Source organism: Pseudomonas sp. fls2-241-TYG-175 (genome assembly GCF_030209155.1).
Classification (GTDB): domain Bacteria; phylum Pseudomonadota; class Gammaproteobacteria; order Pseudomonadales; family Pseudomonadaceae; genus Aquipseudomonas; species Aquipseudomonas viridiflava.
In genome coordinates, this window is the sequence record NZ_JARVSO010000020.1 from 2,501 (window position 1) to 117,843 (window position 115,343).

A 115,343-nucleotide genomic window follows, 5' to 3' on the forward strand; every position below is an offset into this window, starting at 1 on the left:
AGCTTCTGCAGCGGCGTCATGGCTAGGGTGATCAACAGCAGTATCAACGCCCCCAACCCGAAGTTCTCGACCAGCGCCTTGCCCGGATCAGGACCCAGCGCAAATATCCAGGCCTGATAAAGCCACAGGACGGGCGCAACACAGGCAGCAAGAAATACGCAAAGACGTAGCAACGGATAGCGCATCAATAGTCCTTCCGCAGATCCATGCCTGCATAGAGAGAAGCCACCTCCTCCTCATACCCGTTGAACATCTTTGTATCCATGACATTGGGACTGAACAGCCCGCTCGGCAAACGTCGTTCGCGGGCCTGGGTCCAGCGCGGGTGATCCACGGTCGGATTCACGTTGGCATAGAAGCCGTACTCATTGGCCGCGATGCTTTGCCAGGTCGTTTTGGGCTGCTCGCTTACCAGGCTTATGCGCACAATGGATTTCACGCTCTTGAAGCCATACTTCCATGGCACCACCAACCGAAGGGGCGCGCCGTTCTGATTGGGTAATTCGCGGCCATACATCCCTACCGCCAGAATCGCCAGTGGATTCATCGCCTCATCCAGACGCAGCCCTTCTACATAAGGCCAGTCAATCAGTGCGAAATCGGAGCGCTGTCCGGGCATCGACTTGGAATCTTCAAGCGTCTCGAAACGAATGTATTTGGCCTTGGACGTCGGCTCGACCTGCTTGAGCAATGCCGAGATGGGAAAACCAATCCACGGAATCACCATCGACCAGGCTTCCACGCAGCGCAGACGATAGATGCGCTCTTCCAGCTGATAAGGCTTCATGAAGTCTTCGAGTGCGTAGCGCCCCGGCTTACCCACTTCACCATCGATCACCACACTCCACGGCTCGGTTTTCAAGGAACCTGCGTTTTTCGCCGGATCGCCCTTGTCAGTCCCGAACTCATAAAAGTTGTTGTAGTGCGTCGCGTCCTTGAAAGGCGTGATTGCCTCCCCCTTGACGTCCACCGCCTGCCATTTGGTGTCGGGAAGTTTTTCAGCAAACCAGCCCGGCGCCTTGCCCGCCTCCACATCGGCGTAACGGGAAGGGTCTGCAGCACTGGCCCAGCGCGGCAAGGCGCTCACGGCCAATCCGGCCAGAGAACTGGCCATCAGCGTACGTCGGGAAAGGTAAATGGATTCAGGCGTAACGTCGGACTCTTTGGAGTCGGACGCAGAAGGAAGCTTTATTAGCATGATGACTCCGCAGCCTAGGGGAACTGATGCACCAATAGACTACGGAGTATGGGGGAAAATAGATCAGTTGGAGGATTTGTGGCGACGAAGACGCAACAAATACTGAGCTGGCCCCGATAGCGCGTAACCGAGGAAGATCAGCAGCAGAATACGCGGCGGATCACTGAACACCACAGCGAATACCAGAACCACTGCCAGAATCGCAACGAACGGTACGCGCCCTCTCAGATCCAGCTCCTTGAAGCTGTTGTACTTGATGTTGCTGACCATCAACATACCGGCACCGGCCACCAGCAGCGCGACCAGGAACGACAGCTTGGAACCCTGAATGCCGAAGTCGCTGAACGCCCAGACAGTACCTGCCACCACACCCGCAGCAGCCGGACTGGCCAGACCGATGAAGTAACGCTTGTCAGCCTTGCCCACCTGAGTGTTGAAGCGCGCCAGACGCAACGCCGCACCGGCGACATAGATGAAGGCAACCATCCAGCCAACCTTACCCATGTCACCCAGCGCCCAGCCAAATGCCAGCAAGGCAGGCGCCACACCAAAGGCAACCATGTCGGACAGCGAGTCGTACTCGGCGCCGAACGCACTTTGCGTGTTGGTCATGCGTGCCACACGGCCGTCGAGACCGTCCAGCACCATGGCCACGAAGATGGCGATGGCGGCAAAGGCGAAGTACTTGCTGGCACCTGCCGTATCACCTGCGCTCAAGGCACTCTGGGCGCTCATGGAACTGATGATGGAATAGAAGCCCGCAAACAGATTGGCGGTGGTGAACAGATTGGGCAGTAGATAGATGCCGCGGTGACGGACCTTGCGGCCTTCGTCATCGTGCCCTTCTTCAACGTGCTCATCGATTGGTAGCAGACTTTCAGCGTCGGAGGCCTTGATAGGCTCTTCAGGACGTTCGCTCATGGACATTACCTTGCAGCGGTTTGAAAAGGTTCGACAGATGTCTGCGACGAGGGTTCGTCGGCAAACGATGCAGCTTTATACCAGAGCCAGGCCCCATAACGAAAAAACGCGGCCTGTTGGCCGCGTTTTTTCATGAACTGAAAAAGATCAGTTCTTGTCCTTGTCGACGATTTTGTTCGCCGCGATCCAAGGCATCATCGAGCGCAGTTTCTCGCCGATGATTTCGATGCCGTGCGCAGCGTTGTTGCGACGCTTGGCGGTCATCGATGGGTAGCCGGTAGCACCTTCGCTGATGAACATCTTGGCGTATTCGCCGTCCTGGATGCGCTTCAGAGCGTTGCGCATGGCCTGACGGGATTCAGCGTTGATGACTTCAGGACCCGTCACGTACTCGCCGTATTCGGCGTTGTTGGAGATCGAGTAGTTCATGTTGGCGATACCGCCTTCGTACATGAGGTCAACGATCAGCTTCAGTTCGTGCAGGCACTCGAAGTAAGCCATTTCCGGCGCGTAACCGGCTTCAACCAGGGTTTCGAAGCCAGCCTTGACCAGCTCGACGGTACCGCCACACAGAACAGCCTGCTCGCCGAACAGGTCGGTTTCGGTTTCGTCCTTGAAGGTGGTTTCGATGATACCGGTACGGCCGCCGCCAACGCCCGAAGCGTAGGACAGCGCGACGTTCTTGGCGTTGCCCGAAGCGTCCTGGTAAACAGCGATCAAGTCAGGAATACCGCCGCCCTTGACGAACTCGGTACGCACGGTGTGGCCTGGAGCCTTCGGCGCGATCATGATCACGTCCAGGTCGGCGCGTGGCACGACCTGGTTGTAGTGAATGGCGAAACCGTGGGAGAAGGCCAGTGTTGCGCCTTTCTTCAGGTTCGGCTCGACTTCGTTCTTGTACAGCTGGGACTGGAACTCGTCCGGGGTCAGAATCATGACGAGGTCGGCAGCAGCAACGGCGGAAGCAACGTCAGTCACTTTCAGGCCATGAGCTTCAGCTTTGGCGACAGTGGCTGAACCCTTGCGCAGGCCAACGGTGACATCAACGCCGGAATCTTTCAGGTTGCACGCTTGAGCGTGACCCTGGGAACCGTAACCGATGATGGCAACTTTCTTGCCCTGGATGATCGAAAGGTCGCAGTCTTTGTCGTAAAAAACTTTCATGGAAATCCCCTGTTATCTTGGCCGTTCAGGCCATTTGCTTAATGAGTTAAACGCTCAGCACTTTGTCGCCACGGGCAATGCCCGTCACGCCACTGCGTACTGTTTCCAGGATGGCGGCAGTGCCGATGGCCTGAATGAAGCTGTCCAGTTTGTCACTCGTACCGCTCAACTGCACGGTATAGACGCTGGCGGTCACGTCGACGATCTGCCCGCGGAAGATGTCCGTGGTGCGCTTGATCTCGGCACGCTGTGCGCCGGTGGCCTTGACCTTGACCAGCATCAGCTCGCGCTCGATGTGCGCGCTTTCCGACAGATCGACGAGCTTGACCACTTCGACGAGCTTGTTGAGGTTCTTGGTGATCTGCTCGATCACTTCATCATGGCCCACGGTGGTCAGCGTCAGACGCGACAGGGTCGGGTCCTCGGTTGGCGCGACCGTCAGGCTTTCGATGTTGTAGTTACGCTGCGAGAACAGCCCGACGACACGAGACAACGCACCCGGTTCGTTTTCCAGCAGTAGGGAAATGATGTGCCGCATGATTATGTCCGCTCCGTCTTGCTCAACCACATATCGCGCATGGAGCCGTCCTTGATCTGCATCGGATAGACGTGCTCGGTGACATCAACCTGAATGTCGAGGAAGACCAGACGATCAGTCATGGCAAAGGCTTCTTCCATTTTCGGCTTCAAATCTTTCAGGTCAGTGATGCGCATGCCGACGTGGCCGTAAGCTTCGACCAGCTTGACGAAGTCGGGCAGCGATTCCATGTAGGAGTGGGAGTGACGAGCGCCGTAGCTCATGTCCTGCCACTGGCGAACCATGCCCAGTACGCCGTTGTTGAGCAGAATGATCTTCACCGGCAAACCGTACTGCAGGCAGGTAGACAGCTCCTGAATGTTCATCTGGATGCTGCCTTCACCGGTCACACACGCAACGTGCGCATCCGGGAAGTTCAGTTTGACGCCCATGGCTGCCGGGAAACCGAAGCCCATCGTGCCCAGGCCACCCGAGTTGATCCAGCGGTTCGGCTTGTTGAAGCGGTAGTACTGAGCCGCGAACATCTGGTGCTGACCCACGTCGGAGGTGACATAGGCATCACCCTTGGTGACTTCGCACAAAGTTTCGATCACGGTCTGCGGCTTGATGACCGAGCCATCGCCACGGTTGTAAGGGAACAGGTCGCCGCCTGCACGCCACTCGTCGATCTGCTTCCACCAGGCAGCAACGGATGCCTTGTCAGGTGTCTCGCCGATGTCTTTGAGGGTGGCGACCATTTCGGTCAGCACGCTTTCGACAGGTCCGACGATTGGCACGTCGGCCTTGATGGTCTTGGAGATCGAAGCCGGGTCGATGTCGATGTGGATGATCTTGGCGTTCGGGCAGAATTTGCTCGCGCCATTGATGACCCGGTCATCGAAACGCGCGCCGACTGCGAGGATCACATCAGTGTGGTGCATGGCCAGGTTGGCGGTGTAGCTGCCGTGCATCCCGAGCATGCCCACGAACTGACGATCCGTGCCCGGATAGCAACCCAGGCCCATCAACGTATTGGTGACCGGCGCGTTGAGCAGTTGAGCCAGCTCGGTCAATTGCGCCGAGGCATTGCCCATGATCACGCCGCCGCCCGCATAAATGATCGGACGCTTGGCCGCCAGCAGCATTTCGACGGCCTTGCGGATCTGACCGGAGTGGCCGCGAACCGCCGGGCTGTAGGAACGCAGCTTGGCTTTCTTTGGGAAGACGTATTCGAACTTCTCGGCCGGGTTGGTCATGTCCTTCGGAATGTCGACGACGACAGGACCAGGACGACCGGATTGCGCCAGATAGAATGCTTTTTTCAGGATTTCCGGGATTTCCGACGCATGCTTGATCATGAAGCTGTGCTTCACGATCGGACGGGAGATACCGATCATGTCGGTCTCCTGGAACGCATCGGTACCCACCAGCGTACTGGCGACCTGACCAGACAGAACCACCATTGGAATGGAGTCCATGTAAGCGGTCGCGATACCGGTGATTGCGTTGGTTGCACCCGGACCGGAAGTGACCAGTACCACACCCGCCTTGCCGGTCGCACGTGCATAGCCATCGGCCATGTGCGTAGCAGCCTGCTCGTGGCGAACGAGGATATGGCTCACAGCCGGTTCTTTGAACAGGGCATCGTAGACATGCAGGAGAGCACCACCCGGGTACCCATAGATGTGCTCAACGCCTTCGTCACGCAAAAAGCGGACGATCATTTCAGCGCCAGATAAAAGCTCCACGTTGTTCACCTCTAAAACGCCAGAATACCGCCCACTCCGGGACGGGTCTTAATAGGTTTACTGCCAAGCAGAGCATGAGCGACGGTGGTCGCCGACTACGTCAGCACTGACTGAGCAAGTATTGGGATGCCCCTGAGTGTTGCGGAACATTCCCACCCAGCGCGAGGTAACGCGTTGCGGGTGTTACAGGTCGGCGCGGGTGTGCGCCTCATGATCTACCGAGAGGGTCTGCTTCTGGCAGTCCTTCTACAGCGAACTTTGGATTGTTGTGATTCGCCCCCCTCAAGTCAAGTCATCGTTGAGCTTTCTTGTTACCAAGGCCCTGAAATTGCACTGTTTCAGACTGAAGCGCACCGTTATGGTAGCTTTCCTGTGGCATAGACATTTCAAGGAAACACCATGCAATGGATGATCTTCGCTGCCGCGCTGGCCATGGCAGCGAGCACGAGCAGTCAGGCGGCACCCATCTATAAATGGGTGGACGCCCAGGGTGTCACCCACTTCGACGCCCATCCGCCTGCGGACAAAGAGGCGCAGCAGATCAATGTGCAAACCCCACAGCCTTCGTCTACACCCTCGCCTTCTGCCACCTCACCATCGGATGACGCTCAGCAACGCGCCGTCGATGCAAAAGTGAAGGCTCAGGTAAAGGTGCAGGAGGCGAAGCGGGAGGAAAGCTGCGAGGGGCTGCGCAACAACCTTGCGCAGTTGCAGAACAATCCGCGGATTCGGGAGCAGGTCGGTGGAGAAATCAGGCGTCTCACGGAAGAAAACCGCAAGACGCGCATCGAAGAGACGGAGAAAGCCATCAGCGAGTACTGCCGCTAGGCAGCACCCGGTCAGCTGACGGCAGTGATCAATTGATCGAAACGGGCCAGACTTTGCTGCAACAGTCTGGTTTCGCCCAAGCGCCCGGAATAGACCATCTCAGCCATTTCCAGAATCCCGGACGCATTGGGCAGCGGCAGGTCGCGCTCGAGGATGATCTTCATCCGCGGCAGGAAAATCCACTGCAGCCACTGCGCAAATTCCAGCGTGTCCACACAGAAAGGCTCCTGACTGGACAACGCCTGCTCGCTGGGCGGTGTGGTTTCCCACCACCCCAGCACCCGAAGCTCCCGCTCGATCAACAGCAACTGTTCGGCAATCTCAGGAAAGCGCTCGTCCATCAGCGGGCCTTTTGACGCGCCAGTGCCGCACCGGCAGCGTCGCCCTGCTTCTCGCGGGATTGAGCGATCAGTTCCCACAGGCTCGCCTGAAGGCTGGCGCGACCATTGGCATACGTCAGACCACGACGCGCGAGCTGCTCGGCCTGGGCTGCATCGCCCTGGGCCAGGCGAACCTGCGCCAGACGGTAAAGCACTTGCGGTTCGCGAGGCGCGACACGCTGGGCACGTTCAAGACTGGACGATGCACCGTTCAGGTCACCCCCGCTCTGCTGTTGCTGGGCGGTGGTCAGCAAGGCCAGTACCGGACCATCCAACTGCTCGTCTTCGGAAAGACCTCCACCGCTGGACGGAATCCCGGTAGGTGCCGATGAAGGCGGCATGCTGTAACTGGTATTGCCGGAAGGCGCAGGGTTGACAGGAGCCTGGTTGACTGGCGAGGTGTCGATAGCGGGTGCGTCGACACTGAAAGGAGCCTGACTGGCCGGCGGCGAAAACGTCTGCCCCGGATTGCTGCCACCAGCGCCAGGGATCATCACCACGACACCTGAGTCCTGCGGCACTGCCTGTGGTTGAGCCTGAGCCGTGTTTGTCTGGTTCGCGCCATTACGCGACGCAGAGACACGTTCGCCGTTTGACACTTTCGAACTCGAATCCACAACCGGAATCGAGCCGCGCTCCACACTGGCGCAACCGTTGAGCAACGCCAGAGTCGTTAGAGCTGGAATCCACCATTTATTCACTTCAAACCCTCATTGCTTAGTTCAACCACCCCTTGACCCAGTCCATCACCTCAGTGGCAGGTGCCGGAGTGCCGCCGCATGTGGCGCCGGGCTGGGGTTCACTGCCGCGAATATACGGCATCTGTACGGCATTCGGGCAGCTGGCATCAGAACCCTGTCCGGTCTGGGCGTTGACCCAGGCCTGGACGACGTTATCCGGCATGGCCATGTCCAGTGGCAACGGATCGGCCTTGCGCATGAAACTGGTCCAGACCTGCAACGCACCCGTGGCACCGGTGAACGGCGTCTTGCCGTTATCGTCGCGGCCCATCCACACCACGGCCAGCAGGTCCTGACTGAAGCCGGCGAACCAGCTGTCACGCGAATCGTTACTGGTACCTGTCTTGCCCGCGAGGTTCAGCGAGGCGGGCAACACGTTATAGACCGACTTGCCCGTACCTTCACGCATGACGCGCTGCATCGCATTCTGCACCAGATAAATGGCGCCCGGATCGAAGCGCTGTTCGATCTGGAACGGATAGCGCTTGAGCGGCTCGCCTTCTGCGGTCAGCACACTGCGAATACCGCGCATCGGCGTGTTGAAACCACCGCTGGCAATGGTCTGGTACATGGTGGCGACTTCCATCGGCGTCAGCCCGCCAGCGCCCAGCAGCATGGACGGATAGGCAGGCCACTCCCGCGTCACACCCAGCTTCGCCAGCGTCTTGAAGACGGTAGGAACACCCAGTTCAAGGCCCAGCTTGGCGGTGGACAGGTTGTAGGAATGCGCCAGCCCCTGATACAGGAAGATATTGCCGTGTGACTTGTGATCGTAGTTCTGGGGTTTCCAGACCTGGCCATCAGCGCCCTTGACCTGAAACAGTTCATCGGCGATCCAGCTGGTCAGCGTGTACTGACTCGGACGCTCAAGCGCGGTGAGGTAGATGGCCGGCTTGACCAGCGAGCCGATAGGCCGCACGGCGTCGATGGCACGGTTGAAACCTGCAAACCCTGCCTGACGACTGCCCAACAGGGCCTGCACTTCACCGGTTTCCGGGTTGGTCACGACCATTGCCGATTCAACGTCGTCGGAACCCTTGCGCCCGGCCAGCCGCTTGAACGTATCGTCCATGGCCGCCTGGGACTTCATCTGCAGAATCGGGTCGAAGCTGGTGAAAATCCGCAGCCCCTCTTCGGTCAAGTCTTCGTCGCGGTAGTCTTCACGCAATTGACGCTTGACCAGATCCAGGAAGGCGGGGAACGAGCTGTCGGCCAGCGTACCGGTCTTGGTCACGCCCAACGGCATCTTCTTGGCTGCCGCCACGACTTCAGCGGTGGCAACGCCTTGCTGCTCGAACAGATCAAGCACCAGATTACGGCGCTCGAGCGCGCGCTCGGGATTACGACGCGGGTTATAGAAGGAGGGCCCCTTGACCAGCCCGACCAGCATCGCCACTTGATGGATTTTCAGCTCGGACAGAGGCTGACTGAAGAAGTACTGGCTGGCCAGACCGAAGCCATGCACTGCACGCTGACCATCCTGACCGACGAACACCTCATTGAGGTAGGCCTCGAGGATCTCCTGCTTGCTGTAATGGATCTCCAGCAGCACGGCCATCATGGCCTCGGTCAGTTTGCGCGAGAGACTGCGCTCGTTGGTCAGGTAGAAGTTCTTCACCAACTGCTGGGTCAGCGTACTGCCGCCCTGACGCATCTGCCCCTGAGACGTGTTGACCCAAATGGCGCGCGCGATGGATTTGGGCGACACACCGAAGTGGTGGTAGAAATCACGGTCTTCAACCGCTACCAGCCCGTCGAGCAGGTATGGCGGTGCCTGATCCAGCTTGATGAGGATCCGGTCTTCAAGATTCTTGGGGTACAGCCCGCCGATCAGCAGTGGCTCGAGACGGGCCACTGCCAGCTTGCCGCCGTTGCCGGACGACAGGTCGGCCACGTAATCACCGGAGAAGCGCACGCGCACCTGCTGGGCCGGGTCAGTGCCTTCGTAAAACTGGAAGCCACGGGTATTGAGGTCGACTGTGTTGCCGTTGACGGCGGCCGCGCCAGGACCGTTTGCCACGCTTTCGCGGCGGTAGCCCAGCGCATCGAGCTCGATGAGAAAGTCATCGCGACTGAGCTTCTGGCCAACGAACAGCTCCAGCGGACGCGCGTAGACCTTCGCAGGAATCGTCCAGCGCTTGCCGGAGAATTTTTCCTGGACGATCGCGTCAAGGTAGATGGCCAGTCCAGCCACCAAGACCAGACCGACAATGCTGAGCTTCAACGCCCAGCCCAGCCACTTGCGCAGGCTGCCGGAGGGTTGTTTTTTCGAGGGACGAGAGGTGCGGGATCGAGTCATGGGCGCGGATTATACGCACTTTGCATGGCTTCGACAGACGCCCGAGTCGGCGGTTTGCAGCGTCGCGCCAAGCGGCCATAATGGCCGCATCTAACAGTTACATTTTTTGAATCCATTCCTGAAGGATCGCCCGTGAGCCAGTCTTTGATCGCAGCCCTGCAAAATCCCGCTCTTTTCCCACATCCGGTAGAAGATTTTCAGGTTATCGAAACCCATATCTCATGGGTATTGCTCACCGGCCCCTACGCCTACAAGATCAAAAAGCCCGCGAACTTCGGCTTTCTCGACTTCACCACGCTGTCGTCGCGCGAGCATTTCTGCAACGAAGAACTGCGCCTGAACCAGCGCATGACCGACGATCTGTATCTCGAAGTGCTGCCGATTACTGGTTCTGTCGAAGCCCCGCAACTGGGCGGCAGCGGTGAAGTCATCGAGTACGCGCTCAAGATGCGTCAGTTCTCGCAAGCCAACCTGCTGAGCACCCTGCAGGCTAACGGCGAGCTGACCGCCGGGCATATCGACGAACTGGCGATCCAGATCGCCGGGGTTCATGAGCAGGCACCACGCGTCATGGCTGACACTGATCTCGGTTCGCCCGACAGCGTCATGGCGCCAGTGCTGCAGAACTTCGAGCAGATTCGCCCTCTCATCAGCGAAAAATCTGATCTGACTCAACTCGATGCCTTACAGGCATGGGCAGAATCGAGCTTCGAGCGCCTCAAGCCGTTGATGACTCAGCGCAAGGCAGAAGGCTTTATCCGCGAATGCCATGGCGACATCCATCTGGGCAACGCGACCGTGATCGACGGCAAGGTCGTTCTGTTCGACTGCATCGAGTTCAACGAGCCGTTCCGTAAGACTGATGTCTACGCCGACATCGGCTTTCTGGCCATGGACCTGGAAGACCGCGGCTTGAAATCGCTTTCTCGACGCCTGATCAGCCTGTATCTGGAAAAGACCGGCGACTATGACGGCCTTGAACTGCTCAACTTCTACAAGGCCTACCGTGCGATGGTGCGCGCCAAGGTTGCGCTGTTCAGCCAGCCCGCCGACGCCGACGGCGTTCAACGTGCTGCGACCCTTCGCCAGTACCGCAATTACGCGAACCTGGCCGAGAGCTACAGCGCCATTCCATCGTGCTTTATGGTGGTGACCCACGGGGTTTCTGCTGTCGGCAAAAGCCATGTCGCCATGCGTCTGGTCGAATCGCTGGGCGCGATCCGTCTGCGTTCGGACGTAGAGCGCAAGCGCATGTTCTCCGATGAAAGCACCGCGCTTTACGGAGATCAGGCCAGCAGCGCGACCTACAATCGTCTGCACGAGCTGGCGGGAAAAACATTGCGTGCAGGCTTTGCCGTCGTGATTGACGCCACCTATCTCAAGCACGAACAGCGCGTTGCAGCCGCCAAAGTGGCCGAAACCACTGGCGTACCGTTCCTGATTCTGGATTGCGAAGCGCCGGACGCCGTTATCGAAGGCTGGCTGGCACAGCGTCAGGCGCAGAACTCCGATCCTTCGGACGCGACCATGGACGTTATCAAGGCCCAGCAGGCCAGCCGCGAGCCACTGACCGAGGAAGAAATCGTCTACAGCAAGCATGTTGCGACCAACCAGAGCAGTGATCTGGACGGCCTGATCGACCAGTTGCGCCAGCGTCTGCCCGGCCTCTGAGATCAAGGCTCAGCCGTTGGGCAGGTAGTGCTTCACGGCTGAGCAATGGTGGCGATATACTGGCGCCATAATTCCAACGCAAACCACGAGGCCATCATGAGCCAGCCCAAACAGATCGACTCACCGCTTTACATCATGCTGCGTAGAGACGACGTCGAAGGCTTCAACCAGGAAAAGCCGAAGACCGGCACAATCGACATGGCCGGGGGCGATTTCCGGGGGCTGGATCTGCGTGAATTGGATACCACCGGTATCGACTTTACCGATGCCTACTTCCGCTCGGCAGATCTTCGCGGCCTGGATTTGCGCAACACGCCAATGGAAGGTGCGAGCATTGCGCATGCACAGATTTCGGGGGCTTATTTCCCGGCAGAGCTCACCGCAGACGAAATTCTGATGTCGGTGAATTTCGGTACCCGCCTGCGCTATCGCACTCACTGAGCATTGCTTTTCAGCTATTGCTCTTGAAACACCGTCTGAACCGGTATGCGCAACGCATGCCGGATGTGAGCGGTTTTTTGTTCGTTCATGCACGTCCTGCGACGCCCTCCCCCTTGCTGCCCAATGCTTTTTGGCATCGATTTCTAGCACCTGACATACGGGGAAAAGAACTGTTGACTTACAAATGAGAATAGTTATGATTATCACATCCGGTCGCGAGACTGGATGATAACTGAAAGACCTTGGTTCGGACTTTCAGATTATCTCCTCATCAGGCTAATCACGGTTTTTGACCCGGCTCTTTGCCGGGTCTTTTTTTTGCCTTCGAAAGATGCTTAGTGACCTGTCGATGCGTACAAGCCAAGCCTTCCCAGCAGGTCATCAAGCAGACTCGATCCGCCCAGCCGTACTCGCTCACTTACTATCCAGTGAGCTCCAAACCTGGCATGAGCCAACTGGATGAAAAGCCTGGCGTCTTCGAAGGTGCGAAGCCCGCCTGCGACCTTGAAGCCGACCTGCCCGCCCGTGTCGGCAATGGACTCCAGCATGATTCGCGCAGCCTGAGGCGTCGCGTGACGCGCGGACTTGCCGGTGCCGGTCTTGAGAAAGTCGGCACCCGCCTCTATGGCAGCGCGGCATGCCGTATGAATGACTTCCGAATCTCTCAATTCGCCAGTTTCGAGCGTTACCGTCAATTTGACCCGACCGTCGAGGCGGGCTCGGCAGGCCGAGAGCAAGTCCGCGCCTGTCTGCTGATCGCCGCCGAGCAATGCGCGAAAGGGATAAACCACATCGACCTCGTCGGCGCCCGCAAGTATGGCCGCACGCGTCTCGGAAGCCGCCGCCTCGAGATCCGTTCCCCCGTGGGGAAAGTTGACCACGGCCACAACCCGGACCTGATGCGCCCGAAGTCGATCCAGCGTCGTACGCGCCAGACAGACAAAACGCGGAGAAACACAGACTGCGGCTACAGGCCCCAGCGGCGTCAGTGCCCGCTGACAGACCCCGATGATGCGCTGTTCGGTGTCGTCGTGATTGAGGGCGAAGAGCTCCATCAAGGCTATGGCCTGGCGTGCCAGTTGCTCATCATCGGCAGTGATCGCTGTCATGGGTAGATCGCTCGCAAAAACGGGAGCGAGACGATATACGAGCCAGCGCTTCGGAAGGACGCGCCCTTGCAGCTCGGGACAAGTACCACGTCAAACAAGGAAAAATCCGATGCTACCGAATGCCTGGGTCCTGCCTGGGTCTGGCAACTGTGTACCAGACGTAGTCGGCACTTCCATCAGCAATCTCATCCCCTATCTGAGCCAGCAGTAGCACGAGTGGCGCGGCGCCCGTGTCAAGATCCGCCATGTGCAGGGGCGCGCCTGCATCCTTGCGTGCGTGCCAGAAACCTGCGATCAGAATCGCGGGAGTGGGTGCGTCGAGCAGGCTTCGGGCAAGACGTCGATCCCGCTGCTGCTGCACAGCCAGCGTCGCCGCCTCCTGACCTTCAGGCAGAAGGCCTTCATGCGAGGCACGCAGATGCCCCATCAACAGTATCTGCACTTCGGGAGCATTAGAGCGCGAACCCGGAAGTGCAGGAACGTGCTGATAAATCGACTTTACTTCGCCCAGATCGAGATTGGCTGACAGCAAGGGGTAAGGCTGAGCCAGCGCAAACCGCACGACCGGGCCATGCAGGGTCCAGTTCCAGCCTGATTGCCATTGCAAGGCTGCGGGCAGGTCCACAGGCCCATCTGACTGGGTAATCTGCTCTCGGACCGAGTCGACAGAGGCCTGCTGGTTCGGGCTCAGCGTTTCGAGCAGCACACTCCCTTGGGCTCGCTGGTCGGCCAGCACCTGCAAAAGCCATAATTGCACGGCATGGTGATCGGGGTTGTCGTGCTGTTGGCCCACCAGAACCCTGGGGGCGGCAGCGAGGCGCTCGGCAAGCTGCCTGCTTGTCAGCACCAGGCCACTCTGGGTGTCACGAATCATTCCTGAATCCAACTGCTCACGTGTGGCCCGAAAATCCAGGCATCAGGCAACATTACCTGATCACATTGGCGCGCTACCAGACTAACATCACACCCAATGACCCTGGCGGCAGACATTTCGACCAGGGCAACGTCAAAGACCATTCATGCTTCATGGGGTTTTCTTGAGATTTCTTTGCGCATCCAGCCACCTGCCGGAATCACAGAGCCGGGGGTTCGAGCTGGAAGACTACAAGCTTCTGGCGATACGCCGACAAGGCGAGGTTTTCATCTACAAAAACCGCTGCCCGCATCGCGGCATCCCTCTGGAAAGGCAGCCCGACCAGTTTTTGGACAGCAGCGCCAGCCTGATCCAGTGCGCCACCCACGGTGCACTGTTTCTGATCGAGAATGGCGAATGCGTGGCCGGCCCCTGCGAAGGTCAGTCACTGACCGGACTCGATTGCCATGAAGATGCGCAGGGCATCTGGGTAACGCTGCCCGAAGACGACCTGCGGGACTGAGCACCCGATCATCGCTGGCTTATTCCAGCCATTGCACCCGCAAGGGCCGGTCGATACGTACTTCCTGCGGATCCAGCTGCACGCCGTAGGCCAGAACCTCGACACCGGCATCCATCGCGTCCTTCAACGCCAGCGCATAAGCGGGATCAATCTCCTGCGCCGGTCGCACCGATTCGATCCCGGTGAGGTTGACGCAATACAGCAGGACCGACCGCACGCCATCGCGTGCCAAAGCCGCCAGTTCGCGCAGGTGACGCGCTCCACGTTGTGTCACGGCATCAGGAAACGCCGCGACAGCCGACCCGTCAAAGCCGAGGGTGACGCTTTTTACTTCCAGATACACAAAACCGTCGGGATACTCGAGACGGAAATCGACCCGGCTTTTTTCCTGCCCATACGCCACCTCGCGCTTGAGCGCAGTGAAACCGTCGAGCTCACTGATCACTCCAGCGCGCAAAGCTTCCTCCACCAGGGTGTTGGCGCGCCCGGTATTGATGCACGCGAAACGGCCCTGCGGCGTTTCACTGATTTCCCACGTTCCCGGCAATTTGCGCTTCGGATCATTGGAGCGACTGAACCAGACTCGCCCTCCCGGCATCATGCAATTGAGCATCGAGCCGGTGTTGGGGCAATGAATGGTCAACAGCTCGCCGCTTTCGGTCTCGATATCGGCCAGGAAACGTTTGTAGCGAACAATCAGGCGACCCTGCTCCAGCTCAGGCGAAAACCGCATCAGGCGCTCCAGCTGCGCAGGCCGCGGGCGATGCGCTCGACAGCCTCCTGCAATCTGGACAGGCTCTGGGTGTAGGCAAAGCGCACATGATGCCCGGCCAGATGACGACCAAAGTCCAGCCCGGGCGTGAACGCGACATGTTCGGTTTCAAGGAAGTGTCGACAGAAAGCAAAGGCATCACCACCGAAGGCGCTGATGTCGGCATACAGGTAAAACGCGCCCTCAGGCTCGACAGCAATACCAAAACCCAACTCCCGCAAGGCAGGCAGCAGGAAATCCCGACGGCGACCGAATTCTGCACGGCGCTGCTCGAGAATCTCCAGCGTCTGCGGTTCGAAGCAGGCGAGCGCCGCGTATTGCGCCATGCTGGGCGCACTGATGTAGAGGTTCTGAGCCAGCTTTTCCAGGTCGCCAACCGCGTCTGCCGGCGCGACAAGCCAACCCAGACGCCAGCCGGTCATGCCGAAGTACTTGGAAAAACTGTTGAGCACAAAGGCGTCATCATCGACTTCAAGCACGCTGCTGGCGTCCATGCCATAGGTTAGGCCGTGGTAAATCTCGTCAACCACCAGATGCCCGTTGCGCGCCTTCAGGGTCTGCGACAGAGCGGCCAGTTCATCGCGATGCAACAGGGTACCGGTGGGATTGGCGGGCGATGCCACCAACGCACCGACACTGTCGTCATTCCAGCATCGTTCGACCAGTTCGGGCGTCAGTTGATAGCGCTCCTGCGGGCCGACCGGCACCAGTTGGGCGCCACCTTCGACCAGACGCAGAAAATGCCGATTGCACGGATAACCCGGGTCGGCAAGGAGCCAGTGCTTGCCCGGATCCACCAGCAGACTGCTGGTCAGCAGCAGCGCACCCGAACCGCCCGGCGTGACCAGAATTCGCTCGGGATCGATTTCAACCTGATAACGCTGGGCATAGAAACCGGAAATCGCCTCACGCAACTGGGGCAGCCCACGGGCGGCGGTATAGCGTGTCTTGCCGTCTGCCAGGGCCGCTTGGCCGGCCGCAATAATGGGTGCGGCCGTAGTGAAATCCGGCTCGCCTATTTCCAGATGGATAACGTCGTGACCCGCCGCCTGCAGTTCATTGGCACGCGCCAGCAGCGCCATGACATGAAACGGTTCGATGGCGCGACTGCGCGCACTGTAAGGCTGGGCCATGGGTCTTCCTTTATGACGAAGGCTTCTGGAAATGTGATTGTCACGACAGAGGAGCACGATTCTACCCACCCTGCGCCAGCGGTACCCTAAATGATCTTGCAGGGCGTATCGATAAAGCCGGAAGAAAAGAAAGCTACGACGGCCGTCCAGAGCTAGAGTTCATTTAAGGTAAAGGCAGTTTCGTTCCGGTCGCCTCTGCAAGCAGACCGCTTCGTCATGCTCGACAACCGGGAGTAGCGCACTCCGATTTGATCTGGTAAGTTCGCCCGCTTGCAGCTGCAGGGCCGACGGGTGTCGGTGATGGAACAATCCTGCGCAATAGATTAGAAGAGTGAGAGGCGGTCCATACATGCCCACCCCAGAAAAGCAACAGAACCATCTAATCAGCGGCTTTTCACCCTACGTTCCGACGAAGGATGAAGAGTACATGAGCGAGCCTATGCGCGCGCACTTCACCAAGATCCTGAACAAGTGGAAACAGGACTTGATGCAAGAGGTCGACCGCACGGTGGACCACATGAAGGACGAAGCTGCCAATTTCCCTGACCCGGCGGACCGCGCCAGTCAGGAAGAAGAGTTCAGCCTTGAACTTCGCGCCCGTGATCGCGAACGCAAACTGATCAAGAAGATCGACAAAACGCTGCAACTGATCCTTGACGAAGAGTATGGCTGGTGCGAATCCTGCGGCGTCGAGATCGGCATCCGCCGCCTCGAAGCCCGCCCGACTGCGGATCTGTGCATCGACTGCAAGACGCTGGCGGAAATCAAGGAAAAACAGGTCGGTAAGTGACCTGCAGGACCTGCCTTGAATAAAAAAGACGCTTCGGCGTCTTTTTTTTGTTTTTACGGATCAGGAAGTCGCTTTTGATCGCGCACATCGCTCTACGTGGAGATGCAGCTCGCCTCACGCTTGCTCGCCAAAGCTGCGCACCAGTAACATCCGGCCCATGAAAAAATCTGCCTACATCGGGCGCTTTGCGCCTACGCCCAGTGGTTATCTGCATTTTGGTTCGCTGGTCGCAGCGCTTGCGTCCTATCTCGACGCGCGCGCAGCAGGCGGAAAGTGGCTGATGCGCATGGAAGATCTGGATCCGCCCCGTGAAGTGACCGGTGCGCAAGCCGCCATTCTCGAAACACTGGAACGTTACGGTTTCGAGTGGGACGGCGAGCTGGTCCGTCAGAGCGAGCGCCACGACGCCTACGCCGCCATTATCGATCGCTGGTTCAGCCATGGCCTGGCCTACGCCTGCACCTGCTCACGCAAACAACTCGAAGAATATAACGGCGTTTATCCCGGCCTGTGCCGCAACGCAGGGCATTCGCCCGACAATGCCGCCATCCGTATTCGTGTGCCTGAACTGGAATATCGCTTCGAAGACCGGGTGCAAGGCACGTTCCGCATGCACCTGGGCAATGAAAGCGGAGATTTCGTGATTCGCCGCCGGGATGGCCTGTACGCCTATCAACTGGCAGTCGTCATCGACGATGCCTGGCAAGGCGTGACGGATATCGTGCGCGGCGCGGACCTGCTGGACTCGACTCCCCGCCAGTTGTATCTGCAGGAGTTGCTGGGCATTCCTGAGCCGCGCTACCTGCACGTGCCGCTGATTACCCAACCGGACGGCCACAAGCTCGGAAAATCCTATCGCTCGCCGCCCTTGCCTGCCGATCAGGCCACGCCCCTGCTGCTGCGTGCCTTGCGTGCGCTGGGTCAGCCCACCGATTCGCAGTTGATGTACGCAACAGCGCACGAGGTGCTGGCCTGGGGCGTCGAGCACTGGAACCCGGACCTTATCCCCAGGCTGCACAACATTGAAGAAGCCCGGATAGACTGAGCCAGAGCGGTTGCTGAAAACTACTGCTTATGGCTACTTGCAGCTTGTCGCGCATCCGTTACCATGCCGCTCCTCATCTACCAGCGCAGGGAGACCAGATGTACATATACCGGTTGGTTTTGCTTCTGGTGGTAGGTATTTACCTTTTCTCCCCGGCCATCATGGACTGGTGGATCGACGCGACAGGTGCCTGGTACCGGCCTTATCTGCTTTGGCTGATCCTGATCGTGGTGACTTTCATTCTGCAGAGCCAGCGAGATGCCGATGAGCTTTAGCCTGACGCAGATGTTGCTGGTGAGCGCCGGCTATCTGCTGGTGCTGTTTGGTGTTGCCTGGGTCAGCGAGCGCGGCCTGATTCCGCGCGCAATCATTCGTCATCCACTGACCTACACCCTGTCGTTGGGCGTCTATGCCAGTGCCTGGGCGTTCTACGGCACGGTCGGGCTGGCCTATCAGTACGGCTATGGCTTTCTGTCCAGCTACCTCGGTGTGTCCGGTGCATTCCTGCTGGCACCGGTGCTGCTTTACCCGATTCTGAAGATCACCCGTACCTACCAGCTGTCATCACTGGCCGACCTGTTCGCGTTCCGCTTCCGCAGTACCTGGGCGGGCGCGCTGACCACGGTGTTCATGCTGATTGGTGTGCTGCCCTTGCTGGCGCTGCAGATTCAGGCGGTTGCCGACTCGATCAGCATCCTGACGCGCGAGCCGGTGCAGGACCGTGTGGCCGTGGCGTTTTGCGCGATCATCATGCTGTTCACGATCTTCTTCGGCTCACGGCACATCGCGACGCGTGAAAAACATGAGGGGTTGGTGTTCGCCATCGCCTTTGAATCGCTGGTCAAACTTATCGCTCTGGGCGGCGTTGGTCTGTATGCGCTGTACGGCGTGTTCGATGGCCCGCAGCAACTGGAACTCTGGCTGCTGCAGAATCAGACCGCCCTGGCTTCGCTGCACACACCGCTGCAGGAAGGTCCGTGGCGCACGTTGCTGCTGGTGTTCTTCGCCTCGGCGATCGTGATGCCGCACATGTACCACATGACCTTCACCGAAAACCTCAACCCGCGCTCGCTGGTCAGTGCAAGCTGGGGCCTGCCCTTGTTCCTGCTGCTGATCAGCCTCGCCGTCCCGCTGATTCTCTGGGCCGGACTCAAGCTCGGCGCGACGACCAGCCCCGAATACTTCACCCTCGGCATCGGCATGGCCGCCAACAAGCCGGCCCTCGCGCTGCTCGCCTACATTGGCGGTCTGTCAGCGGCCAGCGGACTGATCATCGTCACCACGCTCGCGCTGTCGGGCATGGCGCTCAACCATCTGGTGCTGCCGCTTTACCAGCCTCCGGCTGAAGGCAACATCTATCGCTGGCTGAAATGGACCCGACGCGGGCTTATCGTGGCGATCATCGCCGCAGGCTATGGCTTCTACCTGATGCTCGGCGCCCAGCAGGATCTGGCCAATCTGGGCATCGTGGCCTTCGTTGCGACGCTGCAGTTTCTGCCAGGCGTGCTGTCCGTCCTGTACTGGCCGACTGCGAACCGGCGCGGCTTTATTGCAGGGCTGCTGGCCGGGATCGCGGTCTGGGTGGTGAGCATGCTGTTGCCGCTGATCAGCAACCTGCAGGGCTTCTACATTCCGCTACTGAACATGATCTACGTGCTGGACGACACTAGTTGGCACATGGCGGCCATCGCGTCCCTGGCCGCCAACGTGCTGTTGTTCACCCTGGTGTCGCTGTTCACCAATGCCAGCGCCGAAGAAGTCAGCGCCGCCGAAGCCTGCGCAGTCGACAACGTGCGCAGGCCGCAACGCCGCGAACTGCACGCCGTATCGCCACAGGAGTTCGCCACGCAACTGGCCAAGCCGCTGGGCGCGAAGGCGGCGCAGAAAGAAGTCGAACAGGCCCTGCGCGATCTGTATCTGCCTTTCGATGAACGCAGGCCTTACGCCTTGCGGCGTCTGCGCGACCGGATCGAGGCTAATCTGTCCGGCCTGATGGGCCCCAGTGTCGCTCAGGACATGGTGGAGACGTTTCTGCCGTACAAATCGGGCAGCGAAAAATACGTCACCGAAGATATCCATTTCATCGAAAGCCGGCTTGAGGATTACCACTCGCGCCTGACCGGTCTCGCTGCCGAGCTCGATGCGCTGCGCCGCTACCATCGCCAGACCCTGCAGGAACTGCCGATGGGCGTGTGCTCGCTGGCCGAGGATCAGGAAATCCTGATGTGGAACCGGGCCATGGAAGAGTTGACCGGCATCGTCGCGCAGCGCGTCGTGGGTTCGCGCCTTGAAACCATTGCCGAGCCTTGGAAAGGCCTGCTGACCGGCTTCGTCAGCGTGCCTGACGAACACTTACACAAGCAGCGCCTTGGCCTGGACGGGCAGACCCGCTGGCTCAACCTGCACAAGGCGGCCATCAACGAGCCGCTCGCTCCGGGCAACAGCGGTCTGGTACTGCTGGTCGAAGACCTGACCGACACTCAGATGCTTGAAGACAAGCTGGTGCACTCGGAACGACTGGCGAGCATTGGCCGACTGGCGGCAGGTGTCGCCCACGAGATCGGCAATCCGATCACCGGTATTGCCTGTCTGGCGCAGAACCTTCGGGAAGAGCGTGAAGAAGACGACGAGCTGAAGGAAATCAGCAGCCAGATTCTCGAACAGACCAAACGCGTGTCGCGTATCGTGCAGTCGCTGATGAGCTTTGCCCACGCAGGCGCTCATCAGCACAGCGACGAAGCCGTCTGTCTGGCCGAAGTGGCTCAGGATGCCATCGGCCTACTGGCACTGAACAGACGCAATTTCGAAGTGCAGTTCTACAACCTGTGCAACCCCGAACACTGGGTCGATGGTGACCCGCAACGGCTTGCGCAGGTGCTGATCAACCTGCTGTCCAATGCGCGCGATGCTTCGCCTGCGGGCAGTGCGGTCAGGGTCAAGAGTGAAGCATCCGAACACACTGTGGATTTGATCGTCGAGGACGAAGGCAGTGGAATATCCAAGGCAATCATGGACCGATTGTTCGAGCCATTCTTCACCACCAAGGACCCCGGTGAAGGAACAGGACTGGGGCTTGCGCTGGTCTATTCCATCGTTGAAGAGCATTATGGACAAATCACCATCGACAGCCCGGCCGACCCCGAGCACCAGCGTGGTACCCGTATCCGGGTGACTCTGCCACGCCATGTCGACGCGACGTCCACCGCGAACTGAGACCGTCGAGAGAACTGAATCAATGCCGCATATTTTGATCGTCGAAGACGAAACGATTATCCGCTCAGCCCTGCGTCGCCTGCTTGAACGCAATCAGTATGAAGTCAGTGAAGCCGGTTCTGTTCAGGAGGCTCAGGAACGTTTCAGCATCCCGTCCTTTGACCTGATCGTCAGTGACCTGCGGCTGCCGGGCGCGCCCGGTACCGAGCTGATCAAGCTGGGCGAAGGCAAGCCGGTGCTGATCATGACCAGCTACGCCAGCCTGCGCTCGGCAGTCGACTCGATGAAAATGGGTGCGGTGGATTACATCGCCAAGCCCTTTGATCACGACGAAATGCTTCAGGCCGTGTCGCGCATCCTGCGCGACCGCCAGACGGTCAGCAGCCTGCAGGCCGAACGCAGCGCCATGGGTAAGGTGAGCAGTGCCGAAAAAGGTACGGCGCCGAACAACAATGGCGAGATCGGCATCATCGGCTCGTGTCCGCCGATGCTCGATCTTTACAGCAAGATTCGCAAAGTCGCGCCGACCGATTCCAACGTGCTGGTTCAAGGCGAGTCGGGCACGGGTAAAGAGCTGGTCGCCCGCGCCCTGCACAACCTGTCGCGCCGCGCCAAGGCTCCGATGATTTCCGTCAATTGTGCAGCCATTCCAGAGTCGCTCATCGAGTCCGAGCTGTTCGGCCACGAGAAAGGCGCGTTCACCGGTGCCAGCGCCGGGCGTGCCGGTCTGGTGGAAGCGGCGGATGGCGGCACACTGTTTCTCGACGAGATCGGCGAACTGCCGCTTGAAGCCCAGGCGCGCCTGTTGCGCGTCCTGCAGGAAGGCGAGATTCGTCGGGTTGGCTCAGTGCAGTCGCAAAAGGTCGATGTGCGACTGATTGCAGCCACTCACCGGGACCTCAAGACCCTGGCCAAGAACGGCGAATTCCGTGAAGACCTTTTTTATCGCCTGCACGTCATCGCCCTCAAGCTTCCGGCGTTGCGCGAGCGTGGCAGCGATGTGCTCGAAATCGCCCACGCCTTTCTGGCACGTCAGAGCGCCAAGGTCGGCCGTAACGACCTGAAGTTCGCACCTGATGCCGAGCAGGCGATTCGTCACTACAGCTGGCCGGGCAACGTCCGGGAACTGGAAAACGCAGTAGAGCGTTCGGTGATTCTCTGCGAGAACCCGGAGATCACCGCCGACCTGCTGGGTATCGACATCGAGCTGGACGGTCTGGGTGACGATGAGTACATGGGCCTTGCGCCGCTGCCCAGTGGTTCGACCTCCGGCAGCAGCGAGCCGACCGAGGACCTGTCACTCGAAGATTATTTCCAGCATTTCGTTCTGGAACATCAGGACCATATGACCGAAACCGAGCTGGCTCGCAAACTCGGGGTCAGCCGCAAGTGCCTGTGGGAACGTCGTCAGCGCCTGGGGATACCCCGTCGCAAGGGTGTAACCAGCGAAACCTGACACCTTGCGCGAGGCTCTGGCACGCGGTGCTCAGGGCTTTGCGCAAACTGTTACCCTCCTCGTCTCACGTAACAGAAGCCGGGTCTTACGGTAACGAAGTCCCGGCTTTTTTATGCCTGCCGTTCCCGACAAAAGCCAGCGAAGCCCCGGTTTACGGGGCTTTTCAAAAGTTGGCACAGGTCCTGCTATATCTCTTGTACAAGAAGAACAACAAGCAGCACGACACCCATAACAAGAACAATACGAATCGACTCACGCATAACAAGAACAACACGGCGGAGGCGCAGCTAACTGATTCTTTTGGAGAGGAGTTGTATTTGGGGCTTGCCCCGCAACCAGGCCGAGAACAACAAAAACTACCCTTAGGTAGAGCCTGAACTGGTTGGATCGAATGATCATTGCAACGCAGCGACCAAAGCAATCCGTTTGCTCTTGACTCCCGATTGGGAGGTTTCACAGACGAAAGTCTCGTGAATGGGCACTCAACAAAAACAAGAAGCCCTAACAGAAAATAATAATAAAGAGCACACACTTTGGGGGAGCTTCGGCTCCCCCAGTAGCTTCCAGAGTAAAACCCGGCCGCACTTTCCCCGCCTTCAGCGACAGCTTCCTACACCATCCCTCGACTAAATGCTAGAATCCCCGCCCATCATGCGGTCATTCCACGTTTTTGGCCGAATATTCCTTCAAACAGTGCATCCCATGCTGAAGAAGCTGTTCCAGTCATTTCGCTCTCCACTGCGCAAGCCGCAGCAACACACGCGCACCACGCCTGAAGTGCTCAATAGCGGCCAGCATTCGCTGCAGCGCGGTCAATTCAGTCGCTACGCCGTCAATATCGTCGAGCGCCTGCAGAACGCAGGCTACCAGGCCTATCTGGTCGGTGGCTGCGTCCGTGACATGATGCTCAATATCACGCCCAAGGATTTCGACGTCGCCACCAGCGCCACGCCGGAACAGGTGCGTGCTGAATTTCGCAACGCCCGCATCATTGGCCGCCGGTTCAAGCTGGTCCATATCCACTTCGGTCGAGAAATCATCGAAGTAGCAACGTTCCGCGCCAATCATCCACAGGATGACGAAGAGGAGGACAGCAATCAGTCCTCGCGCAACGAAAGCGGGCGCATCCTGCGCGACAACGTGTACGGCACCCTTGAAGAGGACGCCCAGCGTCGCGACTTCACGATCAATGCCCTGTATTACGACCCGGTTACCGAACGCGTGCTGGATTACGCCAACGGCGTACACGACATCCGCAATCGCCTGATCCGCCTGATTGGCGATCCCGAGCAGCGCTACAAGGAAGACCCGGTGCGCATGCTGCGCGCCGTGCGTTTCGCCGCCAAGCTGGATTTCGGCATTGAAAAGCACAGCGCCCTGCCGATTCGTCCTCTGGCCGCCATGCTGCGTGATATTCCGTCGGCGCGCCTGTTCGAAGAAGTGCTCAAGCTGTTTCTTTCCGGTCATGCCGCGTCGACGTTCGAGATGCTGGTGGATCTGGAGCTGTTCGAACCGCTGTTCCCGGCCAGCTCCAAGGCGCTGGAATACAACCCGACCTACACGCACACACTGATCAGCAACGCCTTGATCAACACTGATCTGCGCATCAAGCAGAACAAGCCGGTCACTCCGGCCTTCCTGTTTGCCGCCCTGCTCTGGCCCGCCTTGCCTGCCAAGGTGCTGCGCGCCCAGGAGCGCGGCATGCCGCCGATCGCCGCGATGCAGGAAGCGGCACACGAACTGATCATCGAGCAGTGCCAGCGCATCGCAATTCCGAAGCGCTTCACCCTGCCGATCCGCGAGATCTGGGACATGCAGGAGCGCCTGCCACGTCGCTCCGGCAAACGCGCCGACCTGCTGCTCGACAACTCACGCTTCCGCGCCGGTTACGACTTCCTGCTCCTGCGCGAATCAGCAGGCGAACAGACTGATGGTCTGGGCCAGTGGTGGACCGATTATCAGGAGTGCAATGAAAGCGAGCGCCGCGACATGATTCGCGACCTGAGTGGCAAGCCTGAAGCCGCCGGGGCCGCGCCGCGCAAACGTCGTCGCACCAGCGGCGCGAAGCGCAAGCGCAACGGTGCCGAGACATCCGGCGGTGAGTAACACGTTGTTCAAAACCGAACGCGTCTTTATCGGCCTGGGCAGCAACCTTGCAGACCCGGCCGAACAACTGCGCAGCGCCCTCAAGGCACTGGAGCAGTTGCCGGGCAGCCAACTGGCGGGCGTCTCATCGTTTTACGTCAGCGACTCGCTGCTCCCCGGCCAACCGCGCTTCACCAACGCGGTCGCCGCACTGGACACGTCCCTCGCCCCGCTGGTCTTGCTCGACGCGCTTCAGTCCATCGAGCTGGATCAGGGCCGTGAGCGCCACGAACGCTGGGGCCCGCGCACGCTGGACCTGGATATCCTGCTGTTCGGCAACCACCTGATCGACGAACCCCGTCTCAAGGTGCCGCATTACCACATGCAGGAAAGACCGTTCGTGCTGTACCCGCTGGCCGAACTGGCACCTGGGCTGATCCTCGCAGACGGTCGCGAACTGGGTCAGTTGCTGAATAATTGCCCGTTCGTTGGCCTGGAACGTTTGCCCGCTCAGGCGTAGTGTCCTCCTGCCACCCGTTACCCTTGCTGTAACCGCTCCGGCAAACGGTAACACCCGCAATTGACTTCACGCCCCCTCCTCACGAAGATAGGCCTCCCGCCGCCACCCCGGTGTCGAACGGGCGCGAAACAGGCCTTTGCAAAACACCGCGACACGACGGTGTGCCTGCTTTTCCAGGATGACTCTCACGCGCTGAGTGCCGCAGTTTTCAGCGCCTGATGGAGGACTTTACATGCCGAACATAACCGTTACGTCGCTGCTGGGTATGAAACAGAAAGGTGAAAAGATCACCATGCTGACCTGCTACGACGCGACCTTCGCCCACGCTGCCAGTCAGGCGGGCGTCGAAGTGCTGCTGATAGGTGACTCGCTGGGCATGGTCCTGCAGGGTCATGACAGCACGCTGCCTGTTACCACTGCGGAAATGGCTTACCACGTCGCCTGCGTCAAACGCGGCAACCAGGGTGCGCTGATCCTCGCTGACCTGCCGTTCATGGCCAACGCCACCCTCGACCAGACCTTTATCAACAGCACCACGCTGATGCAGGCCGGTGCGCACATGGTCAAGGTCGAAGGCGCTGCCTGGCTGGCCGAGTCGATCCGTTTGCTGGCAGAGCGCGGTATTCCGGTCTGCGCCCACATGGGCCTGACGCCACAGTCGGTGAATGTGCTGGGCGGTTACAAGGTGCAGGGTCGCCTGGAAACACAGGCACGCCAGATGCGTGCCGATGCCATTACGCTGGAACAGGCCGGTGCGGCGATGATTCTGCTCGAATGCGTGCCGAGCGAATTGGCAGAAGAAATTACCCACGCGGTGAAGATCCCGGTCATCGGTATAGGCGCAGGCAGCGCCACCGACGGTCAGGTGCTGGTGTTGCACGACATGCTCGGCCTGTCCATCACCGGACGAGTGCCCAAGTTCGTGAAGAACTTCATGGTCGGTCAGCCTGATATCCAGTCGGCCATCCAGGCGTACGTCAGCGCCGTCAAAGACGTCAGCTTTCCAGCTATCGAACACGGATTCTCGGCATGATCACAGTCTCAACCGTTTCGGAACTGCGCGCAGCGGTCGCCAATGCACGCCGTGAAGGCAAACGCATCGGCCTGACGCCGACCATGGGCAACCTGCACAGCGGCCATGCCGCACTGGTCACTCGAGCGACTCAGTGCGCAGACTTTGTGGTCGCGACCATCTTCGTCAATCCTTTGCAGTTCGGCGCCAACGAAGACCTGGCCACCTACCCGCGCACCCTGGCGGCAGATCAGGAACGCCTTCAGGAAGCAGGCTGTGACCTGCTGTTCACGCCCACCGTTGAAGAGATGTACCCCAACGGCATGGGCGGGCAGACGCTCGTCAGCGTGCCGCTTGTTTCCGAAGGCCTGTGTGGCGCAAGTCGCCCCGGCCATTTCGACGGCGTCGCAACCGTTGTCAGCAAGCTGTTCAACATGGTCCAGCCCGATGTTGCGGTGTTCGGCGAAAAGGACTTTCAGCAACTGGCCGTGATTCGCGCCATGGTCCGCGACCTGAACATGCCGATCCAGATCATCGGCGAGCCGACAGTACGTGCCGACGATGGTCTGGCGCTGTCCTCACGCAACGGCTACCTGAACGAAGAACAACGTGCCGCTGCGCCCGCGCTCTACCGCGTGCTTCGCCAGATTGGCGAGGCGATCACCGCTGGCGAACAGGATTTCGACGGCCTGCTGCAACGCAACAGGCAACAACTGGAAACCTCAGGCTTTCGCATCGACTATCTGGAAATACGCGAGGCCACCGGTCTGCGACCGGCCACAGTGCAGGATCGCGACCTGGTCGTCATAGCCGCCGCGTTCATGGGCAAGACCCGCCTGATCGACAATCTGCACCTGATCAAGGAATAACAACAAGATGCACACCGTGATGCTCAAAGCCAAACTGCACCGCGCCGAAGTCACCCATGCGGTGCTCGACTATGAAGGCTCATGCGCCATCGATGGCGAGTGGCTGGACCTGTCGGGGATTCGTGAGTACGAACAGATCCAGATCTACAACATCGACAATGGCGAACGCTTCACCACCTATGCCATTCGCGGTGAAGAAGGTTCGCGCATGATTTCGGTGAACGGCGCCGCAGCGCACAAGGCGAAAGTCGGCGACCGGGTGATCATTTGCGCCTACGCTCATTATTCGGAAGCAGAACTGGTCAATTTCAAGCCACGCATGCTGTACATGGCGCCGGGCAATGAACTAAGCCACACCAGTAATGCCATACCCGTACAGTTTGCGTAACCGATTGCCGACAGCATTCAACTGAAAAGCCCGCCCGTTGTGTGAGAAATAGTACCGGGCTTACGTACGGCAAAGCGCAGACAAACAGGTAGACGAGGGCGTAGTCTGCGTAATGTGGCCAATGGGTCAAATCGCAACCTCGCTCCATAAAGCCCCAGAAGATCCAGTTAAGGAAACCCGCAGCGATGGCGTACTACCGCACTCCTTCCGATGTGACCGCTCTGCCCGCCTGGCAGGCGTTGAGTGAACACCGCAAAGCCATGCAGGATTTCAGCATGCGCGAGGCGTTCAATGCAGATCCCCAGCGCTTCAGTGAATTCACCCTGAGCAGTGCTGGCCTGTTCCTCGACTACTCGAAAAACCTGATTACCACCGAAACGCGTGACCTGCTGGTAAGCCTGGCCAATGAAGTGGGCCTGAAAGACGCGATCAAGGCACAGTATGACGGCGAGCTGGTCAACTCCTCCGAAGGCCGCCCTGCCCTGCACACGGCACTGCGTCGTCCTGTCGGCGACAAGCTGAAGGTCAACGGGGTTGATGTCATCCCGGATGTACACCGCGTGCTCAACCAGATGACTGAACTGGTCGGCCGCATCCACGACGGTCTGTGGCGCGGCTACACCGAAAAGCCGATCACTGACGTGGTCAATATCGGCATCGGTGGCTCCTTCCTCGGCCCGGAGTTGGTCTCCGAAGCACTGGTTGCCTACGCCCACAAAGGCGTACGCTGCCATTACCTGGCGAACATCGACGGCAGTGAGTTCCACGAGCTGTCGATGAAGATTCGTGCAGAAACCACGCTGTTCATTGTTTCGTCGAAGTCGTTCAACACCCTCGAAACTTTGAAGAACGCTCAGGCTGCACGCGCCTGGTATCTGGCGCAGGGCGGCTCCGAAGCGGAACTGCATCGTCACTTTATCGCGGTCTCCAGCAACAACGCTGCCGCTGTGGCCTTCGGTATTCGTGAAGAAAACATTTTCCCCATGTGGGACTGGGTCGGCGGTCGCTACTCGCTGTGGTCGGCGATCGGTCTGCCGATTGCACTGGCAATCGGCATGTCCAACTTCAAGGAACTGCTGTCCGGTGCCTACACCATGGACCAGCATTTCCAGAGCGCGCCGTTCGAGAAGAACATGCCGGTGCTATTGGCCTTGCTGGGCGTCTGGTACGGCAATTTCTGGAATGCGCAGAGCCATGCGATCCTGCCGTATGACCACTACCTGCGTAACATCACCAAGCATTTGCAGCAGCTGGACATGGAATCCAACGGCAAGAGCGTGCGCCAGGATGGCACGCCAGTCTCTACCGACACCGGCCCGGTCATCTGGGGCGGCGTGGGCGCCAACGGTCAGCACGCGTATCACCAGCTGCTGCATCAAGGCACTCAGATGATCCCGGCCGACTTCATTGTGCCGATCGTCAGCTTCAACCCGGTTTCCGACCACCATCAGTGGCTGTACGCCAACTGCCTGTCGCAAAGCCAGGCCCTGATGATGGGCAAGACCAAGTCCGAGGCCGAAGCCGAACTGCGCGAAAAAGGCATGGCCGAAGACGAAGTGCAGAAGCTGGCACCGCACAAAGTCATCCCTGGCAACCGTCCGAGCAACACGCTGGTCGTCGAACGCATCAGCCCACGTCGTCTCGGCGCGCTGGTCGCGATGTATGAGCACAAGGTGTTCGTGCAAAGCGTGGTCTGGGGCACCAACGCCTTCGACCAGTGGGGCGTCGAGCTGGGCAAGGAAATGGGCAAGGCGGTCTACCATCGCTTGACCGGCGGCACCGAAGAGCCGGCTGATGATGCTTCGACCCAGGGCCTGATCAACTACTTCCGCGGTCGTCACCGCGGTTGATGCACCCTGTCTGATCCGATCGTGCTCATGCTCTGCGTGAGCACGATCAGCCTGCCATACCTCTCTACGCATTGAACCCCTCTCCCCACGCATGACTCCCATTTCTGTGGATCACAGAATAAGGAAGCCGTCATGTTCGATATCAGCGCTTTCCCCAAGGCCGACGCGGTGCGCAAAAATGCGCAGCTCAGCGAAGCCGACTATCAACGTCTCTATCGCCAATCGATCGATCATCCCGAAGAGTTCTGGGCCGAACAGGCCAACGCCTTTCTCGACTGGTCAGCCCCCTGGAGCCAGGTGCATCAGGCTGATCTCGCCACGGGGCACGCCACCTGGTTCAAGGACGGCAAGCTCAACGTCAGCCACAACAGCATCGACCGCCACTTGCCGGATCGAGCCGATCAGATCGCGATTATCTGGGAAGGCGACAACCCTTCCGAATCAGCCGAAATCACCTACAGCAAACTGCACCACCACGTTGCCCGGCTGGCGAACGTGCTGAAGATGCGCGGCGTGAAAAAAGGCGACCGTGTGTGCATCTACATGCCGATGATCCCCGAAGCCGCCTACGCCATGCTGGCCTGCGCGCGCATCGGCGCTGTGCATTCGGTCGTGTTTGGCGGCTTCTCGCCCGATGCGCTGCGTGACCGGATTCTCGACGCCGACTGCCGCACCGTGATTACCGCCGACGAAGGCATTCGTGGCGGCAAGTACATACCGCTCAAGGCCAATGTCGATCAAGCGCTGCAAAGTTGTCCCGATGTCAGCACGGTGCTGGTTGTCGAGCGCACCCAAGGCGAGATCGACTGGGTAAAAAACCGTGACATCTGGTATCACGAAGCGATTCACGGCGTTGGCCATGACTGCCCGCCGGAACAGATGGACGCTGAAGATCCACTGTTCATTCTGTATACCTCCGGCAGCACGGGCAAACCCAAGGGCGTGCTGCATACGACTGGCGGCTATCTGTTACAGGCAGCCATGACGCACAAGCACGTCTTCGATTACCGGGACGGCGAGGTGTTCTGGTGCACGGCGGATGTCGGCTGGGTCACTGGGCACAGTTACATCGTCTACGGGCCGCTGGCCAATGGCGCGACCACATTGATGTTCGAGGGCGTTCCCAACTATCCCGATGCATCGCGTTTCTGGCAGGTCATCGACAAGCATCACGTGAATATTTTCTACACGGCACCCACTGCCCTGCGAGCGCTGATGCGTGAGGGCACGGGACCGCTGCAAGGATCATCCCGCGAGAGCCTGCGATTGCTGGGCAGTGTCGGCGAGCCGATCAACCCGGAAGCCTGGGAATGGTATTTTCATCAGGTCGGCAAACAACGTTGCCCCATCGTCGATACCTGGTGGCAAACCGAAACCGGCGGCATCATGCTCACGCCTCTCCCCGGCTTCAGCCGGATCAAACCGGGCTGCGCCACCGCACCGCTGTTCGGGGTGCAGCCAGTGTTGCTCGACGAGCAAGGCAAGGAAATAGACGGACCCGGCAGCGGCCTGCTGGCAATCAAAGCGAGCTGGCCGGGGCAGATTCGCAGCGTGTACGGCGATCCGCAGCGCATGATCGATACCTATTTCAAACCCTTCCCCGGCTACTACTTCACCGGTGACGGCGCGCGACGTGACGCAGACGGCGATTACTGGATCACCGGCCGCGTGGACGACGTGATCAACGTCTCGGGGCATCGCATCGGCACGGCTGAAGTCGAAAGCGCGCTGGTCCTGCACGACAACATTGCCGAGGCTGCGGTCGTGGGTTATCCCCACGACGTAAAAGGCATGGGCATCTACGCCTTCGTCACGCCCATCAATGGGATCGACCCCAGTGATGATCTGAAAAAGGAATTGCTCGGTCATGTGAGCAAGGAGATCGGCAGTTTCGCCAAACCTGATCATGTGCAATGGGCATCAGCGCTGCCGAAAACCCGCTCGGGCAAGATCATGCGCCGCATTTTGCGCAAGATTGCCTGCAACGAACTCGACAGCCTTGGGGATACGTCTACCCTGGCAGATCCGGGCGTGGTTGAGGACCTGATCGACAAACGCTTGAATCGCTGACGCGCACAAGGCATGGTCAGCGCCGCGCATGCAGTATTAATCCTGAGGGAACATGGAATTCATTCGCAGTCGTATCGAAGCTCAGGTGATCAATCTGACCGGCCTGTCACTGGGCCAGCTGGACCTGGAAAACCCCAAGGGCGACCCAGGTCTGTTCGGCCCGCAGGCTGTCTGCTGGAAAGTGCACGGCGACTTCACCAGCATGCTGGTCGGCGGTATCAGCGCACTGATGCTGCAGGCGCTGCATCCACTGGCACTTGCCGGCATCTGGGACCACTCCAACTTTCGCGATGACATGCTCGGTCGTCTGCGACGCACCGGACAGTTTCTGTCGGGCACGACCTTTGGCTCGACTCAGGACGTCAACTGGCTGATAGAAAAAGTGCGCACCATCCATCTGCAAATCACTGGAACCGCCCCCGACGGCCGACCCTATGCAGCCAGCGATCCGGCTCTGCTGACCTGGGTGCACGTAGCCGAAGTCAGCAGTTTCATGGCGGCGCATCTGCGCTATGTCGACCCGCTGCTTTCAGTGGCCGATCAGGACACCTACTACGCCGAGACCGCTGTGGTTGCCGAGCGGCTTGGAGCACAGGACGTACCGCGCTCACACAACGCGATTACCGACTACCTTGTCAGGGTTCGCAAAGACCTTGTATGCGACGAGCGCAGCCGGGAAGTGCTGCGACTGCTGCTGGACGCGCCAGCGCCGAACTGGCTGGCCAAGCCTTTTGGCGTGCTGATGATGCAGGCTGGTATCGAGCTGCTGCCAATATGGGCCAGCGACATGCTGGATGTTCCTCAGGGACCGGTGAAACGAAAGATGATCCGTTCAGGGGTAAATACCTGCGCACCTGTTTTGCGCTGGGCAGTGCGCGATGGCTCCTCCCATAGAGCCAGGCGACGAATGGGGCTCTGATCGAGGCGAAAAAGTGACCGCCGAGTTCGCAGTTGGAAGGTTGATCCCCATCTGTGACACCATGAGCCACGTGATCACGGCAGCCCCAACCGATCGGCTCGCCATCCAAAAACAATGAGGATCCGCACCATGCAAGACGTCGTTATCGTTGCCGCCACCCGCACTGCCGTGGGCAGTTTTCAAGGCTCTCTGGCCACTGTCCCCGCTGTCGATCTGGGCGCTGCGGTCATTCGCCAGCTTCTGCAACAGACCGGCGTGGACGGTGCGCAGGTCGATGAGGTCATCATGGGCCAGGTGCTCACTGCCGGTGCCGGTCAGAACCCGGCGCGTCAGGCGGCTATCAAGGCCGGTCTGCCCTTCGCCGTACCGGCCATGACCCTGAACAAGGTCTGCGGCTCGGGTCTCAAGGCACTGCATCTGGCGACCCAGGCAATCCGCTGTGGCGACGCTGAAATCATCATTGCCGGCGGTCAGGAAAACATGAGCCTGGCCAACTACGTCCTGCCCGGTGTGCGCACCGGTCTGCGCATGGGCCACGCCACAATGATCGACACCATGATCAGCGATGGCCTCTGGGACGCCTTCAATGACTATCACATGGGCATCACTGCCGAAAATCTGGCTGAAAAGTACGAGATCAGCCGTGAGGCGCAGGATGCTTTCGCCGCGTCATCCCAGCAGAAAGCGATCGCTGCCATCGAAGGCGGACGCTTTGTCGATGAAATCACCCCGATCCTGATTCCGCAGCGCAAGGGCGATCCGCTGTCCTTCGCCACCGATGAACAACCACGCGCTGGCACCACCGCCGAAGCGCTGGCCAAGCTCAAGCCTGCGTTCAAGAAAGACGGGACGGTAACGGCCGGTAATGCGTCGTCGCTGAACGATGGCGCGGCGGCGGTCATGCTGATGAGCGCCGCAAAGGCTGAACAACTGGGCCTGCCTGTACTGGCGCGAATTGCAGGTTACGCCAACGCTGGCGTAGACCCGGCGATCATGGGCATCGGCCCGGTCAGCGCCACCCGCCGCTGCCTGGACAAGGCAGGCTGGACGCTGGAGCAACTGGACCTTATCGAAGCCAACGAAGCCTTCGCAGCGCAATCGCTGTCGGTCGGCAAGGAACTGGGCCTGGATCCCGCGAAGCTCAACGTCAACGGCGGCGCCATCGCCCTCGGCCATCCCATCGGCGCATCAGGCTGCCGCGTACTGGTCACCCTGTTGCACGAAATGATCAAACGCGACGCCAAAAAGGGTCTCGCGACTTTGTGCATTGGTGGCGGTCAGGGTGTGGCGCTGGCGTTATCGCGTTGAACGCAGCGAGGTAAAAGCAGCGCAAGCTTCGTGGTGATCACATTCAGAAAAACGTTGCTCTCGGGCTTTCGGAATCATGGGCTAGTGTTTAGCGCTTGACCCGTACCTGAGGGCAACGGAATGCCTGTTCGTGCTGAATCGCGACGCTTACGCAAGGGGCGGTACTCGGAAGCTGGCCAGATTTATCTAGTGACCTCGGTGGTCAGAAAGCGTGAACCCGTGTTCAAGGATTTTGGTATTGGCCGTCTGTTCGTACGTGAACTACGACGCTGCGAAGAACAGAAACTTGCAAAGACATTGGCCTGGGTTGTAATGCCTGATCACTTTCACTGGCTTTTTTGAGCTTCAAGACAGAAATCTGTCCCAAGTGGTGCAGCAATTAAAGGCGCGAAGTTCAATTGCAGTGGGGAAATCAAGGCTTAAGCAGACACCTTTATGGCAGCCTGGCTACCACGATAAAGCAATCCGCAAGGAGCAGGACGTCGTTGGAATTGCGCGTTACGTTGTGGCAAACCCATTGCGCGCTGGTCTGGTCACCAAGCCGGGCGATTATCCGTTGTGGGATGCAATCTGGATTTAAAGGAATTTAGTGCATTTCAACGTGGGATGCGGACTTGTCCGCGAAGGCGGTATTTCAAGCGATGCATCCTCGGCGTCTGCCCCGACGTCTTCGTGGACAAGTCCACTCCTACCTTTGGAATGCATTCTCAACGTGGGATGCGGACTTGTCCGCGAAGGCGGTATTTCAAGCGATGCATCCTCGGCGTCTGCCCCGACGTCTTTGTGGACAAGTCCACTCCTACCTTTGGAATGCATTTCAACGTGAGATGCGGACTTGTCCGCGAAGGCGTCGTTTGCAGCGATGCATCTCCAGACTGCCAGTAACTGGTAAACTCCCGCGCCTCATTCCATCCAGCCCGAGGCGCGTTGTATGTCTTCCTTGAATCAGGCGCTCAGCGTCGCCCTCGATAATCGTCAGCGCCTGCTGGGCGAGCTTCATGAGCAAGGGACCGATTGTTATCGTCTGTTCCATGGCAGCCAGGAGGGTGCGAGCGGCCTGACCATCGACCGTTATGGCCCGCAGCTGCTGGTGCAGAGCTTTCACACAGGGCTTGATCGCGAAGCGCTGCTTGAGCTGCATGCACAGGTCAACCGTCATCTGGGGCTGGAAACACTGCTGGTCTATAACGATCGTTCGCAGGGCAATTCGCGTATTGATCGTCAGGACGCCGTCTACAAGGCCGATGATGCCGCGCTTGAAGATCAGGTCGGTCACGAGTGGGGCTTGAATTATCGGGTCCGTGGTCGTCATGCCGGGCAGGATCCGCTGTTGTTTCTCGACCTGCGCAACACCCGCGGCTGGGTCAAAGCGCACAGCGCGGGCAAGAGCGTCCTGAACCTGTTCGCTTACACCTGCGGCGTCGGCCTGAGCGCCGCGGCCGGTGGTGCGAGCGAGGTGTGCAATCTGGATTTTGCCGAGGGCAATCTGGCCGTCGGCCGCGAGAATGGCGCGCTGAATCCGCAACTGCCGACCATGCAGTTCATCCAGTCAGATTACTTTCCGGCAATCCGCCAGCTGGCCGGTCTTCCGGTTTCGGCGCGACGCAGCCAGAAACTGCCTGAATACATCAAGCTGCAGCCGCGCCAGTACGATCTGGTGCTTCTGGATCCGCCTGCCTGGGCCAAGAGTGCATTCGGCACTGTCGACCTGCTGCGCGACTATCAGAGCCTGCTCAAGCCTGCGCTGTTGAGCACCGCAGATGACGGCGTGCTGATCTGCTGCAACAACCTGGCGAAGGTCAGCATGGAAGACTGGCGCGAACAGGTGCTGCGCTGTGCCACCAAGGCAGGTCGTCCGGTGCGCGAGTGGCAGGTGATGAAGCCTGCCGAGGATTTTCCGTCGATGGATAATCAGCCGCCCCTGAAAACCCTGATCCTCCAATTCTAGATCGCCGGAATACCAGAAACTTCCTACGAGCAAGGTCGGCAGTGGCTTGGGAACCGAACAGGCATGCCATACTCCAAGCACCTCCGAAACAGCGAGACGCCGTAGCCCATGTCCAGAGGATTGAAAATCACGTTTGGCTCCCTGCTGACCGTGATAGTGCTCTACAGCCTGTTGGGGTTTTTCATCCTTCCGGGGATCGCCTTGCGAGTCGCGAATCAGCAACTGGCGAACTATTCGACGGCGCCCGCAAAAATCGAGCGTCTGGAGTTCAACCCTTACACACTCGAGCTGACCCTGTGGGGCCTGAACATCGGCACGCCAGGCCAGGAGCAGATCGCCTTCGAGAAGCTTTACGCCAATCTCCAATTCGACAGTCTCTGGACCCGCGCCCTGCACCTGCAACGCGTTGAGCTGCTCCAACCCAAGACCGAATTGCTGTTCGACAAGCAAGGCAAGCTGAACCTGGCGCAACTGTTTACATTCCCGGCCAGTGAGCCCGTCAAGGACGAGCCACCGAGCAAGCCGTTTCCGCTGCGTATCGACGAAATAAAACTGGCTGACGGTTACCTGCATTTCCGCGACCTGCGCCCCAGCGAACCCATCGAGTTTCTTTACGACAAGCTGAACTTCGAGCTGAAGAACCTCAGCACGCTGCCCGAAGACAATGCCGACATGACGCTGGTCGCCGCAGGCCCTGATGGCGGGCAGATCGACTGGGTGGGACGCATCAGCATCGTGCCGATCACCTCTGAAGGCACCCTGAAAGTCACTGACGGCAAGATGAAACTCTGGTGGCCTTACGTCCGTGACGCCCTGCCTCTGGCGCTTCAGGACGGCGTGCTGAATTTCAGCACCGCTTACACACTTGATCTGTCCAAGGAAACCGAACTCAAGCTGACCAACCTTTCTGCCAGTGTCGCTCCATTCGGGCTCAATGCACCCGACGGCCGCCCACTGGTGCGTCTCAAGCGTCTGGATGTCAGCGAAACCACGGTTGATCTGGCGCGGCAACACGTCAATGTCGGCAAAATCCGCAGCCAGGGCCTTGAAACCTGGGCAGCCCGTGAGGCGGACGGTCAGTTGGACTGGCAGAAGCTGTTTGCCAGCAAGCCCGGTAAACCCGCTGCACCGCAGAAACCGCCGGTCGATGAGAAAGCTGCAGAGCCTGCACCGGTCACCGATGCCTCGGCCAAGGCGACAGCCAGCTCCGGCAAGCCCGCAAAACCGTGGCAGGTAGTGCTGCGCGATGTTCAGCTTCGCAATTATCAGGTCCATCTGGCAGACCGCGTGCCCACAGAGCCTGTACTTCTGGATGTAGGCCCGCTGAATCTGGATGTGCAGAACTTCGACAGCCTCAACACGTCGCCTTTCACCCTCAAGCTCGACACCGGCCTGGGCAAGCAAGGTAATCTGACGGCAGCTGGCGAGGTCAATCTCAACCCGGTCACGGCGCGGTTGAACGTCACTACCCGTGACATCGATCTACGACTGGCGCAGTCCTACATCAGCCCGTTCATCAAGCTTGAAATGCGCAGCGGCATGCTGGGCAGTGATCTCGCCGTCAACCTGAAAAGCACCGAACCGCTGGCGTTCAGCGTGACCGGCAAGGCACAAGTCAGTCAGCTCCATACGCTTGATACCCTCAAGCAGCGCGATTTTCTCAAATGGGAGAAGCTTGATCTGGAGGGCCTGGACTATCAGCATGGCACCAGCCTGTCGATTGCCAAGGTCAACATGCTGCAGCCTTACGCGCGCTTCATGATCAACGACGACCGCACCACCAACGTCGATGACCTGCTGATTCCACAGCCCGAAGATAAAAAACCGGCGACGACGTCGAAAACAACTGCCAAAAACACACCCAAAGCTCCCAAAGAGAATCCTCTTGGTATTTACGTGGGTGAAGTGAACATCAAGGACGGCTCGGCCAACTTTGCCGACCTGACGCTGACGCCCAACTTCTCCACGGCCGTGCAGCAGCTCAACGGACGCATTGGCACCATCGACAATCGCCAGTCAAAACCGGCTCCGGTGAATATCGAAGGCAAGGTCGATCGCTACGCGCCAGTCACGATCAAAGGCAGTCTCAATCCATTCGACCCAATGGCCAGTCTGGACATCGCGACCAGCTTCAAACGCGTCGAACTGACAACGCTGACGCCCTACTCGGGCAAGTTCGCCGGTTTCAGGATTCGTAAGGGTCGACTCAATCTTGACTTGCATTACCTGATCACCAATGGCCAGTTGAAGGCGCAGAACAAGGTGCTGGTGGAGCAACTGCAACTGGGCGAAAAAGTGGACAGCCCGGATGCGGTCGATCTGCCGATCCGTCTCGCGGTCGCGCTGCTCAAGGACACTCAGGGCCGCATCTCCATTGAACTGCCGATTGAGGGTGATCTGAACAACCCGCAATTCAGCGTGATGCCGATTGTCTGGCAAACCTTGCGCAACCTGGTGCTGCGCGCGGCTCAGGCGCCGTTCAAGATGCTGGGCGGCCTGGTCTCCGGTGGCAGCTCAGAGGACCTCGGTAACGTGAGTTTTGCGCCCGGCTCAAGTGACCTGAGCGCCGACACGCAAAAGGCCCTGGACAAGCTCTCCGCCGCCCTCAAGGAGCGTCCAACCCTGAAGCTTGAGATCGAAGGCACCAGCGCGGCCAGCAGCGACGGCCCGCTGATCGCTCGGCAGCGGCTGGAGCGTGAGTATCAGGCCACCTACTACAAGATCCTGCAGCGTCGCGGCGACAAGGTGCCTGCCCGGCCAGGCATGCTCCAAGTACCGGACGACGAGAAGGCACCCATGCTGGAAGGCATCTACCGGGCGCGCCTGAAACAGCAGCCACCGGCCGAGTGGGCAAATCTGGGCAAGGAAGAACGCACCAACCAGATGCGTGCCGCCATGCTCAAGTTCTGGAGCGGCAATGAAGTCCTGTTACGCGAGCTGGGACAGAACCGCGCCAGCAGCATCAAGGATTATCTGGTCGACAAAGGAAAGCTCGAGGATGAGCGCGTCTACTTCGTCGATGCCCGCCTGGGTCAGGCGCAGGCGGACGGCAGTGTCATCAGCCCGTTGCATCTGGATAGCGAGTGAATATTTTGCACAAGCCACTTCGATTCTCGCTGTACATGGCCCTTGTCGCGATGACCGGGGCGACCACGCTCGACGCTCACGCGGCTTCGACCTTGCGTTGCGGCAGCCAGTTGGTCAGTACAGGGGACAGAACCTTCGAGGTTCAGCAGAAATGCGGCGAGCCTGTCAGCCAGCAGATCGTGAGCAGCAAAGAGGTTGTGAACTACTATCGTCAAACCGAAGAAGTCATTGTTGAAGAATGGGTCTACGGCCCCAGCCATGGCATGTACCAGTACTTGCGTTTTGTGGGCGGCCGACTGACCGAAATCCAGAGCAAGCGCGGCAACTGATTCCTTCATTGCCTTTTCCTTTCCCACAATAGAACAGGCCCCGACTCAAGAGCCGGGGCCTGTAATGGCTACATCCTTGTAGCCTCGCATGAACTTTCCATCGGTCAGATGACTGGGATGCTCATGGGCAGAAGCTGATTACTCAGCTTTCAGGCCAGCGGCAGAAACGTCTTTCACGCCTTTGATTTTCTTGGTGATTTCAACAGCCATTTTCTTCTGGCTATCGGTCACAGCGACTGTCGAGGACAGGGAAACCACGCCTTTGTTGGTCTCAACCTTGATGTCCGAACCCGGGATGCCTTTTTCAGTCAGCAGGTCAGCTTTGACTTTGGTGGTGATCCAGGTGTCAGAGGTATCTTCTTTGACTTCTTGAGTGGTGGTGTTAGCTGCCAGAACCATTGGAGATTGAACAGCGGTCTGTGCGAAAGCAGCGCCAGCCATGGTCAGAGTCAGGGTAGTAGCGGTAGCAGCAGCGATAACGAACTTCTTCATACGATAACTCCTGTTTTTCTCAAAATCTGCGCCAGCATGTGGCGGCAGGGTTATCAGGTATATCGCAAGGGGTGTGCCAATCTCCGAAAGCTTGATAAATCCAATAAAATCAATGAGTTGAAAATTAAGCCATTTTACGAAATCGTGCAGATTGCCCGCTTCGTCTCGTTTACGCATGCAAGATGCATGTTTGAATCATGCTGCGTGGAGCATGGTCTTGTAAGCCTTTAATTGCGCTGATAAAAAAAGGACCCCGAAGGGTCCTTTTTCAATGCAGCCTGATCAATCAGACGCCGGATGCTTTCGCAGCGGCTACGTCCTTGATCGACAGTTTGATACGGCCGCGGTTGTCCACGTCCAGTACCAGTACTTCAACTTCCTGACCTTCTTTCAGAATGTCGGTCACTTTCTCGACGCGAGCATCGCTCAGCATGGAGATGTGAACCAGACCGTCCTTGCCAGGCAGGATGTTGACGAATGCGCCGAAATCGACGATGCGCTCAACCTTGCCGACATAGATCTTGCCGATTTCCGCTTCTGCAGTGATACCCAGAACGCGCTGACGAGCTGCCTCGGCCGCTTCCTTGGATTCACCGAAGATCTTGATCGAGCCGTCGTCTTCGATATCGATCGAAGCCTTGGTCTCTTCACAGATTGCACGGATGGTCGCGCCGCCTTTACCGATGACGTCACGGATCTTGTCGGTGTCGATCTTCATCGCGATCATGGTCGGAGCGTTGGCCGACAGTTCGGTACGCGACTGACCGATGATCTGGTTCATCTGACCGAGGATGTTCAGGCGAGCTTCCAGGGCCTGGCCCAGGGCGATCTCCATGATCTCTTCGGTGATGCCCTTGATCTTGATGTCCATCTGCAGCGCGGTGACACCTTTGGCGGTACCGGCTACCTTGAAGTCCATGTCGCCCAGGTGGTCTTCGTCACCCAGGATGTCGGTCAGAACAGCGAACTTCTCGCCTTCCTTGACCAGACCCATGGCGATACCAGCAACCGGCGCCTTCATAGGTACGCCGGCGTCCATCAGTGCCAGGGAAGCACCGCAGACCGAAGCCATGGAGCTGGAGCCGTTGGACTCGGTGATTTCCGATACAACACGGATGGTGTACGGGAACACATCAGCGCCCGGCAGCATGGCCTGTACGCTGCGGCGTGCCAGACGGCCGTGACCGATTTCGCGACGGCCTGCGCCACCCATGCGACCACACTCGCCCACCGAGAACGGAGGGAAGTTGTAGTGCAGCATGAAGGGGTCTTTCTTTTCGCCTTCAAGGGTGTCGAGCAGCTGTGCGTCACGCGCAGTACCCAGCGTGGCAACGACCAGTGCCTGGGTTTCGCCGCGGGTGAACAGTGCCGAACCGTGAGTCTTTGGCAGAACGCCGACTTCAATGTTCAGAGGACGAACGGTGCGGGTGTCACGACCATCGATACGCGGCTTGCCGTTGACGATGTTTTCGCGAACGGTACGGTATTCGATTTCACCGAAAGCGGCTTTGACTTCGCTGGCAGACGGGCTGCCTTCTTCGACAGCCAGCTTGGCAACGATCTGCTCACGCAGCTCGCCCAGACGCGCGTAACGGTCGGCCTTGATGGTGATGGTGTAAGCCTGGGAGATCGCTTCACCGAATTCGGCACGGATCGCGCCCAGCAGTGCGGTCGCTTCAGGCTTCGGCTGCCAGGTCCAGGTAGGCTTGGCGGCTTCGGCAGCCAGCTCCTTGACTGCATTGATCACAACCTGGAACTCGTCGTGTGCGAACAGCACAGCGCCCAGCATCTGGTCTTCGGTCAGTTCCTTGGCTTCCGATTCAACCATCAGAACGGCTTCGGAAGTACCGGCTACAACCATGTCCAGGCTCGACGCCTGAAGCTGCTCGTAAGTCGGGTTCAGCAGGTAGCCGGTGCTCTCGTGGAAAGCAACGCGCGCAGCGCCGACCGGGCCATCGAACGGAATGCCGGAGATCGCCAGGGCAGCCGAAGTACCGATCATCGCAGCGATGTCCGGATCGGTTTTCTTGCTGGTGGAAACGACGGTGCAGACAACCTGCACTTCGTTCATGAAGCCTTCAGGGAACAGTGGGCGGATCGGGCGATCGATCAGACGCGAGGTGAGGGTTTCTTTCTCGGAAGGACGGCCTTCACGCTTGAAGAAACCGCCAGGAATTTTGCCGGCAGCGTAGGTCTTTTCCTGATAGTGCACAGACAGGGGGAAGAAGCCTTTGCTGGCGTCGGCTTGCTTGGCGCCGACAACAGTCACCAATACGCTGACGTCGTCGTCAACGGTGACCAATACTGCGCCGGAGGCCTGACGGGCGATACGGCCTGTCTCGAGGGTTACGGTCGATTGACCGAACTGAAACTTCTTGATTACCGGGTTCACGGTTTCCTACCTTTCTTTGTGGCTCTTGGGGAACTGGTTTCTTGCGAATTCTTGGGCAGCGTGGGGAATCGGCCCCTTCCACAGTCCAGATAAAACTTGAGGCTGGGAGCCTGCCCGAACCACCGGGTAAACCCGATGATTCGCGACAGACAACCAACCTCTAGCAACGTCGTTATTAGCGACGCAGACCCAGACGACCGATCAGGGCGCTGTAACGGCTAACGTCCTTACCTTTCAGGTAATCCAGCAGCTTGCGGCGCTGGTTTACCATACGGATCAGACCACGACGCGAGTGGTGGTCCTTACCGTTGGCCTTGAAGTGGCCTTGCAGTTTGTTGATGTTGGCGGTCAGCAGTGCAACTTGCACTTCTGGCGAACCCGTGTCACCAACAGCTTGCTGGTAGTCGGTTACGATCTGAGCTTTTTCTTCAACGCTGAGTGCCATGTGGGCAATCCTTTTATTCAAGGAACCGCTTCCGAAGAAACGTTTCCAACAGGCCGAGGACAGATCCTCGTATTAAAAAAAGAGGCTTGACCGTGCCTGTTGACAGCCATCCTCGTTCCCTCCCATCTGCAGGCTAGCCTGACGATGGACGGGTTCCGGTCACTCTGACCGAATCAATCGACGCGGCGCAATACGCCCGTCTTCACTGACTTCACCGATACCGATGAAGCGACCTTCATGATCCTGCACCCGCACCATGCCGAACTTTGGCGCGTCCGGTGCTCTCACTGGCTGACCATGCAACCAGTAGAACGAACTGTGCTCCGAAAACTTCAGCAGCGGCCAGTCCAGCAGACCACTGTCCGAAGGCATCAGAAAGCGGTCAACCGCTTCATTGCCACCGTCGGCATGCACCTGCTCAAGCTCTTCCAGCGTGACCGTCTGGGCCAGACTGAACGGTCCGGCCTGGGTACGACGCAGTTCTGCGACGTAGGCACCACAACCGAGCTGCTCACCGATATCCTCGACCAGGGTCCGGATATAGGTGCCTTTGCTGCAATCGACCGACAGACGTGCCGTGTCGCCTTCGCAGGCAAGCAATTCCAAGCGCGCAATAGTAACAGAACGGGGCTCGCGCTCCACTACTTCCCCTGCACGTGCCAGCTTGTAAAGAGGCTGTCCGTCCCGCTTGAGGGCGGAGTACATCGGCGGTATCTGGCTGATTTGCCCACGAAAAGCGGGCAATGCGGCGTCGATATCGTCACGACCAACGGTCACGGGACGCGTCAGCAGAACATCGCCTTCGGAGTCGCCCGTGGTCGTGGTCTTGCCGAGTTGCATCATGGTTTCGTAGGACTTGTCCGAATCGAGCAGGTATTGCGAAAACTTGGTGGCTTCACCGAAGCACAAGGGCAATACACCCGTTGCCAGCGGATCGAGGCTGCCGGTATGGCCAGCCTTCTCGGCATTGAGCAACCAGCGAACCTTCTGCAAGGCCGCGTTGGAGGTAAAACCCAGCGGCTTGTCGAGCAGGATGATCCCGCTGACGTTGCGGCGTATACGCTTGACCTGAGCCACCCTTTACTCCTCGGTACTTTCAGGCTTGACGCCTTGTGGCGCAGAACCTTCCTGGTGCTGCCCGTCTTCGGCCACGGCCCGCTCGATCAATGCCGAGAGGTGGGCGCCACGCACGACGCTTTCGTCGTAGTGGAAGTGCAACTGCGGCACGCTGCGCAGCTTCATTTCACGCGCCAGCTGCATGCGCAGGAAGCCTGCGGCAGAGTTGAGCACCTTGATGCTCTGCGCGATTTCCTCAGCGCTGTCCTGGCCCATGACGGTCATGAAAATCTTGGCATGACCCACGTCGCGGCTGACATCGACAGCGGTGATGGTGACCAGACCCACACGAGGGTCCTTGATTTCGCGACGGATCAGCTGAGCCAGCTCGCGCTGCATCTGATCGCCAATACGTTGGGTGCGGCTATATTCTTTTGCCATGTTTGTTACCTGTTACTGATCCGGGACCAAACCCTGACAGTCTGAAAGCGGCAAACGCCCGGCCTGACAAATGCCAGACCGGGCGTTGCGTTGAGAGCCCATGATGAAGACAGCGGCATTTGCATGCGATGTTTCACCATGGCTCCTGAAGCTCGCGATTTAGAGGCTGCGAGCCACTTGGACCTTCTCGAAGACTTCGATCTTGTCACCGACCTTGACGTCGTTGTAGCTCTTGACGCCGATACCGCATTCCATGCCGGCACGCACTTCGGCAGCGTCGTCCTTGAAGCGGCGCAGGGATTCCAGCTCGCCTTCAAAGATAACGATGTCTTCACGCAGTACGCGGATTGGACGGTTACGGTGAACAACGCCTTCCAGCACCATACAACCCGCGATCGCGCCGAATTTCGGCGAACGGAACACATCGCGGACTTCGGCGATACCCAGGATGTTCTCCCGGACGTCGCTGCCAAGCATGCCGGTGAGGGCCTTCTTGACGTCTTCGATGATGTCGTAGATCACGTTGTAGTAACGCATGTCCAGACCTTCCTGTTCGACGATCTTGCGAGCGCCGGCATCGGCACGCACGTTGAAGCCGAACAGTACAGCGTTGGAGGCCAGTGCCAGGTTGGCGTCGCTCTCGGTGATACCACCGACACCGCCACCGACTACGCGCACTTGCACTTCATCGTTACCCAGGCCGCCGAGGGCGCCCTGCAATGCTTCCAGAGAACCGCGGACGTCGGATTTGAGGACGATGTTGAGCGTCTTCTTCTCTTCCTGACCCATGTTCTCGAAGATGTTTTCGAGCTTGCCGGCATGAGCGCGAGCCAGTTTGACCTCGCGGAACTTGCCTTGGCGGAACAGAGCGACTTCACGGGCTTTCTTCTCGTCAGCCAGTACAGACATCTCGTCGCCAGCGTCCGGCGTGCCATCAAGACCCAGGATTTCGACCGGAATCGAAGGACCTGCTTCTTTGACCGGCTTGCCGTTCTCGTCGAGCATGGCGCGGATACGACCGAAGTTCGAACCGACCAGAACCATGTCGCCCTGACGCAGCGTACCGTCCTGAACCAGAACCGTCGCAACCGGGCCACGGCCCTTGTCCAGACGGGACTCGACAACCACACCACGGCCAGGAGCCGACGGCGTTGCCTTGAGTTCCAGAACTTCGGCCTGCAGCAGAACGGCTTCGAGCAGTTCGTCAACGCCGGTACCCATCTTCGCGGAGACCGATACGAACGGCGTATCACCGCCCCACTCTTCGGATGTCACGCCATGAACCGACAACTCGCTACGGATGCGATCGAGATCTGCGCCCGGCTTGTCGATCTTGTTCACGGCAACCACCAGAGGCACGCCAGCAGCCACAGCATGCTGAACCGCTTCGATGGTCTGTGGCATCACGCCGTCGTCCGCCGCAACCACAAGGATCACGATGTCCGTCGCCTTGGCACCACGGGCACGCATTGCGGTAAACGCAGCGTGGCCCGGGGTGTCGAGGAAGGTGACCATGCCGCGCTCGGTTTCAACGTGGTAGGCACCGATGTGCTGGGTGATACCACCGGCTTCGCCAGCAGCGACCTTGGCACGACGAATGTAGTCGAGCAGGGAAGTCTTACCGTGGTCAACGTGGCCCATTACGGTCACGACAGGTGCACGGGAGAACGTCTCGCCTTCGAACTTCAGCGATTCAGCCAGGGAATCTTCCAGGGCGTTGTCGCTGACCAGCGTGACCTTGTGGCCCAGCTCTTCGGCGATCAACTGGGCAGTTTCCTGATCCAGTACCTGGTTGATGGTCACCGGAGTGCCCATCTTGAACATGAACTTGATGACTTCGGCAGCCTTGACCGACATCTGCGCAGACAATTCGCCGACAGTGATGGTCTCGCCGATGGCAACGTCACGAACCACAGGGCCGGTAGGGCTCTGGAAACCGTGCGCATTGCGCTTCTTCAGCTTGGACTTGCCACGACCACCACGACGGAAACCATCGCTTTCTTCGTCGGTAGTGCGAGGGGCAACGCGTGGAGCCGGAGCCTTCTCTTTGACCGAAGCGCGATGAGGCGCGTTCTTGCGGTCGCCATCGCCACCACGGGCATTGCGATCATCGGCGCGCGGCTTGTCCGGGCGACGCTGGTCGTCACGCTTGCGGACTTCAACAGTCGGCGTAGCGTTCGGATGTGCCGGAGCAGGAGCCGCCGACGCTTCACGCGCAGGCTCGGCAGCGGCAACAGGCTGGGCAGCTGCGGGTGCAGGTTGCTCGGCAGTCTGTGCAGCAGCAGGCTGGCGCGGCGCATCTTCTTCGCGACGCTTGGCTTCTTCTTCAGCCTTTTGACGTGCGGCATTTTCTACCGCACGGCGCTCGTCCATCTCACGCTTGCGCTCGGCTTCGATTTCTTCCGGGCTGCGCTGTACGAAGACTTTCTTCTTGCGCACTTCAACGCTGATGCTCTTGCTGCCAGCAACGCGCAGGGTGCTGGTGGTCTTGCGCTGCAAAGTGATCTTGCGCGGCTCTTCCACCTTGGCCTTGTGACCGCTTTTCAAATGCGTCAACAGGGCTTGTTTTTCGTTATCGGTCACAACTTGCTCGGCGGCGGTGTGCGGCAGACCTGCCTCACGCATCTGCTGTAACAGGCGCTCTACCGGTGTGTCGACCACTTTGGCCAGTTCTTTCACCGTGACTTGCGTCATGCACTTCTCTCCTCAGGCCGCGCCTACTTACTCGAACCAATGGGCTCGGGCGGCCATGATCAACTTGCCGGCACGATCATCGTCAATGCCGTCGATGTCGAGCAGGTCATCTATAGACTGCTCGGCCAGGTCTTCGCGGGTAACTACGCCGCGCACCGCCAGTTCCATCGCCAAATCCTTGTCCATACCCTCAAGCGAGAGCAGGTCTTCGGCCGGATGGGCGTCTGCCAGCTTTTCCTCAGTAGCGATGGCTTTAGTCAACAAACGATCCTTGGCACGAGCGCGAAGCTCGTTGACGATGTCTTCGTCAAAGCCGTCGATGTTGAGCATTTCTTCCAACGGTACGTAGGCAATCTCTTCCAGGCTGGTAAAGCCTTCATCAACCAGAACCTGTGCCAGTTCTTCATCGACTTCCAGCTCTTCGATGAAGTTGCGCAGGATGTCACCGGTTTCAGCTTGCTGCTTGGCCTGGATGTCCGATTCGGTCATTACGTTCAGGGTCCAGCCAGTCAACTGACTTGCCAGACGCACGTTCTGACCGCCACGACCAATCGCCTGGGCCAGGTTGTCCGCGCCAACCGCGATGTCCATTGCATGCGCATCTTCATCTACGATGATTGCCGCTACTTCAGCAGGGGACATTGCATTGATCACGAACTGTGCCGGGTTATCGTCCCAAAGCACGATATCCACACGCTCACCACCCAACTCACCGGAAACGGCCTGAACTCGCGAACCACGCATGCCGATGCAGGCGCCTTGCGGATCGATTCGTTTGTCCTTGGAGCGAACAGCGATTTTTGCACGCGAACCCGGGTCACGGGAGGCAGCCATCACCTCGATCAGACCTTCGGCAATTTCCGGTACTTCGATACGGAAAAGCTCGATCAGCATCTCTGGCGCAGTACGCGACAGGATCAGCTGAGGGCCACGGTTTTCGGTGCGGATTTCCTTGAGCAGCGCTCGAACGCGAACACCCACCCGGAAAGTCTCCCGGGAAATGATGTCTTCACGAGCCAGCAGTGCTTCGGCATTGTTGCCAAGGTCAACGATGACATTGTCACGCGTAACCTTTTTGACAGTACCGGAAATGATTTCGCCCAGACGCTCGCGGTAGGCGTCGACAACCTGAGCACGCTCAGCCTCACGAACCTTCTGCACAATGACTTGCTTGGCGGTCTGCGCGGCAATACGGCCGAACTCGATGGAGTCGATTTTCTCTTCGATCAGATCGCCGGCAACGGCGCCCGGCTTTTTGGCCTGGGCCTGATCAACAGCCAACTCGTAGGCCGGATCGTCCAGATCTTCGTCTTCGACCACTGTCCAGCGACGGAAAGTCTCGTAGTTACCCGTGTGACGGTTGATCTCCACACGCAGTTCAACTTCATCTTCAAAACGCTTCTTGGTAGCAGTGGCAAGCGCCAGCTCCAGTGCTTCGAAAATTACACCTGCCGGAACGCCCTTTTCATTGGACACCGACTCAACAACCAGCAGTACTTCTTTGCTCATCGTACGCCTCGCCTTTCGCAAGCCATTGGATCCGCGGGATCCGCAGTATCTGGCACGTCTCAGTCAAACGTGGGAATAATGTTGGCCTTGTCGATCAAGTCGATCGGCAACAGGTATTCGTGGTCTTCTACATGCACCACGACGTCCTGCTCCTCCACCCCGCGGAGAAGGCCTTGAAAGTTGCGTCGGCCATCGAAGGGCGAGCGCAGCTTTATTTTCACTTGTTCCCCAGCGTGCAAAGCAAACTGTTCAAGAGTGAACAGTGGGCGGTCCATGCCGGGAGAAGACACCTCAAGCGTGTATTCGGCAGCGATTGGATCTTCTACGTCCAACACACCACTGATCTGGCGACTGACGATTTCGCAGTCCTCCACCAGAACACCACCTTCCTTGTCGATATAAATGCGCAGCAGTGAATGTCGGCCCTGGGAAAGAAACTCTATTCCCCAGCATTGATAGCCAAGAGCCTCGACCACCGGGGCCAACAAGGCCTGCAACTGTTCTAGCTTGCTCGACACCTGAACCCCCTCGTGCATGCTTTAAAAATAAAAAAATGGGCAAAAGCCCATCCATGAGAACGCCGCTGAACATCGACGTCATGTACTGTCCAGCTAACAAAAAGCCCCTGAAAAGGGGCTCCGCTAAAACTGGTTGCGGGGGCTGGATTTGAACCAACGACCTTCGGGTTATGAGCCCGACGAGCTACCAAGCTGCTCCACCCCGCGACAAAGCTGGGGCGGAAGTATACGACCGATCCATCTATGGGTCAATCGAACATCCACCTACAAGAAAGCCCGCTAGTGCGGGCTCTCCTGTTCAATTGGTACCGAGAAGGGGACTCGAACCCCTACACCCTATGGGCACAACCACCTCAAGGTTGCGTGTCTACCAATTCCACCACCTCGGCATTACAACTCTTTTTGGCGACCTCAAGAACATCGCCCGAATTCTTTTACTTCTGCTCTGGAGCCTGAGGTACGTCAGCTGGAACAACGGCTGGCTTTTGCCCTTCGAGCACCGGCACATCATCTGCCGCCGGCTTTTGCTTCACTTCCAATACCGCTGGATCTGGCAACCCTACTTGAGTCAGCTGTTGAGCTTTCTCTTTAGCAAAGTAACCTAACCCCAAGCTGGTTATGAAAAAACATGCCGCAAGTATAGCAGTAAACTTACTCAGAAAGGTAGAGGTTCCTTGCCCTCCGAAGACAGTATTTGATGCACCTGCTCCGAAAGACGCACCTGCGTCCGCACCTTTACCCTGCTGCAGCAATACCAGAGCAACAACGCCCAGAGCGCCCAACAGATGAAAAACGACTACGACTGTTTCCAGCATTTTTTCAGTTTCCCGCGGCGCGACAGATCGCACCGAACTCATCTGCATTCAGGGAGGCACCACCAATGAGCCCCCCATCGATATCCGGCATGCTGAATAACTCGACCGCATTGGTCGACTTAACGCTGCCGCCATAAAGAAGTCGCACGCCTTGTGCGACTTCGGCATTCTTTTCCGCCAGCCTGGCGCGAATGGCTGCGTGAACTTCCTGCGCCTCTTCAGGCGAAGCAGTCAATCCGGTGCCAATGGCCCAGACCGGCTCGTACGCGATAACCGCATTCACGAACGCTTCAACACCAAACTCGGCAATGACGCTGTCCAGCTGGCGACCGACCACTTCAAGTGTCTGGCCCGCCTGACGCTCTTCCAGGGTTTCACCAATGCAAAGCACCGGTGTAAGACCTTCTGCCTGGATGGCTGCAAACTTGCGATTAAGCACATCGTCCTGCTCGCCAATCAACTGACGACGCTCGGAGTGCCCTACCAACACCAGCTTGCAACCCGCATCAGCCAACTGACTCGATGCAACTTCGCCTGTCAGTGCGCCCTGCGCAGCCTGTATCGCTGCATCCTGAGCGCCGACAATGATCGACGTCGCTTCAAGCGCCTGAATCACCTGACCGATGAACAGACTCGAAGGCATCACAGCAACATCAACGTTGCCCGGCATCGATTGCAGGGCAAGACCCTTGATCAGCTCAGCGACGCTGGCGCGGGTACCGTGCATTTTCCAGTTACCAGCTACCATTGGGCGACGCATGCTACACCTCGTGGGTCAAAGTGGGCGCAGATGTTACCCAACACTTAGAGCACTGGCAAGCCGAAATCAGGCGCAAACTTCAGCAACCAGTTTTGCCAGCTCTTCAGCATGGGCCCTGACCTGGGATTCGTCTTCACCTTCGACCATGACACGGACCAATGGCTCGGTGCCGGACTTGCGCAGCAGAACCCTGCCACGCCCCGCCATCTGCTCGGTCACCCGCGCACAGGCCTCCTGAACGGACGGATGCGAAACGGGGTCGACACCGTCTCCACCAAAACGAACATTGATCAGGATCTGTGGGCACTTGCGCAGCCTCAGACGCGCTTCCGCGAGGCTGATGTCACTGCGACGCAATGCCAGAATCACCTGCAGCGCGGCGATGATCGCATCACCCGTGGTGGCATGCTGGAAGCAGACGATATGCCCGGAGTTCTCCCCACCGACCTGCCAGTTACGCTCAAGCAATTCGGCGATGACATAACGGTCACCGACGTTGGCGCGCACGAACGGAATATTCTGCTCGGCCAGGGCCAGCTCAAGACCCAGGTTACTCATCAGCGTCCCGACCACTCCGCCCTGTAAGCGTCCACGTTCGTGCAGATCGCGAGCGATGATGTACAGCAGTTCGTCACCATCGACGATGGTGCCCGTGTGATCGACCATCAGGACCCGATCGCCATCACCGTCGAAGCCGATACCCATGTCAGCCTTCTCGGCCAGCACGGCAGCCTGTAGCGCCTCCATATGGGTAGAGCCACAGTCCTTGTTGATGTTGAGACCGTCAGGCTGAGCCGACAGCACGATAACCTGTGCGCCCAGCTCACGAAACACGTTGGGCGCGACCTTGTACGTCGCACCGTGTGCGCAATCGATAACAACTTTCAAACCGGCAAAGTCGGTACTGGTAGGAACACTGCTCTTGCAGAACTCGATGTAACGGCCAGCGGCGTCGTTGATGCGGGAGACCTTGCCCAGGTTCTCGGACTCGGCAACGGTCATTGGCGCGTCGAGCAGTTCCTCGATCATCATTTCGATCTCGTCCGGCAGTTTCGTACCCTGCCCGGAAAAGAACTTGATGCCGTTGTCGTAATGAGGGTTGTGCGAAGCGCTGATCACGATGCCAGCCTCGGCGTGGAAGGTGCGCGTCAGGTAGGCAATGGCCGGCGTCGGCATCGGACCCAGCAGCATCACATCGGCACCGGCGGCGGACAACCCGGCCTCGAGTGCCGACTCGAACATATAGCCCGAGATGCGCGTGTCCTTACCGACCAGGATCCGGCAGGTACCCAGCTTGCGGAAAGCCATGCCCGCCGCCCAGCCCAGCTTGAGCATGAAATCGGGAGTGATCGGGAACTGGCCAACACGACCGCGAATGCCGTCGGTTCCGAAATATTTTCTGGTAGTCATGGATGCCCCACTGTTGTTATTCAGCTGCTTCGACAGCTGCAATCATGCGCACCACGTCGGCCGTTTCGGCGACATCGTGCACACGCAAGATTCTTGCACCTTTGGTCATGGCCAGTGCGGCCAACGCCAACCCACCTATCAGTCGCTCGCCCACAGGACGACCCAGAACCGCGCCGATCATGCTTTTGCGTGACACACCCACCAGCAGCGGGCGACCCAGAGCATGCAGCGCCTCCATGTGCCTGAACAGGCTGAGATTGTGCTCCAGCGTTTTCGCAAAGCCGAAACCGGGATCAAGAATGATACGGTCTTTGGGGATGCCTGCCGCCTCGCATCGCTCCATGCGATCAGCCAGGAAGGCACTCACTTCGCCGACGAGGTCCTGATAATGCGGATTATCCTGCATGTCGCCCGGCTCGCCCAGCATATGCATGAGACAGACCGGCAGACCGGTCGCGGCAGCCGCCTCCAGCGCACCTGGACGCCGCAACGAGCGGACATCGTTGATAAGCCCGGCGCCCAGTCTGGCGGACTCTACGATAACCTCAGGGGTCGACGTATCGACGGAGATGATGACGTCCAGCTCTTGAGCAATGCGCTCGACAACCGGCGCGACACGATCGACCTCCTCGGCAGGCGAAACAGGACGAGCCCCTGGACGCGTGGATTCGCCACCCACATCAATCAGCGTAGCGCCCGCAGCAACCATTTCTTGCGCATGACGCAAGGCCGCATCGAGCTGGCTGTAGCGGCCGCCGTCAGAAAAAGAGTCAGGGGTTGCATTGAGAATGCCCATCACATGCGTATGGGCCAAATCAAGAACCCGGTTGCCGCAAGGCAACCGGGTTGGGTACAGCGCAGAAGTCATGTCAGACCTTAATGTTCAGCAGCCGGGCCACCGATCGGTGTTTCCGGGCGAGGATCAGGGGTGATCGGCGTACCTTTGGTACCCGAACCGCCTTCCCAATCCCGCGGCTCGCGCGGCGGACGACCCGACATGATGTCGTCGATCTGATCGGCATCGATGGTTTCATACTTCATCAGCGCGTCTGCCATGGCATCGAGCTTGTCACGGTTGTCCGTAAGCAGCTGCTTTGCGGTGCCGTAGCAGAGGTCGATGATGCTGCGAACCTCGGAGTCGATCAGCTTGGCCGTCTCTCCGGAGAAGTTGGAGTTCTGACTGCCGCCACGACCCAGATAACCGGCGTCTTCATCCTCGGAATACATCAAAGGACCCAGTTTTTCCGACAGACCCCATTTGGTCACCATGTTCCGCGCAATCTGACTCGCACGCATGATGTCGTTGGAAGCGCCAGTCGTGACGCCATCAAAGCCAAGTGTCATCTCTTCAGCGATACGACCGCCGTACAGCGAGCAGATCTGACTGATCAGCGCACGCTTCGACAGGCTGTAACGATCTTCTTCCGGCAGGAACATGGTCACGCCCAGCGCACGACCGCGCGGGATGATCGACACCTTGTAAACCGGGTCATGCTCAGGCACCAGACGACCAACGATAGCGTGACCCGCTTCGTGGTAGGCCGTGTTCTGCTTTTCCTTCTCGGACATGACCATCGATTTGCGCTCGGCGCCCATCATGATCTTGTCCTTGGCCAGTTCGAACTCTTTCATCTCGACGATGCGCTTGCCGGAGCGAGCAGCAAAGAGTGAAGCCTCGTTGACCAGATTGGCCAGGTCGGCACCCGAGAAGCCAGGTGTGCCGCGAGCGATGACGCCAGGATTCACATCCTCGCCCATCGGAACCTTGCGCATGTGAACCTTGAGAATCTGTTCGCGGCCACGGATGTCCGGCAGACCGACCACAACCTGACGGTCGAAACGGCCCGGACGCAGCAGCGCAGGGTCAAGTACGTCAGGACGGTTGGTCGCAGCGATGACGATGATGCCGTCATTCATTTCGAAACCGTCCATCTCAACCAGCAACTGGTTGAGAGTCTGCTCGCGCTCGTCATGACCACCGCCCATGCCAGCGCCACGATGGCGACCGACAGCGTCGATTTCGTCAATGAAGATGATGCATGGCGCGTGTTTCTTGGCCTGTTCGAACATGTCACGAACGCGGCTCGCACCAACACCCACGAACATCTCAACGAAGTCGGAGCCGGAAATGGTGAAGAACGGCACTTTCGCTTCGCCAGCGATGGCTTTGGCGATCAGCGTCTTGCCGGTACCCGGAGGACCGACCATCAGCACGCCGCGGGGAATTCGACCACCCAGACGCTGGAACTTGCCTGGATCGCGGAGGAATTCAACGAGCTCGCCGACTTCTTCCTTGGCTTCGTCACAACCTGCAACGTCAGCCAGGGTGGTCTTGACCTGATCTTCGGACAGCAGACGCGCCTTGCTCTTGCCAAAGCTCATAGGGCCGCCTTTACCACCGGCTCCGCCCTGCATCTGGCGCATGAAGAACATGAAGACCGCGATGATCACCAGAATCGGGAAGCTGGCGACCAGCAACTGTGTCCAGATGCTCTGCTGCTCAGGCTGCTTGCCTTCAACAACCACGTTGTTGTCGACCAGATCGCCGATCAGACCGTTGTCCTGGATAGCCGGACGAATGGTCTTGAAGGTATCGCCATCGCTGCGCTTGCCAGTGATGACGTAGCCGTCGACGGAAACCTTCTCAACCTTGCCATCCTTCACTTGCTGGATGAACTCGGAGTAATTGAGGGTCTGCGGCTCGTTCGGGCTGGAGAAGTTGTTCATCACCGTCACAAGGACAGCAGCGATGATCAACCACAGGATCAAATTCTTTGCCATATCGTTCAATTAGCTACCCTCTGAAGCAAGCTCCACGCAGCAAGCGTGCCTCGCATGATATTCACCGGCCTAACTTACTACAGAACCTACAGATGTGGCAGGCGACGTCTGTAACCCTTTGTGAAACTTTGACTACGCGATGTTCGAACATGCTGCATCGACAACGCTATTTAAAAAAAGCTATCGCTCTGTGTCAGAGACGCTCATCGCTGGCAGCGCCTTCGATGCCTTTGAAGCCACGCCCCAGCAGGTACTGCTCGCGGGAACGGTCGCGTGAGGACAAGGGTTTGCGCATCTGTACCTTGTCGAACAGTTTGCGAATGTCCTTGTGGTACACATCGAAACCCTCACCCTGGAAGACCTTGATGAGGAAATCGCCACCCGGACGCAGAACCCGCCCGGCCAGATCAAGCGCCAGTTCGCAAAGAAACATTGCACGCGGCATGTCGACAGCGCTCAATCCACTCATATTGGGGGCCATATCGGAAATCACAAGGTCTACCTGTGTATTACCGACTGCTTCCAGAATTTGCGCGAGCACAGCGTCTTCGGTGAAGTCGCCCTGAATGAAGGTCACATCAGGGATGCTGTCCATCTCAAGGATGTCGGAAGCGATCAGGCGGCCTTGACCGCCAATCAGACGACTGGTCACCTGCGACCAGCCTCCAGGCGCGGCGCCGAGGTCGATCACGGTCATGCCGGGACGGATGATCTTGTCCTTTTCCTGGATCTCGAGAAGCTTGTAACTGGCACGCGAACGGTAGCCGTCCTTCTGCGCCATTTTGACGTACTTGTCGTCGAAGTGTTCTTTGAGCCAGTTATGGCTTGTCTTGGAACGGGCCACGGGGCACCTCAAAAATAAACGAGTCGTGATTAACTGGGCGGTCCCGGACTCGCTCGGGTAAACTGGCCGCCGCTTTTTACAAGATCAGACGCAGAGGTCAGATTATGCCGCTCACTCAAGAGCAGAAGAAACAATACAAATCCATTGGCCACCACCTGAAACCGGTATTGATCGTGGCTGACAATGGTTTGACTGAAGGTGTGCTGGCAGAGCTTGAACGCGCACTGAGCGATCATGAGCTGATCAAGATCAAGCTCAACATCCTCGACCGCGAGAGCCGCCTGCAGGCCATTGCAGAAATCTGCAAAGTCGGCTCGGCCGACCTGGTTCAGGTCATCGGCAAAATGGCGTTGATCTATCGCAAGAACCCAAAGGTAAACAAGCTGTTGTCCAACGTCCACCGCGCGCACTAAAAAAAACAGAAGCCAGGGCCGCTTTCAGCGCGCCCTGCTCCTGATTCTCTCGCACCAAACTATCGAACAGGCTACCGCCAGACCCTTCAAGGCCAGAACCCTGAAGGCTGACAGGTTGCGCCCGCCATAAGCGGGCACCGAGCCTTAGATGTGACGAACCTCGACGATTTCGTACTCGATCACGCCGCTGGGCGTTTTCACGACAACGACGTCGCCCTCTTCCTTGGCGATCAAGGCGCGGGCGATGGGCGAACCCACCGAAATCTTGCCCTTCTTGATGTCCGCCTCATCCTCACCGACGATCTGATACGTGACGCTCTCGTCCGTTTCAACGTTGGCGATTTCCACGGTCGTGCCGAAAATCACCTTGCCGGTGTGAGGAATGGTGGTGACGTCGATCACCACGGCATTCTGCATACGGCCTTCGATGTCACGGATACGCGCCTCGACCATGCCCTGCTGCTCGCGCGCAGCATGGTATTCAGCATTTTCCTTCAGGTCGCCCAGCTCCCGCGCCGTGCCGATGTCCTGGCTCAGCTTGGGACGGACCACCTTGGTCAGATGCGTCAATTCTTCTTCCAGGGCGCGAGCGCCCTGAACAGTCATTGGGTATTTGATCATGCCTTCAATCCTGCATGGAGATCCTGCAAGCGACGTACAGTCTTCTCTGGACCGAACTTGAGCGCTTCGCAGATGGCTTCGCCTGCTGCAATAGTAGTGGTGCAGTAAATCTTGTGCTGCAAGGCGTTGCGACGAATGGAATAGGAGTCCGCGATCGACTGACGGCCTTCGGTGGTGTTGATGATCAGGGTGACTTCGTCATTCTTGATCATGTCGACCACGTGCGGACGACCTTCGGTGACCTTGTTGACGCGGCGAACCTTCAAGCCCGCTGCTTCGATCAGCTTGGCGGTACCCGCCGTCGCAACGATCTGGAAGCCAAGACTGATCAGGTCACGCGCGACACCCGCCACCAAAGGCTTGTCATCGTCACGAACGCTGATGAATGCGGTGCCACCGGTCGGCAGCACTTCGCTGGCGCCCATCTGAGCCTTGGCGAACGCTTCACCAAAGGTGTCGCCCACGCCCATCACTTCACCGGTCGACTTCATCTCTGGGCCGAGGATCGGGTCAACACCCGGGAACTTGGCGAACGGGAACACTGCTTCTTTCACACTGTAGAAATTAGGAATGATTTCCTTGGTGAAGTTCAGCTCTTTCAGGGTTTTGCCTGCCATCACGCGCGCAGCGATCATGGCCAGGGAAACACCGATGCACTTGGACACGAACGGCACGGTACGCGATGCACGCGGGTTGACTTCAATGACGTAGATGTCTTCGCCCTGCAAGGCCAACTGCACGTTCATCAGGCCGACAACGCCCAGTTCCAGCGCCATCTTCTTGACCTGTTCGCGCATCTCGTCCTGGATGTGAGCCGGCAGCGAGTAAGGCGGCAGCGAGCACGCGGAGTCACCGGAGTGAACGCCCGCCTGTTCGATGTGCTGCATGATCGCGCCGATCACAACGTCGGTGCCATCGCAGACAGCATCGACGTCCATTTCGATGGCGCAGTTCAGGAAGTGGTCCAGCAGCACCGGACTGTCGTTGGAGACCTGAACCGCTTCACGCAGGTAACGCTTGAGTTCGTCTTCCTGGTAAACGATCTCCATCGCACGACCACCCAGTACATAGGATGGACGCACGACCAGCGGGTAACCAATCTTGGCGGCAGCACGAATCGCTTCGTCTTCGCTGCGCACAGTTGCGTTTGGCGGCTGACGCAGATTCAGACGCTCGACCATCTGCTGGAAGCGCTCACGGTCTTCTGCACGGTCGATGGCGTCAGGGCTGGTGCCGATGATCGGCACGCCTGCGGCCTCCAGAGCACGAGCCAGTTTCAGCGGCGTCTGGCCACCGTACTGGACGATCACACCCTTCGGCTTCTCGACGCGCACGATTTCCAGTACGTCTTCCAGCGTGACCGGCTCGAAGTACAGACGATCGGACGTGTCGTAATCGGTGGAAACGGTTTCCGGGTTGCAGTTGACCATGATGGTCTCGTACCCGTCGTCACGCAGCGCCAGAGCGGCGTGTACGCAGCAGTAGTCGAACTCGATGCCCTGGCCGATACGGTTTGGACCGCCGCCCAGAATCATGATCTTGTCGCGCGTCGAAGGGTTGGCTTCGCACTCTTCTTCGTACGTCGAGTACAGGTACGCGGTGTCGGTCGCGAACTCGGCTGCGCAGGTGTCGACGCGCTTGTAGACCGGGAACACTTCCAGCTTGTGGCGATGTGTACGCAGGTTCTTCTCGGTCACGCCCAGCAGCTTGGCCAGACGGGCATCGGAGAAGCCCTTGCGCTTGAGGCGGAACATCAGGTCGCGGTCGATGGCCGACAGACCCAGCGTCTTGACCTTCTCTTCGTCCTTGATCAGATCTTCGATCTGGACCAGGAACCAGGGGTCAATCATGTTCATGGCGAAGATATCTTCGACGCTCATGCCGGCGCGGAAGGCGTCAGCGACGTACCAGATACGCTCGGCACCCGGAACGGTCAGCTCACGCTTGAGCGTGCTCATGCTTTCCGGATGGCTCAGATCAAGCTTCGGATCAAGGCCGCAGACGCCCACTTCCAGACCACGCAGAGCTTTCTGCAGGGATTCCTGGAAGGTGCGACCGATGGCCATGACTTCACCCACCGATTTCATCTGGGTGGTCAGGCGAGCATCGGCCTTGGCGAACTTCTCGAACGCAAAGCGCGGCAGCTTGGTGACGACGTAGTCGATGGATGGCTCGAACGAAGCCGGGGTCTTGCCGCCGGTGATGTCGTTGGACAGCTCGTCCAGCGTGTAGCCAACAGCCAGCTTGGCCGCGATTCTGGCAATCGGGAAACCGGTCGCCTTGGAAGCCAGTGCCGAGGAACGCGAAACACGCGGGTTCATCTCGATCACGACCATGCGGCCAGTATCCGGGCAGATACCGAACTGAACGTTGGAGCCACCGGTTTCAACGCCGATCTCGCGCAGTACCGCCAGGGAGGCGTTACGCAGGATCTGGTATTCCTTGTCGGTCAGGGTCTGTGCTGGCGCCACAGTGATCGAGTCACCGGTGTGCACGCCCATCGGGTCGAAGTTTTCGATGGAGCAGACAATGATGCAGTTGTCCTTTTTGTCGCGGACAACTTCCATCTCGTACTCTTTCCAGCCGATCAGCGATTCGTCGATCAGCAGTTCCTTGGTTGGCGACAGGTCCAGACCACGGGCGCAGATTTCTTCGAACTCTTCACGGTTGTAAGCGATACCGCCACCGGTGCCGCCCATGGTGAAGGACGGGCGGATGATGCAAGGGAAGCCGAGGCGCTCAAGAACAGCATTGGCTTCTTCCATCGAGTGGGCGATGCCGGAACGCGGGCAGTCAAGACCGATGGATTTCATCGCCTTGTCGAAACGCGAACGGTCTTCAGCCTTGTCGATGGTGTCAGCGTTGGCACCGATCATTTCGACGCCGAACTTCTCCAGAACGCCTTCGCGCTCCAGGTCCAGCGCACAGTTCAGCGCAGTCTGGCCGCCCATGGTTGGCAGCAGTGCGTCCGGACGCTCTTTCTCGATGATCTTGGCAACGGTCTGCCACTTGATCGGCTCGATGTAGGTGGCGTCGGCCATGGCCGGGTCGGTCATGATGGTGGCCGGGTTGGAGTTCACCAGGATGACGCGGTAACCCTCCTCGCGCAGAGCCTTGCAGGCCTGGGCGCCGGAGTAGTCGAATTCACAGGCCTGGCCGATCACGATGGGGCCGGCGCCGAGAATCAGGATGCTTTTAATATCTGTACGTTTTGGCATGGGTTGTCACTCAAATCCGCAGGTCAGTCGGCAAGCCGTCTTGAACATTTCATGGAGGTGGCCTGGGTGGCAGCGACCGGATGTGTTGTCCGGGTCCAGCCAGGTCACCTGCTTACTACAGTCTCAAGGCAACCGGTCAGCGTCGCTTGGCCATGGCTTCGATAAAGCGGTCAAACAGCGGCGCGACGTCGCTCGGGCCAGGGCTGGCTTCAGGGTGACCCTGGAAGCTGAAGGCGCTCTTGTCGGTACGCTCGATACCCTGAAGGGTGCCGTCGAACAGCGACTTGTGGATGGCGCGCACGTTGGCTGGCAGCGTGGCTTCGTCTACCGCGAAACCGTGGTTCTGGCTGGTGATCATGACGACACCGGTGTCCAGATCCTGAACCGGGTGGTTGGCACCGTGGTGGCCGTGACCCATTTTTACGGTCTTGGCGCCGGAGGCCAGCGCGAGTAGCTGGTGACCCAGGCAGATGCCGAATACCGGGGTTTCGGTTTCCAGCACTTCCTTGATCGCAGTGATCGCGTAATCGCAAGGCTCTGGATCGCCAGGACCGTTGGACAGGAACACGCCGTCCGGGTTGTAGGCCAGAACGTCCCTGGCAGGCGTCTGCGCCGGAACCACGGTCACGCGGCAGCCGCGCTCGACCAGCATGCGCAGGATGTTCAGCTTCACACCGTAATCGTAGGCAACCACGTGGTAAGGCAGCTCGGAAGCAGCGATTTCAGCATGGCTGTCGGTCTTCAGGTCCCAGACGCTGGAACGCCATTCATAGGTGTCCTTGGTGCTGACTTCCTTGGCCAGATCCATGCCCTTGAGCCCTGGGAAGCCGCGCGCGGCTGCAATGGCGGCTTCTTCAGAGATGTTGTCACCGGCCATGATGCAGCCGTTCTGTGCGCCTTTCTCACGCAGGATGCGGGTCAGGCGACGGGTGTCGATACCGGCGATGGCGACAACGTTATTGGCTTTCAGGTAATCGTCCAGCGACATCTTGTTACGCCAGTTGCTGGCGACCAGAGGCAGGTCACGGATGACCAGACCTGCGGACCAGACGCGATCAGACTCTGCGTCCTCAGGTGTGGTGCCGGTATTGCCGATATGGGGGTAAGTCAGGGTAACGATCTGCTGGGCATAGGAAGGATCGGTAAGGATTTCCTGATAGCCTGTCATTGCGGTGTTGAACACCACCTCACCAACGGTCTGACCGTCGGCTCCAATGGCTTCGCCGCGAAAAATGCTGCCATCAGCAAGGGCGAGTATGGCTGGCTTAGTCAAGAAGACCTCCCGTAAATAAAGCCTGAAAGGGCGTTCGCAGGTTGCAAAAAAGCGGAATGACGTAGATACGTCACCCCGCTTTCTTATAGAATCATCTGCGCGCTTTTAGTGGACACACTAAAGCTGTAGCTTACAGAAAAGGCCCATTTTGGTCTACCACCAATGTGCCTGAAATGCGGGGAAATGCGACAGCGGGTTGAAGCGAATCAGTCAGTAAAAGGCCGAATCCCGCAGTGTGTACGAAATCCGGCCTGTTAACTGCAGATGCAAGGATCAATGCAGATCCAGCACATCCTGCATGTCATACAGCCCCGGCGCCTTGCCATCGAGCCACATCGCGGCCCTCACGGCACCCTTGGCAAACGTCATGCGACTGGACGCCTTGTGGGTGATCTCGACACGTTCACCATCGGCAGCAAACAGCACCGTGTGATCACCGACTACATCACCGGCGCGAATTGTCGCGAAGCCGATGCTCTGGCGATCACGCGCACCGGTCTGGCCTTCACGACCATAGACCGCAACCTTCTGCAGGTCACGCCCCAACGCACTGGCAACCACCTCACCCATGCGCAACGCAGTGCCTGACGGCGCGTCGACCTTGTGACGGTGATGCGCTTCGGTGATTTCGATATCGACGTCATCACCCAGAACCCGGGCCGCCGTATCAAGCAACTTCAGACACAGGTTGACGCCGATACTGAAATTGGCGGCGAACACGATCGGGATGTCCTTGCCCGCCTCAACCAGACGCTGCTTTTCCTCAACGCTGAACCCGGTCGTGCCAATGATCATGGCCTTGCCCGCCTTGCGGCAGAACGCCAGGTTCTTGAGCGTCACCGACGGATGCGTGAAATCGATCAGCACATCGAACTCGTCTGCGACCTTGGCCAGATCACCTGACAAAGGAACACCGATACGACCCAGCGCAGCCAGTTCGCCAGCGTCCGCGCCAACCAGCGTGCTGTCAGGACGATCAATCGCAGCGGTCAACCCGGCGCCGGGCGCCTGCTGAATCGCTTCGATCAAGGTTTTACCCATGCGCCCGGCGGCGCCCACTACAGCAATACGTCGCATGCCGATTTCCTTAGATAACCTTACAAATCACCGAAGAAGCGCTTCACACCCTCAAACCAGCCACTGGCCTTGGGAGAGTGGGACTCATCATTCTCAAGCGACGTGCGGAACTCTTCCAGCAGCTCGCGCTGACGCTTGCTGAGGTTGACCGGGGTTTCGACCGCCACACGACACATCAGGTCGCCCGCACCGCCACCGCGTACCGGAGCAACACCCTTGCCGCGCAGACGGAACTGCTTGCCGGTCTGGGTACCCTCGGGGATCTTCAGCTTGACGCGACCGTCGAGGGTCGGCACTTCAAGCTCGCCACCCAGCGCTGCATCGGTAAAGCTGATGGGTACTTCGCAGAACAGGTGCTTGCCGTCACGCTGGAAGATGTCGTGCTCGCGCACGTTGATGACCACGTACAGGTCGCCCGTCGGACCACCCTGAACGCCCGCCTCGCCTTCGCCGGACAGACGAATGCGGTCGCCGGTATCAACACCTGGCGGCACTTTGACGGAGAGCGTCTTGTACTCTTCAACACGGCCTTCGCCATGGCACGAATCGCACGGATCGGAAATGATCTTGCCGTGACCATGGCAACGCGGGCAGGTCTGCTGCACAGAGAAGAACCCCTGCTGCATGCGCACCTGACCGATACCGCCACAGGTCGGACACGTGACCGGCGAAGAGCCCTTCTTCGCGCCACTGCCATCACACGGCTTGCAGTTGACCAGCGTCGGGACGCGGATGCTGACCGTTGTGCCACGAACCGCCTCTTCGAGGTTCAGCTCGAGCGTGTAACGCAGGTCGCTGCCACGCTGGGCACCACCGCGTCCACCGCCGCCAGCTCTGCCACCACCGAAGAAGTCACTGAACACATCACCGAAGATATCGGAGAAGTTCGCACCGCCAGCGCCACCACCAAAGCCTCCACCGCCGCCCATGCTCGGGTCGACACCGGCATGACCGTACTGATCGTAGGCCGCACGTTTGCTGGCATCGGACAGGACTTCGTAGGCCTCGTTGGCCTCCTTGAACATCTCTTCCGACGCTTTGTCATCAGGGTTGCGGTCAGGGTGATGCTTCATCGCCAGACGACGGTAAGCCTTTTTCAGCTCCGCCTCGCTGGAGCCTCGCTCCACTCCCAACACTTCGTAATAATCACGCTTTGCCATAATTCTTCCGCACTCTTGAGGACGTTCGGCAAGACCCTCCTGAGCCTCGCCAAACTCGTTGAGCCCCATACAGGCCCGGACCCAACTCACGTCAATTCAACGATCCTGGTCTTCGTTCAACGGCCAGAAACATCCGACCGAGAAAGCGGCAGAATGAGTCGCCACGCAGGAGCATCGCGATCTTGCCACATGGCATTCGGACCGAAATCCGCCTGCCGAAATTTTGCCTGTTCCAGACACGCCAACGCGGGAGCAAGCTCCCGCGCGGCGACATCCTACCAGTCACCACTCGAAAGAGGTCAACCGGCTTGCAAGTGAGCCTGCGCTTACTTGTGGTCTTTCACTTCTTCGAACTCGGCGTCGACAGCGTCGTCAGCCTTGGACGGTTCGTCAGCAGGCTTGGCCGCTGCTTCCGGGTTCTCGGCCTGCTCGGCGTACATCTTCTGAGCGATTGGCGCGGAAACCTTGGACAGCTCTTCAACCTTGGCTTCGATGGCAGCCTTGTCGTCGCCTTTGACAGCGGCTTCCAGAGCGACCACTGCAGCTTCGACTGCGGTCTTCTCTTCGGCAGTCACTTTGTCGCCCGCATCGGAGATCATCTTGCGAGTCGAGTGGACCAGCGCATCACCCTGGTTACGGGCAGAGGCCAGCTCTTCGAACTTGCGATCCTCTTCAGCGTTGACTTCAGCGTCACGAACCATCTGCTGAATTTCTTCCTCGGACAGACCGGAGTTGGCCTTGATCACGATGGACTGCTGCTTGCCGGTGGCCTTGTCTTTCGCGCCTACGTGCAGAATGCCGTTGGCGTCGATGTCGAAGGTCACTTCGATCTGTGGCACGCCACGTGGAGCCGGTGGAATCTCGGCCAGGTCGAACTTGCCCAGGGACTTGTTCTGACCGGCTTGTTTACGCTCACCCTGCAGCACGTGAATGGTCACAGCGCTCTGGTTGTCATCGGCAGTCGAGAACACCTGCGATTTCTTGGTAGGAATCGTGGTGTTTTTCTCGATCAGCGCTGTCATCACGCCGCCCATGGTTTCGATACCCAGAGTCAGCGGGCTGACGTCGAGCAGCAGAACGTCTTTGACATCACCGGCCAGTACCGCACCCTGGATGGCAGCACCCATGGCAACCGCTTCGTCCGGGTTGACGTCTTTACGCGCTTCTTTGCCGAAGAACTCGGTCACCAGCTTCTGAACCAGCGGCATGCGGGTCTGACCACCGACCAGGATCACGTCGTTGATGCTGCCGATGTCGATGCCAGCATCCTTCAATGCAATGCGGCAAGGTTCGATGGTGCGCTGAACCAGGTCTTCAACCAGCGATTCCAGCTTCGAACGGGAGATTTTCACGTTCAAGTGCTTTGGACCGGTCGCATCTGCAGTGATGTACGGCAGGTTGACGTCAGTCTGCATGCTGGAGGACAGCTCGATCTTGGCCTTTTCAGCAGCTTCTTTCAGACGCTGCATCGCCAGAGGGTCGCCCTTCAGGTTCATGCCGCTTTCTTTCTTGAATTCGTCGACGAGGTAGTCGATCAGACGAATGTCGAAGTCCTCACCACCCAGGAAGGTGTCGCCGTTGGTGGCCAACACTTCGAACTGGTGCTCACCGTCGACTTCAGCGATTTCGATAACCGATACGTCGAATGTACCGCCACCCAGGTCATAAACGATGACAGTGTGGTCGCCCTTCGCCTTGTCCATACCGTAGGCCAGAGCGGCAGCGGTCGGCTCGTTGATGATGCGCTTGACGTCCAGACCCGCGATGCGGCCGGCGTCCTTGGTCGCCTGACGCTGGCTGTCGTTGAAGTAGGCAGGAACAGTGATGACCGCTTCGGTAACAGCTTCACCGAGGTAGTCTTCAGCGGTCTTCTTCATCTTTTTCAGGATTTCAGCGGAAATCTGAGGAGGCGCCATTTTCTGGCCATTCACTTCAACCCAGGCGTCGCTGTTGTCAGCCTTGACGATCTTGTAAGGGACCATCTGGATGTCTTTCTGAACGACTTCTTCGTCAAAACGACGGCCGATCAGACGCTTTACTGCGTACAGCGTGTTGTGCGGATTGGTTACAGCCTGACGCTTTGCAGACTGACCGACCAGGATTTCACCATCGTTGGCGTAGGCAATGATCGACGGCGTGGTGCGAGCGCCTTCAGCGTTCTCGATAACCTTGGCCTTGCCGTTTTCCAGAATGGAGACACAGGAGTTGGTAGTCCCCAGGTCGATACCGATAATTCTGCCCATCTTGACTCTCCCGAAACTTTGATTTGGTTGCCGCAACTGCGTTTACAAATTGCGGTAGCTCTTAAACGCTTGACCTGTAAATGGGGGCCTTGCAGCTGATTTCAAGCCTGCTCGTCAATTGACGGCGTAACAGGCGACGGTGCCTTGCTGACCACGACCATGGCCGGGCGCAGCAGACGACCATTGAGCTGATAACCCTTCTGAAACACTTTGAGCACCGTGTTGGGCTCTACATCTGCACTTTCCTGCATGGCCATTGCCTGGTGCTGTTCGGCACTGAATGGCTGACCATGCGGGTCGACGGCTTCCAACTGATAACGCTTGAGGGTGTCCTGGAACATCTTCAAGGTCAGCTCGATGCCTTCACGCATCGGGCGAATGCTCTCGTCGTCCGGACTGGACAGCTCGATACCTCGCTCCAGACTGTCGATGATCGGCAGCAGATCACCGGCAAATTTTTCCAACGCAAACTTGTGAGCCTTTTCAACATCCTGTTCAGCGCGGCGGCGGACATTCTGCAGATCCGCAGCCACTCGCAGGGATTGGTCCTGCGCGGCAGCCAGTTGCTCTTCGAGCACTTGCACACGGGTCGCCAGTTCGTCGCCCGCGCCTGCTTCGGCAGCCTGGTCCTGGCTCTGCGCATCCAGATTCTGTTCGTCAGCCATAAGTGTTCTCCTTTAAAAACGTCCGCGAACCCAACTCGCGCTTCTGCCCCCTATATGGGATCGGAATTTTCGGCTTCAAGGGCAGACAGCACTGGATATGTGCATTTCCTCACAAAAAAATAGGGAATAAAGAGCTAGAAAAAATCGACACCCCTCGCTGTGCGGACTAAAAAACAAAGAAGACCAATCAAATCGAGCTAAGCCAAGGCATTGTCAGCAGTAAATAAAACACTGTATAAATAACCAGACAAATAGCTCGGGAGCCGCTCAATGCTGGTGCACCTTTCCGTACATAACTACGCCATCGTCGAACACCTCGATCTCGAGCTTGATCGAGGCATGAGCGTAATCACTGGCGAAACCGGCGCTGGCAAATCCATCATGCTCGACGCGCTGGGCCTGACGCTGGGCGACCGGGCCGACAGCGGCGTGGTTCGTCCAGGTGCCGACAAGGCTGACATCCTCGCCACGTTCGATCTGGAAGACATTCCCGAAGCGCAGGTCTGGCTCAAGGAGCGCGACCTGGACAATGACGGCCCCTGCATCCTGCGCCGGGTCATCACCGCAGAAGGCCGCTCGCGCTCGTACATCAACGGCTCGCCCTGCCCGCAAGGCGACCTGAAAGCGCTTGGCGAACTGCTGATCGACATTCACAGCCAGCATGAGCATCAGTCCCTGCTCAAGACCGATACCCATCGCCGCCTGCTGGACGAATACGCAGGCGCGACCGATCTGGCGCGGCAGGTTCAACTGGCGGCACAGCGCTGGCGTCAGACCCGGCAAGAGCTGGAACGTCTTTCCAACTCGGGTGACGAGCAACGGGCACGCCACCAGTTGCTCAGCTATCAGCTGGAAGAGCTGGAAAGCCTGAGCCTGGGCGAAAACGAGCTGGAGCAACTGGAGCAGGAACACAAGAACCTGACCAACGCCGAAAGCCTGCTGAGCATCTGCCGACAAGTCGTCGAGCAATGCAGCGAGAGCGATTCCGGCAACGTGCTCAATGCCCTCACGGCCAGCCTGCATCGCCTGGGCAGCGTGAATAACTCACCTACCGCACTCAGCGAAGCCACTGATCTGCTGTCCAGCGCCCAGATTCAGGTAGAAGAAGCCGTCGGCGAGCTCAATCGCTTTCTCGACCATTTCGACGCTGACCCGGCCAGACTTCAGCAGCTTGAAGAACGGCTCGATGCTATTTATACACTCGCACGCAAACACCGCATCCAGCCCAACGAAGTGGCGACCCTGCAGCAGAAATTGCTGGATGAAATCGAAACGCTGAATGCCAACGATGAATCCATCGAGCGACTGGAACATGAGGTGCAGGCTTTTGCCCGGCATTATCAGGAAAAGGCTCGCGAACTGAGTGACCTGCGTCACAGCTCGTCGACCCGACTGGCCAGTGCCGTTGAGCAGGAGATTCATCGACTGGGCATGCCCGGCGGTCGCTTCCAGATCGAGTTGAAGACCATTCCCGGCAGCGAGCCTCATCCTCATGGCTTGGAACACGTCGAACTGCTGGTCAGCGCCAACCCCGGTCAGCCGCTCAAGGCGCTGGCGAAGGTGGCGTCGGGTGGCGAGCTTTCACGGATCAGTCTGGCGATCCAGGTCATCACCGCCCAGACCTCTCGTGTACCGACGCTGGTCTTCGATGAAGTCGATGTGGGGATCGGTGGCCCGACGGCCGAGATTGTTGGTCAGCTGTTGAGACGCCTGGGCGAGCGTGGACAGGTCATGACCGTGACTCACCTGCCGCAGGTCGCGGCACAGGGTCACCAGCACCTGTTCGTACACAAGGTCAGGGATAACGACGCGACACGCACTGCCGTGTCGAAATTGACCAAGGCCGAGCGTATAGAGGAAGTGGCGCGCATGCTGGGCGGCATCGACCTGACCAAGGAATCGCTGGCTCACGCCAGGAAGATGGTCATTACCGCTAAAAACTGATCAGCAGAGCGCCGATCCGGATTCATGGACCATAGAAAGCACAAAGGCGACACTGAGGTCGCCTTTGCCGGTGTGCTTACGCCTTTTTGTTGCGCACGTAGAGCACCAGATTGTGGTCCACCAGATCAAAGCCGTGTCGTTCGACGATGGCTTTCTGAAGCTTCTCGATTTCTTCGTCGAAGAATTCGATCACCTCACCTGACTCCACGTTGACCATATGGTCGTGGTGGCCGCCATCAGCCAGTTCGAACACAGCATGACCACCGTCGAAATTGTGGCGAACCACCAGTCCAGCGGCTTCAAACTGAGTCAGAACACGGTAGACCGTGGCCAGACCGACATCCTCGCTCGCCTCCATCAATGCCTTGTAAACATCCTCGGCACTCATGTGGCGCTGCTCGGCAGAATCGAGCATTTGGAGTATTTTGACCCGCGGTAGGGTCACCTTGAGTCCTGCTTTACGTAGTTCGCTATTTTCAACCATGGTCAGCTTTCTCGCAGACGCTGCTTCGCAGCTTCTCTTAATGCAGGTATGATCGGGGTTTACGTTGTCCCAGCCAAGATAGTGGAAGTCGCCCACCGATGCAAAACACCAAGCTCTTGCTAACCAGTTTCACCTTCGTGGGACTGCTCGCACTCGCCGGTTGTTCATTCCCCGGGGTTTACAAAATCGACATCCAGCAGGGTAATGTCGTCACGCAGGACATGATAAACCAGTTGCGCCCCGGAATGACCCGGCGGCAAGTACGGTTTATCATGGGCAACCCGTTGCTGACCGACACCTTCCACGCCGATCGGTGGGATTACCTGTACAGCCTTCAGCCAGGTGGCGGTGAGCGCCAGCAGGAGCGCGTCAGTCTGATTTTCAATGAAAGCGATCAGTTGGTCAGCCTGTCGGGCGACTTCATGCCAGGCGTAAGCCGCGATGAAGCGATCCTCGGCAAGGACGGCGATACCACCACCGTGCCGGTCGAGAACCAGCCTCAGCAGCCGCCTGAAGAGCCGGCCAAACCAGGCTCGTTGCTGGACAAGATCCAGAAAGACGTCGACAGCGTCGAGACTGTACCTGTTCCGACCCAGGAGCCACTGGACGTCAACCCTCGCTGACGCCAGACGCTCGAAGAAAAGCCCGGCATGCCGGGCTTTTTTGTGCGTTACGTTCAGTAAACATTCAGCTGGCAGTGGGCGGCACCCTGTTCTGACGGGCCTTGGCCGCACGCTGACGGCGCGCTTCCATGGGATCGGCCAGCAACGGGCGATAGATCTCGATTCGCTCCCCCGCCTCGATACAGCGCACGGAAGGGTCGCTGACCACCTTGCCGAAAATGCCGACAGAGCAGTTAGCCAGGTCCAGTTCTGGAAACTGCCGATCAATACCGGAAGCAGCCAGCGCCTGTCGCACCGTTGAGCCAGCAGGCACCTCCACACTCAGCAATGCCTGACGATCGACGGCGGCATAGACCACCTCGACCGTTATCAGCGTGTCAGACATGCAACTGCTTGGCGCGCTGGCAGAATGCGTCCACCAGGGTATTGGCAGCCTGATTGAACAGCGGCCCCAGGGTTGCACGCACGATCGGGCCTGCGTAGTCGAAGGAAAGGTCCAGGCTGATCTTGCAGGCCTTCTCGCCCAACTGCTTGAACGTCCAGACGCCATGCAATTGCTCGAAGGGACCTTCAACCAGATCCATCACAATCGACTCGCCCGGTATCAGCGTGTTTCGCGTCACGAATTGCTGGCTTAAACCGCCTTTTGCGATTTCCAGACTGGCGCGCATCTGCTCGTCACTGGATTCAAGAACGGTTGCCGACGAGCACCACGGCAGAAACTCCGGGTAACGCGCGACATCATTGACCAGCTCGTACAGGAAACGAGCCGGGTACGGCAAAAGGGCAGAACGTTGAATATGCGTAGTCATGTGAGCGTCATTTCCAGAGCTGAGCGGCAAACACCACAAGAATGCCGAGCGGCGCCACGTAGCGCATCAAAAAGAACGTCAGGCTGAACAGCAGCGGGCTGCGAATCGACAACTCATCGCGCACCGCTTCACGGCCCATCACCCAACCGGCGAATACTACAAAACACAATCCACCCAGCGGCAACATGATCCGCGAGGTGAGGAAATCGATGACTCCGAAGAAGTCCAGGCCATTGGATGCGCCCCACTGGTAGAGATGAAAAGCGCCCCCATCGTTCACGAAAAACTTGGCCTTTTGCCAGATATTGAACGAGAACACCGTACCAAGGCCAACAAACCAGCAGCTGAAGGCCAGCCAGAACGTAACCCAGGCACGACGAACGCCGGTGCGCTCCACCAGATAGGCAACCATCGGCTCAAGCAAGGAAATCGCCGAACTCCAGGCGGCCACCGCCACCAACACGAAGAACACTACGCCCATCAACTGACCGAACGCTACGTTACCGAACGCGAATGGCAATGTGACGAACATCAGGCCAGGCCCCTCACTCGGGTTCAGACCTGCGGCAAAAACGATTGGGAATAGCGCAAGGCCCGCCAGCAACGAAACGAAGGTATCGAGCAGTGCAATGCCGACCACCGTGGTGCTGATCGACGCGCCCCTGGTCATGTACGCACCGTAGACCATGATCGAACCGACACCCACGCTCAACGAAAAGAACGCGTGCCCCATCGCGGGCAACAAGCCGTCGAGAACCTTGTCCGGGTTGAAGTCGAACATGAAATGCACGCCTTCCATGAAGTGCCCGGTAGTCAGGCTGTAGCCCAACAGAATCAGCATCAGCAGGAACAGCATCGGCATCATGATGCGCAAACTGCGCTCGAGACCGGCTTCGACACCCTTACCGATCACGACCGCCGACAGCAGCATGAAAATGGTGTGCCAGAGAATCAGGCGCCAGGGATCGGCAATCACGCCGCCGAAGTAAGCGCCGACCTGATCAGCCGTCACGCCCTGAAAGTCACCGCGCCCCATGTCGATGATGTAGTCCAGCGACCAGCCGCCAACCACACTATAGAAGGAGAGGATAAGCAGCGCGGTGATCATTCCGGCGAACGCACCCCAGGACCAGCGCGCCGAATGACCGGCTTCGACGGCCAGCGTCTTTAAGGCATTGGCCGGGCTCAATCGTGCGCGACGACCGATCAGCGTCTCCGCCATCATGACGGGGACACCGATCAGGGCGATGCATGCCAGAAACACCAGCACGAATGCGCCGCCGCCATAGGCACCGACCATGTAGGGGAATTTCCAGATACTGCCCAGCCCGACGGCAGAGCCGGTAGCAGCCAGAATGAATACCCAGCGGCTTGCCCAGCTACCGTGGACCGAGACTTTGTCTGTCGACATGACTGAAACGCCCAACCAAAAAAGAGCGCGCATTGTCCGGGATTCAACCATTGTGCTCAAGCACACGCTTTCCCGTAGCCGACATTGAAGCAACTCCCTATAATGCGCCCCCTATGGCTAAGCTCAAGAAACACCCTACAGGGACCATCGCGCAGAACAAGAAGGCGCGACACGATTACTTCATCGAACACAAGTTCGAGGCCGGTCTGGTCCTGGCTGGCTGGGAAGTAAAAAGCCTGCGTGCCAACAAGGTACAGCTGGTCGACAGTTACGTGCTGCTCAAGGATGGCGAGGCATGGCTGATGGGCTGCCATATCACGCCGCTCAAGACGGCCAGCACGCACGTCATCGCTGACCCGACACGCACCCGCAAACTGCTGCTGAACCAGCGCGAGCTCGAAAAGCTCATCACGTCTGTTCAGCAGAAAGGCTATGCCTGCGTGGCCCTCTCCCTTTACTGGAAGCAGCACTTGATCAAGTGCGAAATCGCTCTGGGCAAAGGCAAGAAGGAATACGACAAGCGCCACACCGAACGCGAACGCGACTCGGACCGTGAGCTGCAGCGCGCCGTGCGCAGCAAGGGCAAGGACGACTGAGCCTGAGCTGATCGCTCGCAAGCTCTGCGCTCATCGTTATACACAAATCGACCTGAAGGAATGCGGTGCCTGAAAGTGGGAGCGGACTTGTCCGCGAATACTGCGTTTCAGACGCTGCATCTTCAACGTATGTACCAGCTTTCGCGGACAAGTCCGCTCCCACGGTCGAAATAGTGCCCGCTCCAGATGCTCATTGCGACTTGTGTATAACGATGAGCACTCCGCGTGGGATGCCGCCCGAGACGCTCCGCGTCACAAATGACACAGATTGCGGATTCAGTGAGCCGAACGCATGACGCTCTGCGCCACATCCGCGTCCGGACTGCATGCCAATACCGATATCACATCGTATTACGCCGCTCTGCCCGGGCCGTGCGCTGAACCTGCTGCCTGACTTCTTCCAGCACTTCCTGCACATACGTCAGGTGCCTGCTCGACACCTCGCGCGCGTCTTCCGCGCGGCCTTCAATGATCGCCATGTAAAGCTCCCGATGCTGCGTGATCAGCATGTCGCGAGTTTCCGTGCGCTGTTTGTACATGCCGCCAATGTTGATCACCACATTGCGCTTGAGCAGGTCGAACAGGCCACGGATGGTGTGCAGCAGGACGGCGTTGTGGCTGGCCTCGGCAATCGCCAGGTGGAAGCTGGCATCGGCTGCGCCCTCCTCGGCCCGACTGACCTCGTCGGCACGCGAATAACAATCCAACAGTGACTCGAACGCCACGCGCAGACGCTCGCGATCCATCTCGGTGGCGCGCATCGCTGCGTAATACGCGCAGGACGCCTCCAGCGTGTGACGAAACTCCAGCAGGTCACGCTGCGCATCGGGACTGCTTTCCAGCAAGTGCAGCAACGGGTCGCTGAACGTCGAACCGATGTTCTCGACCACGTAATTGCCGCCTCCCTGCCGACTGACCAACAGACCCTTGGCCGTCAGTTTTTGAATCGCCTCGCGCAACGACGGGCGTGATACACCGAACTGCTCGGCCAACGCTCTTTCCGCCGGTAAACGCCCACCCGATTTGAGGGTGCCTTCCAGAATCATCTTTTCCAGCTGCTCGACGATATCGTCGGACAAACGGCGCTGACGCACCTGATCAAAGCCCATAGCACTTACTCCAACGTCCCGGCTCGCTGCCGGGCCCGCGTATTCTGGCTGATTGCCGCCACCAAGGCACCTGTCCAATTCAGCCGAAAACCCTGTCTGGCACTGCCCTTCCAGAGCCCATGCGACAAAAGTCATGACCCCGCAAATTGACACACCAATCACAAGGCCTCTAATCTAGCCAGCAGACATTGTAAATTGGTATTACCAATTATCCAATGCCAGCGTTCGGCGGTTGATCTCCGTGGCGCTGCAAGGCCTTTCGAACAGAAAGCCTTGAGCTGGTGAGCTGTGCGATTCAATCGTCAGCATCGACCAGGCGCTCGCCCACGCGACGTCGAATCGAAGCCGCGCACACAGAACACCGGGCCTTACCAACAATAATTAAGGGGCCTCCCGACATGCAGACATGGCAACAGCTCTACACACCGCTTGGCAGCCTCGGCCTTTCCGCCGCAGCCGCACTGATCCCGATCGTATTCTTCTTCCTGGCACTGGCCGTTTTCCGGCTCAAAGGCCATATCGCGGGCAGCATCACCCTGGCGCTGTCGATGCTGGTGGCGATCTTCGCCTTCCAGATGCCGACCGATATGGCGCTGGCAGCCGCAGCCTATGGATTCGCCTATGGACTGTGGCCCATCGCGTGGATCATCGTGGCGGCCGTGTTTCTCTACAAACTGACGGTCAAGAGTGGTCAGTTCGAGATCATTCGCAGCTCGGTCATGGCCATCACCGATGACCAGCGTTTACAGGTATTGCTGATCGCCTTCTGCTTCGGTGCCTTTCTGGAAGGTGCGGCGGGTTTCGGCGCACCGGTCGCCATCACCGCCGCCTTGCTGGTGGGCCTCGGCTTGAACCCGCTCTACGCCGCCGGCCTGTGCCTGATCGCCAACACTGCGCCGGTTGCGTTCGGCGCGCTGGGCATTCCGATCATCGTGGCAGGCCAGGTCTCTGGGCTGGATGCGTTCAAGATCGGTGCGATGGCAGGTCGTCAACTGCCCTTTCTGTCGATCTTCGTGCCGTTCTGGCTGATGTTCATGATGGACGGTGTACGCGGCGTCAAGGAGACCTGGCCAGCGGCGCTGATCGCAGGCACCACCTTTGCGATCACCCAATTCCTGACCTCCAACTTCGTCGGCCCGGAACTGCCGGACATCACGTCGGCACTGGTCAGCATCGTCTCGCTGACGCTGTTCCTTAAGGTCTGGCAGCCGCAGCGCGCATCCGACACAGTCGTAGTCAGCAGCGGCTCGGCAGCGATCATGGGCGGCCCGGGCGGATTCAACAAACCCCGCTCCTCAGTCGCATCGCCCTACAGCCTCGGCCAGATCATCAAGGCATGGTCGCCGTTCCTGATCCTGACCGGCATGGTCACGATCTGGACACTGAAACCGTTCAAGGCGCTGTTTGCCGCCGGTGGCGCCCTTCAGGCCTTCACCTTCAACATTCCGGTGCCGCATCTGGATCAGTTGGTGATGAAAACCGCCCCGATTGTCGCGAACGTGACGGCGATGCCTGCGGTGTACAAGTTCGACCTGATCGCCGCTTCGGGCACCGCAATTCTGTTCTCGGCCATCATCGCGATGCTGGTCCTGCGCATCACGCCGAAGATTGGTCTGACCACTTTCAAGGAAACCCTGGTTGAGCTGCGCTGGGCAATCGTGTCCATCGGCATGGTGCTGGCCTTTGCCTTCGTCATGAACTACTCGGGCATGTCCTCGACCCTGGCGCTGGTTCTGGCCGGAACAGGCGCGGCGTTCCCGTTCTTCTCGCCGTTCCTTGGCTGGCTGGGCGTGTTCCTGACCGGTTCCGACACCTCGGCCAACGCACTGTTCGGTTCGCTGCAGGCCACCACCGCCCACCAACTCGGCGTCAGCGACGTGTTGATGGTCGCGGCCAACTCCAGCGGCGGTGTGACCGGCAAGATGATCTCGCCACAGTCCATCGCCGTAGCCTGCGCTGCGACCGGGCTGGTCGGCAGGGAATCTGACCTGTTCCGCTTCACGCTTAAACACAGCCTGTTTTTCGCCACCATCGTCGGCTGTATCACCTACGCCCAGGCGTACTGGTTCACCGGCATGCTGGTTCATTGATGCCTGAATGAAGCACCACTGGCGCCGAAATGACCCGTCGGCGCCAGCCATTCATAACCGGGCCCACCCGGAGACTCAAACTGATGAGTACGCTTTTTCACAACGCCGCACCCAACCCAACAGCCAACGCCACCCGCGTCGCGCCTGCTCGCCATGCGCCGCGTGAATACCCGACCGACAAACCGCAACGCGTTTATCTGTTCGGCACCTGCGTCGTGGACCTGTTTTTTCCGGACGCTGGAATGGACGCCATCCACCTGCTCGAACGCGAAGGCATCGAAGTGGATTATCCACAGGCGCAAAGCTGCTGCGGGCAACCGGCCTACACCTCGGGCTACACCGATCAGGCTCGCGAAGTCGCCCGCGCCCAGCTCGCGTTGTTCAAGGGAGACGATCCGGTTGTCGTACCGTCCGGTTCTTGCGCCGGCATGTTTCGCGAACATTACCCCGACCTGTTCAAGGACGAACCCGAGATGCTCAAGCACGTCCAGCACCTCGCCGCCCGCACCTATGAACTGACCGAATTCCTGCTGCACGTCTGCAAGACGCGCCTGAACGACCACGGCCAGCCCACCCGCATCGCCCTGCACACCTCATGCTCGGCACGCCGCGAAATGAACACCCACCTGCACGCCCGTGAACTGCTGGCGCAACTGGGCAACGTCGAGCGCGTCGATCACGACCATGAAAGCGAATGCTGCGGCTTCGGTGGGACCTTCAGCGTGCGCATGCCGGACATTTCCGGTGCGATGGTCGCCGACAAGACCCGCGCATTGAAGGAATCAGGCGCCGACCAGATCCTCACTGCAGACTGCGGCTGCCTGATGAACATCAACGGCTCGCTGGAAAAACAGCGCGAATCCATTCGCGGCCAGCATCTGGCGAGCTTTCTCTGGCAACGCACCGGAGGTCAGCGATGAACATGCAGACCCGCATTCCCGCCGTCGAAATCCATCAGCCGGACTTTCGCGAGCGCGCCCATGAGGCGCTGGGCGATCCGCAACTGCGCGGCAATTTCCGCCGCGCCATGGATTCGCTGATGACCAAACGCGCAGCGGCGTTCAGCAACCCGGATGAGCGCGAAGACCTGCGCTCGCTGGGCAACGCCATACGCGCCCGCGCCCTCTCCAAACTGCCCGACCTGCTGGAGCAACTGGAACGCAACCTGATCCGCAACGGCGTGCAGGTGCACTGGGCGGAAACGGTCGAAGAAGCCAACGCCATCGTGATGTCCATCGTCGAAGCCCATGAAGCGAAACAGGTGATCAAGGGCAAGTCGATGGTCAGCGAAGAAATGGAGATGAACGACTTCCTCGGCGAGCGCGGTATCGAGTGCCTGGAAGCGGACATGGGCGAATACATCGTGCAGATGGACCACGAAAAGCCCTCGCACATCATTATGCCCGCCATCCACAAGAATGCCGGCCAGGTCGGCAAGCTGTTCCATGACAAGCTCGGCGTGGAATACACCACCGACGTCGATCAGTTGATCCAGATCGGCCGTCGCGTGCTGCGCCAGAAATTCTTCGAAGCCGACATCGGCGTCTCGGGCGTCAACTTCGCAGTCGCGGAAACCGGGACGCTGTTGCTGGTGGAAAACGAAGGCAACGGCCGCATGGTTACCAGTGTGCCGCCCGTGCACATCGCCGTGACCGGGATCGAAAAGGTCGTCGAAAACCTGCGCGATACCGTGCCGCTGCTGTCCTTACTGACCCGTTCCGCCCTGGGCATTCCGATCACCACCTACGTCAACATGATCTCCGGCCCGCGCAAAGCCCATGAACTGGACGGCCCGCAGGAAGTACATCTGGTGCTGCTGGATAACGGTCGCAGCCAAGCATTTGCCGACAGCGAACTGCGCCAGACACTGAATTGCATTCGCTGCGGCGCGTGCATGAATCACTGCCCGGTCTATACCCGCGTCGGCGGTCATACCTATGGCGAGGTCTATCCCGGCCCCATCGGCAAGATCATCACGCCGCACATGGCAGGCCTGGCGAAAGTCCCGGATCACCCCAGCGCGTCGTCCTTGTGTGGCGCGTGCGGCGAAGTCTGTCCGGTGAAGATTCCGATTCCGGCGCTGTTACGGCGTCTGCGCGAAGAAAACGTCAAAGCGCCCGATGCGCCAAACCGGGTCATGCGCGATCAAGGCAGCAAGTTTTCGCGCAAGGAGCGCTTTATCTGGAACGCCTGGTCGAAGCTCAACACCTCGCCTGTGATGTATCGCCTGTTCGGCTTTTTCGCCACCCGGCTGCGCAGCCTGACACCCGGCAACGTCGGCCCGTGGACGCAAAACCATAGTGCACCGAAACCCGCCGCCCGCTCACTGCACGAGCTGGCCCGCGAGCATCTGACACGCAAGTCTGGAGACCAGCCATGAATGCCAGGCACAACATCCTCGCCAAACTGCGCAACAGTCTCAGCGGCACCACACCGGTGGCCGACAATTTCGACGAGGCGTTGGTGACCGAGCCGTGGCGCTACGCTCCGGAAAGTCGGGTCGCCCAACTGCGCAAACTGATGGAAGCCGTGCACACCGAGATTCACCTGTGCAGCGATCAGGACTGGCCGCGCCGGCTGGGCGAACTGGTCAAGGACCGCCAGCTACCCAGCCTGCTGATTGCGCCGGGCACGCCACACGGACGCCGGGTCAGCGAGTATTGGGCCATACAACCCGATCTGCCCGCGCTCAAGGCCTATGACCGGCCCAGCGAAGAATGGAAAAAAGATCTTTTCGACGACACGCCCGCCAGCTTCACCACCACCCTGGGCGCAATCGCCGCCACCGGTAGCCTGATCATCTGGCCCACCCGCGAAGAGCCACGCCTGATGAGCCTAGTGCCACCGGTGCATTTCGCCCTGCTCAAGGCCAGCGAGATCTACGACAACCTCTACGAAGCACAGCTCAAGCAGAACTGGTCGGGCGGCATGCCGACCAACGCGCTGCTGGTGTCCGGCCCGTCTAAGACCGCCGACATCGAACAGGTCCTGGCGTATGGCGCTCATGGTCCCAAAGACCTGATCGTCCTGATCGTGGAGGACGCATGAGTCTGCCCGCTGCATTTCTGGACAGCGTCCGCCGTCTGATCCCGCAGAAGCGTCGCTTCGATGACCCGCTCTCGACCCTGGCATTCGGCACTGACGCCAGCTTCTACCGCCTGATTCCGAAACTGGTGATCCGAGTCGAGTCCGACGACGAAGTCATCGCGCTGCTCAAGCTGGCCCAAGCCGAAAAGGTCGCGATCACCTTTCGCGCCGCAGGCACCAGCCTGTCCGGTCAGGCGATCAGCGACTCGGTGCTGTTGGTGTTGGGCGACAACTGGAACGGCCGCGAACTGCGCGATCAGGGAACGCAGATCCGCCTGCAACCGGGCGTCATCGGCGCGCAGGCCAATGCCTGGCTGGCACCGTTCGGACGTAAGATCGGCCCGGACCCGGCCTCGATCAACGCCTGCAAAATCGGCGGCATCGTCGCCAACAATGCCAGCGGCATGTGCTGTGGCACGGCGCAAAACACCTATCACACGCTTGCAGGCATTCGTCTGATTTTGGCCGACGGCACCCTGCTCGACACCGAAGATGCCAACAGCGTCGCCGCATTTCGCGCCAGCCACGCGGACCTGCTGAACAACCTGGATCGCCTGGCACGAGAAACCCGCGCCAACACCGAACTGGCCGCCAGAATTCGCCATAAATACCGCCTGAAAAACACCACCGGCCTGTCACTCAATGCGCTGGTGGATTTCGACGAACCGCTGGATATCCTCAGCCATCTGCTGGTCGGCTCCGAAGGCACGCTGGGGTTCATCAGCGCCGTGACCTACAACACAGTGGTCGATCACCCACACAAGGCGTCGGCGCTGATCGTGTTTCCGGATGTAGAGACCTGCTGCAACGCCGTCACCGTCCTCAAAACCCAGCCGGTGGCTGCCGTCGAACTGCTCGACCGACGCAGCCTGCGCTCGGTGCAGGACAAACCGGGCATGCCGGGTTTCGTGCGAGAGCTGTCTGCAAACGCCTGTGCCCTGCTGATCGAAGCCCGTGCGGCTTCCCGCGTCTTGCTCGATGAACAACTGCTGCAGATCATGGCGTCAGTGGCTGCCTTCCCGGTGGAAAAGCAGGTGGACTTCACCCACGACCTATTGGAAAACGCCCGCCTCTGGGCCATCCGCAAAGACACCTTCCCTGCCGTCGGCGCCGTACGCCAGACCGGAACCACGGTCATCATCGAAGACGTGACCTTCCCCATCGAACAACTGGCCATGGGCGTGCGCCGCTTGATCGAGCTGTTCGACAAACACCACTACGACGAAGCCATCCTGTTCGGCCATGCACTGGAGGGCAACCTGCACTTCGTCTTCACGCAAGGCTTCAACAACCCCGATGAAATCGCCCGCTATCAAGCGTTCATGGACGACGTAGCGCAACTGGTTGCGGTTGAATTCGGCGGCTCGCTCAAGGCCGAGCACGGCACCGGTCGCAATATGGCGCCCTTCGTCGAGAAGGAATGGGGCAGCGACGCCTATCAACTGATGTGGCAACTCAAACGCCTGCTCGACCCCAGCGGCATTCTCAACCCTGACGTGGTGCTCAGCACCGATCCGCACATTCATTTGAAACACCTGAAACCGATGCCCGCCGCCGACGAGATCGTCGATAAATGCATCGAGTGCGGCTTCTGCGAACCGGTCTGCCCGTCCAACGGACTGACCCTCAGCCCGCGACAGCGCATCGTCATCTGGCGCGACATCCAGGCGAAAAAGCGCGCCGGAACCGACACCCGACAACTGGAGCGCGACTATCACTACCACGGCATCGACACCTGCGCCGCGACCGGCCTGTGCGCCCAGCGCTGCCCGGTCGGCATCAACACCGGCGAGCTGGTGAAAAAGCTGCGCAGCCAGGAAGCCAACCACAGCAAAACCGCAACCTGGCTGGCGCACAACTTCAAGACCGCCCTGCAAGGCGCACGCTTCACCCTGCACGCCGCCAATGGCGCACGCATGCTGTTGGGCGCACCACGGCTCGCGAAACTGTCGGCGTCGTTAACCAAACTGTCGGCCGGACGCGTCCCACAATGGACACCTGCCATGCCCCAGGCTGAACACTCGATCCGCTTCACCGCGCCGGTCGACGACCAGCGCCCACGCGTGGTCTATCTGGCTGCCTGCGTATCCCGCATCATGGGGCCTTCCGCAGGCGACAGGGAACAGTCATCACTGCTCGACAAAACCCGCAGCCTGCTGGAAAAAGCCGGTTACCAAGTGGCGTTCCCCGACGATCAGGACAACCTGTGCTGCGGCCAGCCGTTCGCCTCGAAAGGCTACAACGAACAGGCCGAAGACAAACGCAGACAGTTGCTCGCTGCTCTGACCAAAGCCAGCCGCGGCGGCCTCGACCCCATCTATTGCGACACCAGCCCCTGCACCCTGCGCCTGATGCAGGACCTCAAGGACACACGCCTCGACCTGTACGACCCGGTGCGCTTCATCCGCACCCACCTGCTGGACAAACTCACCTTCACCCCGCAACAGGAACCCATCGCCGTCCACGTCACTTGCAGCACCCAACACCTGGGCGAAAGCCAGGCGTTGATCGACCTGGCCAGGTTATGCAGCGTAAACGTCGTCATCCCGGAAGGCATTCACTGCTGCGGCTTCGCGGGCGACAAAGGCTTCACGACACCGGAACTGAACGCCCATTCGCTGCGCACGCTCAAGGATGCCGTGCAGTTCTGCCACGAGGGCATTTCCACCAGCCGCACCTGTGAAATCGGCCTGTCGCAACACGGCGGAATCGACTACCACGGGCTGGTGTATCTGGTGGATCGCGTGACCACGGCCAAAACGCATGATCAAGGCATAAAGCCGTAGATCGCCCCATTTTGGTGCCTCATGTGCACCAGATGGCTTTTTCGCATGAGCCTGAAAATAAATAGAACCCCTGCGTTTCACCACAGTCCATCTTCTAGGCCCGGCGACTGAACGGGCTCTCAAAAACCTCGGGCGACGGCACCATTGACCGGCCACACCGAGTCCACAGGCTATAAGGAGAGACACATGAAGCGTACCGCCCTCACTGGATTGTTCCTCAGCGCTGCACTGTTGGCTTCGCCGGTTTTTGCTGCAGATGACCTGTGTGGCGCGAACCTGCAATCCCTCAAGGATGCGCAGACTTCGTCCGGCACCAACCTGAGCCCCGACGTGAAAGAAATGCTCGAAAAAACCGAGAAAGATGCCATGGCTGCGAAGGCAAAAGGCGATGAGAAGAAGTGTGTCGAACTGACCACCCAGACGCTCACCCGCCTGAAAGGCATCGGCTCGGGCAGCGAAGGCGCCAGCAAGTAATCATCCCCACAAGGCCAGCCGTCGCGGCTGGCCTTGACGGACGCAACACATGGGTCGACGTGCCTCGCCGATTGGCGTACACTCCGCCCAGCGACTGCGAAAGCAGTCTCGGGGCCGATTAGGATTCGACGCCGGTGATGAAACTTTAGGTGCATGCCGAGTTGGTAACAGAACTCGTAAATCCACTGTTGCAACTTTCTATAGTTGCCAATGACGAAACCTACGGGGAATACGCTCTCGCCGCGTAAGCGGTGCTAGCCTTCCTTCTGGTAGCTTCGGCTCCAGCAATCATCAGGGGATGCCTGTAAACCCGAAATGATTGTCATATAGAACAGGATCGTCGCCTAGTACGTTGTGGACGAAGCGACTAAAACTTACACAACTCGCCCAAAGCACCCTGCCCGTCGGGTCGCTGAGGGTTAACTTAATAGACACGGCTAAGCATGTAGTACCGACAGCGGAGTACTGGCGGACGGGGGTTCAAATCCCCCCGGCTCCACCACTTGATCAACTAAAGACGTCCACGGACGTCTTTTTTTGTGCCTGAAATCCAGTAAATACGAGGCCTCCAGCGCTTTTTCGGTCTTTCGAGAGTTTTTGAGTTCCAGCCATTCGGGTATTCCAGACGGTATTCCCGCCCATCCGGTGCTAATCTTTGGAATACCGAATCAGTGCTTGAGGACAATCTCATGCCGGCTAAAACCCTCCGCCTCTCCGATCGACAGCTCAAGGGAGTCAAACCCGCGTCCAAGGATTACGTCCTCACCGACGGTGACGGTTTGCAGCTCCGCGTACGCAGCAACGGCTCGTTACTGTGGAATTTCAACTACCGCGAACCGGTGACCAAGAAGCGCATCAACATCGGCTTCGGGACCTACCCCGAGTTGTCGCTGGCGAACGCACGAAAGATGGCAGTCGAAGCACGCGAGCTGCTCGCCCAGGGCATCGATCCGAAGGTGCAGCGCAATACGTTGAATGAAGCCAAGCGCGCGGAAACCGAACACACCTTCGAGAACGTGGCCACCGCCTGGTTCGAGCTCAAGAAAGACTCGGTCACCCCGGCCTACGCCGAGGACATTTGGCGGTCGCTCACGCTGCATTTGCTCCCTGACTTGAGGACGACGCCACTCGCGAAAATCACCGCGCCGATGGTGATCGGGTTACTTCGTCCAATCGAAGCTAAAGGCAGCCTGGAGACGGTCAAGCGCCTTAGTCAGCGTCTTAACGAGATCATGACCTACGGCGTGAACTCTGGCCTGATCTTCGCCAACCCGCTCAGCGGTATCAGGGCGGTTTTCAAGAAGCCCAAGAAAGAGAATATGGCTGCGCTTCCACCCGAGGAGCTCCCCGAGCTCATGCTGGAGATCGCGAACGCCAGTATCAAACGCACTACCCGTTGCCTGATCGAATGGCAGTTGCACACTATGACTCGCCCCGCCGAGGCGGCAACTACTCGCTGGGCAGACATCGACTTTGAAAGGCGTGTCTGGACCATCCCGCCGGAGCGGATGAAGAAGCGCCGCCCACACAGCATCCCGTTGAGTGATCACGCTGTCGCACTGTTGGAGTCACTGAAGACTCACAGCGGCCATCGCGAATACGTCTTCCCGGCAGACAGAAATCCGCGCACCCACGCCAATAGCCAAACGGCCAACATGGCGTTGAAACGCATGGGCTTCCAGGACCGCTTGGTCAGCCACGGCATGCGCTCTATGGCCAGCACCATCTTGAATGAACATGGGTGGGACCCGGAACTCATTGAGGTCGCATTGGCGCATGTCGACAAGGATGAGGTGCGCAGCGCCTACAACCGAGCCGACTACATCGAGCGCCGACGCCCGATGATGGCGTGGTGGAGTGAGTACATTCAGAAAGCCGCCACCGGTAGCCTGCTCGCCTCAGCATACGGCCAAGTCAGAGACAAGAACGTGGTGCCGATACGCTAGCGCTGTGCAGGCGCAATAACGGCAGCAACAACTGAGCGTTCAAGATTCAGGGCGAGCAGCCTCGCTTATCCGCTTCTCAGCGCGGGTCCATCCAAACAGGGCTGCAAAGCCGCCCTGTTTGGATGGACCTTACTTTGAAGAGCTAAAAGCGACCACGTTTTCCAGGATTTACCACGGAATTCCACCAGTGGATAACCGTTCTTCAAGTCCAAAGTAGCGCTGAATTTTGAACCTTGACCGGTTTTATCCACAAGAGTAAAACTGGCCGTGCAAGCGCTGTCGATGACAGCAACCCAGGTGGCCCGAACCTTGAAGGTCACGCCGCTCTCGTGGTGGTTCTCCCCCAAATGGCGATTCGCATCCGGCAGTTCGCCCGGTCACCTCCCCGGTGATGGATGCCTACTTCAGATCATGGCCCTCGTGCGCCAGACAACACCTCCTACTTCGCTGCCCTGCAGCAACCTATCCGCTTGGCCGAATCTTGCGCCAACCTGTGCCCGTCTCTTTCTTCTGGAAAGAGACGGGCACTTCTAGCACTGCTGCAGCCCTGATCGCACATGGCTTTGCGGCATTCCCCCTCGTGACAATCGGCGTGACAAACGCCGATGTCACCAGCAACAGCCATGCAGATGACGGTGCCGCAGACCAGGGAATGGACTGCACCTGACTGACAGTCAGGCATGCCCCCGTCATCGCACCGCTGCGTTTACCCGGCTCAGGATCTCGCGGCACTGGTCTCGTCAGCCAGTGCAGCCTCCACCCGCCCACCGGTAACGGTGCTCAGGAGGCCAGATCATGAGATGCCCTTGCTCCCGGTCGTAAGGAGCCGTCAGTCCCGCGTAGAGGACATCCCCACAGGTCGCAGGGGCCTTGATCCCTGATAACACTCAGCATTCTTGGCGGGATGACGTGGGGCGAGGATCGGAGAACGGAGGATGAGGTGATCGATATGGCATTGGTGGGTAGACGCAATGGTCGTAATTTCGGCTACGGTAGGCAGTTGAGCTACGCGGGGCCGCAAGCGCTGAAAGACATGTTCGGCGGCGGTCACTACGGCACGGTCAAGGCGCACTGTGATCGGTGGCAGGCATTCGTAAAGTGGTGCCGTTCCGAACAGGGGCCCGGTATCAATGATGCGCGGCAGATTGATCGCAGGGTGTTGGCCGACTATGCAGCTTATCTGCGCGACGTTGTTGGACGCGGTGACCTAGCCATCAGCACCGCACAAAACCGACTATCCAGCGTTAACAGGACCATGGCGGCTCTTCGCGGTGATCAGTACGTAAAGATGCCAAGCCCGAGCAAGGCGCTGGGTATGCAGCGCACTGGGATTCGCCAGTCGGTGCCTCAGGGCCAGGACCGTGAACAGGTGAGGCAGATCGTCGATACGCTTTGCCGCCATTATCAGCTACGCGCCGCCGCGATCGTTCTGTTGGCGCGAGCCACAGGCATGCGCTTGCGTGAGGCCATCTTGGCTGATCTGCCTCGGCTAAGCCGTGAGGCAAACGACCTAGGCAAAATTAACATTCAGGATGGCACCAAAGGCGGCCGCGCCGGTGCCTCGGCGCCGCGTTGGATTGCGGTTGACTGCCATGTTCGAGATGCGCTTAGGTTTGCACGGCAGATTTCGCCTGCGGGTAGCCGCAACCTGATTGCGCCACACGAAAGCTGCCTGAGTCTTCTGCAACAAATCATCCGCCCTGCGCGGGACATCCTGCATTCGCAGAACCTCAAAGGCTTCCATGAGTTACGAGCGGCATACGCATGTGAGCGCTATGAGCAAATCACCCAACACTGCGCTCCTATCAACGGTGGCCAATGCTGCCTGACAGATAGGAACCTTGATCGTGAAGCCCGAAGGCAAATCAGCTATGAGCTGGGGCACTGTCGGATCGACGTGGTCGCTGCCTACATTGGAGGGCGGACATGAGTAAGCAATTCGACATGGAACTGTTCTTGGCTGGAGTGCTGACGGGGTCGCAGGCAACCCAGCAACGCCATGTGCGCCAGGCAAAGATCATGCAGGCTGAAATCGCGAAGCGCTGGCAACGAGAGACACCTTGGGCTTGGCAGAGAAAGCACGTGGCTTGGTTTCTCGAGCATCGCTTAGATCAACGCAGTGAAGCGACGCGGTATTACTTTTTGCTGAGCGCGCGTCTGCTCGCTCGCCGCTTGAAAAAGACATGGGCATTCAACCTTTCGCGTGGATAAGGCTTTTGCTAGCCCTAAACGTCAAGCAATCGACCCATTCCACTCAGCCATGGAAGGAAGAACCGGCAATGCAGACGATTGCTTGAGCACAATGTCCACCTGCACACGTCCCCCTTCATCCTAGGCACATTGACGCCGCGTTCAATGACGGATCCAAACATCCATGCTCTGGTTGCAGAGCTCCAAGAACGAGCAGATTGGCCAGTGGCTAAAATGACCACCCTTAGGTCACGAATGCATCTAGGATGCTTTGAGTTCCGCGTAAAGGAAGCAAGAACGTAGTGGGCCACCCTAAGCGGTTAGTTTAAAATGATTTTTTTGCGCAGCAGGCCTAATCGGCAGCGTTCCTTTCAATAGGTACGAGGAGATTTCCCGGAGTCATGTTTTACTACAGGTCTCGTTTGAACCGACTCAGGCAATAGGCACCCAGTTGAACGAATCGCCACCTCGTCTCACGCAGGTCGCACAAGGTCACGAAATTTCAGGACTCAGCGCGTATGAGTAAAACGAAAACAACGAACGGCAACGAAAACGCCAAAACTATACGTACGCCCAAATTACGCTTTCCCGAGTTTAGGGATTCGAAAGAGTGGGAAAAGACAGAGCTCAGGATGATTGCCGACCCTGTCTTAGACAAAGCTAGTTCTGGTGAGAAGAATAATGCCCTGAGTCTCTCAACTGAAAACACCATAGTGCTTCAGAGTGACATATTGGAAGGCAATGAGATAAATAAATACTCTGAACGCTATCTTAGAATTATTCGCGATGACTTTATTTGTATTGACAAAAGCACAAAAAATCCGGCCTCAGGCACTATAAAGCGATTATCCAATTACTCCACTGGAGTTGTCCCCTCAGTTTACAAGTGCTTCCGCTTTCATGCCAATGAACACCCAGGCTTTTGGGAAGGATATTTCGAATCAGGAGCGCACAACAATCAGCTCAGTAAAGTTATAAATGAGGGTGCAACCCAGGGACGATTTAACACTCCAGTCAATAAATTTCTCGCCATAAACGTATGGCGCCCGTGCGAATCGGAACAAAAAAAAATCGCCGACTGTCTGGAGTCATTGGAGAGCCTGATTGCGGCCCAATCTCAGAAAATAAAAACGCTCAGCACTCATAAGATCGGTCTGACACTGCAACTATTTCCACGTAAAGGTGAATTCAAGCCTCGGTTACGTTTCCCTGACTTCCAGAACGCTGAGGAATGGAAAAAAGTCCTATTTACAAACGCTATAAAAGTAACTTCAGGGAAGGAATTTAAGCCATCGGAGTACTCGGGCGAGGGGATTCGATTAATACAATCGAAAAATATTGAATATGGCTCATTAATATGGAGCGATGACTCACCTCACCTCCCTACAACCTATGCAGACAAGCACCCTGAATTATTATTACAAACTAATAACATTGTCTTTACGCTCTATCGACCAATGCGCACTGAAGAAATAAAGATCACCAAAATTAGTAAAAATGATGAAAAATCGATTTTCAGCCATCAGCTAGCCAAGTTGGAAATCATTACCGATTTACTTTGCGCAGATTTCGCATTTCATTTTTGTCGACATTTCTTATCAGACTACGCACAAAGCAACTCTACCGGCCTCGGACAGACAAGGATATCGCTCAAAGAATTGAACAAACAGAGTATTACACTCCCGTCGCTGCCTGAGCAAATATGTATTGCAGGCTGTCTTAGCTCACTTGACAGCTTAATTACTTCGAACATACAGAAGCTTGAATCCATAAAAAAACACAAGACGGCGCTTTTGCAAAAGCTTTTTCCGCGGTCGGATAAGGATATTTAATGAACAAACCGTTAGTACAATCGAATTTCAGATCTTTAAAGTCGCTAGCCAAAAAGTTGCGCAAGGATTTAACAGGAGTTCGAGGAAGAAAAAAACTTGGCGCACGAAAAGCGATCGCACCAATAAAAGGAAACGACTTTGTTTTGCTTTTTGCTCACAACGGGGTAGGCAAAACTCGTTTATCCATGGAGTTTAAAGATCTTGGAAAAAAACAGGACAAGAGAGACACTCTATACTTCAACGCTTTCACTGAAGACCTTTTTGACTGGGATAACGATTTCGACGAGGATAGAGAAAGAAGAATAAAATTCAAATCTCACTCTCAGTTTTTTAATGGGCTTGATGGCATTGGCATTGAAAGTCGCATTCGCCCCCACTTACATCGCCACGCTGACTTTAATTTCACAATAAACTACGACGATGCAGAAATTAGCTTTTTTCGTGAGGAAATCGTCGCAGGTAAAATTGAGACCCTGGAGGATATAAAAATATCACGAGGGGAAGAGAATATTTTTATTTGGTGTTTTTTTCTTGCCATACTCGAATTGGCCAGCTTAGCAGAACCAGGCGACCCATATTATTGGGTAAAATTTGTTTACATTGACGACCCGATTTCGTCCCTTGATGAACACAACACAATCGCTGTCGCCTCCGGACTTTCTGCGCTTTTAAAAGACTTCAGAAACAATATAAAAATCATCATATCCACACACCACGGATTGTTCTTTAATGTTCTTTTCAATGAACTCAAAGGAAAAAATGAACAATCTGCGAAAAAAGAGGAAATCAGAAAAAAGTCTTATATCCTGAGCCGTCCAAATAAGTCCCCAAGCTACACACTCCAAGACACAGGAGAGTCTCCATTCTTGAATCATGTAGCATCATTACTAGAATTACAGGCTGCAGCGAGGTCAGGCAACATTTCGCAACACCATTTCAACTCTCTTCGAAGCATTTTAGAGAAAACGGCAATATTTTTTGGCCGACAGCATATATCTACTTGCTTTGATGGAAATCCCAATAAAAATCTATATGTCCGCTTTTTAAATATCCGCAGCCATTCAAAGTATTCTGTCTTTGAACCCGCCCCCCTGAGTCGATCTGAGAAAAAAATGTTTCGTGACATTCTTAGCACATTTATTAATCTTCACCCGTTCAACACAACACTATTTCCGAAGTCACTCGCAGCAGCGCCCGCACCATGATCGTCTCGAATGTCTACCAAATTACTATTTTTGTCCTGGACCTCAGCATTTTCCATGACTCAGAAACTCTTACGTATTTCGCTCCCCCTTCATCGAGAAACCTTGATACTCTACACTGCCCGGAGGTGAAAAATGACAGAATCAAATAAAATAATGCTTGGCAAGACCCTCTGGAGTGTCGCCGACCAACTGCGCGGACTAATGAATGCAGACGACTTCCGCGATTACATACTTTCATTCTTTCTCCTGCGATATTTATCAGACAATTATGAAAATGCAGCGAAGACAGAACTTGGCGATGACTACCCTAAAGTCAAAGATAAAGACTATTGCGCACCCCTTACCCTTTGGTACGCCAACAACCCGGAAGAGATCACCAAATTCGAAAAAAATATGCGCAAGAAGATCCATTATGTACTGCACCCTCAGTATATATGGAGCAGCATCGCGAACATGGCTCGATCTCAAAAAAGCGAACTACTCAGCACACTGCAGGGGGCCTTCAAACACATCGAGCTTGAATCTTTTGAGCACACATTCCAAGGTCTATTTAGCGCAATCAACCTTGACTCTGAAAAACTAGGCCGTACTTACGCCGAACGCAATATTAAGCTATCTGTCCTCATTCAGAAAATCTCCGAAGGCTTAGCTGAATTCCCCACTGACATGGATGCATTTGGTGATGTTTATGAGTACTTGATCGAACAGTTTGCCGCAGGTTCAGGCAAGAAGTCGGGTGAGTTCTACACGCCACAGCAAATTTCCGACATCCTTTCCTCTATTGTTACACTCGATAGCCAGGATCCCCAGAGCGGCTCAATACAGCGCTTGGGAAGTGTGATGGACTTTGCCTGCGGTTCCGGTTCGCTGCTGCTTAACGTACGGAAACGCGTCAAATCGCGGCATACCGGGATTATATACGGACAGGAAAAGAACTTTACTACGTATAATTTAGCGCGCATGAACATGCTGATGCACGGATTAAAAGATACTGATTTTCAAATTCACCATGGCGATACATTGGCGAATGACTGGGCCATACTACGCGAGACGAACCCTGCAAAGAAACTAGCTTTTGATATCGTAGTTGCTAATCCGCCTTTGAGCTGCCGGTGGGAGCCAACCGACTCTCTAACCGAAGATGTACGCTTCAAAAACTATGGAGTGGCTCCTAAATCTTCCGCAGATTTTGCCTTTCTGCTACATGGACTTCATTATCTAAAAAATGAAGGTGTGATGGCCATCGTTCAGCCCCATGGCGTCCTCTTCCGTAGCGGTGCCGAGGAGCGAATTCGGACTAAACTGCTGAAGGATGGCCACATTGATACGGTAATTGGGCTACCCTCAAACCTCCTTTATTCCTCAGGCATCCCAGTTTGCATTTTGGTCCTTAAGAAATGTACTCGACCGGAAGATGTACTTATTATCGATGCAACAGAGAGCTTCGTTAAAGGCAAGCGACAGAACCATTTATCCCACGAGCAAATAACCAAGATCATTGACACTTATCGGTTCCGTAGGGAAGAATCCCGCTACGCCCGCAGGGTTACGATGGAGGAAATCAAGGAGAATGGCTATAACCTTAATATTTCTCGCTATATAAGCACGTCCAGCATCGAAGCTGAGGTTGACTTACAGACCGTAAATCGTGAACTAGCAACCCTGGAAAAAACTATTAAATCGGCCCGAGACAAACATAATGCTTTCCTTGGAGACCTGGGGCTTCCGCCATTAGCTTGAGTTAAAAAACAGCAGGCTACCTGTCGAGCTGCCTCTTTTCACTCAACTAACCCAAGACCTCTATCTTGCAAAAAAGGGCGTAGCAATTAGCTGCGTAATTGATGCGTGCAGTTTACGGAGAGGTCACCGTAATATTTTACCGAGAACGCCTGCGGCGGCCATTTCCAATGCGTGGTGCACGTATGAAGCTCTCTGGCGGTGACCGAAAAGCTGTCAAGTTCTAGTCCCATCCAGCTAATGATCTACGCAACACCATTCTTTAGCCCTAGGTTCTTGCTCGCGTAAGTAGGTACAGTCGATTAAAGACAAGATGCGTAGCCCAACGCGACCTGATGTCTAACGGATCAGCCACGGCCAAAGCCCTCGGTTCAGCCAGATACGCAGGGTGCTGTGACATGCTTCCTCAGTGATAGGACTGTGCCAGTCGACAACAACCCGGTTGAGGACCTGGGACGGCCATGGGCACTGGGACATTCCTACTGATCCTTTACCAGATCGCTATGCCGCGGTAAACGGCCGGCAGCAATCATGAGCTTGATCCAGTCGACGAGCAAGAATGAACACCGTCAGCATGCCAATCTCGAGGATGTGCTGACCGGCTGACGACGCTGCGGGCCAACGTGATCGTGTAATTGCTACCGCATACTCGCGCAGGTAAATTGTGCGGACGCTTACAATCAGCCGCTGCACGAGAGCGCAGGGTAGTTGATCGCGAAATCGCTCCTCTAGGCTCTCCAAAACCTTATCACGAACATCGTCTCCACTGTCACCTGCCAGGCTGCCCCGCTTGCATCTCCGCTGCCAAAAGCGCAGCTGCATTGGTTATGATGCGCTCCTTAGCTTGCACATGGGTGCGGTAAAGCCGCCCTAGCAGCGCTGCTATTCAGCGCTTTGATTTGGAGTATCTGCAGTTGAACCACGCGGTCCACAACAAACTGATTTCATTTATCTGGTCGATTGCCGATGACTGTCTGCGCGACGTGTATGTGCGCGGAAAATACCGTGACGTCATCCTGCCCATGGTTGTGCTGCGTCGGCTCGATGCCCTGCTGGAGACCAGCAAGGCCAAAGTGATGGAAGAGCTGGCCTTTCAGCAACGTGAAATGAGCCAAACCGAACTGGACGACAGCGCCCTGCGTGCGGCTTCCGGCTATGTGTTCTACAACACCAGCAAGTGGACGCTAAGCCAACTGCAGAAGACCGCCACCAACAACCAACAGATCCTCCTGAGCAATGTTGAGGAATACCTCGACGGCTTTAGCGACAACGTCAAAGACATCATCCGTCGCTTCAACCTCAAGTCGCAGATGCGCCACATGGCCAGCAAAGACGTGCTGCTCGACGTACTGGAAAAATTCACCTCGCCCACCATCAACCTCACCCCGCACGACAGCGTAGACCCACAAGGCAACCGCCTGCCAGCCCTGAGCAACCTGGGCATGGGCTATGTGTTCGAAGAGCTTATCCGCAAGTTCAACGAAGAAAACAACGAGGAAGCGGGCGAGCATTTCACCCCGCGCGAAGTGATTGAGCTGATGACCCACCTGGTCTTCGACCCGATCAAGGACCGACTGCCCACCGTGATGACCATCTACGACCCGGCCTGCGGCAGTGGCGGCATGCTCACCGAGTCACAGAACTTTATCGAAGAGAAATACCCGGACTCGACCACCCTGCGCGACATCCACCTCTACGGCAAGGAGATCAACGACGAGACCTATGCCATCTGCAAGTCGGACATGATGATCAAAGGCAACAACCCTGCCAACATCCGCCCCGGCTCCACCCTCTCGGTGGACGAGTTCGCCGGCAGCCGCTTCGACTTTATGCTGTCCAACCCCCCCTACGGTAAAAGCTGGGCCAGCGAGCAGAAGTTCATCAAAGACGGCGGCGACGTGATCGACCCGCGCTTCAAGGTCAGCCTCGCGGACTACTGGGGCAACGCCGAGATGCAGGACGCCACCCCGCGCTCCAGCGACGGCCAGTTGCTGTTTCTGATGGAAATGGTCAACAAAATGAAAGCCCCCGGCGACAGCGGCCTCGGCTCGCGCATCGCCTCGGTGCACAACGGCTCCAGCCTGTTTACCGGCGACGCCGGCGGTGGCGAGAGCAATATCCGCCGCTACCTGATCGAAAACGACCTGCTCGATGCCATCATCCAGTTGCCCAACAACCTGTTCTACAACACTGGCATCACCACCTATATCTGGCTGCTCTCCAGCAACAAGCCGGCGCAGCGCCGAGGCAAGGTGCAACTGATCGACGCCAGTCTGCTGTACCGCAAACTGCGCAAAAACCTCGGCAACAAAAACTGTGAATTTGCCCCCGAGCATATCGAGCGGATCACCCAAACCTACCTCGACCTGGCCAGCTTCGACCGCCCGGCCGGTGGCGACGGCATTGCCGCGCAGGAGTTTGATAACCGCGACTTCGGCTACCACAAGGTCAGCATCGAACGGCCAGACCGGCGCAAGGCGCAGTTCCGCGCCGAGCGCATCGAAACCCTGCGTTTCGATAAGGCCCTGCGCGAATCCATGCAGTGGATTTACCAAGAGTGGGGCGAGGCGGTGTACCAGGACGCCACCTTGGCCACCCATGAAAAAGCCATCCTCGCCTGGTGTGAAGGACAAGGCCTGGAGCTCAACGCCAAGCAGCGCAAAAAGCTGCTGAGCCTGGAAACCTGGGCCAAGCAGTCCCTGCTGGTCACCGTGGCCAACTACCTGATGCAGGCCATGGGCAGCGAGGAATATGACGACTTCAACCTGTTCGCCAAACTGGTGGACAAGGCGCTTAAACAACTGAACAAAGAGGCCGGCATCAAGCTCGGCGCCAGCGAGCGCAATCAGTTGCTCAATGCAGTGAGCTGGTACGACGAAAACGCCGCCAAGGTCATCCGCAAGGTGGAGAAATTCGACCGCGCCGAGTTGGCCACCCTGCTGAATCGGCTGGGTTGCCGCGAGGCCGACCTGGCCGATTTCGGCTACTACCCGAGCGACAAGGCCGGCGAATTTATCACCTACGAATCCAACAGCGACCTACGCGACAGTGAAAGCATCCCACTGGCCGACACCATCCACCGCTTCTTCAAGGCCGAAGTGCAGCCCCATGTGGCAGAAGCCTGGATCAATCTGGAGTCGGTAAAGATCGGCTACGAGATCAGCTTTAACAAATACTTCTACAAGCACCAGCCGCTGCGCAGCATGGATGAGGTGGCACGGGAGATTGTGGCGTTGGAGCAGCAGGCGGAGGGGTTGATTGCGGAGATTTTGGGGTTGGACTTGAAGGATGTGTCGGGGGTGGCCAATGGTTGATGTAGCGTCCGACAGCAATTGCTATGGGTTACTTAAGGACTCTGGCGTCGAGTCATTAGGCGTTATCCCACAGCATTGGAAAATATCAAGATTTCGTAATCTTTTTTCCTTTGACAAGGGACTTAGTATAACCAAGAACGATCTTCAAGATACTGGGATCCCATGTGTCAACTATGGAGATGTTCATTCACGATTTGGCTTCGAAGTTAATCCAGACAATCATGCCCTGAAGTATGTGCGCGAGGAGTTCCTAAAAGACAATCCCAGCTCTCTTCTGCGCGTCGGTGATTTTATATTTGCTGATACTTCTGAAGATATTGATGGCTCTGGGAACTTCTCGCAATTAACAGGTGGTGGATTGGTTTTTGCCGGATACCACACAATTATCGCCAGACCTATTGACAGTTGCGCCAAACGCTATCTCGCTTATATGTTGGACTCTGTTGCCTTCAGGGATCAAGTCAGACGCACTGTTAAGGGCGTAAAGGTATACAGCATTACGAAAAGCATCCTTAAAGAGCCTTCTGTTTGGTTGCCACCAATTGCTGAGCAGAAACTAATTTCGGATTACTTGGATCGTAAACTCGTTTATGCAATCCAAGCTATACAAATCAAAGAACGCCAGATCGAACGACTTAAAGAGCGCAAGCAGATACTGATCCAGCAGGCCGTAACCCGTGGCCTTAATCCGCGCGCCCTCATGCGGGACTCCGGTATCGAGTGGATTGGCGAGATTCCGGCGCATTGGGAAACAGTTAGGATTAAGTATCTTTTCAAAGAAATTAATGAGCGAACCAAAACGGGCGAAGAAACGTTGCTTTCTTTGAGAATGAAGCTTGGGCTTGTGCCCCACGATGACGTCTCGGATAAGGCAATTTCCAATGAGAGCCTAGTGGATTACAAGATAGTTCGCCCTGGCCAGATGGTTATGAACCGTATGAGGGCTGCAATCGGGATATTTGGTGTTTCCTCTCGGCTTGGCTTGGTGAGCCCCGACTATGCTATTTTTGATATTAAAAAGCGCGCCAACTCTTCCTTTTTCCTCCGGCTATTTAAGCTTCCTTTGCTAGGAACTCAGTTTCGCCTTGGTTCAAAAGGATTAGGCACTGGTTCCTCAGGGTTTATGCGGCTCTATACTGAAGAATTTGGCGATATAAAAATTGCTGTTCCTCCTTTGGGCGAGCAGTTAGAAATCGTGCAGTTCATAGACTCGACCTCGGAACGACTCGATAACGCCGGCACATTGTTTGAACAACAAATCACGAAGCTTAAAGAATACAAAGCCACCCTGATCAATAGCGCCGTCACCGGCAAGATCAAGGTGCCGGGCGTGGTGGAGCCGGATAGCGGCGCATGTCTGCCCCCGTTGGCTGGATAGTTTTAGACATTTGCATCCTGCCCCGGGCTCGCCTGGCAGAGATAAGAAGGGACAGGCACAAGGAAGCCGGCATGGTAAGCAAGACCAACGAACAAGCGCTGGAAGCTAGCATCGAGAAATACCTGACCGGCACTTGCCTAGAAGAGCAGGCGGTGGTCCGTGACAGCGCGGTGCCCGTGCCGGCGGGCGTCAACCACGGGTATCAATTGGGCCGCGCTCCGGATTTCAATGCCCGCTATGCCGTGGATAGCCGTTGCTTGTGGCAGTTTCTTGAGGCCAGCCAGAGCGATGAGTTGGAGCGTCTCAAGCAACGCTACGACGATTGGGATCTGCGCATCCTCGAACGCTTCGACCGGCTGGCGAAGAAGTACGGCGTGCTGCACCTGCTCAAGCGCGGCCTGGCCATCGACGATGTGCACTTCAACCTGATGTACCCCGCGCCACTTGCCAGCAGTTCGGAGCGGGTCAAACAGCAGTTTGCGGCGAATATCTTCAGCAGCACCCGCCAGGTGCGTTACTCCCTGAGTAATCCGCTGGAAGAGATCGACCTGGTACTGTTCATCAATGGCTTGCCCTTCGCCACGCTGGAGCTGAAGAACCCCTGGACGGGCCAGAACGCCCGTTATCACGGGCAAAAGCAGTACAAGCAGGACCGCGACACGGGCCAGCCGCTGCTGCAATTCGGCCGCTGCCTAGTGCACATGACGGTAGACACCGACGAGGTCTACATGATCACCAAGTTGGCCGGTGTCGCGACCTTCTTCCTGCCATTCAACAAGGGCCATAACCACGGGGCTGGCAACCCGCCCAACCCCGCCGGGCACAAGAGCTCCTACCTGTGGCAGGAGGTTTTCAGCCGCGAAAGTGTGGCCAACATCATCCAGCACTTTGTGCGCCTGGACGGCAGCAGCAAGATGCCACTGGCCAAGCGTACGCTGTTCTTCCCGCGCTACCACCAACTGGATGTGGTGCGCCGCCTAGTGACGCATGCCAGCCAGCATGGTGTGGGTCAGCGCTACCTGATCCAGCACTCGGCCGGCTCGGGCAAATCGAACTCCATCACCTGGGCGGCCTATCAGTTGATAGAAACCTATCCGGCTTCGCTGGAGGTTGTCGGCGCGCGCGCTCTAGATGCGCCGCTGTTCGACTCGGTGATTGTGGTGACTGACCGCCGCCTGCTGGACAAGCAATTGCGCGAGAACCTACGCGAGTTCTCCGAGGTGAAAAACATCATCGCTCCGGCGCTGAAGTCCTCTGACCTCCAGCGGGCGCTGGAGCAGGGAAAAAAAATCATCATTACCACCATCCAGAAATTCCCGGTGATCGTGGATGGCATCGACGACATGGCCGGCAAACGCTTTGCCGTGATCATCGACGAGGCGCACAGCTCGCAGGACGGTAGCAGCCACGGCACGATGAACAAGGTGATGGGCGGCGACGAGCAAGACGACACTCAGGAGAAGATCCTCAGCGCCATCAAGAACAGCAAGATGCGCGGAAATGCCTCGTACTTTGCCTTCACCGCCACGCCGAAGAACAGCACGCTGGAGAAGTTCGGCGAGCAGCAGGCCGATGGCCGCTTCGCGCCCTTCCACCTGTACTCGATGAAGCAGGCCATTGAAGAGGGCTTTATCCTCGATGTGCTGGCCAACTACACCACGTACCGCAGTTACTACGAAATTCAGAAGTCCATCGAGGACAATCCGCTGTTTGACACGCTGAAAGCACAGAAGAAGCTACGCGCCTATGTCGAACGCGACCAGCAGACCATCGACGTTAAGGCTGAGGTGATGCTGGAGCATTTTATTGAGCAGGTGGTCACGCCGAAAAAGCTTAAGGGCCAGGCCAAGGGCATGGTCATAACCCAAAACATCGAAGCCGCCATCCGTTATCACAAGGCCATCAGCCGCTTGCTGGCAGCGCGCGGCAACCCGTTCAAGGCGCTAATTGCCTTCTCCGGCGAAAAATTGGTTGATGGTATCGAGTACACCGAAGCCGGCATCAACGGCTTCGCCGAAGCGGATACGCGAGACAAGTTCGACACCGACGAATACCGATTGCTGGTAGTGGCCAACAAGTACCTGACAGGCTTCGATCAGCCTAAGCTGTGTGCCATGTACGTGGACAAGAAGCTGCAGTACGTACTCGCTGTGCAAGCGCTGTCGCGCCTTAATCGTGCCGCGCCGAAGTGGGCCAAGAAGACCGAAGACCTGTTCGTTCTGGATTTCTTCAACCAGGTGGAGGACATAAAAGCCTCCTTCGACCCGTTTTACACGGCCACCAGCCTGTCCGGAGCAACGGATATCAATGTGCTGCACGAACTCAAGGACCAGTTGGACGAGGTCGGTGTCTACGAGTGGCCGGAAGTAGAGGCATTCGCCACGCAGTATTTCGACAACGTCGATGCCGAAAAGCTCGCTGTGCTTATCGATATCGCCGCCGAGCGTTTCGACGTGGAACTAGAGTTGGAGGATGAGGCAAAGGTCGATTTCAAAATCAAGGCCAAGCAGTTTGTGAAGATCTACGGCCAGATGGCCTCGATCATGCCGTATGAGATTGTGGCCTGGGAAAAGCTTTTCTGGTTCCTCAAGTTCCTGATCCCGAAACTCAAAGTGCAGGACAAAGACGCCGACGAAATCGACGCTCTGCTCAACTCGGTCGACCTCGCGTCCTATGGGCTGGAACGCGTCAAGTTGAACCACAGCATTGCGTTGGATGACGCGGAAACCGAGCTGGACCCAGCCAACCCAAATCCGCGCGGGGTACATACTGGTGAGCAGGAAAAAGACCTGCTGGACCAAATCATCCAGAGCTTCAACGAGCGTTGGTTCCAGGGCTGGGGGGTGACCACGGAAGAAAAGCGCGTGAAGTTCCTGAGCATTCTAAAGGGCATTCAGGAGCATCCGGACTTTGAGCCGAAGTACCAAAAGAGCCAGGACGAAGACCACCGTGCACTGGCGTTCGAGAAGATTTTCGAGGAAGTCATGCTGATACGCCGCCGCCAGGACCTAGAGCTTTACCGGCTGGTAGCCAGTGATGAAGCGCTCAAGTCTTCGTTGCAGCAGAGCATGAGGGGCATGCTGGGCTGAGATATGTGCAAGCTCGGTGTGTCTCAGCATGTCCGGTCCATACGGCTAAAGCCGTCACGCCCATTCGCATGGAGCTTTAACCTCGAAGTCCTGCAGGGGGCCGAACTCAACAATGACCGTCCATCGGAAGCCAGGCCACGCAGCATTCCAGCTGGTATTCCAAGGAGTTTATCTGATTAATTATTAGCCAATAAAAACAGATGGCTACAGAGCTGTTTCAAATCCCCCCGGCCCACCAAGCTATATAAAAAAGCATTTTAAGCCACGCTCGAGTGCTTCTCTGTACCTTTCGCAAGGCATTTTCTGGTCTGCACACCCACCCGAAATCAAGTTCTGCCCTCGCCTGACACAACCTGTTGAACCTTCTCACCCCCTCTCCCCACCCACCAAGCCAGCACCAAGCCACTAGCACATCCGAGCTATAGCCCCAACCTCCCCCATCCCCTACTTTTATCACTGCCGCCTGCCACAGGCGGTCATCCTCAAAACGTATAGGGACTTGTTATGAATAAGCTAACTCGATGGCTAGCCGTCAGCGCAGTTCTGAGCCTGACGGGCATTACCGCCGTGCAGGCGAGTACCACTCCCGCATCAGTGATCGTTGCTGAAAGGTCTGCGACAGACCATGTCGTTACCACGCAGACTGCGCCAAGCCCGTTTGTCACTGTGAGTCAGATCGAGAGCGCTCAGCCTCTCAACGTGGCCATTTTCCAGGACAGTTGCCAGGACCCGGATCCGTGGTACATGTTCAGTGGCATTCAAGCCATGACGTGCCTGCTCACGGGGCAGTGGTAGGTCACTGCCCAGACATGCGAGAAATGTCTTCTGACCTCCAACAGCTTCAGATTGGAAAGGCATGTGTTGATGCAGATAAAAGCCGACCCGCCCCGTTGATCGAAGTCGACGTGGGCGGGCCGCACTGAATCGATGGTTCAACTGCTTGCGGAGAGCCTTGAACAACAACCCCCCCACAACCTCCTCAGCAAATGCCAAAATAATGAGGCCAGCGATACACGCCAGAAGCCTGCTGCCTCGGTCGAGAAATTGAAGGTCGATATCGCTGACGCATTTCCCACTCGCCAGCGGACACGTCATGCACCCAAGAGCCCTCACCCTCGCCCTGCTCATCACCCTCCTCGCGTCATTCCAAGCCAACGCCGCCGACAAATCCTGCGCCGAGGCCATCGGTCCAAAACGCGCTGAGTCTCTGGTCAAACAATGCATCAACGTCTCCCCTGCAACCCACCCGCCGTGCAACGCGGCCAACAACTGCGGGATGATCAACAGTGAGGTCGAGCGCGGTTGTGGTTTGTTGGGCGATGATCCTAACGCGCCTGCCTATTGCCATTTCAACCTGTCCAAACCGGAAACCTTGCAGGGCGCGTTGATTAATGGCGGTGGCATCGATGACTACACCATCACGGTGTTGGTCAATGACGGCCGAAGGTTCACGGCTTATTGCGATGGGCAATGTGGTGAATGGTTTGTGGCAGAAGATGAAAGCGAAGCGACCTTGTTGCCGAGCATGGTTGGCAAGACTGTGAAGGTCACTGTTGCCAGCGAGCTCAACAACGAACGCATCGCCGGGCCTGCTGCCGAGGACTCGTTGATCTTCGTGAAGAAGATTGAGTTTGTGAAGTAGGTGTCGCTTGATTTCTGCGCGCTTAATGAAGCACCTAGAGCCTTTAGGGCTCAAGAGGTGAGACCCAGTGTGTCGCTGATACTTGCCGATATGGTTCTCTCGGGCGTGGCAGACACACTCGTTCTGCCCTACACCATTTACCTGCAATCGGAGCGAGGATCCGTCGTAGCCAGTCGGTTAAGTGACTGATCGAGGATCAGCCTGCTGACGTATGGAGACAGTAATCTCTCGGCTGAACAACGAAGCTGGCTGTACCATACCTGATCAATACTAAGGCTTCCCGCTTAGCTGCGGGGAGCATGGTGAAAAGCAGACGCATCGCTCGCCTCGCCAGCAGCCCCCAAGAGATAGCAACCCATGCCCCAAGAAAAACTAGACCTCCTGCGACTCCAGAAACCCATCCGCGACCAGATGAACGACCTCCTCCGCGCCCTCAACGCTACCAGCACACGCGAGGACCTGGAGGCCGAGCGCGCCATCCAGATCGAGCTTATCCAAAGCCTGGAAAGCACACGAAAGCTGCGCTCGTCAGACGCTGAGGCGCTGTTCATCATTTTCGATGACGCGGTAGAGGCCAAGCTGGACGAACTTCCCAAGGACTGATCCCGTCCCATACTCCATGCATGTACAAAATCACGCGCTACACTGGGGGTGGTATTAGATTTTTCGGAGATCACCATGTACGTCGATATAACGACTGTCCACGCCCGTCTGGTCAGTAAGATAACGGCATTCAATCAGATGTGGCCTCAGTGGGTGGTTCATGGTCAGGTGTGGCAGTTGCCGGTGCTGGCGCAGCAGAAGGCGCTGGATCTGATCGAGGTGCAGCCGCTGGAGGGTCAGGCGGCGATTGAGGCGGCAATTCGGGCGATGACGTTGTTTGAGCGCCTTCCAGGTCAGGCGCCGGGGACGGTGATGCGGTTGCCGGGTTATTTCGCGTTGAGCCGCAGCGTGTTGCCTTGGGTGAAGGAGATCAATCAGCTGAAGGATGACTTGATGGCGGCGGTCGAGCAGACGCGGATCGAGCTCAATCTGGCGACCACGGCGCGGTCGAAGATTCTGCGTCAGGCGTTGGGGCCGATGTTCAGCATGAAGCAGTTGGGGCGTCATACGCAGGTGTTCGATATCTGCCCTCGCCTGATCGTGTTCACCTGGGCCGGGCACACGACCGGCGGCGAGCGGGTGGCGGTGAGCAAGGTTCGGGAGCAGTTGAGCAAGGCGGCCGAGCAGCAGGCGTCGAAAGACCGCGTGGCCATCGAGCAGACGTCGGCGGGCGCCGAGCTGCGGCGCATCGTCAATCTGTCGGATCAGGCGAGTCTCATCAAGTACAAGAAGGTGGCGCCGCATCCCAGGGCGATGGTGTATTTCTCGGCCAGCTCCCGTTACGACGCGATGATCCACAGCAACCTGCCGATGTTTGTGCTGGCAGGCGAAGAGCCCATCGACGTGCATGAGCTTCGTCACTTCAACCGGCATACGCGCCAGGCTGAGCGGCCGGACAAGAAGCCGCGTATCGAGGTGATCCCGCGCATGAATCTGTTTTTGAATCCGGATGATCTGGTGGGTCAGCGCAAGTCGGCTGCGGTGGTCAGCAAGCCGAGCGCAGTGGCGTCGACTTATTCGGATCGGAATCAGAACAAGGCGGATGATGAGTAAACCCGGAGGTGACTCCTGCCATGGATACATGAGCTGTCTGGCAGGAGCGACTAATAAAAAGAAACCGCTGGTTATTAATCTGCTCGTTCAATAAACATAAAAATCCGACGAACAGTGGTTGCCTTTCTAAACATTGAACAGTTTTGAACGAATACACCTACGGTATCTGGATCCATGTTTCCAACAACACCTGGCGAGATGAGCAAAGCCATTTTAAATACGGCCAAGAGCACAGCAATAAGTCAGACTTTTCAAGCCGTTAATTACCTTCACGAATAACGTTAAAACAGCCTTCACCTCCCATCGAAATTCACCCAGTTGGGAATGGATAACGATCAGTTCTACACTTATTTTCCATACAGAACGTTATCACCGCTAACCAACAAAAAAGGGCCGTCACATGGACGGCCCTTTTCGTTACGATGACGCCTCGAGTTATATCTTGAAGCTGGCCACCAGTTGTTTCAAACGTCCGGCCTGCTGGGAAAGTGCAGCGCAATCCTTGAGGGTTTCGTTGAGGTTGGCGACGCCCTGCTGGTTGAGCGAGTTGATCTGATTGATGTCGATGTTGAGCGTTTCCACCACGGCCGTCTGCTCTTCGGTCGCAGCGGCAACCGACTGGTTCATGCCGTCGATTTCGCCGATGCGGCGGGTCACGTCGCGCAGGCGGTTGCCGGCCTGGTTGGCGACTTCGACGCTGCCCTGGCTGGATGCCTGGCTCTCGTTCATGTTCACCACGGCGTCCTGGGAGCCGGTCTGCAGCTCGCCGATCATCTTGTGGATCTCGTCGGCAGACACCTGAGTGCGGTGCGCAAGGTTACGCACTTCATCGGCCACCACGGCAAAGCCACGACCGGCTTCACCGGCGCGCGCAGCTTCGATGGCGGCGTTGAGGGCCAGCAGGTTGGTCTGCTGCGAGATGCCTTTGATCACGTCCAGGATCTGCCCGATGTTGTCGGTGCTGGCGTTGAGCTGGGCGATCTGGGTGCAGGAATCGCTGATCTTGGTCGACAGCTCGCTCATGGCGTGGATGGTTTTTTCCACCACCACCTGACCGTCTTCGGCCTGGGTGCGCGCTTCGCTGGCCTGGATGGAGGCATCCGAGGCGTTGCGGGCGATTTCCTGGGTGGCAGCGCCCAGTTCGTTGATGGCTGCGGCGACGCTGTTGGTACGCGCGCTCTGCTCGTCGAAGCCAATGATCGAGGAGTTGGACGACTGCACCACGCGCTGCGACAGATCATGCACCTGCAGCGTGGCGGAGGACACTTCCACAATGGAGGCGTGGACACGCTCGACGAACTGGTTGAACGAGCTGCCCAGATCGGCGAACTCGTCGCGGCCCTGAATGCTCAGGCGACGGGTCAGGTCGCCCTCACCCTGCGCGATGTCCTGCATGGCACGGCCCATGTCGGTCAGCGGGCGCATCAGCGCACGAATCAGCAGGCTCAGCAGCATGGCGATCACGATCACTGCGATCAGGCCGGCAACGATGGCAGAGCTACGGAACTGGCTCAGTGGCGCGTAGGCCTTGTCCTTGTCGATCGACAGGCCGATGTACCAGTCAGCCGATGGCAGGCCGGTGATCGGGGTGAACGACAGGATGCGTTGCTGGCCATTCAACGTGACCTCACGCAGACGCTTGTCCAGGCTCAGCGTCTGGCCGGGATAGATGTCCTTCAGGTTCTTCATGACCTGTTCCTTGTCGGGGCTGACGATCACCTGACCGTCACCACTGACCAGAAACGCATAGCCCATGCCGCCGAATTCCACCGAGTTGATGATCTTCACCAGCGTATCGAGGCTCAGGTCGCCGCCCGCCACACCGGCCAGTTGGCCGTTGATCTTGATCGGACTGGCGATGGTCACGACCAGGCCGCCCACCGAGGCCAGGTAGGGCGCGCTGATGATGGTGTTCCCCGCATCAACCGTGGATTTGTACCAGGGGCGCTGACGGGGATCGTAACCGGCCGGCATCTCGACATTGGGACGCTGGGTGAAGGTGCCCTTGCTGTCACCGACGTAAGTGAACTGGAAGGTCGAGACCAGCGACGACTGGGAAACCAGCCCGCTCAGGTCCGAGCCAACGCCTTGATAGGCCACGTCCTGGGTCAGGTTTTCCAGGACCAGAATGCGTCCGCCCAACCAGTTCTGCACGCTGCTGGCGGTCAGTTGTCCGGCCTGCCCCACTGAGGATTCGAGGTTCTGATTGATGGTCGCGCGCTGCAGGTAATCGTTGTAAAGCGTGAACAGAACGAACGCCAGAACGACAACGCCCGATGCCGCCAGCAGGATTTTATGACGAAACTTCAAAGTCATTTCAAAGCATCTCTAAAGGTATAGGCAGGTCCGAGGAATCGGATAAGGGGCCATACAAAGTTGTTTTCCATGAACACTCCATGTGTTCAAACTTCCACAGCCTTTTCACGGTGCGAGCACAGGCAGCATTCTGGCGACTGTTTAATGACAGGGCCAGGCTGTTTCAATGTTCTCGAGGCGCCCTTTATAGCCGCGTCGGGCAACGAAAGAAAGCCTGTGAAAGGGGGACAGACGGTTTTAATTAATTGTATTTTTTAATTTCAGCTTGGCGGGATGCTGCCGATAGGGTCTGTATCCAATGCCTCGGCGGTCGTATTCACGTTAAATCCCCCAAAGGCCTTACTTTTTACAATGTTGTACTGGAGAACATCATGAACAGCTGGTTCGCGAACATCAGCGTGAATATGAAGCTGGCCCTCGGATTCGGGCTTGTACTTGTTTTTACTGCCATTCTTGCGCTCACGGGATGGAGCAGCCTGAGTGGGCTGATCGACCGCAGCAACTGGATGAGCGACATCACCTCGCTGAACGCGCAGCTGACCAAGTTACGGGTAACACGCCTGCAATACATGGTGGCCGACGGCGATGAAAAGGTCGCCGAAACCGTTCAGGTCTCGCTGGACGGCTTCAAGGCCTACCAGGAAAAGCTGCTGACCTCGTTCAAGAGCCCCGCGAACGTGCAGATGCTCCAGCAGCTGGGCGTGGTGATCGCTGATTATCAGAAATCCCTGAACAACATGCGCAGCGGCTACAAGACCAGCATCGCATTGCGCAAGGATCTGACGGTTCATGCCACCAAGGCCACCGAAATGCTGGACCGGATTCTGGCCGACGTGAAGAAGCTGGACACCACCGATGAAAGCCGTTTCGACCAGTACGAGCTAATTGTCGGTGCCAAGGAAGACCTGATGCAGGCGCGCTATGAAGTCCGCGGTTACCTGACGGACATCTCGCCGGAAAACGAACAGTCTGCCGCAGGCAAGCTGGATGACGCGATCAAGAACCTCGATCAGTTGAAAGCAACGTTCGGCACTACCCATGCCGACGCACTCAAGCAACTGGAAACATCCCTGCAGGCCTATCGCACCACCTTGCAGAACTTCAAGACGTCCAGCGGCGACATCGCCCAGGCGCGTAAGGAAATGACCGTACAGGGGCAGGACATCGTCAAGCTCAGCGAGGCCATGTATCAGCTGCAACTGGATCGCCGCGACGTGGAAAGCGCTCAGGCTCGCAACATGCAGATCGGTTGCACCTTGCTGGCCATGATTCTGGGCATCATTGCCGCTGTGATCATCACGCGTCAGATCACTCGTCCTCTGCAGGAAACCATGGCGGTGGTCGACCGTATCGCGTCGGGCGACCTGTCGCAGACCATGGTCGTGACCCGTCGCGATGAACTGGGCGTGCTGCAACAGGGCATCCAGCGCATGGGCACCACCTTGCGCGAGCTGATTGGCGGTATCCGCGACAGCGTGGTGCAGATCGCCAGCGCCGCCGAGGAATTGTCGGCCGTGACCGAACAGACCAGCGCCGGTGTGAACAGCCAGAAAGTCGAAACCGATCAGGTGGCGACGGCCATGCACGAAATGTCGGCCACGGTCGCCGAAGTGGCGCGCAACGCCGAGCAGGCTTCCGAAGCGGCGTCGACTGCCGACAAGGAAGCGCGTGCAGGTGATCAGGTGGTGAGTGAAGCCATCGGCCAGATCGAAAAACTGGCGGCCGAAGTGGTGCGTTCTTCCGACGCCATGACGTTGCTGGAGCAGGAAAGCGACAAGATCGGCAAGGTGATGGACGTGATCAAGGCGGTCGCCGAGCAGACCAACCTGCTGGCACTCAACGCCGCCATCGAAGCCGCGCGTGCCGGTGAAGCCGGACGTGGCTTCGCAGTAGTGGCGGACGAGGTGCGTGGCCTTGCGCAACGCACTCAGCAGTCCACCGAGGAAATCGAGAATCTGGTCGCTGCGCTGCAGAACGGTACACGCCAGGTGTCCAGCATCATGCTCAGCAGCCGTGATCTGACGGTCAGCAGCGTGCAGCTCAGCCGCAAGGCCGGGACCTCGCTGAACAGCATCACGCAGACGGTTTCCAACATTCAGGCAATGAACCAGCAGATCGCGGCAGCCGCTGAAGAGCAGAGTGCTGTGGCCGAGGAAATCAGCCGCAGCATCATCAACGTTCGCGACGTGTCCGAGCAGACCGCTTCGGCCAGTGAAGAAACCGCCGCCTCCAGCGTCGAACTCGCACGCCTGGGCGGACAACTGCAGACGATGGTCAGCCACTTCAAGATTTGAGGCAGGTTGCAGAATGAATCAAGCCCGGCATGACCGGGCTTGATTGTTCAGAGTGACAGGTGCACCTGAAATGAAGAAGGTGCCCGGAGGTGGACTCGAACCACCGACCTCCGTAGTGTTTCATACGGCGCCCTACCAACTGGGCGATCCGGGCAACGTTATCAAATGTGTCGTCAGAACATCATTTATCTGCTCGACCGTCTGATGGCTTCATTCTGCCAACCCACCAAGATTCCGACTACTGTAAGAACTATCAGTTTTTATATCGAATGCGCTGCATTTCAACGAAGCTAATACCTCAACCCGCTCAAATTCAGATCATTCTTTAACGCGATAGCCGCTCAACATAATCAACCACCGCAATATGATCGGCCTTCCTTTTCCCCGCCTCCAAAAAAGCACGGTAATAATCGCTGTCCATCAACTGGTCAATGTCCTGCCGGATCTTCTTCTGTATCGAATAAGGAATATCAGGTCCTTCGTGGTGTATGGCATAAGCGTTCTCGAGCACGTCTATCAAGCGGGATCGAAACTTGTCCAGACCCCGTCCGCTGGCGACGCGTTTGTAAGTTGAAAGAAAGAACGTTTCACCACGGCCCGGTCCCGGGCGGGTCACGTAGGCCACGGCGCACAGGCCGACCCCGCTGCGCTTGCGCCAGTGCACGGCCGCGTGCTCGTTGAGCTGCAGCACGTCCTCGCGCCGCCAGGCGTGGCCGCTGTGGATCAGGTGAATGATGGCGGCGTTCAGCGCCCGGCGGGTGCCGCTGTAACGCAAGTCCGGAAAACGCGCGTAGACCTGCACCTGTTTGTTCTTCAGGACACGGACGATCCAGACACGACCGCGAGCCTCTCGGGTAATGCCGCGTGGAACGCTATAGGTGACAGCTTCGACAGTTTTGTCGTAACACCTCAGACCTGAAATATCGATTTCAGACGATGTGTTCATGGGTAGCTTCGACTTGAAAGTTTAAAGACCTGACGCAGGAGCGCGATGAACCGAACCGGCAACGGCCGCCCTGCGCTGTTATATAAATGGACACTGTTTCAGTGATGAGCGTACAAAACAGTGTTCAATTCTTTAACACTGTTAGGCTCTGGAACTTCGTCGCGCACTGTACTTAACTGTAGTCCATCAGCCGTACCCGCTAATGCTTCCTGAACAGTCAGGCTCATTTCATGATGGCGAATACGATCCCCCTTGATGCATTGAAGGTTGCCCCGACCGGTGGCGGGATCGTTGCTGCACTCGACAGTGAAAAGCCCCAGTTGAGGGTCAACGCAGCCCCGGACCTTTCCAGTCAGAAGCACGCGGAGGCCAGGCCAGCCCGAAATCGATGTCGTCCAGCGTCAGGTTGGGGTTGTAGGCATAGTCGCCTTTGATATTCGGCCAGCGCCGGGCCATGTAAGCCACTTCATCATTGAAGCGTTCCTGTTTTTCCGGCGAGTCCTCGAAACCTCGGGTCGCCGACTCGTAGTGGTACAACTCGGCATACGGTGTCCAGACGTTGACGTATCCGGCCTCCTGAACCCGCAGGCAGAAGTCGACATCGTTGAACGCTATTTTCAGGTTGACCTCGTCAAGCCCGCCGACCTGCTCGAAGACTTTTTTCCTGATCACCAGACACGCCGCCGTCACCGCAGAAAACTCCTGAATCAGCACCGCACGGGCGAAATAGCCATATTCGCCTCGGGGCAGAAACTTGTGCGCATGGTTGGCAATGCCGCCGATACCGAGAACGACCCCGCCATGCTGCAGCCGATCATCGGGAAACCACAGCCGCGCGCCGACGGCCCCGACGCCTGGCTGCAACGCCAGCGAGACCATCTCATCCAGCCAGTCCGGCGAGATAACCTCGATATCGTTGTTGATCAGCCCGACCAATTCACCGAGCGCCTGGCTGACCGCCCGATTGTTCAACGCTGAATAATTGAACGGCCCGTCGTCCCGCAGAACGCGGATATCGGGCTGCTGATCGATCTGCGCGAAATACGCCAGCGACTCGGCTTCGTCCGAGCCGTTATCGATCACGATGATTTCATAATGCGGATAGGTGGTCAGGCGCTGGATGCTGTAGATGCATTGCTTGAGCAAGGCCCATGCATTGCGGGTCGGGATGATGAGGCTCACCAACGGTGCAGGCTCTGGCAGCGTGTAATGCACCCGATACATGCCAAAAGGCAACAACTCGACCTCACCCTTTCGTCCCGTGCGATGCAGATGATCGTTCAACGCTTTCACCGCGGCATGGACCGCGTACGGCTTCTCATCCGACGCCACGGCCGTGCTGCCTGCATGGATACGCCAGTGATAAAGCACGCGGGGAATATGGACGATCTGCGCGGCACTCAGTTTTTCCGTGCAGCGCAACGCCAGATCGTAATCCTGCGAACCTTCGAACCCTTCCCTGAAGCGGCCCACACGATTGACCAGATCGCGCTGATACACGCCCAGGTGAGAAATCATGTTCTGTGAACGGAACAGAAAGGCATTCCAGTCGGATTTGAAGTACGGGGCACTTCGGGCTCCCTGCTGATCGATCTTGTCTTCGTCCGAATAGATCACCCCGGCATCCGGGTTGTGGACGATGGCGCGAGCCACCCAGTACAAGGCGTGCTCCGGCAGCAGATCATCATGGTCCATGAGCGCGATGTATCGCCCACGGGCAAGATCCAGCGCTGAATTACTGGCCGCCGGGATATGACCGTTTTCGCTGCGCAGCATGATTTTGATCTGTGCGCTCTGACGCTGCACTTTCCTGAGAAAGTCGCGTACTGCGGGTTGCCGGGAAGCGTCGTCGGCGATGCACAGTTCCCAGTGCGGATAGACCTGCTGCCTGATGCTGTCGATGGCCTCACGGAGCATATCCAGCGGCGGATCGAAGACCGGCATGATGACCGAGATCAGCGGAGGATTTTCCCAGTTGCCGATCTCTTCCAGCATGGCGTCACGAGCGCTGTCATTCAGCGTGTCATAGCGTTTGATCCACGCCGCGTAATCATGACGGTCAGGTGCCTCGTTTTCAGGTGCCGCAGCGTGACCCACGGTATTGAACCCGCGCACGCGTTCGATAAGACCACGCACACCATGCTCGCGCAGTACCGTGGTGGCGCGCCGTGTGGTGGCCTTCAACCCGCCGCCCTGGCGAATCAGCGCAGGCAGGCGCCGCGAGGCTATGACCAAACGATGTGTGCTCAAAACCGTATGCCGAATCGGCGCAGCCAGCCTGCGGCTGTAGGAATTCTCCAGCTCATGGATGCGCAGATTCAGTTGATGAATGCGCGTGTCCTTTTCACGCTGCAACTCGAGCATCGCACTCTGCAGCTGCCTGATCAGGTCCTCACGTTCACGCAGGTCATGACCCTTTTCATTCAGCAACCGCTCGACGGTCTGAATGGTGCCGATCTCGCCCTCGATCACATGCCGTTCGATCAGTTGCGTGGCGCTGTCCAGTTCACTCACCCGCCGCGTCAGGGCCTGAATCTGATCGGACAGGGGCTGCACGGCCGTGCGCAATGAGGTCTCGTGCTGCTGGCTCCAGTTGAGTCCCTGACTGATGCGGCGGGCAATGACTTCATCGGTGTACAGCACCAGATCAACGGTCAGCACCAGCTCGCGGATGTCGTGACGTTGCGACAGGTCGACGGGCAGTTGCAGATAGGGGTCATCGTCAAGGCTGACGAACAGCAGAGAGGATCCAGTGCGCTCCACCTCTTGCAGACCTGATACCGAAGGCAGCGCTGCGGTCTGAGCATCCCACTGCCAGATCACTGTCTGCTCCTTTTCAATTTGCAGGTTGTCCAGCGAAAAGGTCATGCGCCGGTCGACCGGATCGAGCCGCAATGATCGAGGTAAGGTTTCAATGCTGCTCAGCGAAAACCGCAGGTGCTGGTGACCGGGCAGCACTTCAAGGTTCAGTGCTGATTCCTCTTTAAAGTTACCCGCCTCATCGCTGTAATACAGCCGGGCCTGTATTTTGGGAGCGGTCGGCGACACCCGCTGATTGATGATCCGGTCCGCCTCCCAGTTGAGAAAACGGCTCGCCTCAAGGCCAGTCACGAAAGCCTGAAAATGCGCTTCCTGTTCGATGAAACCGTCCAGTTGCGCCGGGGTGATTTCCAGTCCTGCGTGAAACAGTGTTTCGGTGACGAACTGCCTGCGCGTCAGTGGCATCACACTGCTGCAGAACGGCGAGGCACTGGCGATCAGCAGCAACAGCGCGCGTATCAACAGATGTCCCAGTTCGATACCCGCAGCGGCCTCCCATTCAATGTCGATCAGTGTGGGCCGGTCGTCCGCGTCGAGGATGATGTTCTGCGGTACGGCATCGATGAGTACGCCGGGCAGCCGTTCATCCAGACGCTGCAATGGCAACTCGTGACCCTGCCCGGCCAGCAGATCCCTTAACGCCTGACAATAGCGCGCCACAAACGCACCGAACTGTCTGACGGTCCAGTTGGGCGTGCTGGCGATTTCAAGAAACTGCTGGCTGAGCACGCTGCCGCGCCGATAGGGATCGACACGCGAGAGCACATGGCGAAAGTCCTTGTGGGGCGCACCGTCCGAGCGCAACGGCTCATGCCGCACTTCGATGTCGTCCGGTGTTTCGATGAACAGGGTTTGCTTGCAGTAGCCGGGCTTGCGACTGACGTTGTAATGCCCCGCCAGCAAGTTCGGCATGGCCAGCGGCGTCAGCGAACAGGACGCGGCAATCAGAAACGAATTGGCCAGATCCATGCCCAGCCCGTTGTCGACCACCACGGGCCAGGCACGCTCCAGATTGAACAACGTGGCTCCCGGCAGTTGCGGGTCCTTGCGTACGTTCTGCCACAGCAACGCGGCGGCATCGAAGTCCGGGTGTTCGAAGCCGCGTTGAGTGACGATGGAATTGGGCAGTTTGTAATCAGGGGCGGGAAACAGAAATTCCGAACGGCTGAAACCGGCCCGCTCAAGAAGGTGGGTCAGCCGTTTGCGTCCGAACGTCTGCGGGCCATGGGTCGAATAACGTCCTTCCACGCCAGCCATGGGTATGGCCAGATGATCCTCTGGCGCGCCCGCGAAGTATTTCAGCCCCAACTGGTTTTCAATCGCCAGCAGCAGGATGCCGTCGGGCTCCAGCAGTTCGCGGACCCTGACCAGCATGTCCAGCGCCGGATCATCGCCCTGATTGAACAGGCTGGCATATTCGAGCACGCCGATCAGGGTGATGACGTCGAAGCGTTGCGGCGGCTGGAACTGCTCGAACCGCTCGGCAATCACCGTGACATTGTCCAGATCACGGGTCCGGCTGGCCGCGATCCTGGCCCGGCGCAGGCTGCCTTCAAGGCTCAGCACCGTAGCGCCGCACTCGCCCAGATACCGGCTGATCGCCCCGCAACCGGCGCCAATTTCCAGCACCCTGCCCGTCAGGCAATGCTCGAAGGGACGCAGCAGATTGCCCCGCGCGCGACCCAGGTGATAAAGCGACACCCAGTCGGTGCAGTGCTGACCCAGTTCGGTTGAAAGCACGCTCAGGTCTTGCGCCTGGCGCACGATGTCGGCCAGACGTTCTTCATGCTCGTCGCCATCGCTGTAAGCCAGCCCTTCGTAATCGGGACGTGCCCACACGCCCGTACGCCGGTCCAGCCGGTATCCGCTCTGCTCAAGGTGCCTCATTATGCTGTTCCTGATCGAAGTCCATGGTGAGGGCCAGATCGACCAGTCCGAACAGCGTGGGGGTCGGGGCCACGACAATGTGAATGGCGTCGTAGCGACGATCGTGGGGAACGATCTCTTCGCCCTCGCGAGAGGCAACGCCCAGAGAAATGAAGTAATCGCCTGCTGACAGCCGGTTCCTGAAACTCAGACACGCCCTGAGTTGCGAACCCGGCTCGTAGAGTTGCCGACTGGCGGCGCACTCCAGCAGCCAGGAATTGCTGCCATAGACCGTGACGCCCTCCTTGGTCTTGACCGTGAAGCCCAGCACCGGATGGCTGATGAGCCGGTTGAAACGGATGGCCACCTGCAACAGCACCTCGGCACCTGGCTCGATACCGAGTGGAAACTCCCGCCCTTCCACGGACAGGTGAAAGTCCATCAGCATCGCCGCACCATCGCCCCAACGGTACTCATGTGGATTGAAACCGGGGCGCGACTCGAAGGCATCCTGCTCGAAGTTCAGTACCGGTCTCTGGACGCTTACAGCGGGCTGCCGAACGGGAGACTCGTTTGTCACAGGGCTCGGCGATGCCTGTGTCATCTGGCGATTGCGGCCGAACAGAATGTCCATGTAGCGGTTGACGACAGTACGCGGCGCGCCGCTCGTTTCCACCCGGCCACCCTCCAGCAGAATCGCCCGGTTGCAATGGGTGACCACCTGTTCGCTGGCATGCGTGACCAACAGGATGCTGGTGCCGTTCTGCTTGAGCTGTCGCAACCGCTCAAAGCATTTGGCCTGAAATTTTGCGTCGCCGACCGACAACGCCTCGTCGACGATCAGAATCTGCGGATCGACCTGCGCCTGCACGGCGAACGCCAGACGCACCGCCATGCCGCTGGAATAGGTCTTGACCGGCTGATCGATGAAGTCACCGATGTCGGCAAACCTGGCAATGGCGTCGAAGCGCTGATCGACTTCGTCGCGGCTCAGCCCCAGTACCGAAGCGTTCAGGTAAACGTTCTCCCGACCGGTAAATTCGGGGTTGAAGCCAGATCCAAGCTCCAGCAATGCCGCGACACGCCCCTGGGTATGAACCGAGCCGCCGGATGGCCGCAGGGTGCCGCAGATGATTTGCAGCAGCGTCGATTTGCCTGAGCCGTTGCGACCGACCAGCCCGACGGTTTCTCCGCGCCGCACTTCGAAATCGACATTGCGCAGCGCCCAGAACGCCTGCCCATAGCTCTTCACCGGCATGCCAAGTCGACGCTGCACTCGCGGCACAAGCGAGTGCAGGACTCGATCCATGGGTCGGTCGTAGCTGTAAAAGCATTTGGAAATATCGCGGACGCTGATCGCGATTTCGTCAGAGGACATCGGCGAACCCCCTGCGAGCTTTCTGAAAGAAGCCGAAGCCTGCCGCCGCCATTGCAGAGGCGATCAGCATCGCCAGGGCCAGGCTTTGCCAGTCCGGCCAGTTTCCGAACAGCAGCACGTTGCGGCTTTCTTCGATGATGTAGGTCAGCGGGTTGAGCTTCAGCCAGGGTTGGTAGACCTGAGGCAATGCCGCCACCGGATACAGCACCGGCGAGAGGAACAGCAACACAGTGGTCAACACCCCGATGACCTGACCCACATCACGCAGGTACACGCCCAGCGCGGCCAGCAACCAACTGAAGCCCAGGGTCGCGATGGCCAGCGGCAACAGCACCAGCGGGAACAGGAACGCCGTCCAGTAGAGAGTCTGGGTCAGGATGAACTGCGCCAGCAGCAGTACGACAAGGCTGGTGCCCGCATGAAAAATGGCCGAGCCCAGCGTCACGACGGGCAGCACCTCCAGGGGAAACACTACTTTCTTCACGAAATTGCCGTTGCTCATGATCAGCGACGGCGCGCGGTTCGCACATTCGGCGAACAGTCCATGCACGATCATCCCCACGAACAACAGAATGGCAAACCCGCCCTTGCCGGTGTCCTGCCCGACCCAACGGGCCTGGAAGACTTCGGAGAACACAAAGGTGTACACCGCAAGCATCAGCACCGGGTTGAAAAACGACCAGGCGATACCGATCACCGAACCGCGATAACGACCAATGACTTCGCGCCGGGTCATGGTGATGATCAATTGTCGGTGACGCCACAGGCTGCGCAGCAGATCCAGAGGACCGGCAGCCGGCGCCAGATGAGCGCTCAACATGATGGCTCCTGCATTTCGGGGGAAGGATCAAGGCAATGGGAAATTCAGATCGCCACGGGCATGGCTACCGCCCCCGAGACAGACTCACAGGCGTGAAACGCAACGAAGGGGTCGAGGCGTCGGAAAGGGTTCGCACAGACAGTGCTGCGAAGGGCATTTCCGAAAATCAGTGTGGCAGCCAATACGCGGGACAGATGCGTCGGGCGATGGATGGTTGCAGGTGTTTCGATGGGTTTACAGCTCGGATCGCCCGCAAGCCGCCGCTTATCAAACAACCTGTAACTCATTGAAGAAAAACGATTTGTGGGAGCGGACTTGTCCGCGAATACCGTAGTTCAGTCGATGAATATTCGTCGGATGTACAGCCTTTTCGCGGACAAGTCCGCTCCCACCAAGTTTGCCGCGCGACAGCGCTACGTCGAAGAGGTCGTTGCGCCTCTCACAGTCCCGTGCTTGCTGCACGACCGCGCTACACCGGAGACTATCAAGCCTGCGGCGGCTGTCCGTTGGAGGCCGACAGACCGCCATCCACCGGCAGGTTTACGCCGGTGACAAAGCGCGCGTCGTCGCTGGCCAGGAAGGCAATCACGTCACCGATGTCTTCAGGCTCGGCGGGACGGCCCAGCGCGATGCGTTCCTTGAACTTGGCCATCAGCGCGTCGTTGTCCATCATGTCGTCGGTCAGTTCACTGCGGGTCAGCGACGGGCATACCGCGTTCACCCGCACGCCGTCGGCGCCATGGTCCAACGCCAGCGCGCGGGTGAAGTTGGTGATCGCACCTTTGGCCGCGTTGTAGAAACTCATGCCCCAGTCTCCGCCCATCCCGGACACCGACGAGACGTTGACGATATTACCCTTGCTGACAATCAGTGCAGGCATCGCACTGCGGGTGCAATAGAAGACGCCATCCAGGTCCACCGACATCAGCTCTTTCCAGTCTTGCACTTCAAGTTCGGTGACCTTGCCGGACTTCACGATGCCCGCATTATTGACCAGCACATCCAGACGGCCGAAGTGACTGGCGACTTCCTTGAACAGCGCCTCGACATCGCTCAGGTCCGCCACGTCGGCCGCCCTGACCAGATGACCTTCGCCCTCCAGTTGCGCGTGTACTTTTTTCAGCTTTTCTTCGTTGCGGCCGACCAGCACCACGCTGGCGCCTTCCCTGGCAAAACGCTTGGCCGTGGCTTCGCCGATTCCGGAACCGGCGCCTGTGACCACAACGACTTTCTGGGTGAAACGATTCATTGAAAATGCTCCGAAAAAGTGAATACGTGTCTGGTGGACTGTGAGGCCCCCGGCCGCGTTCACTCTCATTCACGTGAGGCACTTTCAGGTCATTCCAAACGGTCGATATTCGACTAATCGTGCGTTGACAAACCCTTCACACCCTGTAAATAATCGGCGAAGTTGTACGACAACCTATGACGCCAAAACAATAAAAACAAAGCCGGGGCCCATTCCATGAAGACTCGCGTCCGTAT

General features: G+C 57.9%; 91 protein-coding genes, 3 tRNA genes, 1 other RNA gene and 4 pseudogenes (1 of these 99 cut by a window edge). 49 read left to right on the forward strand and 50 right to left on the reverse strand.

All coding sequences use genetic code 11. The features are described from left to right. From msrQ to QRN20_RS15040, 6 genes are all read right to left on the reverse strand, one after another. A protein-coding gene (gene msrQ / locus QRN20_RS15015; RefSeq protein WP_122412223.1) for a protein-methionine-sulfoxide reductase heme-binding subunit MsrQ crosses the window boundary here: on the reverse strand, window positions 1-185 show its beginning. 436 nt of this gene lie to the left of the window's left edge; only the first 185 of its 621 coding nucleotides appear in the window; its start codon is at window positions 183-185; its stop codon lies beyond the left edge, outside the window. Next, entirely contained in the window at window positions 185-1,198 is a 1,014-nt protein-coding gene (msrP, locus tag QRN20_RS15020) for a protein-methionine-sulfoxide reductase catalytic subunit MsrP (protein ID WP_122412224.1), read from the reverse strand. The genes msrQ and msrP overlap by 1 nt, the downstream gene beginning before the upstream one ends. A gap of 63 nt (window positions 1,199-1,261) precedes the next feature. Continuing rightward, on the reverse strand, window positions 1,262-2,119 hold the full coding sequence (pssA, locus tag QRN20_RS15025) for a CDP-diacylglycerol--serine O-phosphatidyltransferase (RefSeq protein ID WP_029244489.1): 858 nt from the start codon (window positions 2,117-2,119) through the stop codon (window positions 1,262-1,264). A 147-nt stretch (window positions 2,120-2,266) separates the two neighbouring features. Then, window positions 2,267-3,283 (reverse strand): ketol-acid reductoisomerase, encoded by a 1,017-nt coding sequence (gene ilvC / locus QRN20_RS15030; RefSeq protein WP_002552076.1) that lies wholly within the window; start codon window positions 3,281-3,283, stop codon window positions 2,267-2,269. A gap of 46 nt (window positions 3,284-3,329) precedes the next feature. Continuing rightward, window positions 3,330-3,821: an acetolactate synthase small subunit gene (ilvN, locus tag QRN20_RS15035; RefSeq protein ID WP_004879902.1), complete on the reverse strand. Its 492-nt coding sequence runs from the start codon at window positions 3,819-3,821 to the stop codon at window positions 3,330-3,332. A gap of 2 nt (window positions 3,822-3,823) precedes the next feature. Then, a complete protein-coding gene (locus QRN20_RS15040; protein ID WP_004879904.1) occupies window positions 3,824-5,548 on the reverse strand; it encodes an acetolactate synthase 3 large subunit in 1,725 nt (574 codons plus the stop codon). 399 nt (window positions 5,549-5,947) lie between these two features. Here QRN20_RS15040 and QRN20_RS15045 point away from each other — a divergent pair, with 399 nt between their 5' ends. Further along, entirely contained in the window at window positions 5,948-6,376 is a 429-nt protein-coding gene (locus tag QRN20_RS15045) for a DUF4124 domain-containing protein (protein ID WP_004879907.1), read from the forward strand. Between the two features lie 11 nt (window positions 6,377-6,387). On the opposite strand, the gene QRN20_RS15050 is transcribed toward QRN20_RS15045, so the two are convergent. The 3 genes from QRN20_RS15050 to mrcB are packed head-to-tail and all read right to left on the reverse strand — an operon-like array spanning window position 6,388 to window position 9,795. Beyond that, window positions 6,388-6,717 (reverse strand): YqcC family protein, encoded by a 330-nt coding sequence (locus QRN20_RS15050; RefSeq protein ID WP_004879908.1) that lies wholly within the window; start codon window positions 6,715-6,717, stop codon window positions 6,388-6,390. Beyond that, the gene (locus tag QRN20_RS15055) at window positions 6,717-7,457 is read right to left on the reverse strand and encodes a hypothetical protein (RefSeq protein ID WP_029244487.1); all 741 of its coding nucleotides are present in this window, start codon (window positions 7,455-7,457) and stop codon (window positions 6,717-6,719) included. Before QRN20_RS15055 ends, QRN20_RS15050 begins: the two co-directional genes overlap by 1 nt. Before the next feature lie 16 nt (window positions 7,458-7,473). Beyond that, window positions 7,474-9,795, reverse strand: a complete 2,322-nt coding sequence (gene mrcB, locus QRN20_RS15060; RefSeq protein WP_096767246.1) for a penicillin-binding protein 1B — start codon at window positions 9,793-9,795, stop codon at window positions 7,474-7,476. Window positions 9,796-9,927: 132 nt separating this feature from the next. Between mrcB and QRN20_RS15065 the strand changes: the two genes are divergently transcribed. Further along, window positions 9,928-11,466 (forward strand): bifunctional aminoglycoside phosphotransferase/ATP-binding protein, encoded by a 1,539-nt coding sequence (locus tag QRN20_RS15065; RefSeq protein WP_088235934.1) that lies wholly within the window; start codon window positions 9,928-9,930, stop codon window positions 11,464-11,466. 96 nt (window positions 11,467-11,562) lie between these two features. Next, the gene (locus QRN20_RS15070) at window positions 11,563-11,907 is read left to right on the forward strand and encodes a pentapeptide repeat-containing protein (RefSeq protein WP_004879917.1); all 345 of its coding nucleotides are present in this window, start codon (window positions 11,563-11,565) and stop codon (window positions 11,905-11,907) included. Between the two features lie 335 nt (window positions 11,908-12,242). Here the strand turns inward: QRN20_RS15070 and deoC are convergent, their stop codons facing one another. Together deoC and QRN20_RS15080 are read right to left on the reverse strand one after the other, a co-directional pair. Further along, the gene (deoC, locus tag QRN20_RS15075; RefSeq protein ID WP_285360682.1) at window positions 12,243-13,016 is read right to left on the reverse strand and encodes a deoxyribose-phosphate aldolase; all 774 of its coding nucleotides are present in this window, start codon (window positions 13,014-13,016) and stop codon (window positions 12,243-12,245) included. 112 nt (window positions 13,017-13,128) lie between these two features. Next, window positions 13,129-13,890 carry a ChaN family lipoprotein gene (locus tag QRN20_RS15080; protein ID WP_285360684.1) on the reverse strand — a complete coding sequence of 254 codons (762 nt, stop codon included), beginning with the start codon at window positions 13,888-13,890 and terminating at the stop codon, window positions 13,129-13,131. A 163-nt stretch (window positions 13,891-14,053) separates the two neighbouring features. Here QRN20_RS15080 and QRN20_RS15085 point away from each other — a divergent pair, with 163 nt between their 5' ends. After that, a complete protein-coding gene (locus QRN20_RS15085; protein ID WP_122412341.1) occupies window positions 14,054-14,392 on the forward strand; it encodes a Rieske (2Fe-2S) protein in 339 nt (112 codons plus the stop codon). 19 nt (window positions 14,393-14,411) lie between these two features. Here the strand turns inward: QRN20_RS15085 and sfsA are convergent, their stop codons facing one another. Together sfsA and QRN20_RS15095 are read right to left on the reverse strand one after the other, a co-directional pair. Beyond that, window positions 14,412-15,125: a DNA/RNA nuclease SfsA gene (sfsA, locus tag QRN20_RS15090; RefSeq protein ID WP_088235937.1), complete on the reverse strand. Its 714-nt coding sequence runs from the start codon at window positions 15,123-15,125 to the stop codon at window positions 14,412-14,414. After that, a complete protein-coding gene (locus QRN20_RS15095; RefSeq protein ID WP_122412229.1) occupies window positions 15,125-16,297 on the reverse strand; it encodes a pyridoxal phosphate-dependent aminotransferase in 1,173 nt (390 codons plus the stop codon). Before QRN20_RS15095 ends, sfsA begins: the two co-directional genes overlap by 1 nt. Window positions 16,298-16,646: 349 nt before the next feature. Here QRN20_RS15095 and dksA point away from each other — a divergent pair, with 349 nt between their 5' ends. The 18 genes and pseudogenes from dksA (at window position 16,647) to QRN20_RS15185 (ending at window position 39,186) form a co-directional block, all read left to right on the forward strand. Next, window positions 16,647-17,087: an RNA polymerase-binding protein DksA gene (dksA, locus tag QRN20_RS15100; protein ID WP_004879927.1), complete on the forward strand. Its 441-nt coding sequence runs from the start codon at window positions 16,647-16,649 to the stop codon at window positions 17,085-17,087. Between the two features lie 157 nt (window positions 17,088-17,244). Continuing rightward, window positions 17,245-18,132, forward strand: a complete 888-nt coding sequence (gene gluQRS, locus QRN20_RS15105; protein ID WP_122412230.1) for a tRNA glutamyl-Q(34) synthetase GluQRS — start codon at window positions 17,245-17,247, stop codon at window positions 18,130-18,132. Window positions 18,133-18,230: 98 nt separating this feature from the next. Further along, complete coding sequence (locus tag QRN20_RS15110; RefSeq protein ID WP_004879930.1) at window positions 18,231-18,407, forward strand: hypothetical protein; 177 nt, start codon at window positions 18,231-18,233, stop codon at window positions 18,405-18,407. Continuing rightward, on the forward strand, window positions 18,391-21,345 hold the full coding sequence (locus QRN20_RS15115; protein ID WP_088235940.1) for a sensor histidine kinase: 2,955 nt from the start codon (window positions 18,391-18,393) through the stop codon (window positions 21,343-21,345). The genes QRN20_RS15110 and QRN20_RS15115 overlap by 17 nt, the downstream gene beginning before the upstream one ends. Window positions 21,346-21,367: 22 nt before the next feature. Next, entirely contained in the window at window positions 21,368-22,801 is a 1,434-nt protein-coding gene (locus QRN20_RS15120; RefSeq protein ID WP_029244477.1) for a sigma-54-dependent transcriptional regulator, read from the forward strand. A 702-nt stretch (window positions 22,802-23,503) separates the two neighbouring features. Beyond that, window positions 23,504-24,907, forward strand: a complete 1,404-nt coding sequence (locus QRN20_RS15125; RefSeq protein ID WP_058431528.1) for a polynucleotide adenylyltransferase PcnB — start codon at window positions 23,504-23,506, stop codon at window positions 24,905-24,907. Next, complete coding sequence (gene folK, locus QRN20_RS15130) at window positions 24,900-25,406, forward strand: 2-amino-4-hydroxy-6-hydroxymethyldihydropteridine diphosphokinase (RefSeq protein WP_122412232.1); 507 nt, start codon at window positions 24,900-24,902, stop codon at window positions 25,404-25,406. The genes QRN20_RS15125 and folK overlap by 8 nt, the downstream gene beginning before the upstream one ends. 232 nt (window positions 25,407-25,638) lie before the next feature. Next, on the forward strand, window positions 25,639-26,439 hold the full coding sequence (gene panB, locus QRN20_RS15135) for a 3-methyl-2-oxobutanoate hydroxymethyltransferase (RefSeq protein WP_004879941.1): 801 nt from the start codon (window positions 25,639-25,641) through the stop codon (window positions 26,437-26,439). Further along, on the forward strand, window positions 26,436-27,287 hold the full coding sequence (gene panC, locus QRN20_RS15140; protein WP_122412233.1) for a pantoate--beta-alanine ligase: 852 nt from the start codon (window positions 26,436-26,438) through the stop codon (window positions 27,285-27,287). Before panB ends, panC begins: the two co-directional genes overlap by 4 nt. A gap of 7 nt (window positions 27,288-27,294) precedes the next feature. Continuing rightward, window positions 27,295-27,675 carry an aspartate 1-decarboxylase gene (gene panD / locus QRN20_RS15145; RefSeq protein WP_025996635.1) on the forward strand — a complete coding sequence of 127 codons (381 nt, stop codon included), beginning with the start codon at window positions 27,295-27,297 and terminating at the stop codon, window positions 27,673-27,675. A gap of 185 nt (window positions 27,676-27,860) precedes the next feature. Beyond that, window positions 27,861-29,525 carry a glucose-6-phosphate isomerase gene (pgi, locus tag QRN20_RS15150; RefSeq protein WP_004879949.1) on the forward strand — a complete coding sequence of 555 codons (1,665 nt, stop codon included), beginning with the start codon at window positions 27,861-27,863 and terminating at the stop codon, window positions 29,523-29,525. Window positions 29,526-29,657: 132 nt separating this feature from the next. Continuing rightward, window positions 29,658-31,595 carry an acetate--CoA ligase gene (gene acs / locus QRN20_RS15155; RefSeq protein WP_122412234.1) on the forward strand — a complete coding sequence of 646 codons (1,938 nt, stop codon included), beginning with the start codon at window positions 29,658-29,660 and terminating at the stop codon, window positions 31,593-31,595. Between the two features lie 52 nt (window positions 31,596-31,647). Further along, window positions 31,648-32,514, forward strand: coding sequence for an oxygenase MpaB family protein (locus tag QRN20_RS15160; protein ID WP_058431524.1), 867 nt, complete (start codon window positions 31,648-31,650; stop codon window positions 32,512-32,514). 129 nt (window positions 32,515-32,643) lie between these two features. Then, window positions 32,644-33,822 carry an acetyl-CoA C-acetyltransferase gene (locus QRN20_RS15165; RefSeq protein ID WP_285360689.1) on the forward strand — a complete coding sequence of 393 codons (1,179 nt, stop codon included), beginning with the start codon at window positions 32,644-32,646 and terminating at the stop codon, window positions 33,820-33,822. A gap of 120 nt (window positions 33,823-33,942) precedes the next feature. Beyond that, window positions 33,943-34,402 (forward strand): annotated as a pseudogene (locus tag QRN20_RS15170) (REP-associated tyrosine transposase). 351 nt (window positions 34,403-34,753) lie between these two features. Next, entirely contained in the window at window positions 34,754-35,770 is a 1,017-nt protein-coding gene (locus QRN20_RS15175) for a class I SAM-dependent rRNA methyltransferase (protein WP_122412235.1), read from the forward strand. A gap of 108 nt (window positions 35,771-35,878) precedes the next feature. Beyond that, the gene (locus QRN20_RS15180) at window positions 35,879-38,857 is read left to right on the forward strand and encodes a DUF748 domain-containing protein (RefSeq protein WP_285360690.1); all 2,979 of its coding nucleotides are present in this window, start codon (window positions 35,879-35,881) and stop codon (window positions 38,855-38,857) included. 50 nt (window positions 38,858-38,907) lie between these two features. Continuing rightward, window positions 38,908-39,186, forward strand: coding sequence for a DUF2845 domain-containing protein (locus tag QRN20_RS15185; RefSeq protein WP_088236454.1), 279 nt, complete (start codon window positions 38,908-38,910; stop codon window positions 39,184-39,186). A 138-nt stretch (window positions 39,187-39,324) separates the two neighbouring features. On the opposite strand, the gene QRN20_RS15190 is transcribed toward QRN20_RS15185, so the two are convergent. The 16 genes from QRN20_RS15190 to rlmE form a co-directional block, all read right to left on the reverse strand. Then, window positions 39,325-39,678, reverse strand: a complete 354-nt coding sequence (locus QRN20_RS15190; RefSeq protein ID WP_004879967.1) for a BON domain-containing protein — start codon at window positions 39,676-39,678, stop codon at window positions 39,325-39,327. A gap of 286 nt (window positions 39,679-39,964) precedes the next feature. Beyond that, a complete protein-coding gene (gene pnp / locus QRN20_RS15195; protein WP_004879969.1) occupies window positions 39,965-42,070 on the reverse strand; it encodes a polyribonucleotide nucleotidyltransferase in 2,106 nt (701 codons plus the stop codon). A gap of 175 nt (window positions 42,071-42,245) precedes the next feature. Beyond that, on the reverse strand, window positions 42,246-42,515 hold the full coding sequence (gene rpsO, locus QRN20_RS15200) for a 30S ribosomal protein S15 (RefSeq protein ID WP_002555121.1): 270 nt from the start codon (window positions 42,513-42,515) through the stop codon (window positions 42,246-42,248). A gap of 159 nt (window positions 42,516-42,674) precedes the next feature. Next, window positions 42,675-43,592: a tRNA pseudouridine(55) synthase TruB gene (truB, locus tag QRN20_RS15205; protein ID WP_088235948.1), complete on the reverse strand. Its 918-nt coding sequence runs from the start codon at window positions 43,590-43,592 to the stop codon at window positions 42,675-42,677. A 3-nt stretch (window positions 43,593-43,595) separates the two neighbouring features. Further along, window positions 43,596-44,012, reverse strand: coding sequence for a 30S ribosome-binding factor RbfA (gene rbfA, locus QRN20_RS15210; RefSeq protein WP_004879974.1), 417 nt, complete (start codon window positions 44,010-44,012; stop codon window positions 43,596-43,598). Window positions 44,013-44,171: 159 nt separating this feature from the next. Then, entirely contained in the window at window positions 44,172-46,706 is a 2,535-nt protein-coding gene (infB, locus tag QRN20_RS15215) for a translation initiation factor IF-2 (RefSeq protein ID WP_025996626.1), read from the reverse strand. Between the two features lie 27 nt (window positions 46,707-46,733). Further along, window positions 46,734-48,215, reverse strand: coding sequence for a transcription termination factor NusA (nusA, locus tag QRN20_RS15220; RefSeq protein ID WP_004879977.1), 1,482 nt, complete (start codon window positions 48,213-48,215; stop codon window positions 46,734-46,736). A 59-nt stretch (window positions 48,216-48,274) separates the two neighbouring features. Then, window positions 48,275-48,733: a ribosome maturation factor RimP gene (gene rimP, locus QRN20_RS15225; protein ID WP_004879978.1), complete on the reverse strand. Its 459-nt coding sequence runs from the start codon at window positions 48,731-48,733 to the stop codon at window positions 48,275-48,277. A 130-nt stretch (window positions 48,734-48,863) separates the two neighbouring features. Continuing rightward, window positions 48,864-48,940, reverse strand: a tRNA-Met gene (locus tag QRN20_RS15230). A 96-nt stretch (window positions 48,941-49,036) separates the two neighbouring features. Continuing rightward, window positions 49,037-49,122: transfer RNA gene (locus QRN20_RS15235), tRNA-Leu, on the reverse strand. A gap of 45 nt (window positions 49,123-49,167) precedes the next feature. Next, a complete protein-coding gene (gene secG, locus QRN20_RS15240; protein WP_004879981.1) occupies window positions 49,168-49,548 on the reverse strand; it encodes a preprotein translocase subunit SecG in 381 nt (126 codons plus the stop codon). A gap of 4 nt (window positions 49,549-49,552) precedes the next feature. Beyond that, on the reverse strand, window positions 49,553-50,308 hold the full coding sequence (gene tpiA, locus QRN20_RS15245; RefSeq protein ID WP_069143061.1) for a triose-phosphate isomerase: 756 nt from the start codon (window positions 50,306-50,308) through the stop codon (window positions 49,553-49,555). Window positions 50,309-50,374: 66 nt separating this feature from the next. After that, complete coding sequence (gene glmM, locus QRN20_RS15250) at window positions 50,375-51,718, reverse strand: phosphoglucosamine mutase (protein ID WP_029244467.1); 1,344 nt, start codon at window positions 51,716-51,718, stop codon at window positions 50,375-50,377. Window positions 51,719-51,734: 16 nt separating this feature from the next. Beyond that, complete coding sequence (folP, locus tag QRN20_RS15255; protein WP_122490520.1) at window positions 51,735-52,586, reverse strand: dihydropteroate synthase; 852 nt, start codon at window positions 52,584-52,586, stop codon at window positions 51,735-51,737. Between the two features lie 8 nt (window positions 52,587-52,594). Next, window positions 52,595-54,499 (reverse strand): ATP-dependent zinc metalloprotease FtsH, encoded by a 1,905-nt coding sequence (gene ftsH, locus QRN20_RS15260; RefSeq protein WP_004879987.1) that lies wholly within the window; start codon window positions 54,497-54,499, stop codon window positions 52,595-52,597. Window positions 54,500-54,692: 193 nt separating this feature from the next. Then, complete coding sequence (gene rlmE, locus QRN20_RS15265; RefSeq protein ID WP_004879989.1) at window positions 54,693-55,343, reverse strand: 23S rRNA (uridine(2552)-2'-O)-methyltransferase RlmE; 651 nt, start codon at window positions 55,341-55,343, stop codon at window positions 54,693-54,695. 104 nt (window positions 55,344-55,447) lie between these two features. Here rlmE and QRN20_RS15270 point away from each other — a divergent pair, with 104 nt between their 5' ends. Further along, window positions 55,448-55,756 carry a YhbY family RNA-binding protein gene (locus QRN20_RS15270; protein WP_088235950.1) on the forward strand — a complete coding sequence of 103 codons (309 nt, stop codon included), beginning with the start codon at window positions 55,448-55,450 and terminating at the stop codon, window positions 55,754-55,756. Window positions 55,757-55,900: 144 nt separating this feature from the next. Here the strand turns inward: QRN20_RS15270 and greA are convergent, their stop codons facing one another. The 7 genes from greA to grpE all read right to left on the reverse strand — a co-directional run bounded on the left by greA (window position 55,901) and on the right by grpE (window position 66,013). Continuing rightward, the gene (gene greA / locus QRN20_RS15275) at window positions 55,901-56,377 is read right to left on the reverse strand and encodes a transcription elongation factor GreA (protein WP_004879992.1); all 477 of its coding nucleotides are present in this window, start codon (window positions 56,375-56,377) and stop codon (window positions 55,901-55,903) included. Continuing rightward, a complete protein-coding gene (gene carB, locus QRN20_RS15280) occupies window positions 56,374-59,595 on the reverse strand; it encodes a carbamoyl-phosphate synthase large subunit (protein ID WP_025996621.1) in 3,222 nt (1,073 codons plus the stop codon). The genes greA and carB overlap by 4 nt, the downstream gene beginning before the upstream one ends. A 136-nt stretch (window positions 59,596-59,731) precedes the next feature. Next, window positions 59,732-60,868: a glutamine-hydrolyzing carbamoyl-phosphate synthase small subunit gene (gene carA / locus QRN20_RS15285; protein WP_122517429.1), complete on the reverse strand. Its 1,137-nt coding sequence runs from the start codon at window positions 60,866-60,868 to the stop codon at window positions 59,732-59,734. Window positions 60,869-61,141: 273 nt separating this feature from the next. Next, entirely contained in the window at window positions 61,142-61,945 is an 804-nt protein-coding gene (gene dapB, locus QRN20_RS15290) for a 4-hydroxy-tetrahydrodipicolinate reductase (protein ID WP_029244464.1), read from the reverse strand. A gap of 20 nt (window positions 61,946-61,965) precedes the next feature. Continuing rightward, complete coding sequence (gene dnaJ / locus QRN20_RS15295; protein WP_004880000.1) at window positions 61,966-63,105, reverse strand: molecular chaperone DnaJ; 1,140 nt, start codon at window positions 63,103-63,105, stop codon at window positions 61,966-61,968. 326 nt (window positions 63,106-63,431) lie between these two features. Continuing rightward, complete coding sequence (dnaK, locus tag QRN20_RS15300; RefSeq protein ID WP_257118501.1) at window positions 63,432-65,384, reverse strand: molecular chaperone DnaK; 1,953 nt, start codon at window positions 65,382-65,384, stop codon at window positions 63,432-63,434. Window positions 65,385-65,449: 65 nt separating this feature from the next. Beyond that, the gene (gene grpE, locus QRN20_RS15305; protein WP_029244463.1) at window positions 65,450-66,013 is read right to left on the reverse strand and encodes a nucleotide exchange factor GrpE; all 564 of its coding nucleotides are present in this window, start codon (window positions 66,011-66,013) and stop codon (window positions 65,450-65,452) included. A 270-nt stretch (window positions 66,014-66,283) separates the two neighbouring features. Between grpE and recN the strand changes: the two genes are divergently transcribed. Then, the gene (gene recN / locus QRN20_RS15310) at window positions 66,284-67,957 is read left to right on the forward strand and encodes a DNA repair protein RecN (protein WP_285360693.1); all 1,674 of its coding nucleotides are present in this window, start codon (window positions 66,284-66,286) and stop codon (window positions 67,955-67,957) included. A 76-nt stretch (window positions 67,958-68,033) separates the two neighbouring features. Here recN and fur read toward each other — a convergent pair whose 3' ends face one another. Next, window positions 68,034-68,441, reverse strand: a complete 408-nt coding sequence (gene fur / locus QRN20_RS15315; protein WP_002555142.1) for a ferric iron uptake transcriptional regulator — start codon at window positions 68,439-68,441, stop codon at window positions 68,034-68,036. 98 nt (window positions 68,442-68,539) lie between these two features. On the opposite strand from fur, the gene QRN20_RS15320 reads away from it, so the two are divergent. After that, complete coding sequence (locus tag QRN20_RS15320; RefSeq protein WP_004880010.1) at window positions 68,540-69,064, forward strand: outer membrane protein assembly factor BamE; 525 nt, start codon at window positions 68,540-68,542, stop codon at window positions 69,062-69,064. A 64-nt stretch (window positions 69,065-69,128) separates the two neighbouring features. Here the strand turns inward: QRN20_RS15320 and QRN20_RS15325 are convergent, their stop codons facing one another. The 3 genes from QRN20_RS15325 to QRN20_RS15335 are packed head-to-tail and all read right to left on the reverse strand — an operon-like array spanning window position 69,129 to window position 71,287. After that, a complete protein-coding gene (locus tag QRN20_RS15325) occupies window positions 69,129-69,449 on the reverse strand; it encodes an RnfH family protein (protein WP_096767229.1) in 321 nt (106 codons plus the stop codon). Beyond that, the gene (locus tag QRN20_RS15330) at window positions 69,442-69,876 is read right to left on the reverse strand and encodes a type II toxin-antitoxin system RatA family toxin (protein ID WP_029244460.1); all 435 of its coding nucleotides are present in this window, start codon (window positions 69,874-69,876) and stop codon (window positions 69,442-69,444) included. Before QRN20_RS15330 ends, QRN20_RS15325 begins: the two co-directional genes overlap by 8 nt. Window positions 69,877-69,883: 7 nt before the next feature. Beyond that, window positions 69,884-71,287 carry a sodium-dependent transporter gene (locus QRN20_RS15335; RefSeq protein WP_285360695.1) on the reverse strand — a complete coding sequence of 468 codons (1,404 nt, stop codon included), beginning with the start codon at window positions 71,285-71,287 and terminating at the stop codon, window positions 69,884-69,886. 113 nt (window positions 71,288-71,400) lie between these two features. Between QRN20_RS15335 and smpB the strand changes: the two genes are divergently transcribed. Next, window positions 71,401-71,883 carry an SsrA-binding protein SmpB gene (gene smpB, locus QRN20_RS15340; RefSeq protein ID WP_025996617.1) on the forward strand — a complete coding sequence of 161 codons (483 nt, stop codon included), beginning with the start codon at window positions 71,401-71,403 and terminating at the stop codon, window positions 71,881-71,883. A gap of 341 nt (window positions 71,884-72,224) precedes the next feature. Here smpB and QRN20_RS15345 read toward each other — a convergent pair whose 3' ends face one another. Then, window positions 72,225-72,992: a GntR family transcriptional regulator gene (locus QRN20_RS15345; protein ID WP_285360696.1), complete on the reverse strand. Its 768-nt coding sequence runs from the start codon at window positions 72,990-72,992 to the stop codon at window positions 72,225-72,227. A gap of 398 nt (window positions 72,993-73,390) precedes the next feature. On the opposite strand from QRN20_RS15345, the gene QRN20_RS15350 reads away from it, so the two are divergent. From QRN20_RS15350 to QRN20_RS15385, 8 genes are all read left to right on the forward strand, one after another. Next, window positions 73,391-75,082 (forward strand): lactate permease LctP family transporter, encoded by a 1,692-nt coding sequence (locus QRN20_RS15350; RefSeq protein ID WP_285360697.1) that lies wholly within the window; start codon window positions 73,391-73,393, stop codon window positions 75,080-75,082. An 83-nt stretch (window positions 75,083-75,165) separates the two neighbouring features. Next, window positions 75,166-76,002 carry a (Fe-S)-binding protein gene (locus QRN20_RS15355; protein WP_122559346.1) on the forward strand — a complete coding sequence of 279 codons (837 nt, stop codon included), beginning with the start codon at window positions 75,166-75,168 and terminating at the stop codon, window positions 76,000-76,002. Beyond that, entirely contained in the window at window positions 75,999-77,462 is a 1,464-nt protein-coding gene (locus tag QRN20_RS15360) for a LutB/LldF family L-lactate oxidation iron-sulfur protein (protein WP_069143067.1), read from the forward strand. Before QRN20_RS15355 ends, QRN20_RS15360 begins: the two co-directional genes overlap by 4 nt. After that, on the forward strand, window positions 77,459-78,130 hold the full coding sequence (locus QRN20_RS15365) for a LutC/YkgG family protein (protein ID WP_285360701.1): 672 nt from the start codon (window positions 77,459-77,461) through the stop codon (window positions 78,128-78,130). Before QRN20_RS15360 ends, QRN20_RS15365 begins: the two co-directional genes overlap by 4 nt. After that, window positions 78,127-80,955, forward strand: a complete 2,829-nt coding sequence (locus QRN20_RS15370; RefSeq protein ID WP_285360702.1) for an FAD-binding and (Fe-S)-binding domain-containing protein — start codon at window positions 78,127-78,129, stop codon at window positions 80,953-80,955. The genes QRN20_RS15365 and QRN20_RS15370 overlap by 4 nt, the downstream gene beginning before the upstream one ends. A 186-nt stretch (window positions 80,956-81,141) precedes the next feature. Further along, the gene (locus QRN20_RS15375) at window positions 81,142-81,429 is read left to right on the forward strand and encodes a PA2433 domain-containing protein (protein WP_029242078.1); all 288 of its coding nucleotides are present in this window, start codon (window positions 81,142-81,144) and stop codon (window positions 81,427-81,429) included. Window positions 81,430-81,539: 110 nt separating this feature from the next. Beyond that, window positions 81,540-81,931: a transfer-messenger RNA gene (gene ssrA, locus QRN20_RS15380) on the forward strand. Window positions 81,932-82,118: 187 nt separating this feature from the next. Then, on the forward strand, window positions 82,119-83,375 hold the full coding sequence (locus tag QRN20_RS15385) for an integrase domain-containing protein (RefSeq protein ID WP_285360704.1): 1,257 nt from the start codon (window positions 82,119-82,121) through the stop codon (window positions 83,373-83,375). A 65-nt stretch (window positions 83,376-83,440) separates the two neighbouring features. Here the strand turns inward: QRN20_RS15385 and QRN20_RS15390 are convergent, their stop codons facing one another. Further along, window positions 83,441-83,695 (reverse strand): hypothetical protein, encoded by a 255-nt coding sequence (locus QRN20_RS15390; protein WP_192002483.1) that lies wholly within the window; start codon window positions 83,693-83,695, stop codon window positions 83,441-83,443. Window positions 83,696-84,324: 629 nt separating this feature from the next. Here QRN20_RS15390 and QRN20_RS15395 point away from each other — a divergent pair. From QRN20_RS15395 to QRN20_RS15455, 13 genes are all read left to right on the forward strand, one after another. Continuing rightward, on the forward strand, window positions 84,325-85,305 hold the full coding sequence (locus tag QRN20_RS15395; protein WP_285360790.1) for an integrase domain-containing protein: 981 nt from the start codon (window positions 84,325-84,327) through the stop codon (window positions 85,303-85,305). Beyond that, a complete protein-coding gene (locus tag QRN20_RS15400) occupies window positions 85,302-85,586 on the forward strand; it encodes a hypothetical protein (protein WP_192002484.1) in 285 nt (94 codons plus the stop codon). Before QRN20_RS15395 ends, QRN20_RS15400 begins: the two co-directional genes overlap by 4 nt. 497 nt (window positions 85,587-86,083) lie before the next feature. Beyond that, the gene (locus tag QRN20_RS15405; RefSeq protein ID WP_285360705.1) at window positions 86,084-87,397 is read left to right on the forward strand and encodes a restriction endonuclease subunit S; all 1,314 of its coding nucleotides are present in this window, start codon (window positions 86,084-86,086) and stop codon (window positions 87,395-87,397) included. Further along, entirely contained in the window at window positions 87,397-88,602 is a 1,206-nt protein-coding gene (locus QRN20_RS15410) for an AAA family ATPase (RefSeq protein WP_285360706.1), read from the forward strand. The genes QRN20_RS15405 and QRN20_RS15410 overlap by 1 nt, the downstream gene beginning before the upstream one ends. Before the next feature lie 132 nt (window positions 88,603-88,734). Further along, the gene (locus QRN20_RS15415; protein ID WP_285360707.1) at window positions 88,735-90,342 is read left to right on the forward strand and encodes a type I restriction-modification system subunit M; all 1,608 of its coding nucleotides are present in this window, start codon (window positions 88,735-88,737) and stop codon (window positions 90,340-90,342) included. 911 nt (window positions 90,343-91,253) lie between these two features. Further along, window positions 91,254-93,653 (forward strand): type I restriction-modification system subunit M, encoded by a 2,400-nt coding sequence (locus tag QRN20_RS15420; protein ID WP_285360709.1) that lies wholly within the window; start codon window positions 91,254-91,256, stop codon window positions 93,651-93,653. Then, window positions 93,646-95,031 (forward strand): restriction endonuclease subunit S, encoded by a 1,386-nt coding sequence (locus QRN20_RS15425; protein WP_285360710.1) that lies wholly within the window; start codon window positions 93,646-93,648, stop codon window positions 95,029-95,031. Before QRN20_RS15420 ends, QRN20_RS15425 begins: the two co-directional genes overlap by 8 nt. Window positions 95,032-95,102: 71 nt before the next feature. Continuing rightward, complete coding sequence (locus tag QRN20_RS15430) at window positions 95,103-98,120, forward strand: type I restriction endonuclease subunit R (RefSeq protein WP_285360711.1); 3,018 nt, start codon at window positions 95,103-95,105, stop codon at window positions 98,118-98,120. Window positions 98,121-98,624: 504 nt separating this feature from the next. Next, complete coding sequence (locus tag QRN20_RS15435; protein WP_285360712.1) at window positions 98,625-98,915, forward strand: hypothetical protein; 291 nt, start codon at window positions 98,625-98,627, stop codon at window positions 98,913-98,915. A gap of 298 nt (window positions 98,916-99,213) precedes the next feature. Beyond that, window positions 99,214-99,762: a hypothetical protein gene (locus tag QRN20_RS15440; RefSeq protein WP_285360713.1), complete on the forward strand. Its 549-nt coding sequence runs from the start codon at window positions 99,214-99,216 to the stop codon at window positions 99,760-99,762. Beyond that, entirely contained in the window at window positions 99,763-99,951 is a 189-nt protein-coding gene (locus tag QRN20_RS15445) for a YceK/YidQ family lipoprotein (RefSeq protein WP_080922233.1), read from the forward strand. It abuts the gene before it with no gap. Window positions 99,952-100,119: 168 nt separating this feature from the next. After that, on the forward strand, window positions 100,120-100,365 hold the full coding sequence (locus QRN20_RS15450) for a hypothetical protein (RefSeq protein WP_004883334.1): 246 nt from the start codon (window positions 100,120-100,122) through the stop codon (window positions 100,363-100,365). 75 nt (window positions 100,366-100,440) lie between these two features. Next, window positions 100,441-101,418 (forward strand): DNA replication terminus site-binding protein, encoded by a 978-nt coding sequence (locus QRN20_RS15455; RefSeq protein WP_096767219.1) that lies wholly within the window; start codon window positions 100,441-100,443, stop codon window positions 101,416-101,418. 435 nt (window positions 101,419-101,853) lie between these two features. On the opposite strand, the gene QRN20_RS26900 is transcribed toward QRN20_RS15455, so the two are convergent. Together QRN20_RS26900 and QRN20_RS26905 are read right to left on the reverse strand one after the other, a co-directional pair. Then, window positions 101,854-102,690 (reverse strand): methyl-accepting chemotaxis protein, encoded by an 837-nt coding sequence (locus tag QRN20_RS26900; protein WP_374729070.1) that lies wholly within the window; start codon window positions 102,688-102,690, stop codon window positions 101,854-101,856. A gap of 69 nt (window positions 102,691-102,759) precedes the next feature. Beyond that, window positions 102,760-103,734, reverse strand: a pseudogene (locus QRN20_RS26905) (PDC sensor domain-containing protein); the annotation flags it as partial. Window positions 103,735-104,240: 506 nt separating this feature from the next. On the opposite strand from QRN20_RS26905, the pseudogene QRN20_RS26910 reads away from it, so the two are divergent. Both QRN20_RS26910 and QRN20_RS26915 read left to right on the forward strand, forming a co-directional pair. Next, window positions 104,241-105,125 (forward strand): annotated as a pseudogene (locus QRN20_RS26910) (methyl-accepting chemotaxis protein); the annotation flags it as partial. Window positions 105,126-105,428: 303 nt separating this feature from the next. After that, window positions 105,429-106,028 (forward strand): annotated as a pseudogene (locus tag QRN20_RS26915) (methyl-accepting chemotaxis protein); the annotation flags it as partial. A gap of 80 nt (window positions 106,029-106,108) precedes the next feature. Here QRN20_RS26915 and QRN20_RS15470 read toward each other — a convergent pair. The 6 genes from QRN20_RS15470 to budC form a co-directional block, all read right to left on the reverse strand. Continuing rightward, window positions 106,109-106,182: transfer RNA gene (locus QRN20_RS15470), tRNA-Phe, on the reverse strand. Between the two features lie 171 nt (window positions 106,183-106,353). Further along, complete coding sequence (locus tag QRN20_RS15475; RefSeq protein WP_088235972.1) at window positions 106,354-106,974, reverse strand: hypothetical protein; 621 nt, start codon at window positions 106,972-106,974, stop codon at window positions 106,354-106,356. Window positions 106,975-107,301: 327 nt separating this feature from the next. Then, window positions 107,302-111,681 carry a glycosyltransferase gene (locus QRN20_RS15480; RefSeq protein WP_285360714.1) on the reverse strand — a complete coding sequence of 1,460 codons (4,380 nt, stop codon included), beginning with the start codon at window positions 111,679-111,681 and terminating at the stop codon, window positions 107,302-107,304. Continuing rightward, window positions 111,668-113,038 (reverse strand): ABC transporter ATP-binding protein, encoded by a 1,371-nt coding sequence (locus QRN20_RS15485; RefSeq protein ID WP_217667243.1) that lies wholly within the window; start codon window positions 113,036-113,038, stop codon window positions 111,668-111,670. Before QRN20_RS15485 ends, QRN20_RS15480 begins: the two co-directional genes overlap by 14 nt. Continuing rightward, window positions 113,028-113,858 carry an ABC transporter permease gene (locus tag QRN20_RS15490; RefSeq protein WP_425335246.1) on the reverse strand — a complete coding sequence of 277 codons (831 nt, stop codon included), beginning with the start codon at window positions 113,856-113,858 and terminating at the stop codon, window positions 113,028-113,030. Before QRN20_RS15490 ends, QRN20_RS15485 begins: the two co-directional genes overlap by 11 nt. Window positions 113,859-114,342: 484 nt before the next feature. Continuing rightward, the gene (budC, locus tag QRN20_RS15495) at window positions 114,343-115,107 is read right to left on the reverse strand and encodes a meso-2,3-butanediol dehydrogenase (protein ID WP_029242056.1); all 765 of its coding nucleotides are present in this window, start codon (window positions 115,105-115,107) and stop codon (window positions 114,343-114,345) included. Between the last annotated feature and the right edge of the window lie 236 nt (window positions 115,108-115,343).

Bases quoted from the DNA above. Each gene is read 5' to 3' on its own strand.
- msrP (WP_122412224.1), bottom strand. From the start codon at position 1,198: ATGCTAATAAAGCTTCCTTCTGCGTCCGACTCCAAAGAGTCCGACGTT.
- pssA (WP_029244489.1), bottom strand. From the start codon at position 2,119: ATGAGCGAACGTCCTGAAGAGCCTATCAAGGCCTCCGACGCTGAAAGT.
- ilvC (WP_002552076.1), bottom strand. From the start codon at position 3,283: ATGAAAGTTTTTTACGACAAAGACTGCGACCTTTCGATCATCCAGGGC.
- ilvN (WP_004879902.1), bottom strand. From the start codon at position 3,821: ATGCGGCACATCATTTCCCTACTGCTGGAAAACGAACCGGGTGCGTTG.
- QRN20_RS15045 (WP_004879907.1), top strand. From the start codon at position 5,948: ATGCAATGGATGATCTTCGCTGCCGCGCTGGCCATGGCAGCGAGCACG.
- QRN20_RS15050 (WP_004879908.1), bottom strand. From the start codon at position 6,717: ATGGACGAGCGCTTTCCTGAGATTGCCGAACAGTTGCTGTTGATCGAG.
- mrcB (WP_096767246.1), bottom strand. From the start codon at position 9,795: ATGACTCGATCCCGCACCTCTCGTCCCTCGAAAAAACAACCCTCCGGC.
- QRN20_RS15070 (WP_004879917.1), top strand. From the start codon at position 11,563: ATGAGCCAGCCCAAACAGATCGACTCACCGCTTTACATCATGCTGCGT.
- deoC (WP_285360682.1), bottom strand. From the start codon at position 13,016: ATGACAGCGATCACTGCCGATGATGAGCAACTGGCACGCCAGGCCATA.
- QRN20_RS15080 (WP_285360684.1), bottom strand. From the start codon at position 13,890: ATGATTCGTGACACCCAGAGTGGCCTGGTGCTGACAAGCAGGCAGCTT.
- sfsA (WP_088235937.1), bottom strand. From the start codon at position 15,125: ATGCGGTTTTCGCCTGAGCTGGAGCAGGGTCGCCTGATTGTTCGCTAC.
- QRN20_RS15095 (WP_122412229.1), bottom strand. From the start codon at position 16,297: ATGGCCCAGCCTTACAGTGCGCGCAGTCGCGCCATCGAACCGTTTCAT.
- dksA (WP_004879927.1), top strand. From the start codon at position 16,647: ATGCCCACCCCAGAAAAGCAACAGAACCATCTAATCAGCGGCTTTTCA.
- gluQRS (WP_122412230.1), top strand. From the start codon at position 17,245: ATGAAAAAATCTGCCTACATCGGGCGCTTTGCGCCTACGCCCAGTGGT.
- QRN20_RS15110 (WP_004879930.1), top strand. From the start codon at position 18,231: ATGTACATATACCGGTTGGTTTTGCTTCTGGTGGTAGGTATTTACCTT.
- QRN20_RS15115 (WP_088235940.1), top strand. From the start codon at position 18,391: ATGCCGATGAGCTTTAGCCTGACGCAGATGTTGCTGGTGAGCGCCGGC.
- QRN20_RS15120 (WP_029244477.1), top strand. From the start codon at position 21,368: ATGCCGCATATTTTGATCGTCGAAGACGAAACGATTATCCGCTCAGCC.
- QRN20_RS15125 (WP_058431528.1), top strand. From the start codon at position 23,504: ATGCTGAAGAAGCTGTTCCAGTCATTTCGCTCTCCACTGCGCAAGCCG.
- panB (WP_004879941.1), top strand. From the start codon at position 25,639: ATGCCGAACATAACCGTTACGTCGCTGCTGGGTATGAAACAGAAAGGT.
- panC (WP_122412233.1), top strand. From the start codon at position 26,436: ATGATCACAGTCTCAACCGTTTCGGAACTGCGCGCAGCGGTCGCCAAT.
- panD (WP_025996635.1), top strand. From the start codon at position 27,295: ATGCACACCGTGATGCTCAAAGCCAAACTGCACCGCGCCGAAGTCACC.
- pgi (WP_004879949.1), top strand. From the start codon at position 27,861: ATGGCGTACTACCGCACTCCTTCCGATGTGACCGCTCTGCCCGCCTGG.
- acs (WP_122412234.1), top strand. From the start codon at position 29,658: ATGTTCGATATCAGCGCTTTCCCCAAGGCCGACGCGGTGCGCAAAAAT.
- QRN20_RS15160 (WP_058431524.1), top strand. From the start codon at position 31,648: ATGGAATTCATTCGCAGTCGTATCGAAGCTCAGGTGATCAATCTGACC.
- QRN20_RS15165 (WP_285360689.1), top strand. From the start codon at position 32,644: ATGCAAGACGTCGTTATCGTTGCCGCCACCCGCACTGCCGTGGGCAGT.
- QRN20_RS15175 (WP_122412235.1), top strand. From the start codon at position 34,754: ATGTCTTCCTTGAATCAGGCGCTCAGCGTCGCCCTCGATAATCGTCAG.
- QRN20_RS15180 (WP_285360690.1), top strand. From the start codon at position 35,879: ATGTCCAGAGGATTGAAAATCACGTTTGGCTCCCTGCTGACCGTGATA.
- QRN20_RS15185 (WP_088236454.1), top strand. From the start codon at position 38,908: ATGACCGGGGCGACCACGCTCGACGCTCACGCGGCTTCGACCTTGCGT.
- QRN20_RS15190 (WP_004879967.1), bottom strand. From the start codon at position 39,678: ATGAAGAAGTTCGTTATCGCTGCTGCTACCGCTACTACCCTGACTCTG.
- rpsO (WP_002555121.1), bottom strand. From the start codon at position 42,515: ATGGCACTCAGCGTTGAAGAAAAAGCTCAGATCGTAACCGACTACCAG.
- rbfA (WP_004879974.1), bottom strand. From the start codon at position 44,012: ATGGCAAAAGAATATAGCCGCACCCAACGTATTGGCGATCAGATGCAG.
- infB (WP_025996626.1), bottom strand. From the start codon at position 46,706: ATGACGCAAGTCACGGTGAAAGAACTGGCCAAAGTGGTCGACACACCG.
- nusA (WP_004879977.1), bottom strand. From the start codon at position 48,215: ATGAGCAAAGAAGTACTGCTGGTTGTTGAGTCGGTGTCCAATGAAAAG.
- secG (WP_004879981.1), bottom strand. From the start codon at position 49,548: ATGCTGGAAACAGTCGTAGTCGTTTTTCATCTGTTGGGCGCTCTGGGC.
- tpiA (WP_069143061.1), bottom strand. From the start codon at position 50,308: ATGCGTCGCCCAATGGTAGCTGGTAACTGGAAAATGCACGGTACCCGC.
- glmM (WP_029244467.1), bottom strand. From the start codon at position 51,718: ATGACTACCAGAAAATATTTCGGAACCGACGGCATTCGCGGTCGTGTT.
- folP (WP_122490520.1), bottom strand. From the start codon at position 52,586: ATGACTTCTGCGCTGTACCCAACCCGGTTGCCTTGCGGCAACCGGGTT.
- ftsH (WP_004879987.1), bottom strand. From the start codon at position 54,499: ATGGCAAAGAATTTGATCCTGTGGTTGATCATCGCTGCTGTCCTTGTG.
- QRN20_RS15270 (WP_088235950.1), top strand. From the start codon at position 55,448: ATGCCGCTCACTCAAGAGCAGAAGAAACAATACAAATCCATTGGCCAC.
- greA (WP_004879992.1), bottom strand. From the start codon at position 56,377: ATGATCAAATACCCAATGACTGTTCAGGGCGCTCGCGCCCTGGAAGAA.
- carB (WP_025996621.1), bottom strand. From the start codon at position 59,595: ATGCCAAAACGTACAGATATTAAAAGCATCCTGATTCTCGGCGCCGGC.
- dapB (WP_029244464.1), bottom strand. From the start codon at position 61,945: ATGCGACGTATTGCTGTAGTGGGCGCCGCCGGGCGCATGGGTAAAACC.
- dnaJ (WP_004880000.1), bottom strand. From the start codon at position 63,105: ATGGCAAAGCGTGATTATTACGAAGTGTTGGGAGTGGAGCGAGGCTCC.
- grpE (WP_029244463.1), bottom strand. From the start codon at position 66,013: ATGGCTGACGAACAGAATCTGGATGCGCAGAGCCAGGACCAGGCTGCC.
- recN (WP_285360693.1), top strand. From the start codon at position 66,284: ATGCTGGTGCACCTTTCCGTACATAACTACGCCATCGTCGAACACCTC.
- fur (WP_002555142.1), bottom strand. From the start codon at position 68,441: ATGGTTGAAAATAGCGAACTACGTAAAGCAGGACTCAAGGTGACCCTA.
- QRN20_RS15320 (WP_004880010.1), top strand. From the start codon at position 68,540: ATGCAAAACACCAAGCTCTTGCTAACCAGTTTCACCTTCGTGGGACTG.
- QRN20_RS15325 (WP_096767229.1), bottom strand. From the start codon at position 69,449: ATGTCTGACACGCTGATAACGGTCGAGGTGGTCTATGCCGCCGTCGAT.
- QRN20_RS15330 (WP_029244460.1), bottom strand. From the start codon at position 69,876: ATGACTACGCATATTCAACGTTCTGCCCTTTTGCCGTACCCGGCTCGT.
- QRN20_RS15335 (WP_285360695.1), bottom strand. From the start codon at position 71,287: ATGTCGACAGACAAAGTCTCGGTCCACGGTAGCTGGGCAAGCCGCTGG.
- smpB (WP_025996617.1), top strand. From the start codon at position 71,401: ATGGCTAAGCTCAAGAAACACCCTACAGGGACCATCGCGCAGAACAAG.
- QRN20_RS15345 (WP_285360696.1), bottom strand. From the start codon at position 72,992: ATGGGCTTTGATCAGGTGCGTCAGCGCCGTTTGTCCGACGATATCGTC.
- QRN20_RS15350 (WP_285360697.1), top strand. From the start codon at position 73,391: ATGCAGACATGGCAACAGCTCTACACACCGCTTGGCAGCCTCGGCCTT.
- QRN20_RS15355 (WP_122559346.1), top strand. From the start codon at position 75,166: ATGAGTACGCTTTTTCACAACGCCGCACCCAACCCAACAGCCAACGCC.
- QRN20_RS15360 (WP_069143067.1), top strand. From the start codon at position 75,999: ATGAACATGCAGACCCGCATTCCCGCCGTCGAAATCCATCAGCCGGAC.
- QRN20_RS15365 (WP_285360701.1), top strand. From the start codon at position 77,459: ATGAATGCCAGGCACAACATCCTCGCCAAACTGCGCAACAGTCTCAGC.
- QRN20_RS15370 (WP_285360702.1), top strand. From the start codon at position 78,127: ATGAGTCTGCCCGCTGCATTTCTGGACAGCGTCCGCCGTCTGATCCCG.
- QRN20_RS15375 (WP_029242078.1), top strand. From the start codon at position 81,142: ATGAAGCGTACCGCCCTCACTGGATTGTTCCTCAGCGCTGCACTGTTG.
- QRN20_RS15385 (WP_285360704.1), top strand. From the start codon at position 82,119: ATGCCGGCTAAAACCCTCCGCCTCTCCGATCGACAGCTCAAGGGAGTC.
- QRN20_RS15395 (WP_285360790.1), top strand. From the start codon at position 84,325: ATGGCATTGGTGGGTAGACGCAATGGTCGTAATTTCGGCTACGGTAGG.
- QRN20_RS15400 (WP_192002484.1), top strand. From the start codon at position 85,302: ATGAGTAAGCAATTCGACATGGAACTGTTCTTGGCTGGAGTGCTGACG.
- QRN20_RS15405 (WP_285360705.1), top strand. From the start codon at position 86,084: ATGAGTAAAACGAAAACAACGAACGGCAACGAAAACGCCAAAACTATA.
- QRN20_RS15410 (WP_285360706.1), top strand. From the start codon at position 87,397: ATGAACAAACCGTTAGTACAATCGAATTTCAGATCTTTAAAGTCGCTA.
- QRN20_RS15415 (WP_285360707.1), top strand. From the start codon at position 88,735: ATGACAGAATCAAATAAAATAATGCTTGGCAAGACCCTCTGGAGTGTC.
- QRN20_RS15425 (WP_285360710.1), top strand. From the start codon at position 93,646: ATGGTTGATGTAGCGTCCGACAGCAATTGCTATGGGTTACTTAAGGAC.
- QRN20_RS15430 (WP_285360711.1), top strand. From the start codon at position 95,103: ATGGTAAGCAAGACCAACGAACAAGCGCTGGAAGCTAGCATCGAGAAA.
- QRN20_RS15435 (WP_285360712.1), top strand. From the start codon at position 98,625: ATGAATAAGCTAACTCGATGGCTAGCCGTCAGCGCAGTTCTGAGCCTG.
- QRN20_RS15440 (WP_285360713.1), top strand. From the start codon at position 99,214: ATGCACCCAAGAGCCCTCACCCTCGCCCTGCTCATCACCCTCCTCGCG.
- QRN20_RS15450 (WP_004883334.1), top strand. From the start codon at position 100,120: ATGCCCCAAGAAAAACTAGACCTCCTGCGACTCCAGAAACCCATCCGC.
- QRN20_RS15455 (WP_096767219.1), top strand. From the start codon at position 100,441: ATGTACGTCGATATAACGACTGTCCACGCCCGTCTGGTCAGTAAGATA.
- QRN20_RS15475 (WP_088235972.1), bottom strand. From the start codon at position 106,974: ATGAACACATCGTCTGAAATCGATATTTCAGGTCTGAGGTGTTACGAC.
- QRN20_RS15480 (WP_285360714.1), bottom strand. From the start codon at position 111,681: ATGAGGCACCTTGAGCAGAGCGGATACCGGCTGGACCGGCGTACGGGC.
- QRN20_RS15485 (WP_217667243.1), bottom strand. From the start codon at position 113,038: ATGTCCTCTGACGAAATCGCGATCAGCGTCCGCGATATTTCCAAATGC.
- QRN20_RS15490 (WP_425335246.1), bottom strand. From the start codon at position 113,858: ATGTTGAGCGCTCATCTGGCGCCGGCTGCCGGTCCTCTGGATCTGCTG.
- budC (WP_029242056.1), bottom strand. From the start codon at position 115,107: ATGAATCGTTTCACCCAGAAAGTCGTTGTGGTCACAGGCGCCGGTTCC.